This window comes from Thioclava sp. ES.031 (assembly GCF_002563775.1).
In the GTDB taxonomy this organism is placed as follows: domain Bacteria; phylum Pseudomonadota; class Alphaproteobacteria; order Rhodobacterales; family Rhodobacteraceae; genus Thioclava.
In genome coordinates this window covers 3,766,519-3,877,619 of record NZ_PDJO01000001.1, presented here as the reverse complement: position 1 = coordinate 3,877,619, position 111,101 = coordinate 3,766,519, and the positions used below count along the sequence as shown (strand labels likewise).

111 protein-coding genes and 1 pseudogene (1 of these 112 running past the window's edge) are annotated in these 111,101 nt (G+C 64.0%); 43 read left to right on the top strand and 69 right to left on the bottom strand.

Annotated elements, in window-relative coordinates; genetic code table 11:
- Nucleotides 1-21: 21 nt before the first annotated feature.
- From AXZ77_RS18525 to AXZ77_RS18475, 11 genes are all read right to left on the bottom strand, one after another.
- The gene (locus AXZ77_RS18525) at nt 22-1,092 is read right to left on the bottom strand and encodes an ABC transporter ATP-binding protein (RefSeq protein WP_098412273.1); all 1,071 of its coding nucleotides are present in this window, start codon (nt 1,090-1,092) and stop codon (nt 22-24) included.
- Nucleotide 1,093: 1 nt separating this feature from the next.
- Nucleotides 1,094-2,086 carry a levansucrase gene (locus AXZ77_RS18520; protein ID WP_098412272.1) on the bottom strand — a complete coding sequence of 331 codons (993 nt, stop codon included), beginning with the start codon at nt 2,084-2,086 and terminating at the stop codon, nt 1,094-1,096.
- A gap of 6 nt (nt 2,087-2,092) precedes the next feature.
- Nucleotides 2,093-2,971 carry a carbohydrate ABC transporter permease gene (locus AXZ77_RS18515; protein ID WP_078519936.1) on the bottom strand — a complete coding sequence of 293 codons (879 nt, stop codon included), beginning with the start codon at nt 2,969-2,971 and terminating at the stop codon, nt 2,093-2,095.
- 1 nt (nt 2,972) lies between these two features.
- Nucleotides 2,973-4,040, bottom strand: coding sequence for a carbohydrate ABC transporter permease (locus tag AXZ77_RS18510; RefSeq protein ID WP_078545702.1), 1,068 nt, complete (start codon nt 4,038-4,040; stop codon nt 2,973-2,975).
- Nucleotides 4,041-4,108: 68 nt separating this feature from the next.
- Nucleotides 4,109-5,371 (bottom strand): ABC transporter substrate-binding protein, encoded by a 1,263-nt coding sequence (locus AXZ77_RS18505; RefSeq protein WP_098412271.1) that lies wholly within the window; start codon nt 5,369-5,371, stop codon nt 4,109-4,111.
- Nucleotide 5,372: 1 nt separating this feature from the next.
- Nucleotides 5,373-6,443, bottom strand: coding sequence for a LacI family DNA-binding transcriptional regulator (locus AXZ77_RS18500; protein ID WP_098412270.1), 1,071 nt, complete (start codon nt 6,441-6,443; stop codon nt 5,373-5,375).
- A gap of 251 nt (nt 6,444-6,694) precedes the next feature.
- Entirely contained in the window at nt 6,695-7,600 is a 906-nt protein-coding gene (rlmF, locus tag AXZ77_RS18495) for a 23S rRNA (adenine(1618)-N(6))-methyltransferase RlmF (protein ID WP_176536079.1), read from the bottom strand.
- Between the two features lie 52 nt (nt 7,601-7,652).
- Entirely contained in the window at nt 7,653-8,249 is a 597-nt protein-coding gene (locus tag AXZ77_RS18490; RefSeq protein WP_218000499.1) for a nucleotidyltransferase family protein, read from the bottom strand.
- Between the two features lie 225 nt (nt 8,250-8,474).
- On the bottom strand, nt 8,475-9,359 hold the full coding sequence (locus AXZ77_RS18485) for a pyridoxamine 5'-phosphate oxidase family protein (RefSeq protein ID WP_098412268.1): 885 nt from the start codon (nt 9,357-9,359) through the stop codon (nt 8,475-8,477).
- An 18-nt stretch (nt 9,360-9,377) separates the two neighbouring features.
- Nucleotides 9,378-9,842, bottom strand: a complete 465-nt coding sequence (locus AXZ77_RS18480) for a nuclear transport factor 2 family protein (RefSeq protein WP_098412267.1) — start codon at nt 9,840-9,842, stop codon at nt 9,378-9,380.
- A gap of 82 nt (nt 9,843-9,924) precedes the next feature.
- Nucleotides 9,925-10,479 carry a carboxymuconolactone decarboxylase family protein gene (locus AXZ77_RS18475; protein ID WP_098412266.1) on the bottom strand — a complete coding sequence of 185 codons (555 nt, stop codon included), beginning with the start codon at nt 10,477-10,479 and terminating at the stop codon, nt 9,925-9,927.
- Nucleotides 10,480-10,576: 97 nt separating this feature from the next.
- Here AXZ77_RS18475 and AXZ77_RS18470 point away from each other — a divergent pair, with 97 nt between their 5' ends.
- The gene (locus AXZ77_RS18470) at nt 10,577-11,479 is read left to right on the top strand and encodes a LysR family transcriptional regulator (protein WP_255266546.1); all 903 of its coding nucleotides are present in this window, start codon (nt 10,577-10,579) and stop codon (nt 11,477-11,479) included.
- A 60-nt stretch (nt 11,480-11,539) separates the two neighbouring features.
- On the opposite strand, the gene AXZ77_RS19435 is transcribed toward AXZ77_RS18470, so the two are convergent.
- On the bottom strand, nt 11,540-12,193 hold the full coding sequence (locus tag AXZ77_RS19435) for a hypothetical protein (protein ID WP_141536305.1): 654 nt from the start codon (nt 12,191-12,193) through the stop codon (nt 11,540-11,542).
- 141 nt (nt 12,194-12,334) lie between these two features.
- A complete protein-coding gene (locus tag AXZ77_RS18465; RefSeq protein WP_218000498.1) occupies nt 12,335-13,237 on the bottom strand; it encodes a formylmethanofuran dehydrogenase subunit E family protein in 903 nt (300 codons plus the stop codon).
- Nucleotides 13,238-13,689: 452 nt separating this feature from the next.
- On the opposite strand from AXZ77_RS18465, the gene AXZ77_RS18460 reads away from it, so the two are divergent.
- Nucleotides 13,690-15,333 carry an NAD(P)/FAD-dependent oxidoreductase gene (locus AXZ77_RS18460; RefSeq protein WP_098412264.1) on the top strand — a complete coding sequence of 548 codons (1,644 nt, stop codon included), beginning with the start codon at nt 13,690-13,692 and terminating at the stop codon, nt 15,331-15,333.
- A gap of 634 nt (nt 15,334-15,967) precedes the next feature.
- Here the strand turns inward: AXZ77_RS18460 and AXZ77_RS18455 are convergent.
- The 4 genes from AXZ77_RS18455 to AXZ77_RS18440 all read right to left on the bottom strand — a co-directional run bounded on the left by AXZ77_RS18455 (nt 15,968) and on the right by AXZ77_RS18440 (nt 19,385).
- On the bottom strand, nt 15,968-16,489 hold the full coding sequence (locus AXZ77_RS18455) for a hypothetical protein (protein WP_098412263.1): 522 nt from the start codon (nt 16,487-16,489) through the stop codon (nt 15,968-15,970).
- A 90-nt stretch (nt 16,490-16,579) separates the two neighbouring features.
- The gene (locus AXZ77_RS18450) at nt 16,580-17,680 is read right to left on the bottom strand and encodes an NAD(P)/FAD-dependent oxidoreductase (RefSeq protein ID WP_098412262.1); all 1,101 of its coding nucleotides are present in this window, start codon (nt 17,678-17,680) and stop codon (nt 16,580-16,582) included.
- Between the two features lie 44 nt (nt 17,681-17,724).
- On the bottom strand, nt 17,725-18,132 hold the full coding sequence (locus AXZ77_RS19800; protein WP_098412261.1) for an NAD(P)-binding protein: 408 nt from the start codon (nt 18,130-18,132) through the stop codon (nt 17,725-17,727).
- The gene (locus AXZ77_RS18440) at nt 18,129-19,385 is read right to left on the bottom strand and encodes a trans-acting enoyl reductase family protein (RefSeq protein WP_176536078.1); all 1,257 of its coding nucleotides are present in this window, start codon (nt 19,383-19,385) and stop codon (nt 18,129-18,131) included. The genes AXZ77_RS19800 and AXZ77_RS18440 overlap by 4 nt, the downstream gene beginning before the upstream one ends.
- 286 nt (nt 19,386-19,671) lie before the next feature.
- On the opposite strand from AXZ77_RS18440, the gene AXZ77_RS18435 reads away from it, so the two are divergent.
- Entirely contained in the window at nt 19,672-19,854 is a 183-nt protein-coding gene (locus AXZ77_RS18435; RefSeq protein WP_098412259.1) for a hypothetical protein, read from the top strand.
- A gap of 543 nt (nt 19,855-20,397) precedes the next feature.
- Here AXZ77_RS18435 and AXZ77_RS18430 read toward each other — a convergent pair.
- The 5 genes from AXZ77_RS18430 to AXZ77_RS18410 form a co-directional block, all read right to left on the bottom strand.
- The gene (locus AXZ77_RS18430; protein WP_098412258.1) at nt 20,398-21,048 is read right to left on the bottom strand and encodes an aspartate/glutamate racemase family protein; all 651 of its coding nucleotides are present in this window, start codon (nt 21,046-21,048) and stop codon (nt 20,398-20,400) included.
- A 6-nt stretch (nt 21,049-21,054) separates the two neighbouring features.
- A complete protein-coding gene (locus tag AXZ77_RS18425) occupies nt 21,055-21,891 on the bottom strand; it encodes an ABC transporter permease (protein WP_098412257.1) in 837 nt (278 codons plus the stop codon).
- A 3-nt stretch (nt 21,892-21,894) separates the two neighbouring features.
- Complete coding sequence (locus tag AXZ77_RS18420) at nt 21,895-22,752, bottom strand: ABC transporter permease (protein ID WP_098412256.1); 858 nt, start codon at nt 22,750-22,752, stop codon at nt 21,895-21,897.
- Between the two features lie 74 nt (nt 22,753-22,826).
- The gene (locus tag AXZ77_RS18415; protein WP_098412255.1) at nt 22,827-24,092 is read right to left on the bottom strand and encodes a PotD/PotF family extracellular solute-binding protein; all 1,266 of its coding nucleotides are present in this window, start codon (nt 24,090-24,092) and stop codon (nt 22,827-22,829) included.
- A 31-nt stretch (nt 24,093-24,123) separates the two neighbouring features.
- A complete protein-coding gene (locus AXZ77_RS18410) occupies nt 24,124-25,098 on the bottom strand; it encodes an ABC transporter ATP-binding protein (RefSeq protein ID WP_098412254.1) in 975 nt (324 codons plus the stop codon).
- A 228-nt stretch (nt 25,099-25,326) separates the two neighbouring features.
- On the opposite strand from AXZ77_RS18410, the gene AXZ77_RS18405 reads away from it, so the two are divergent.
- Together AXZ77_RS18405 and AXZ77_RS18400 are read left to right on the top strand one after the other, a co-directional pair.
- Nucleotides 25,327-26,013 carry a GntR family transcriptional regulator gene (locus AXZ77_RS18405; RefSeq protein WP_098412253.1) on the top strand — a complete coding sequence of 229 codons (687 nt, stop codon included), beginning with the start codon at nt 25,327-25,329 and terminating at the stop codon, nt 26,011-26,013.
- Nucleotides 26,010-26,828 (top strand): GNAT family N-acetyltransferase, encoded by an 819-nt coding sequence (locus tag AXZ77_RS18400; protein WP_098412252.1) that lies wholly within the window; start codon nt 26,010-26,012, stop codon nt 26,826-26,828. The genes AXZ77_RS18405 and AXZ77_RS18400 overlap by 4 nt, the downstream gene beginning before the upstream one ends.
- A gap of 202 nt (nt 26,829-27,030) precedes the next feature.
- Here AXZ77_RS18400 and AXZ77_RS18395 read toward each other — a convergent pair whose 3' ends face one another.
- Nucleotides 27,031-27,720, bottom strand: a complete 690-nt coding sequence (locus tag AXZ77_RS18395) for a GntR family transcriptional regulator (RefSeq protein WP_098412251.1) — start codon at nt 27,718-27,720, stop codon at nt 27,031-27,033.
- A 21-nt stretch (nt 27,721-27,741) separates the two neighbouring features.
- A complete protein-coding gene (locus AXZ77_RS18390; RefSeq protein ID WP_098412250.1) occupies nt 27,742-28,677 on the bottom strand; it encodes a hydroxymethylglutaryl-CoA lyase in 936 nt (311 codons plus the stop codon).
- Between the two features lie 85 nt (nt 28,678-28,762).
- Here AXZ77_RS18390 and AXZ77_RS18385 point away from each other — a divergent pair, with 85 nt between their 5' ends.
- The 7 genes from AXZ77_RS18385 to AXZ77_RS18355 all read left to right on the top strand — a co-directional run bounded on the left by AXZ77_RS18385 (nt 28,763) and on the right by AXZ77_RS18355 (nt 36,055).
- A complete protein-coding gene (locus AXZ77_RS18385; RefSeq protein ID WP_098412249.1) occupies nt 28,763-29,980 on the top strand; it encodes a CaiB/BaiF CoA-transferase family protein in 1,218 nt (405 codons plus the stop codon).
- A gap of 108 nt (nt 29,981-30,088) precedes the next feature.
- Nucleotides 30,089-31,087 (top strand): TRAP transporter substrate-binding protein DctP, encoded by a 999-nt coding sequence (gene dctP / locus AXZ77_RS18380; protein ID WP_098412248.1) that lies wholly within the window; start codon nt 30,089-30,091, stop codon nt 31,085-31,087.
- Nucleotides 31,088-31,102: 15 nt separating this feature from the next.
- Complete coding sequence (locus tag AXZ77_RS18375; RefSeq protein ID WP_255266545.1) at nt 31,103-31,708, top strand: TRAP transporter small permease; 606 nt, start codon at nt 31,103-31,105, stop codon at nt 31,706-31,708.
- Nucleotides 31,705-32,976 carry a TRAP transporter large permease gene (locus tag AXZ77_RS18370; RefSeq protein WP_176536077.1) on the top strand — a complete coding sequence of 424 codons (1,272 nt, stop codon included), beginning with the start codon at nt 31,705-31,707 and terminating at the stop codon, nt 32,974-32,976. The genes AXZ77_RS18375 and AXZ77_RS18370 overlap by 4 nt, the downstream gene beginning before the upstream one ends.
- Before the next feature lie 178 nt (nt 32,977-33,154).
- Nucleotides 33,155-34,450 carry a TRAP transporter large permease gene (locus AXZ77_RS18365; RefSeq protein ID WP_098412247.1) on the top strand — a complete coding sequence of 432 codons (1,296 nt, stop codon included), beginning with the start codon at nt 33,155-33,157 and terminating at the stop codon, nt 34,448-34,450.
- Between the two features lie 41 nt (nt 34,451-34,491).
- Entirely contained in the window at nt 34,492-35,526 is a 1,035-nt protein-coding gene (locus AXZ77_RS18360; RefSeq protein WP_098412246.1) for a TRAP transporter substrate-binding protein, read from the top strand.
- 13 nt (nt 35,527-35,539) lie between these two features.
- Nucleotides 35,540-36,055 carry a TRAP transporter small permease gene (locus tag AXZ77_RS18355; RefSeq protein ID WP_218000497.1) on the top strand — a complete coding sequence of 172 codons (516 nt, stop codon included), beginning with the start codon at nt 35,540-35,542 and terminating at the stop codon, nt 36,053-36,055.
- 43 nt (nt 36,056-36,098) lie between these two features.
- Here the strand turns inward: AXZ77_RS18355 and AXZ77_RS19775 are convergent.
- The 4 genes and pseudogenes from AXZ77_RS19775 to AXZ77_RS18335 all read right to left on the bottom strand — a co-directional run.
- Nucleotides 36,099-36,278, bottom strand: a pseudogene (locus AXZ77_RS19775) (IS256 family transposase); the annotation flags it as partial.
- A 745-nt stretch (nt 36,279-37,023) separates the two neighbouring features.
- Nucleotides 37,024-37,452 carry an EF-hand domain-containing protein gene (locus AXZ77_RS18345; RefSeq protein WP_098412244.1) on the bottom strand — a complete coding sequence of 143 codons (429 nt, stop codon included), beginning with the start codon at nt 37,450-37,452 and terminating at the stop codon, nt 37,024-37,026.
- Nucleotides 37,453-37,528: 76 nt separating this feature from the next.
- A complete protein-coding gene (locus AXZ77_RS18340) occupies nt 37,529-38,017 on the bottom strand; it encodes a cytochrome b (RefSeq protein WP_098412243.1) in 489 nt (162 codons plus the stop codon).
- Between the two features lie 56 nt (nt 38,018-38,073).
- Entirely contained in the window at nt 38,074-38,601 is a 528-nt protein-coding gene (locus AXZ77_RS18335; RefSeq protein WP_098412242.1) for an EF-hand domain-containing protein, read from the bottom strand.
- Between the two features lie 173 nt (nt 38,602-38,774).
- On the opposite strand from AXZ77_RS18335, the gene AXZ77_RS18330 reads away from it, so the two are divergent.
- A complete protein-coding gene (locus tag AXZ77_RS18330; protein ID WP_098412241.1) occupies nt 38,775-39,500 on the top strand; it encodes a response regulator in 726 nt (241 codons plus the stop codon).
- A complete protein-coding gene (locus AXZ77_RS18325; RefSeq protein ID WP_098412240.1) occupies nt 39,497-40,873 on the top strand; it encodes an ATP-binding protein in 1,377 nt (458 codons plus the stop codon). The genes AXZ77_RS18330 and AXZ77_RS18325 overlap by 4 nt, the downstream gene beginning before the upstream one ends.
- A 3-nt stretch (nt 40,874-40,876) precedes the next feature.
- On the opposite strand, the gene AXZ77_RS18320 is transcribed toward AXZ77_RS18325, so the two are convergent.
- Together AXZ77_RS18320 and AXZ77_RS18315 are read right to left on the bottom strand one after the other, a co-directional pair.
- Complete coding sequence (locus AXZ77_RS18320; RefSeq protein WP_098412239.1) at nt 40,877-42,196, bottom strand: MFS transporter; 1,320 nt, start codon at nt 42,194-42,196, stop codon at nt 40,877-40,879.
- A gap of 7 nt (nt 42,197-42,203) precedes the next feature.
- Nucleotides 42,204-42,461: a metal-sensing transcriptional repressor gene (locus AXZ77_RS18315; RefSeq protein WP_098412238.1), complete on the bottom strand. Its 258-nt coding sequence runs from the start codon at nt 42,459-42,461 to the stop codon at nt 42,204-42,206.
- Between the two features lie 499 nt (nt 42,462-42,960).
- On the opposite strand from AXZ77_RS18315, the gene AXZ77_RS18310 reads away from it, so the two are divergent.
- The 3 genes from AXZ77_RS18310 (at nt 42,961) to AXZ77_RS18300 (ending at nt 45,867) form a co-directional block, all read left to right on the top strand.
- Entirely contained in the window at nt 42,961-43,683 is a 723-nt protein-coding gene (locus tag AXZ77_RS18310; protein ID WP_098412237.1) for a HupE/UreJ family protein, read from the top strand.
- A gap of 13 nt (nt 43,684-43,696) precedes the next feature.
- Complete coding sequence (locus AXZ77_RS18305; RefSeq protein ID WP_098412236.1) at nt 43,697-44,320, top strand: transmembrane anchor protein; 624 nt, start codon at nt 43,697-43,699, stop codon at nt 44,318-44,320.
- 107 nt (nt 44,321-44,427) lie between these two features.
- Nucleotides 44,428-45,867, top strand: coding sequence for an IS1182-like element ISPse1 family transposase (locus AXZ77_RS18300; RefSeq protein ID WP_098410118.1), 1,440 nt, complete (start codon nt 44,428-44,430; stop codon nt 45,865-45,867).
- Nucleotides 45,868-46,279: 412 nt separating this feature from the next.
- Here the strand turns inward: AXZ77_RS18300 and gyrB are convergent, their stop codons facing one another.
- The 9 genes from gyrB to mutM form a co-directional block, all read right to left on the bottom strand.
- A complete protein-coding gene (gene gyrB / locus AXZ77_RS18295; protein ID WP_098412235.1) occupies nt 46,280-48,733 on the bottom strand; it encodes a DNA topoisomerase (ATP-hydrolyzing) subunit B in 2,454 nt (817 codons plus the stop codon).
- Between the two features lie 81 nt (nt 48,734-48,814).
- Nucleotides 48,815-49,435 carry a LysE family translocator gene (locus tag AXZ77_RS18290; protein WP_098412234.1) on the bottom strand — a complete coding sequence of 207 codons (621 nt, stop codon included), beginning with the start codon at nt 49,433-49,435 and terminating at the stop codon, nt 48,815-48,817.
- Complete coding sequence (locus tag AXZ77_RS18285) at nt 49,432-49,860, bottom strand: VOC family protein (protein ID WP_098412233.1); 429 nt, start codon at nt 49,858-49,860, stop codon at nt 49,432-49,434. The genes AXZ77_RS18290 and AXZ77_RS18285 overlap by 4 nt, the downstream gene beginning before the upstream one ends.
- Nucleotides 49,857-50,915: a DNA replication/repair protein RecF gene (gene recF, locus AXZ77_RS18280; RefSeq protein WP_098412232.1), complete on the bottom strand. Its 1,059-nt coding sequence runs from the start codon at nt 50,913-50,915 to the stop codon at nt 49,857-49,859. The genes AXZ77_RS18285 and recF overlap by 4 nt, the downstream gene beginning before the upstream one ends.
- Nucleotides 50,916-50,967: 52 nt before the next feature.
- Entirely contained in the window at nt 50,968-52,086 is a 1,119-nt protein-coding gene (gene dnaN, locus AXZ77_RS18275; RefSeq protein WP_098412231.1) for a DNA polymerase III subunit beta, read from the bottom strand.
- Nucleotides 52,087-52,200: 114 nt separating this feature from the next.
- Nucleotides 52,201-53,592 carry a chromosomal replication initiator protein DnaA gene (gene dnaA, locus AXZ77_RS18270; protein WP_078521686.1) on the bottom strand — a complete coding sequence of 464 codons (1,392 nt, stop codon included), beginning with the start codon at nt 53,590-53,592 and terminating at the stop codon, nt 52,201-52,203.
- Between the two features lie 497 nt (nt 53,593-54,089).
- Complete coding sequence (rpsT, locus tag AXZ77_RS18265) at nt 54,090-54,356, bottom strand: 30S ribosomal protein S20 (protein WP_075776775.1); 267 nt, start codon at nt 54,354-54,356, stop codon at nt 54,090-54,092.
- Between the two features lie 209 nt (nt 54,357-54,565).
- Nucleotides 54,566-55,342: an enoyl-CoA hydratase gene (locus tag AXZ77_RS18260; RefSeq protein WP_098412230.1), complete on the bottom strand. Its 777-nt coding sequence runs from the start codon at nt 55,340-55,342 to the stop codon at nt 54,566-54,568.
- 86 nt (nt 55,343-55,428) lie between these two features.
- Entirely contained in the window at nt 55,429-56,274 is an 846-nt protein-coding gene (mutM, locus tag AXZ77_RS18255) for a bifunctional DNA-formamidopyrimidine glycosylase/DNA-(apurinic or apyrimidinic site) lyase (RefSeq protein ID WP_098412229.1), read from the bottom strand.
- 76 nt (nt 56,275-56,350) lie between these two features.
- Here mutM and ubiE point away from each other — a divergent pair, with 76 nt between their 5' ends.
- Together ubiE and ubiB are read left to right on the top strand one after the other, a co-directional pair.
- Nucleotides 56,351-57,103 carry a bifunctional demethylmenaquinone methyltransferase/2-methoxy-6-polyprenyl-1,4-benzoquinol methylase UbiE gene (gene ubiE / locus AXZ77_RS18250; protein WP_078571138.1) on the top strand — a complete coding sequence of 251 codons (753 nt, stop codon included), beginning with the start codon at nt 56,351-56,353 and terminating at the stop codon, nt 57,101-57,103.
- 3 nt (nt 57,104-57,106) lie between these two features.
- A complete protein-coding gene (gene ubiB / locus AXZ77_RS18245) occupies nt 57,107-58,636 on the top strand; it encodes a 2-polyprenylphenol 6-hydroxylase (protein ID WP_098412228.1) in 1,530 nt (509 codons plus the stop codon).
- Here ubiB and AXZ77_RS18240 read toward each other — a convergent pair.
- Nucleotides 58,633-59,316, bottom strand: a complete 684-nt coding sequence (locus AXZ77_RS18240) for a flagellar hook capping FlgD N-terminal domain-containing protein (protein ID WP_098412227.1) — start codon at nt 59,314-59,316, stop codon at nt 58,633-58,635. The genes ubiB and AXZ77_RS18240 overlap by 4 nt on opposite strands.
- A gap of 9 nt (nt 59,317-59,325) precedes the next feature.
- Nucleotides 59,326-59,748 (bottom strand): flagellar hook-length control protein FliK, encoded by a 423-nt coding sequence (locus AXZ77_RS19655; RefSeq protein ID WP_176536076.1) that lies wholly within the window; start codon nt 59,746-59,748, stop codon nt 59,326-59,328.
- Nucleotides 59,749-61,387: 1,639 nt separating this feature from the next.
- Here AXZ77_RS19655 and AXZ77_RS18230 point away from each other — a divergent pair.
- From AXZ77_RS18230 to AXZ77_RS18205, 6 genes are all read left to right on the top strand, one after another.
- The gene (locus tag AXZ77_RS18230; RefSeq protein WP_098412225.1) at nt 61,388-61,672 is read left to right on the top strand and encodes a rod-binding protein; all 285 of its coding nucleotides are present in this window, start codon (nt 61,388-61,390) and stop codon (nt 61,670-61,672) included.
- Nucleotides 61,665-62,003, top strand: a complete 339-nt coding sequence (flgN, locus tag AXZ77_RS18225; RefSeq protein ID WP_098412224.1) for a flagellar export chaperone FlgN — start codon at nt 61,665-61,667, stop codon at nt 62,001-62,003. Before AXZ77_RS18230 ends, flgN begins: the two co-directional genes overlap by 8 nt.
- Before the next feature lie 208 nt (nt 62,004-62,211).
- Complete coding sequence (locus AXZ77_RS18220) at nt 62,212-63,432, top strand: flagellin (protein WP_098412223.1); 1,221 nt, start codon at nt 62,212-62,214, stop codon at nt 63,430-63,432.
- A 42-nt stretch (nt 63,433-63,474) separates the two neighbouring features.
- Nucleotides 63,475-63,894 (top strand): flagellar biosynthesis regulator FlaF, encoded by a 420-nt coding sequence (gene flaF, locus AXZ77_RS18215; protein ID WP_176536075.1) that lies wholly within the window; start codon nt 63,475-63,477, stop codon nt 63,892-63,894.
- Entirely contained in the window at nt 63,891-64,295 is a 405-nt protein-coding gene (gene flbT / locus AXZ77_RS18210; protein WP_098412221.1) for a flagellar biosynthesis repressor FlbT, read from the top strand. Before flaF ends, flbT begins: the two co-directional genes overlap by 4 nt.
- A complete protein-coding gene (locus AXZ77_RS18205; protein ID WP_098412220.1) occupies nt 64,292-65,110 on the top strand; it encodes a DUF1217 domain-containing protein in 819 nt (272 codons plus the stop codon). Before flbT ends, AXZ77_RS18205 begins: the two co-directional genes overlap by 4 nt.
- Nucleotides 65,111-65,113: 3 nt before the next feature.
- Here AXZ77_RS18205 and AXZ77_RS18200 read toward each other — a convergent pair whose 3' ends face one another.
- The gene (locus AXZ77_RS18200; RefSeq protein WP_098412219.1) at nt 65,114-66,106 is read right to left on the bottom strand and encodes an asparaginase; all 993 of its coding nucleotides are present in this window, start codon (nt 66,104-66,106) and stop codon (nt 65,114-65,116) included.
- Nucleotides 66,107-66,272: 166 nt separating this feature from the next.
- Here AXZ77_RS18200 and AXZ77_RS18195 point away from each other — a divergent pair, with 166 nt between their 5' ends.
- The 4 genes from AXZ77_RS18195 to AXZ77_RS18180 all read left to right on the top strand — a co-directional run bounded on the left by AXZ77_RS18195 (nt 66,273) and on the right by AXZ77_RS18180 (nt 69,829).
- A complete protein-coding gene (locus AXZ77_RS18195) occupies nt 66,273-66,788 on the top strand; it encodes an invasion associated locus B family protein (RefSeq protein WP_098412612.1) in 516 nt (171 codons plus the stop codon).
- 133 nt (nt 66,789-66,921) lie between these two features.
- Nucleotides 66,922-68,103 carry a 23S rRNA (adenine(2503)-C(2))-methyltransferase RlmN gene (gene rlmN, locus AXZ77_RS18190; RefSeq protein WP_078521591.1) on the top strand — a complete coding sequence of 394 codons (1,182 nt, stop codon included), beginning with the start codon at nt 66,922-66,924 and terminating at the stop codon, nt 68,101-68,103.
- Between the two features lie 59 nt (nt 68,104-68,162).
- Entirely contained in the window at nt 68,163-69,122 is a 960-nt protein-coding gene (locus AXZ77_RS18185) for an amidoligase family protein (RefSeq protein ID WP_098412218.1), read from the top strand.
- Nucleotides 69,119-69,829, top strand: a complete 711-nt coding sequence (locus AXZ77_RS18180; RefSeq protein WP_083078041.1) for a gamma-glutamyl-gamma-aminobutyrate hydrolase family protein — start codon at nt 69,119-69,121, stop codon at nt 69,827-69,829. The genes AXZ77_RS18185 and AXZ77_RS18180 overlap by 4 nt, the downstream gene beginning before the upstream one ends.
- A 10-nt stretch (nt 69,830-69,839) precedes the next feature.
- Here AXZ77_RS18180 and AXZ77_RS18175 read toward each other — a convergent pair whose 3' ends face one another.
- Nucleotides 69,840-70,661: an LOG family protein gene (locus tag AXZ77_RS18175; protein ID WP_098412217.1), complete on the bottom strand. Its 822-nt coding sequence runs from the start codon at nt 70,659-70,661 to the stop codon at nt 69,840-69,842.
- 81 nt (nt 70,662-70,742) lie between these two features.
- Here AXZ77_RS18175 and dapD point away from each other — a divergent pair, with 81 nt between their 5' ends.
- From dapD to AXZ77_RS18160, 3 genes are all read left to right on the top strand, one after another.
- Entirely contained in the window at nt 70,743-71,570 is an 828-nt protein-coding gene (gene dapD / locus AXZ77_RS18170) for a 2,3,4,5-tetrahydropyridine-2,6-dicarboxylate N-succinyltransferase (protein WP_078521584.1), read from the top strand.
- Nucleotides 71,563-71,928, top strand: a complete 366-nt coding sequence (locus AXZ77_RS18165; protein WP_078605036.1) for a hypothetical protein — start codon at nt 71,563-71,565, stop codon at nt 71,926-71,928. Before dapD ends, AXZ77_RS18165 begins: the two co-directional genes overlap by 8 nt.
- A gap of 198 nt (nt 71,929-72,126) precedes the next feature.
- A complete protein-coding gene (locus AXZ77_RS18160; protein ID WP_369679784.1) occupies nt 72,127-73,287 on the top strand; it encodes a lytic murein transglycosylase in 1,161 nt (386 codons plus the stop codon).
- On the opposite strand, the gene AXZ77_RS18155 is transcribed toward AXZ77_RS18160, so the two are convergent.
- The 5 genes from AXZ77_RS18155 to ade form a co-directional block, all read right to left on the bottom strand.
- Nucleotides 73,284-73,970: an NnrU family protein gene (locus AXZ77_RS18155; RefSeq protein ID WP_098412215.1), complete on the bottom strand. Its 687-nt coding sequence runs from the start codon at nt 73,968-73,970 to the stop codon at nt 73,284-73,286. The two genes, AXZ77_RS18160 and AXZ77_RS18155, sit on opposite strands and share 4 nt — an antisense overlap.
- Nucleotides 73,967-74,842: a DMT family transporter gene (locus AXZ77_RS18150; protein ID WP_098412214.1), complete on the bottom strand. Its 876-nt coding sequence runs from the start codon at nt 74,840-74,842 to the stop codon at nt 73,967-73,969. Before AXZ77_RS18150 ends, AXZ77_RS18155 begins: the two co-directional genes overlap by 4 nt.
- 87 nt (nt 74,843-74,929) lie before the next feature.
- Complete coding sequence (locus tag AXZ77_RS18145; protein WP_075776797.1) at nt 74,930-75,217, bottom strand: HU family DNA-binding protein; 288 nt, start codon at nt 75,215-75,217, stop codon at nt 74,930-74,932.
- A 131-nt stretch (nt 75,218-75,348) separates the two neighbouring features.
- The gene (locus AXZ77_RS18140) at nt 75,349-76,824 is read right to left on the bottom strand and encodes an AMP nucleosidase (RefSeq protein WP_098412213.1); all 1,476 of its coding nucleotides are present in this window, start codon (nt 76,822-76,824) and stop codon (nt 75,349-75,351) included.
- A complete protein-coding gene (ade, locus tag AXZ77_RS18135) occupies nt 76,821-78,623 on the bottom strand; it encodes an adenine deaminase (protein WP_098412212.1) in 1,803 nt (600 codons plus the stop codon). The genes AXZ77_RS18140 and ade overlap by 4 nt, the downstream gene beginning before the upstream one ends.
- A 102-nt stretch (nt 78,624-78,725) precedes the next feature.
- Here ade and AXZ77_RS18130 point away from each other — a divergent pair, with 102 nt between their 5' ends.
- Nucleotides 78,726-79,577, top strand: a complete 852-nt coding sequence (locus AXZ77_RS18130; RefSeq protein ID WP_098412211.1) for an SDR family oxidoreductase — start codon at nt 78,726-78,728, stop codon at nt 79,575-79,577.
- Here the strand turns inward: AXZ77_RS18130 and AXZ77_RS18125 are convergent.
- Nucleotides 79,565-80,800 (bottom strand): MFS transporter, encoded by a 1,236-nt coding sequence (locus tag AXZ77_RS18125; RefSeq protein WP_098412210.1) that lies wholly within the window; start codon nt 80,798-80,800, stop codon nt 79,565-79,567. The two genes, AXZ77_RS18130 and AXZ77_RS18125, sit on opposite strands and share 13 nt — an antisense overlap.
- 172 nt (nt 80,801-80,972) lie before the next feature.
- Here AXZ77_RS18125 and AXZ77_RS18120 point away from each other — a divergent pair, with 172 nt between their 5' ends.
- Nucleotides 80,973-81,569: a glutathione S-transferase family protein gene (locus AXZ77_RS18120; RefSeq protein ID WP_078521569.1), complete on the top strand. Its 597-nt coding sequence runs from the start codon at nt 80,973-80,975 to the stop codon at nt 81,567-81,569.
- A 93-nt stretch (nt 81,570-81,662) separates the two neighbouring features.
- Here AXZ77_RS18120 and AXZ77_RS18115 read toward each other — a convergent pair whose 3' ends face one another.
- From AXZ77_RS18115 to AXZ77_RS18095, 5 genes are all read right to left on the bottom strand, one after another.
- Nucleotides 81,663-82,850 carry a TIGR03862 family flavoprotein gene (locus AXZ77_RS18115; RefSeq protein WP_255266544.1) on the bottom strand — a complete coding sequence of 396 codons (1,188 nt, stop codon included), beginning with the start codon at nt 82,848-82,850 and terminating at the stop codon, nt 81,663-81,665.
- Entirely contained in the window at nt 82,847-83,869 is a 1,023-nt protein-coding gene (holA, locus tag AXZ77_RS18110; protein WP_098412209.1) for a DNA polymerase III subunit delta, read from the bottom strand. Before holA ends, AXZ77_RS18115 begins: the two co-directional genes overlap by 4 nt.
- A complete protein-coding gene (gene lptE / locus AXZ77_RS18105; RefSeq protein ID WP_098412208.1) occupies nt 83,866-84,363 on the bottom strand; it encodes an LPS assembly lipoprotein LptE in 498 nt (165 codons plus the stop codon). The genes holA and lptE overlap by 4 nt, the downstream gene beginning before the upstream one ends.
- Nucleotides 84,350-86,908 carry a leucine--tRNA ligase gene (leuS, locus tag AXZ77_RS18100; protein ID WP_098412207.1) on the bottom strand — a complete coding sequence of 853 codons (2,559 nt, stop codon included), beginning with the start codon at nt 86,906-86,908 and terminating at the stop codon, nt 84,350-84,352. The genes lptE and leuS overlap by 14 nt, the downstream gene beginning before the upstream one ends.
- A gap of 153 nt (nt 86,909-87,061) precedes the next feature.
- The gene (locus AXZ77_RS18095) at nt 87,062-87,607 is read right to left on the bottom strand and encodes a DUF3576 domain-containing protein (RefSeq protein WP_098412206.1); all 546 of its coding nucleotides are present in this window, start codon (nt 87,605-87,607) and stop codon (nt 87,062-87,064) included.
- 350 nt (nt 87,608-87,957) lie between these two features.
- Here AXZ77_RS18095 and AXZ77_RS18090 point away from each other — a divergent pair, with 350 nt between their 5' ends.
- Entirely contained in the window at nt 87,958-88,923 is a 966-nt protein-coding gene (locus AXZ77_RS18090; RefSeq protein ID WP_098412205.1) for a porin, read from the top strand.
- A gap of 99 nt (nt 88,924-89,022) precedes the next feature.
- Complete coding sequence (locus AXZ77_RS18085) at nt 89,023-89,676, top strand: YggS family pyridoxal phosphate-dependent enzyme (protein ID WP_098412204.1); 654 nt, start codon at nt 89,023-89,025, stop codon at nt 89,674-89,676.
- Here AXZ77_RS18085 and AXZ77_RS18080 read toward each other — a convergent pair.
- On the bottom strand, nt 89,673-90,227 hold the full coding sequence (locus tag AXZ77_RS18080) for a L,D-transpeptidase (RefSeq protein ID WP_098412203.1): 555 nt from the start codon (nt 90,225-90,227) through the stop codon (nt 89,673-89,675). The two genes, AXZ77_RS18085 and AXZ77_RS18080, sit on opposite strands and share 4 nt — an antisense overlap.
- Nucleotides 90,227-91,303 carry a GTP cyclohydrolase II gene (gene ribA / locus AXZ77_RS18075; protein WP_098412202.1) on the bottom strand — a complete coding sequence of 359 codons (1,077 nt, stop codon included), beginning with the start codon at nt 91,301-91,303 and terminating at the stop codon, nt 90,227-90,229. The genes AXZ77_RS18080 and ribA overlap by 1 nt, the downstream gene beginning before the upstream one ends.
- A 142-nt stretch (nt 91,304-91,445) precedes the next feature.
- Here ribA and AXZ77_RS18070 point away from each other — a divergent pair, with 142 nt between their 5' ends.
- Entirely contained in the window at nt 91,446-92,132 is a 687-nt protein-coding gene (locus tag AXZ77_RS18070) for a response regulator transcription factor (protein ID WP_078521549.1), read from the top strand.
- A gap of 117 nt (nt 92,133-92,249) precedes the next feature.
- Here the strand turns inward: AXZ77_RS18070 and AXZ77_RS18065 are convergent, their stop codons facing one another.
- From AXZ77_RS18065 to AXZ77_RS18010, 12 genes are all read right to left on the bottom strand, one after another.
- Nucleotides 92,250-92,594 carry a DUF3775 domain-containing protein gene (locus AXZ77_RS18065; protein WP_078549499.1) on the bottom strand — a complete coding sequence of 115 codons (345 nt, stop codon included), beginning with the start codon at nt 92,592-92,594 and terminating at the stop codon, nt 92,250-92,252.
- A 67-nt stretch (nt 92,595-92,661) separates the two neighbouring features.
- Nucleotides 92,662-93,279 (bottom strand): aminotransferase class IV family protein, encoded by a 618-nt coding sequence (locus tag AXZ77_RS18060; RefSeq protein WP_098412201.1) that lies wholly within the window; start codon nt 93,277-93,279, stop codon nt 92,662-92,664.
- A complete protein-coding gene (locus AXZ77_RS18055) occupies nt 93,252-94,364 on the bottom strand; it encodes an aminodeoxychorismate synthase component I (RefSeq protein WP_098412200.1) in 1,113 nt (370 codons plus the stop codon). The genes AXZ77_RS18060 and AXZ77_RS18055 overlap by 28 nt, the downstream gene beginning before the upstream one ends.
- A gap of 61 nt (nt 94,365-94,425) precedes the next feature.
- A complete protein-coding gene (locus tag AXZ77_RS18050) occupies nt 94,426-95,604 on the bottom strand; it encodes a DNA recombination protein RmuC (protein WP_098412199.1) in 1,179 nt (392 codons plus the stop codon).
- Nucleotides 95,601-97,499, bottom strand: a complete 1,899-nt coding sequence (gene mutL, locus AXZ77_RS18045) for a DNA mismatch repair endonuclease MutL (protein WP_098412198.1) — start codon at nt 97,497-97,499, stop codon at nt 95,601-95,603. Before mutL ends, AXZ77_RS18050 begins: the two co-directional genes overlap by 4 nt.
- A 65-nt stretch (nt 97,500-97,564) precedes the next feature.
- A complete protein-coding gene (locus AXZ77_RS18040; RefSeq protein WP_176536073.1) occupies nt 97,565-98,890 on the bottom strand; it encodes a pitrilysin family protein in 1,326 nt (441 codons plus the stop codon).
- Nucleotides 98,887-100,269: a pitrilysin family protein gene (locus AXZ77_RS18035; RefSeq protein ID WP_098412197.1), complete on the bottom strand. Its 1,383-nt coding sequence runs from the start codon at nt 100,267-100,269 to the stop codon at nt 98,887-98,889. The genes AXZ77_RS18040 and AXZ77_RS18035 overlap by 4 nt, the downstream gene beginning before the upstream one ends.
- A gap of 93 nt (nt 100,270-100,362) precedes the next feature.
- Nucleotides 100,363-100,914 (bottom strand): DUF3035 domain-containing protein, encoded by a 552-nt coding sequence (locus tag AXZ77_RS18030; protein ID WP_098412196.1) that lies wholly within the window; start codon nt 100,912-100,914, stop codon nt 100,363-100,365.
- A 71-nt stretch (nt 100,915-100,985) separates the two neighbouring features.
- Complete coding sequence (gene lspA, locus AXZ77_RS18025) at nt 100,986-101,465, bottom strand: signal peptidase II (protein WP_098412195.1); 480 nt, start codon at nt 101,463-101,465, stop codon at nt 100,986-100,988.
- 84 nt (nt 101,466-101,549) lie between these two features.
- A complete protein-coding gene (gene purH, locus AXZ77_RS18020) occupies nt 101,550-103,136 on the bottom strand; it encodes a bifunctional phosphoribosylaminoimidazolecarboxamide formyltransferase/IMP cyclohydrolase (RefSeq protein ID WP_098412194.1) in 1,587 nt (528 codons plus the stop codon).
- 65 nt (nt 103,137-103,201) lie between these two features.
- A complete protein-coding gene (locus tag AXZ77_RS18015) occupies nt 103,202-104,923 on the bottom strand; it encodes a heparinase II/III family protein (protein WP_098412193.1) in 1,722 nt (573 codons plus the stop codon).
- An 86-nt stretch (nt 104,924-105,009) separates the two neighbouring features.
- Nucleotides 105,010-106,281: an RsmB/NOP family class I SAM-dependent RNA methyltransferase gene (locus AXZ77_RS18010; RefSeq protein WP_098412192.1), complete on the bottom strand. Its 1,272-nt coding sequence runs from the start codon at nt 106,279-106,281 to the stop codon at nt 105,010-105,012.
- Between the two features lie 80 nt (nt 106,282-106,361).
- Between AXZ77_RS18010 and AXZ77_RS18005 the strand changes: the two genes are divergently transcribed.
- Complete coding sequence (locus tag AXZ77_RS18005) at nt 106,362-106,547, top strand: DUF1674 domain-containing protein (protein WP_078521523.1); 186 nt, start codon at nt 106,362-106,364, stop codon at nt 106,545-106,547.
- A gap of 97 nt (nt 106,548-106,644) precedes the next feature.
- On the opposite strand, the gene dapB is transcribed toward AXZ77_RS18005, so the two are convergent.
- On the bottom strand, nt 106,645-107,454 hold the full coding sequence (gene dapB / locus AXZ77_RS18000) for a 4-hydroxy-tetrahydrodipicolinate reductase (protein WP_098412191.1): 810 nt from the start codon (nt 107,452-107,454) through the stop codon (nt 106,645-106,647).
- Between the two features lie 97 nt (nt 107,455-107,551).
- Here dapB and rbfA point away from each other — a divergent pair, with 97 nt between their 5' ends.
- The 5 genes from rbfA to AXZ77_RS17975 all read left to right on the top strand — a co-directional run.
- Nucleotides 107,552-107,983, top strand: coding sequence for a 30S ribosome-binding factor RbfA (rbfA, locus tag AXZ77_RS17995; protein WP_078521678.1), 432 nt, complete (start codon nt 107,552-107,554; stop codon nt 107,981-107,983).
- 13 nt (nt 107,984-107,996) lie between these two features.
- Nucleotides 107,997-108,713 (top strand): phosphodiester glycosidase family protein, encoded by a 717-nt coding sequence (locus AXZ77_RS17990; protein WP_255266564.1) that lies wholly within the window; start codon nt 107,997-107,999, stop codon nt 108,711-108,713.
- A 52-nt stretch (nt 108,714-108,765) separates the two neighbouring features.
- Nucleotides 108,766-109,668 (top strand): tRNA pseudouridine(55) synthase TruB, encoded by a 903-nt coding sequence (gene truB, locus AXZ77_RS17985; protein ID WP_098412190.1) that lies wholly within the window; start codon nt 108,766-108,768, stop codon nt 109,666-109,668.
- A gap of 79 nt (nt 109,669-109,747) precedes the next feature.
- Nucleotides 109,748-110,278 carry a DUF1643 domain-containing protein gene (locus AXZ77_RS17980; protein WP_098412189.1) on the top strand — a complete coding sequence of 177 codons (531 nt, stop codon included), beginning with the start codon at nt 109,748-109,750 and terminating at the stop codon, nt 110,276-110,278.
- 87 nt (nt 110,279-110,365) lie between these two features.
- On the top strand, nt 110,366-111,101 hold the 5' portion of the coding sequence (locus AXZ77_RS17975; protein ID WP_098412188.1) for a calcium-binding protein. It continues 290 nt past the right edge of the window; 736 of the gene's 1,026 nt are visible here — the first part of the coding sequence; it begins with the start codon at nt 110,366-110,368; its stop codon lies beyond the right edge, outside the window.

The window sequence follows — 111,101 nt, the reverse complement described above, 5'->3', positions numbered from 1 at the left end:
AGTGTCAGCGCGCGATGGCCCTTAGTCGTCGGGGTGGAACAGATGGGTCCGGGCGGGGTCGAACGCCAGATCGATCCGTTCGCCGCGTTCGAATTGCCTGTCCTCGCTGAAGGCGGCGATCAGGCTCGTGCCGTCCGCCATCGCCAGATCGACGACCGTTTCACTGCCCAGCCGTTCGACGAGCGATACCTGACCGTGCAGGACGCCCTGATCGGGCGTGCTGGGGGTGACGTATTGCGGGCGCAGACCCAGCAGGGCGGTGTCGCCGGGGGCGAATTTACGACCGCGCACGGGCACGACGATCGGGTCCATGGAGTGACGCGCGACCTTGGCGTTTTCGCTGTCGGCTTCCAGGACTTCGACCTCGAGGAAATTCATCGACGGTGCGCCGAGGAAGCCTGCGACGAAGCGGTTGGCCGGGTTGTGATAGAGCTCCATCGGCGAGCCCGACTGCATCACCAGCCCGTCGCGCAGCACCACGATCTTGTCGGCGAGCGTCATCGCCTCGACCTGATCGTGGGTGACGTAGATCATCGTCGCGCCCAGCTGCTTGTGGAGCTTGCCGATCTCCATGCGCATGTCCATCCGAAGCGCCGCGTCGAGGTTCGAGAGCGGCTCGTCGAAGAGGAAGACCGAGGGGTTGCGGGTGATCGCGCGCCCGATCGCGACGCGCTGGCGCTGGCCGCCCGAGAGCTGGCTGGGGCGGCGGTCGAGCAGATGCTCCATTTGCAGGATCTCGGCGGCGCGCTGCACCTTCTCCGCCTTCTCGGCTTTCGACGCGCCCGAGATGGTGAGGCCGAAGGCCATGTTGTCGCGCACGCTCATATGCGGGAAGATCGCGTAGCTCTGGAACACCATCGCCACGCCGCGTTCGCGGGGCTGCACGTCATTGACGCGCTCGCCGCCGATCTCCAGCGTGCCGCCCGAGATGTCCTCGAGCCCTGCGATCATCCGCAGCAGCGTGGATTTCCCGCAGCCCGAGGGGCCGACGAAGACGCAGAACTCGCCATCGGCCACGTCGATATCGACGCCGCGGATGACCTCATGCGCACCATAGTTCTTGCGCAGGCCGCGCAGCTTGATGTCTGCCATGTCATTTCCCTCCCTGCTCGGCATCCGGGTCTATGTGCAGATAGCCCTCCGCATCCACGAGAACGGGCTCCGGGTCGCGGATCTGGCCGACGAAATGGTCGTGGCCGTTGTCGTCGAACCCCATGATCACCAGACCCTCGGCGGTCTTGAGGATGCGTGCGGCATAGCGCCGGCACGGGTTCGCGCCGTCGAGGAAGCCGGGGGCGATCCGCCACGGCCCGCGCGGATCGTCTGCGATCAGGTAGTGGTTGCCGGTCACCGGGGTCATGCCGGTTTCCGCGATGCGTGCGCGGCTCCAGTGCTCGGCGGCGGTGCAGAACAGGCAATACCAGCGCCCGTTCTCCTCGAAGACCTGCGGCACTTCGAGCTGACCGAACCCGCCGACGAAGACCGGCGGCTGCAATTCCCAGTGGATCAGGTCGGGCGAGGTGGCGAAGCCGATGGCCCCGGCCGCGTTCGCCTCTTCGATGCCGGGGGCGCGGGCGGTGAAATACATCAGCCAGCCGTCGCCTGCGGGGTCGCGCATCACCCAGGGGTCGCGCATCGCCCGGTCGTGCCAGTGACCGACCATGTGTTCGGCTTCGTACTGCGCGGCGTTGGGCCCGGTCAGGTCGAGGCAGAGCCCGTCGCCCACGCGGTCCCAGTTGTGCAAGTCGCGCGAGGTCGCGTGGCCGATGCGCTGATAGAGCCCGTCTTCGGACTGCCGACCGCCCGTGTAGAACAGGTGCCACAGCCCGTGATCGTCGCGCAGCACCGACCCGGTCCAGGTGACCAGATCGTCCCAGGCCGGGGCCGGAGCCGGGGTCAGCGACGTCCCCAGATGGTGCCAGCTTATCAGGTCGTCCGAGACCGCGTGGCCCTGGCTGACGTTGAAGTGGCGCAGGTCCGGATCGCCGAGCGACTTGTCGGCCTTGAGGAACCAGGCATGCCAGCGTTCGCCGTCATGGGCATACCAGCTGTCCCAGACCCATTGCTTGTCGAGTGCGAGAACCATGTCGGATTATCCTTTCACGCCGGTGGAGGCGATGGAGGCGATGAACGCCTTTTGAAGCACGAGATAGAAGGCGAGAACCGGCACCGTGATCAGCGTCAGGTAAGCCATGATCTCCCCCCATGCGGGGTTGAGTTGGAAGAAATACTGCAGGCCGACCATCACCGGGCGATACTGCTCTTGCTGGACCACGATCAGCGGCCAGAGATACTGGTTGTACATGATCAGGAATTTCAGGATCGCGGCGGTCGCGATGACGGGCCCCGAGAGCGGGATCACCACGCGGCGATAGATCTGGAACCAGCTTGCGCCCTCGACGCGGGCCGCTTCGATCAGCTCTCCGGGCAGGCCTTTGAAATACTGCACGAAGAGGAAGATCGTCAGCCCGTCCGCGATCCACGGGATGATCTGCACGCGGTAGCTGTCGAGCCAGCCCCAGCTGAGCCCGTCCAGCCCCAGCCAGGGCAGTTTCGACACTTCCAGCAGAAGCGGGATCGCGATGGTCTCGAACGGCACGATGAAGGTCGCGAGAATGATCGAGAGCATCACGTCGCGCCCGCGCCATTGCAGGAAGACGAAGGAGAACCCTGCGAGCGAACAGATCACCAGCGACAGCAGCACCGTCGTGCCGGTCACGAAGATCGAGTTGAATACGAAGAGCCCGACCGGGGCGCGCTCGAAGGCGCCGGTGTAATTGTCGAGGCTGAGCTGGCCCACCGGCAGGAAGGCGCGCAGGCTCGACGTGTCGCGCAGCAGCTCGTCGCTGGGCTTGAAGCTGGACATCACCATGAACAGCAGCGGCAGGACGAAGATCAGCGCGATCAGGATCAGCACGAGATAGCGCACACCCAGCCGCAGATTGCGGTTATCGGAACCAATGACACTCATTTCAGCGCTCCCTCGTCAGCCAGCGTTGGATCATCGAAATCACCAGAACGATCAGGAACAGGATCACCGAGATCGCCGAGCCACCCGCGATGTTCTGCATCCCGTAGCCGCGTTGCACGGCCTGGAAGACCAGCGTCTGGGTCGAGTCGAGCGGACCGCCCTTCGTCATGACGTCGATCTGGGCGAAGATCGCGAAGGCCTGCATGGTGATCACGATCAGCACCAACACCGCGGTGTGGCGCAGCCCCGGCCAGGTGACATAGCGGAAGGTCTGCCATTTCGAGGAGCCTTCGATCGCTGCGGCCTCGTAAAGCGTGGGCGGGATCGTCTGCAGCCCGGAGAGCCAGATCACCATGTGGAAGCCCACCGCCTGCCAGATCGACATCGTGATGATCGCGCCAAGCGCGGTATGTGGGTTGCCCAGCCAGTCGACGGGTTGGAAATGCCCGAAGCTCAGGAAGGACAGCATGTTGTTCAAGAGCCCGTTCTGTCCCGAATAGATGAAACGCCAGAGCAGCGAGACGACGACGATCGAGACGACCACGGGCATGAAATAGATGGTGCGGAAGATCGTGATCCCGCGCAGTTTCTGGTTGATCAGCAGTGCGAGGCCCAGCGCGATCGCGGCTTGGATCGGTGCGACCATCAGCACGAAGATGCAGGTGTTGAGCAGCGCTTTCCAGAACACGACGTCGCTTGCGATTACCACATGCGCCGTGTCGCCCGAGACCCAGCGGAACCATTCCTGCATGCCGTGATATTGCGGCGTGTCGGGATTGCGCGTGATGGAGCGCAGGCGGGGAAATTCGGCCTGCCCGTCGGCATCGGTGACGGTCTTGCCCGCGCTATCGGTCTTGGCCTGAAGGTCGACCACCGCGATGTTGAGCATTTCCCGGTAGTTCTCAAGGCCTACGAAACGCGTGGCATTGGGCGAAATCAGCCGCTGGTTGGTCAGCGAAAAGCCGACGCCCAGAAAGAAAGGCGTGATGATGAAGGCGAGGATCAGCACGATGCCCGGCAGGGCAAAGGCCCATCCCGCCCGATTGGCGGAAGTCAGTGACGAGCGCATGGCGCGGTCTCCCGGTCTGAAGTTGGAGGTGGGGGCGCGGCAATCGCGCGCCCCCGCGGCACAGCGGCTCAGTTCTTCTTGTAGCCGTCGTTGCGCTTGATATCGGCGTTGATCTGGTCGGTGGCGGAATCGAGCGTGTCGATCACGTCAGCCCCGTCCGCGATATCCGCGGCGGCCTTCTGGAACACCTTGGAGTCGACGACGTAGCCGGGCGTCACCGGACGTTTCTCGGCTTGCGCCTCGGACAGGCCGTAGAACACTGCGAGCGGACCGCCCGTCTTGTAGTTCTTCGTCATCTGCGCGGCCGACTTGGTCGCCGGGATCAGGCCGAGCGCATCCGAGAACTCCGCCAGATACTTGTCCTGCGTCGCGAACTTGATGAACTCCGCCGCACCTTCGGGAGCCTTGGAGCTGGCCGAGATGCCGAACTGCCAGGACGCGCCGCCGATCTTGGAGCCGTTGCCGAAGTCCGGCGCGGGCAGGAACTCGACATCGTCGACCTTGTCCATCGTCTTGACCGCATTCCAGTTGCCGTTCCACGAGAAGGCGTATTTGCCGTCGATGAAGCCGGTTTCATGGGCTGCCGGGTCCTGGCTGGTGCCGGGCGCCAGCTTGTCGGTAAACAGCGACTGCCACCAGTTGCCCCAGGCGATCGCGGCATCGCCGTTGAGCACACCCTCTGCGGTGTCATAGGTCTTGCGGTTGACCAGCCCGCCGCCGAAGCTCTGCAGGAAGGGCAGGAACGCATAGGGATACCACTCGCCCTTGTCCGACATGCCCAGATCGATCGCGTAGTCGAACTTGCCGCTCTTCTTCGCAGCCTCGAGCGCGCTCATGAACTCGTCTTTGGTCCAGGGCTTGTCGAGCGTGGGCGTGCGCAGCCCCAGCTCTTTCATCGTGGACTTGCGCGCATAGAGCGCGACCGCCGCGTCCCAAAGCCCGATCGAGTAGAGCTTGCCGTCATAGACACCCTTGGTGCCGGGCAGGAAATCCTTGAAGTGATCTTCCGGGATCGGCAGCGGCTGCAGATAGCCCGACCAGGCCCAGTTCGGCATGATCGGCCCGTCCATGTCGAGAATGTCGGGCAGGTTGCCCGCGAGGGCTGCTGCCGTCACCGAGTCATTGTAGCTGTTTTGCGGGAAGCTCTGCAGCGCGACCTTGTAATCCGACTGGCTCTTGTTGAAGTCGTCGATGATCTGGTTGACGATCTTGCCTTCCACCTTGTTGCCTGCGCCGTGATACCACATCGTCAGATCGGTGGTCGCGAAGGCAGCATTGCAGAACCCGGTGGCGGCAATGACCGCCCCGGCCGTCACATTCCATAGTTTCATGTCATCCTCCCTTGGATGTCTGGCTTTCGAGTTCGAGATCGGTCACGGAAGAGCGCCAGAATACGCGTCCCGCCACCCGCACGGGGTCGTGCGGACGGGATGCCTCCTCCGAGATCATGGAAAGCAAAAGCTCGGCCGCCTGCCTGCCCATCTCGGCATAGGGCAGTTCGACCGTGCTCAGCGGCGGGTAGAGGGTCTCTGCGATCGCGCGGTAATTATCGAAACCGGCGATGGAGATATCCTCCGGGACACGGATGCCGCGGGTGCGCAGCAATCCGTAAAGCTGCATCGCCATCTCGTCATTGCCGCAGCAGATCACGGTTGGCGGTTCCGGCAGGGCGAGGATCCGGTCGAGCGCCTCGTCGAGCCACTGGTGCAGAAATTCGGTATTGATCGGGTAGCCTGTCGATACGAGCGCGGGGTCGTAGGCGATCCCCGCGGCCTCAAGCGCTTCGCGATACCCCTCGATGCGAAGCGGCACCGCATCCATCGCGGGATCGAATGTCAGATAGGCAATGCGCCTGTGGCCATGCGCGGTCAGACGCTCGACGAGCCGTTTCTCACACGCCTTGTCATCGGGCACGATCGCCGGGGTGCCATGGGCGTCATAGCAGTTTGCGAGTACCAGCGGGCACGCCGGTGTCGCGGTCTCGAAGGCCACCCGCTTGTGATAGTCGGCGACATAGATCAGCCCCTCGACCCGATGCTCCTGAAACGTGCGCAGGAGTGCGGGAACCTTGTCGATCTGTCCGGCCGTATCCGCGATCATCAAGGTCAGATCGCGCTCGGCGACGACCTGCTGAATGCCCTGAAGGATGAACAGATCGGGCAGGCCCTTGGGGTCGGACAGCTCGGCCGTGCGCGAAATCGCCCCCGTCACGACGCCGATCAGCCCCGACCGGTTCGAGCGCATCATGCGTGCCGCGCTCGAGGGGACATATTTCAACTCGCGAATGGCGGTTTCCACCTTCTCGCGGGTCTTTTTGCCGACCGGCGCATCCCCGTTCACGACGCGCGAGACCGTTTTCGGCGAAACGCCGGCCAGCTTTGCTACATCGTAAATCGTCGACACGACGGCCCCCTCCAACGCGGAAACAAACTCCGCGACTCCCAAAAGACATCGATGTCATAATCAGAAATGTCATCGATGTCAAATTGTGTTGAGCAGCGCCGATTGTAAGCTCGCCGCGCTAACCTGCACTTGGAACAGTCGGCCCTCAGCGACCACCGGACGCTTGTTTCGCGCCGCACGGCGGCGTGCACAAGCCAGCGAGCATCGGGGAAAGGCGTTAGCCCTAAGCCCTGTCGACGACCCCGATCCGCCTATAGGGACCGCTGCGCTTCGGGATAATACGTCCAGGCAATGAACCGGCTCGTCTTCTGCCCTTGTCCCATTTCGACGACCTTGAATTCGGCAACCCGCGCTTTCCTGAGCAGTCTGGAGAGTGGCTGCAGATTGTCCTTCTTGGACACCAGAGAGGTGAACCACAGGCATTGATCGGCGAAGTCCATGCTCTGCTCGATCATTCTGGCGATGAAGCCGATCTCGCCACCGGGGCACCAAAGTTCGGCGTTCTGGCCTCCGAAATTGAGTTTCTTAGAGTGGCCTTTGCCCAAGTTCCGCCACTTGCGCTGGGTGCCTTTGTTCGCCTGTTCGCGAGACGCATGAAACGGCGGATTGCACATGGTGAGGTGAAAGAGATCACGAGGCCCGATCACGCCTTCGAAGATATCCTCGGGGTTGGTCTGGCGTCTGAGCCCGATGTTCAACCCGTTGCGCTGACAAATCTGCTGCGCGGATTCGATCGAGACCGGATCGATATCGACACCGGTGAAGCTCCAGCCATATTCGCGCTGCCCCGTCAGAGGGTACACGAGGCTGGCGCCGGTCCCGATGTCCAACACCTGAATGTCGGGCCCACGCGGAATCTCATGGCCGTTACTCTCGGCCAGCAGATCCGCAAGATAGTGGATGTAATCGACGCGTCCGGGGATCGGGGGGCAGAGGTAAGCGGTGGGAATATCCCAGAAATCGATGTCGTAATACGTCAGCAAGAGCGCCCGGTTGAGCATCCGGACCGCGTCCACGTCCGAAAAATCGATCGACATCCGACCGCGCGGATTTCTTATCGTGAATGCTTCCAGCTCTGGTGACTGCAAGATCAGACGTTCGAAGTCATACCCCTCCCGGTGTTGATTGCGCGGGTGCAGCATGGGTTTGATGGCCATGGAAAAACCTTCGTGCATTTTGGCGGAGACCGCTCGTCCGACAGGTCCGATCTTAGAACTTCATGGCGGCTTGAGGAATGGCTGAACGCCCCGGTGCGGACATCTCTACTACCCGCACCAGTGGCCATCGCTCCAGCCAACCTTTGCTCTGAACTCTGCTCCGGAAGGCTTCGCGTTTATGTGGCAAGCTCGATGCTGGGCGCAAAATCATTGAACAGAGGTCGTTGAGCGTGAAGGGGGCAAGGATCCGACAATCTGACCCTGACCTTTGGGCCGCGACTGCCGTTGCCGTTTCTGGCCAGTAGCGCATTGCATCTGCCACTGAGCAATACGGTGAATCTCCGTTTCGAAGGTGCATTCTCGCCTGGTTTTTCACCGACCATTGATACCCCGGCGCTGCTTGCTGAAGCCAATGCTCAAAAGCTTCGTCCGACGCTGGATCGAGGTCTTTATCGTCGAAGTAGAGAACGTCTATGTCCTCATCTTTGCAATCCGAAGCCCGACCGTGAAGGGCGTCCCACACGAAGTTTCGGACAAAGCCCGCACCGATGCTTCCCTGACGCAGATTGAGTGCTTCAACCAACTCAAGAAGCTCCCATCGCTGCCGGTTCTCGCGCAGGAGAGAAGCGATGTCGTCGGACTGAAGCACTGATGCCCTCGCGGTATTCCGGCCCACTCAGCCAAGTTAGGCGAAGATTGATGACGCTCCAACCTTCGCAACAGGATGCGATGTCCGTAGTGGGCTCGAAGCGGACTCGCAACACTGGGGCGCGAGACCTCTGACAGCAGCCGAAAACAAGATACGTCACGTATCGTTTTTCCGCACCCGCGGTAATCGCGCGGCGGGGCAGCGGGGGCTAGGCCCCTGCGCTCTTCATTCCTTTGCGGGGGTGCCGCGAGGCAACGCATGGCGGACATACCAGACATCCTCGGCGTATATTTCCACAACGCGCTCAGCCCACTCGAACTCAGCAGCCCGTGCGGAGGACCAGTCGATTCTGGCCCTGCCGGTCAGCAAGATCGCTTCGCCCGTGGCGAAATCAGGAATGAACAATCCGGCGCGGTCGCAAACCTCAATGTTCCCAAGCGTGTTGAAGTATCGATTGCCGGCATAATCCGGAAAGGAAAGCGAGCCGTCCGCATTCTGGCGAAGGACGCCAGGCAACCCGCCGCGGTGGGAGATATCTGCGCCACCTTCCGCATAGGTCGCGATGAAGAACGTGTCCGCCGAAGAGAGGAGTCGCTGCGCTGCTGCGTCGTCGATTGCAATGCGCCGGCCGTCGGCGGGCGGGAACGGCGCGGGGGGCGGGCGGATTTCGCGCGTCCGGATATATTTCGGACAGTTGCTGTAACTCTGTTCGACGGCGATCGACAGACCTTCCTCTGCCGCGGCAGTTACCGCGCCATTCACGCGGTTACGCAGCCGGGTCGCGAAGTCCAGCCCAAGAACCGCCGCCTTGCTGCCCGGCCGCAGATCCAGGCCGAGCGATTGGGAAAGCACCGGGCGAGTGCGGGCCGTCAGCCGGGTGCGCGTTGCCTGCGCGCCCGTCGGGAGCGGGCAGACCGTGGCCCAGGGGCGGCCCTGCATATCCCGCAGGCCGACAAACAGCACCGGCAGGCTTTCGAAGAAGGCCTGCTGCTGCGCGGACATCTCTGCCCGGATAGCGCGGGCGGCGCGTTGACGCCAGTTTGCCGGAACACCGACGCGATCCTGCACCGCGCGTTCACCGGCGTGGAAGATCTGGTCGAACCGGGTCATGGGATTGTCCGTCATGGCTCAGAGACCAAGATCGGACAGGCCCGGGTGATCGTCAGGTCGACGGCCCAGTGGCCAACGAAGCCTGCGCTCCTCGGCGCGGATCGGGTGTTCGTTGATGCTCGCGTGACGGTGCGCCATCAAACCGTCCTCGGCGAACTCCCAGTTCTCGTTTCCATAGGCCCGGAACCATTGCCCGCTGTCGTCATGGTATTCATAGGCGTAGCGCACGGCGATCCGGTTGCCCGCAAAGGCCCAGAGCTCCTTGACCAGCCGATACTCCAGCTCGCGGGCCCATTTGCGGGTCAGGAAGGCCTCGATATCGGCGCGGCCCACCGGGAATTCGACGCGGTTGCGCCAGCGGCTGTCGGGCGTATAGGCCAGCGCCACCTTGGCCGGATCGCGAGAATTCCAGCCGTCCTCGGCCAGGCGGACCTTTTCATGAGCGCTGTCTTCGGTGAACGGGGGAAGCGGGGGGCGGATCATCGGTGCGTCCTTTGCGGTCGGGGGCAGGGATCGGAGGCGGACGGCCGGGAAAGGGGGACAAGGCCCGGCCGCCGCTCCGGGGTCATGCGGCGAGAGTGCCGGCATCGACCATGGGGAAGTCGATCTCGGTCTGGGCGAGTTCGTTGAGGTAGTTGGTCCAGACATTCAGGGCGACGTGCTGCACGATCTCGATGATCTGGCCGTCGTCGTAGCCGGCATCGCGAATATCACGAAGATCTTCGCCCGCGACGCGACCGCGCGCCGCGACGACCTTGACCGCGAACCGCACGGCGGCGTCGGCCTTGGCGTCGTTCGAACGCCCGCCCCGGTTTGCCGCGATCTCGGCGTCGTCGAGCTTGGCGAGGTTCTTGCCGAGATAGGTGTGGGCCGAAAGGCAGTAGTTGCAGCCGTTCGATTGCGCCACGGCCAGGGCGACGCGTTCGCGGGTCGCCGCCGGCAGGCGGCCTTTGCCCAAGGCGCCGGACAGACCGAGATACCCTTCGAGCGCGGCCGGGCTGACGCTGGCGAGACGAAACAGGTTGGGGACGGTGCCCAGCTGCTTCTCGACGGCGTGCAACAGCGGTTGCGACGCCGCGGGCGCGCTCTCGACAGTGGCGGGGTAGGTGATGCGGGACATGTGAAAGCTCCTCTGCTTGCTGTGTGAGGCAGAGTTAGGGCTTTCTATAAATCGGGAGTAGATTGTATATTCGAGATGCATCCTCTCAAAAATTGGAATGAGTATGACCGACCGCCTAGAGACCATGTCCCTTTTCGTGCGCGTCGTGGACGAAGGCAGCCTGACCGCTGGCGCCCGTGCGCTGGGGATGCCGATCGCCACGGTCAGCCGCCGGATTTCCGAACTGGAGGATAAGCTCGGGGTCGAGCTGTTGCTGCGGTCTCCCCGGGGGCTGAAGCTGACGGATACCGGCCAGACCTATCTCCTCGCCTGCCGCAGGATCCTCGAAGAGGTGGCGGAAGCAGAGCGCAACGCCCGCGGTGAATTTGCTGCGCCGCGGGGAACGCTGACGATGACCGCCCCCATCGTCTTTGGCCGGATGCACGTCCTGCCCGCGGTGAGCGCCTTCCTGAGAGCCTTCCCAGATGTAGACATACGGATGGAACTGACGGACCGTCCGGTCAATCTGCACGAGGAACATCTCGATCTGGCGGTGCGCATCGGCCCGCTATCGGACAGTGTGTTCATTGCGCGCAAAACCGGCGAGGTGCGCCGTATCGTCTGCGCCAGCCCCTCCTATCTCGAGAAACACCAAACGCCCGAGAAGCCTGAAGATCTGGCGAAGCTGGATGCCATTACCTTCGAAAGTCTCATGTCGCCGTCGAACTGGCAGTTCGGATCCGAGCGGCCGCAGAAAGTGATGCCGATGCGCTCGCGCCTGATCGTCAATACGGCCGAAGCGGCGATCGATGCCGCCATCGACGGGCTGGGGTTCACACGCGTTCTGTCTTACCAAGCCGCTGCGGCGATCAAGGCTGGGAGGCTCGTGCCGCTTTTGCAGGCGTTCGAACCGCCCCCCTGGCCGGTCCACCTTCTCTATGAGCCGCGCGTCTTGATCCCCCAGAAGCTCCGCGCCTTCCTCGATTTTGCAGCACCGAGGATTGTCGCCAGCATGGCCTGACTCTCTCTGGATAAGCTGCCGCCACGCTGTCGCTTCTGTCTTCCAGAAAACGGAAGCGTTTTATCTTTTGTACCGCATCGATTTAATCGCTTCTTCTGCCGTTCTTTGGAAAATCTTGGGTGGGGTAGATGTGGTCGAAACAAATGCCGTCGCTTGTATCGCGACTTCTTCGATAGCTTTGCCACTCTTTGACAGGCGGGCGCATCTCATTCCAATTGCTTCCGCCTTGAGCGCGTATTTGGAATGTTTTGATACATGTGTGTACCGCGCGCACACGTATGGCCCTCTACTGAGAGAGCCTTTGAAGATATTTTGCAGCTTTGCCCTTGCAGTAGACCAATTTGCAGTTCTTTGGCGTTCGCTCAAATTCGACTTGAGCCACTTTGAAAGCAGTTCCTGCAGCTGACTATCTGTGAGGCCGCCGATTTCAGCAATCGACAGGGATCGGAATGTGGGAACCGAGGTGATGGGCGCGATGCCTTCCGTTAGTTGAATACCGATATCCCAACCCTCGCCCGCGATAAGACAGTTACTTTCTGATCTGCGAAAACTACCAAATTGCTTGATAGGATTGACCTTCGCTTTGCCGCATTTTTCGACGGTCACCACGGAGAGCCCCAGCCTTGTCTCAAGTCTGACTTGCTGGGCCGCCGCTTCGTTGCCGAGCAGACACGTCATTGCAGCTATCGAAAACAGAAGGGTTCGAAATCCCATAGATACCTCCATGCGTGAGTGTCGCTGTTCTTGAGCCTTCAATCTCGCAATTATGCAGACCGGCGGTTTGCTGCGTATCTCTCTCTCCCCTCGATACCGTCCCAACAGATAGGCCTGACCTCGGCGGCACTCGCCGCTCGCTTAATTCGGCGCGCTGTCCGGGCCCGAGATCGGGCTGGCTCGGAAGGGGTAGTTCTTGAGGCGCGTGTCACTACGGCCATGCGGTTCGCCAACCACTTTCGCTGGGTTGATCCACTCCCCCCATTCGAAATCTTCCAACACTTGCGCTTGATAGCTGTCTGCAAGAGGGCGGGACAGAATATCGTTCACATGCTTCCACTGCAGGAAGCGCAGACGATCCACCTGATAGGGGGGCGGGGTTCCTCCGGCAGCCTTCACGTCGGCCTTCAACGCCATTACGATTTCGGGATCGACAGCGGGCGTCCAATCAATCGCCTCCGGCAGCATCACCGGCTCCCCGGGAATGTTGTTGATGCCGTTTTTCCATGTGGCGAGAACTGCAACCTCCGTGTCTTCGCGGTAGAGGATGATCGCATGTGAGTAACGCGCGTCGTTGAAGAAACCGAGGTTGCCGTATTGCATCCGTGCGCCCGTCAGGAATGCCACCGCATCCGACCAGCAGGGCGACGTGCCGGAAATCCCCCAGAGAACGCTGCGATCGATTATGCCGTCTGGGAACAGGATATCGAACGCCACTCGCGCACTTGCCGCTGCGTGGATCGTTCCCTCGCAATCGTGGCCGTGGAAGCGGATCATGTCCTTCAGGCTCACCGGATACGTATAGGGATAATAGCGCCCCTGCGTTCCTCGCGTGGCGAGCATTTCAAAAACTGGAGCGTAAGGTTGAGCTGCCATCGGCGCATACCAGGTCGGAGCCCGATCCGGGGCTTCGACACCGGTTTCAATGAAGATGTTCTCTCCTTGGAGATAGGTTGGGTCGCCAGCCTCGGCTTCCCTCCAACCAGCTGTCGCGAAAAGCAACAAGAAGAGTGTCATTTGCAACTTCTGCGAAATCGACTTCATTTTCTCGTCCTCCGGAAAGCGCCGGGCGGCGCGGGGCTCGGCTCTGGCAGGGTGATCTGCCGCTCCTATTGGCTATGAGTGGTAACATTTTCGGGAGCGCGCAGAATTGACGCACGTCAAGTGCGGACGCGAGGGTCAACCTGAACAGCCCCACGGCGCGCGGTCGCCGCAATGACCCGTTTGCTGAGTTCCCATGACCTTCCGTGGGGGAGGAAACCGATGATCGAAAGGTGCCAGGGACCACAAACGAGCCACGTCGTGATCCACAATGGCATGCCTGTCTCTCCAGGCTGATCGCGGGCGACCTGTCGCAGGATGTTGCAGCTCAATCTCGAGACGTCCTCGCCAGAGCGCCAGCGGAATGCCCGCTTGCAGACCCCGATATTCTCGTAGAGGTCTTCTCTACCGCATCCATCGCGGCGCGGTGCGGACTGGCGGAGCAGGAGACAGCCATGCAGCAATTGACAGCCTTTGGACCGGATTTTCCCTTTTCCTACGAGGACTGGATCAGTCACCCTGCGGGTCTCGGCACGATTCCCAAAGACATGCTTGGCGCGCCAGTCGCCATCATCGGCGCCGGAGCGGCCGGGGTGATCGCAGCCTACGAATTGATGAAGCTCGGGCTGCGGCCGGTGGTTTACGAGTCCTCTCAGTTCGGCGGGCGGTTGCGCTCGCAGAGCTTCGAAGGAACGGATGGGGTCGTGGCGGAGCTTGGCGGGATGCGCTTCCCCGTCTCCTCGCGCGGGTTCTACCACTATGTCGATCTTGTCGGATGCGAGAGCCGACCCTTTCCGAACCCGCTGACGCCCGCCGCCGGGTCGACCGTCATCGAGCTTGAAGGTCAACGGCATTTCGCCCGCAGCCTCGAAGACCTGCCCGAGCAATACCATCAGATCGCAGAGGCCTACGATGAGGCACTGCGCTGTCAGGCGGCTTTCCCCGATCTGCAAACCGCGGTGCGCGCCAAGGATGTGGAGGCCATCAAGGCGATCTGGGATCCGCTCGTCCAAGACTGGGATGAGCGCACCTTCTACGATTTCGTGGCCCATTCCGACGCGTTCCAGAAGCTCGATTTCTCGCACCGGGAGATTTTCGGTCAGGTCGGCTTCGGAACCGGCGGCTGGGACTCGGATTTCCCGAACTCGATGCTGGAGATCCTGCGGGTAAACCTGCTCGGGCTCGACGACGATCAGCGCTACATCGTGGGCGGGGTAGAGACTGTCCTGCATCGCCTCTGGAACGCGGCGCCTGCCTGCGCGCATTGGCCGGAGGGCACGACGCTCGCGAGCCTGCATGGCGGCGCGACGCGCAGCCGCGCAACCGCCCTGAGCCGCGAAGGCGAGATGATCCGGATTCGGGACCAATGGGGCAACGAGGACGACTATGCCGCGGTCCTGGCGACCTGCCAGACGCACCTGCTGACGACGGCGATCGAGACCGAAGAGGATCTGTTCGATCAGAAGATGTGGATGGCGCTCGACCGGACCCGCTACATGCAGGCCGCGAAAACCTTCGTCATGACCGACCGGCCGTTCTGGAACGACATCGACCCGGAAACCGGCGAGCCGCTGATGTCGATGACGCTCACCGACCGGCTGACGCGGGGCACCTATTTCTTCGATAACGGACCCGACCGGCCCGGCGTGATCTGTCTCAGCTACGCCTGGATGAGCGACGCGCTCAAGGTGCTGCCGCTCAGTGCGGAGCGCCGGGTCGAGCTGTCGCTGCAGGCGCTGGGCAAAATCTACCCCGGCGTCGACATTGCCTCTCATATCCGCGGCCAGCCGATCTGCGTGAGCTGGGAGGCGGACGAAAACTTCCTCGGGGCCTTCAAGGGCGCCCTGCCGGGTCACTATCGCTACAACCACCGCATCTATGGCCACTTCATGCAGCAAGGCATGGCGGCAAGCCAGAAGGGCGTGTTCCTCGCCGGTGACGGTGTGAGCTGGACCCCCGCCTGGGTCGAAGGTGCGGTGCAGACGTCGCTCAATGCGGTGTGGGGGATCATGACGCATCTCGGCGGACGCAGCCCCGAGGCAAACCCCGGTCCCGGCGACCTCTTTCCCGAGCGCGGGCCGATCAGGCTGGCGGATTGATCCAAACGGCGCGCGCGGCAGGAGTGTCATGCTGCGTCTGGGTCAGGTTTCCTGTTCTCGGCATAATAATGTCGTCGGACCGCCCGAGGTCGAGCTGCAGAGAATCTCAGCAAGGCACTCGTGGGTGACGGCGCCGACGACGCGAACACCCGAAATCGCAGTCTTCCGGCTAACTCGTCGTGAATGAAATCCAGAGACGAGCGCACATTGGGTTGCGCCGCGATGAGGAGCAGGGGCGTGTCTCAGCTTGCCGGAGTGTACGCGCTTGACATGCGTCCATTCTGCGCGCGATCTACACCAGCCTGCACTCCTGCCCGATGGACAGCTCAGAGTGGTCCGGTTCGATCATGCCGTGCCTTACTTCCCGCCCCAGCGCTTAAGCTTTCGCTCCAAAATAGAGTTGGCCACCACCAGCTACCCGATCTTGGCATGGCGCTCCTTCACCAGCTCCTCGTCAATCTCGGGCTTCATGCGGTCGCCGCGCTCGAACACACCGGAGCAGAGACTCCGATGAGGGAGGTCCGTTTTGGCCACGGTCACTTTGACCTGCTTGCCAGCGCACAGTCGCGCGGGCCATCTGGCCTTGTCACGCCGGTCAGCAGGTGGAGTCCGACGAGCGTAGCAGAGCCCCCGCTCACAGCCCTTCCCGTCGCTCAAACCATCGCCGGCCTATCCGAAGGCCGATGCCGACGATCAGCGTCGCGAGACCGACGAGCGCGAGTCCCCACTTTGCGGTGGTCCATTGGTTGGCGGTGGCCACCATCTCGGGTGTCAGAGCTTCGGGACCGGCGCGCAACATCGCCGCCAGTGCGGCGTTTTCGAGATAGTCGACGATGACCGAGGATAGGGACGCCGTTCCGATGATCAGCCCTGAAAGGCCGGGATAGAGCCCGCGGAAGCACAGGAACAGGACCGCCGCCAAGAGCGGGGGGAAGAGCGTGTCCAGCCGAAGCTGTACGCCCAGATAAAAGGCCCGCCCCTCGTCCCCGATCGCGGCGAGGAAGGCCCGTGCGTCCTCGAAGGAATAGCCGGTCAACCGCATTTCCGGCAGGCGCAGCCCGCCGGACAAAGCCTCGATCCTCGGGGCGGTCCAGATATTCATGCCAAGCCAGGCCGCCAGCATCGCAGAGAGAAGGAACCAGAATATCCGCGGCATCCCGCGCGTCTCTCGATCCGTCATCCCTTTTCGGAGTCGGGCCTCCCGTGTCGGTGCGCCTTGGGGTGGCTTGTCCCGGTCCACCGCCGCTCAACCGGGCAGATGCCGGAACAGCATTGGATCGACGGTCGCCGCGGCCAGCAATCCGCCCCAAAGCGCACCGGGGATTCCGGGCGACAGAACATCCTGACCCGCAAGGATCAGACCCGGGACAGGCGTTCGGGTTTGCAGCGCTTCGCTCATCAAGCGGTCCGGAGTCGTGTCGATGCCATAGAACGCGCCCTTGTGGTGCCCCGTGATTGCCTGGGTCGTGAGCGGTGTCGACAGATTGCGGAACACGACGAGCTTGGCCAGTTCCGGGAAATAGGTCTCGAACAGCGTGAACATTGCGTCTTCGACCCTGGCCTTGAAGGCGCGGTAGTCGTCGCCACGCGCGCCCGGCGGCATGTCGGCCCATTTCTCGACAACCGACCAGTCGGCCCAGGTGACGATTTCGCCCGCGTATCTCTGCGACGGCCCGGGGTCATGGCTGGGGTCCTTCAAAGAGGCGAAAGACACGAACAAGCCGGGCGGCGGTGTGTCTGGAGCGTCGGTCCAGACAACATCGACCTTTCCGCCTGGATAGATCCAGTGGTTCGACCGCGTCGCCCCGGCGCGCTGGATATTGCCCTCGAAGCCCACGAACAGACTGAAATGGGCGACCGAGTGCGGCAGGGCATTGATCTCGTCGATCCAGTCCTGATGTCCGCACCGGGCGGGCAGCAGGTGGTTCACGGTCTCGCGCGCGCCGATATCCGAGATCACCGCATCTGCGCGGATTTCCTCTCCCTGTTCCGTGCGCACGCCGACGACGCGGTCGTCCTCCATCAGGAGCGTTTCGACCTTGGTATCCGCTCTGGCCTCGCCGCCCGCCTTGGTGATCGTCGGCAGGATATGGTCGGCAAAGGCCGCGCCACCGCCTTTGGGATACCAAGCGCCGCTTTCCAGATAGGAGGCCGTGATCAGGGCATGCAACGCGAAGCTGGCCTTGCTGGGCCGTCCGCCGTGGTCGAACCACTGCGCGGCAAAGGCTGCTGCGAGAGCAGGGTTGTCGGTGATCTCGTCGATGACCTCCTGCGTCGTCCGCCGACACCAGCGTTCGATGGCGTGGCCATGCCACCACTTCAATGCATGGCCGACGATCTCGGGCATTGCACGGGTCGATGTGACCCTGCGAGCAACCTCCCGGCCCTCTTTCAGCGCAGCGATCCATGCATCGATGGCTTCCGCCTCGTCGGGAAACCGGTCCTTGAGATCGCGCGCCTGCGCTTCGTAAGGGCGCGACAGAGCCAGCGGGGCGGTGTCACCGATGTGCAGATTGTCATAGACCGCCCCATCGAGGCCAACTCGATCGGCGTGTCCGACAACCAGTCCAGAATGCGGTGCTCGCGATCTTCTGGGGCGACGCAGTTGAGGTAGTGGATACCCGCATCCCATTGAAACCCATCGATCGTGAAGCTGTGGGTCAGGCCGCCGAGTACCTCGTATTGCTCCAGCAGAAGCACCTTGTGTCCGACCTTGGACAGCGCGGCCGCAGCGGTCAGCCCGCCCATGCCGGATCCCACGACGATGGCATCCCACTCGTTTTGGTGTCGATCGGTCATCTTGATGTCCTCCAGGTATCGACGATTTCGAAAGTAAGGCCCGCGTGTTCGGACAGGCGGTCGCGCAGGCGTGGCCCCATCGCCGAGGCCGGCGTCCAGACGCCGCCGCCGACGGGCAGATCTTCGGTATCTTCGACAAGGCAAATGGCCGCCTCGGTCAGCATCAGCGTCGTCGAGCGAACGCCGGGGTCGCCTTGTCCGGTGATACGGGCCAACAGAACGTCGCCGTCACGCGCCTTGCCCACCAGCACGATCTCGTATGACCCGGTCTCGCGCACTTCGCGGCTTGGGCCTTCGCCGGACTTCGGCAGGACGTGCCGTTGCAGCCATTCCCGCAACAAAGGCCTCGCCATGGCCTTCAGGAAAAGCCGGCCGAACACGGTGTCGCGCATCGCGGCTGCCCAGCCACTGAGACCGCCCCGTGTAAGGGCCGTCTCCTCGTAGCTGAAGTCATGTCCGTAGGGATACCCCATGATCGCGTTGCTGCGCCGGACCACCTTGGCGTTCATCGGCCCCATGAAATAGGGCTTGGTCCAGGCCCGAAGCTCCGCGTCCCATGTCACTTCCAGCGGCATCATGCGGTCCGGGCCGTCGGGCCCGTCGCGCGCACCCTCGGGGCAGAGGGCATAGGGGTCAAGTGACAGCTTTTCGAAGCCGGGGTCGGTTTCGCGCAGCTTCATGGCGTTGACGAAACTCGCAGCGGTGCCACCGCTGAAGGCGCCCTTCATCCGCGTCACGCGGGTCGCGACATGCTGGCAGGGCGCGCCGAACCGGGTCATTGCGGCCGCTTGCAGGAACTGCACCCCAAGGTCCGATGGGACGGAGTCGTGCCCGCAGGAATGCACGATGCGCGCACCGGTTTCTCGGGCGCGGTCCTCGTGCAGGTCGATCATCGCCCGCATCCACTGCGGCTCCGCCGTCAGGTCGCAATAATTCGTGCCGGTCCCGACACAGGCGGCCACCAACGCACTTCCATGAAGCGCGAAGGGCCCGACCGTCGACACGACCACGCGCGTCCGGGCGGCCATCGTCTGCAGGAATGCGCCGTCGTGGCTGTCTCCGACAAGGATGGCCTTCACGGCGTCCTTGCCGGGCAAGCTGTCGCGCGTGACCTCCAGCTTCTCGCGATTGCGCCCGCCGATGGCCAGCCTAAGGCCGCGTTCCCCGCATCGCCGCGCCAGATGGTCCGCCGCGCGGCGTCCAGTGGCGCCGGTGGCGCCCCAGAGCACGATGTCGAATTCGCGGTCCGCCATGGCCCGACCGCCGCTATCGCGGCGTACCGCTTTCGCTGTCGCGTGCACGGTGCAATGCGCGGTCCGTCGATGCGCTGGCGGTATTTGTCCCGCCCGGCATCGCCTCGTGCCCGCTGGCCGCCTGATGTCGCTCCGGACATTCCATGTTCCGGGCCCTCCGATGGTGTGGTGCTGATGGTCAAGCCTGGGCCGCGTCTCGGACGGGCGCATTGAGGGAAATCAAGGACGGCGACGGCACGGCCAAGATCCTCTCAGCTTTGGGCGAGAAACCTGCGACACTCGCAGGATGGAAAGCCGCGACACCATGAAGGCGGTGGCCATCGACGGCTATGGCCACGTTGAACCCTTGGCCTCGCCGCGCTTTCCAGAGGCAGGTAACCGCATCGCGGACCTTCTCGGTCTGTGCAGCGAATGGCCGCTCTCCGCCCTTTGTCGCGCCGCGATCAGCAACCGCCGGTCAAGTCTCTGACAGATTCCGCGCCAAGCAGACGGCCCATTCTGGGTGAAGTCCAGCTGTTGCTCAGGAACCGAAACTGGGCCTGAAACTTGCCAAAAAAGTGGGAGAAGAGGTCGAAAAGCTTTCGCTCTCGCGCTCACGGCTCAAACCGCGGAAACGAGCGCATGTTCTTAGCATTTTTTTGAAACTGGGAGACTTTTTGAAACTGGGAAACTCGGCGGCTCCGACTCCGAGATCATTTTTCGCGCCAACTCCGAGAACGCGCGACATCAGGATCGCTTGGTCAGCATTGCCGCGGAGGAACAGCTCACTGGGGTGCTTTCGGCCTCAAACCGGCCATTTCGCCCTGCCGCAGCTATCCAACAGACCGCGGTCAACATCCGGCGATATGCCTTGCTCTTTTCGCCGCGTATGGCCCTGAGCGGACCTTCCCTTGCTGCGCTTTCGATGCCCGCATTCTCTAAAGTCTTTGCCAGTCATGCCTTCCGCCGCTCTTGCCGGATATCCGTGAGACAGGCCGAACGCGACGAACCGAAGGGCGCCTGTCGCTCGCGGTCAGGAGAGGCTCGCCCGGATCGCCCGCGCCAGATGCGCCGAGGCGATGACTCCGTCGATCAGCGGAACGCGGGTTCTCTCGAAGAGATCGGCGCGCAGATGCGACATACCTGCGCAACCCATTGCGACCGCGCGCGCGCCGTCTCTCCCGGCTGCGGCAATCTCCTCGGAGAGGCGCGCGCGGACCGGCTCTGACCCCTCTTCGACGGCCAGCACCGGGACGCCACTCGCGCGCACCGCGATGCACGCGCCTGCAAGCCCGTACTGCGCGATATTCTCCTCGAGGACGGGTACGGACACCGGCAGCGTGGTCACCACCGAGAACGCCCCGAACGCCAGCGCGCCGATCACATAGGCGGCCTGACCGATCCCGATCACCGGGCAATGCGCGGCGGCGCGCAGCTCCTCGAGCCCGGTATCGTCGAAACAGGCGATCACGATCAGATCAGCGCCAAGCATCTTCGCGTCGGGCAGCAGTTTCTTCAGTCCGATCACCGCAAGCGCGCCATCCTCGGGTCCCTCGATGGCGGGTGGCCCTTCCGCATTCGTCCAGCCGACGATCTCGGCGTCCGGCAGCGCGGCCCGCGCGATGTCCACGATCTGATCGGTCATCGACGCCGTCGAATTCGGATTGATGTAGAGAATGCGCATCTGGGATCAAACGCCTTTCCCGGCATCCGATCCAAGCCGTGCGCGCCGCCGCGCCATGATCCATGCGGCGATCAGGAACGCGCCGATGATCAGCAGCGAAAACGCTGTGGTCAGGGTGCCGAGGGCATAGACCACGGGCGTCGTCACATTCGTCGTCATGCCGAAGATCTCGAGCGGAAGCGTGTTGTAGCTGCCTGCGGTCAGAAGCGTGCGCGCGAATTCGTCATAGCTCAGCGTGAAGCCAAACAGCGCAACCCCGATCAGCGACGGCGCGATGATCGGCAGCACCACGAAGCGGATCGTCTGCCATGCGCTCGCACCCTGATCGCGCGCGGCCTCCTCGAAGCTTTTATCGAACCGGTTGAAGACCGCGAACATGATCAGAAGGCCGAAGGGCAGCGTCCATGTCAGCTGCGAGCCGAAGCCCGAGGTCGCCCAATGCACTTTCAGCCCAAGTTGGTTGAAGATCAGCCCCACCCCCAGCGAGATCAGGATCGAGGGGATCACCAGCGAGGCGATCGTCAGGTAGAACAGAATGCCGGAGCCCGGGAATTTCTTGCGAAACGCGAGGCCCGCCATGACCGAGACGACGACCGTCGTCACCATCACCATCAACCCGAGCATGAAGGACCGCCGGAACGCGCCCCAGATATCGCCCACTGCCTGCTGCTGGAACAGCTCGTGGAACCAGTTGAGCGACACGCCCCGCATCGGGAAGGTCAGCCCGCCTTCCGGCCCCTGAAAGCTCAGGATGCCGATGGTGATCGTCGGCCCGTAAAGGAACAGCACGAAAAGCGCGAAAATGACGGTCAGGACGTAGAAGCTGCGCGGACGTTTCTCCATGGCTCAGAGCTCCTTGCGGATGTTGACGAAGCGCAGCAGGATCCCGATGACGATCAGCACGGTGCAGAGCAGCACCACCGCCGTGGCGGCCGCGGACGGGTATTGCAGCAACGCGATATCGTTGGAAATCAGCCGCCCCACATTGGCCCGCTGCGAGCCGGACATGAAGCGCACGGTGATGAAATCGCCCATCACCAGAGTCAGGACGAAGATCGTGCCGATCATGATGCCGGGTTTGGTCAGCGGGATGATCACATGAACCAGCGTCTGGAACCCGCTCGCACCGTTGTCGCGCGCCGCCTCGATCAGGTTGCGGTCGATCCGCATCATCGTGTTGAAGATCGGGACCACCATGAACAGCGTGTAGAGATGCACGAAGGCGAGGATCACCGAGAAGTCGGAATAGAGCAGCCACTCCAGCGGCTGGTCGATCACCCCCCATGAAATCAGCGTCTGGTTCGCGATCCCGTTGCGCCCGAGGAACGGGATCCACGAGATCATGCGGATGATGTTCGAGGTCCAGAACGGGATCGTACACAGCAAAAACAGCGCGATCTGCATCGTCTGGCTGCGGATGTGAAAGGCGAGGTAATAGGCGACGGTGAAGCCGATCGCGAGCGTCATCGCCCAGGTCAGGAAGGCGTATTTGAAGGTCGCGGCGAAGACCTTGTAGGTCACCGGCGAGCCGAACAGGAACTCGTAATTCTCAAGACTGAAGGCCGGGATGATCGAGAATTCGGTCGCCTGCCAGAAGCTGACGATCACGATGGTAATGATCGGCGCGACCAGAAAACCCAGCAACACCACCGTCAGCGGCGCTGCCTGCATCCATCCCGTCACCGTCTCGCGGGTCACTTTCATCGCGATCCTGCCCTTCGACTTGGCTCAAATATCCTCGGGGGGTGTGGGGGGCGGATAGCCCCCCACCACGGTCATCACGAGGCGATGAACTCGTTCCACTTGCGAACCATGTACTGGTTCTCGTCCATCACGGCGTTCCAGCACGCGACATGGCCCATGCGGTCGTAGAAGGAGCCGCCGTCGCGGGTCTCGCCGGCTTCGGCCAGCTTGTCGCCGGTCGGGCTGGTGATGACATCGGTCGCGGGCTTGCCTTCGAACCAGTAGCCCCACTCGTTGTCCGACATGAAGTCCTTCGAGGTTTCCGGCACGGCCGAGTAATAGCCCTGACGCATCAGGTAGCCGCCGACCCAGCCCGAGAGATACCAGTTGATGTATTCATAGGCCGCATCGAGCTCCATGCCCGAGAGCGACTTGGACAGGCCGAGACCGCCACCCCAGCTGCGATAGCCCTCTTTCAGGGGCTGGTAGACGCAGTCGATGCCACGCGATTTCACCGCGGTGATCGCGGGCGACCACATCGACTGGATCACCACTTCGCCCGAGGCCATCAGGTTCACGCTCTCGTCGAAAGTCTTCCAGAAGGCGCGGAACTGGCCGTTCTTCTTCGCCTCGGTGAAGATCGCCATGGTCTTGTCGATCTCCTCGCGGGTCATGTTGCCCTTGTCGCCATACTGGATCTCGCCCATCGCTTCGCAGACCATGGCCATGTCCATGATGCCGATCGAGGAGATGTCGAGGATCGAGGCCTTGCCCTTGAACTCGGGGTTCAGCAGCTCGGTCCAGCTTTCGATCGGGCGACCGATCAGGTCGGGACGGATGCCCAGCGTGTCGGCGTTGTAGATGGTCGGGATCAGCGTCATCCAGCCGGTTTCACTCTCGGCGAAGGTGGTGCCGCCGGGGCCCTCGACGAAGCCCACGGTCGAGGGCGCGGTGCCCTGCGCGATCTCGCTGTCGGGCGTCAGCTTGCCGGATTTGAAGATGCCGACGATCTTGTCGTAATTCTTGATCTTCGAGGTATCCATCGCCTGCAGGTTGCCGGTCGGCCAGACCTTCTTGCAGATCCAGTATTCGATATCGGCGATGTCGAAGTTGTCGGGCTGGGTGGCCGCGCGCTGGGTCACCGCGTCGGAATCGAGCGCGGTCATCTCGAGCGTGAAGCCAAGGTCTTCCTTCACCTTCGTGGCCACGTCATTGAGGTTCGACACGCCGGTGCCGAACTGGCGCAGCGTGATGTTCTTGATTTCCTGCGCCCAGATCATCGGCGCGGGCAGGGCGGAGGCGCCAAGCGCGGCGGCCCCGGTTTTCAGAATCGAGCGGCGGGTATAACCGGTTTTCGACATTGTCACGTATCCCTCTGTTGGAGTGTCGATTTCAGGCACGGAGGCGGTGCAGCCGCCCCTCATCCCAAGCAAGGCGCACTTGCTCGCCCGGGTTTATGTTGTCGGAGTAGAAGGCTTCGTCGCTCATCAGTGCGATGATCGGCTCCTGGCCCTCGGCCTGGGCGGTCACCGCGACGCGGTCGCCCTGATATTCGATCGCACTGACCGTCGCGGGCATCCCCTCGGGGCCAAGCCGCACCGCATCCGAGCGGATCGCATGGAGTTTTCCGTCGAGCGTGACCACGTTGTGGCCGCCCATGAAGCGCGCCACGAATTCGGTCCGGGGCGTGTTGAACACTTCGCGGGCCGGTCCGGCCTGTTCGATGACGGCGTTGTTCATGACCACGACCTCGTCGGCGAGCGCGAGCGCCTCGTCCTGCCCGTGGGTGACATGAAGGAAAGTGATGCCGAGCTCGCGCTGCAGCCGCTTGAGCTCGGCACGCATCCGCACCCGCAGGAAGGGGTCGAGTGCGGAAAGGGGTTCGTCGAGCAGCAGCACTTCCGGTTCGGTGACCAGCGCGCGCGCCAGCGCGACGCGTTGCTGCTGTCCGCCGGAGAGCTGCGTGGGAAGACGCTCGGAGAGATGCGCCATATCGACGAGTTCGAGAAGCTCCATCGCCTTGGCATGGCGCGCGGTCTTGTCGACGCCCTTCATCCGCAGCGAGAACGCGACATTGTCCTTGACCGAAAGGTGCGGAAAGAGAGCGTAGTTCTGGAACATCATTGCCGTGCCCCGCTTGGCCGGGGGCAGGGCGGAGACATCAACGCCGTTCAGGCGGATCGCGCCTTCGCTCACGCTTTCATGGCCCGCGATCATCCGCAGCGTCGAGCTTTTGCCGCAGCCCGAGGGGCCGAGCAGGCAGACATAGCTGCCCGGCGCGAAAACATGGTTGATCTCGTCCACCGCGACCGTGTCGCCGTAGCGCTTCGTCAGATTCACCAGTTCGAGATCATGTGCCGTTCGCATCGCATCGCTTCCTTTTGATCTGGATTCAGCCTTCGGTGCGAACCGGACCGCTCGCCATCATTTTCCGAGCTCACGGTGCCGTGAATCCGACCTTGCCTCGAATTTGAGCAGAAAAATTTTCTGCATGCGCAAAATTACGACACAACATTGTATACAATCCGAATCGGAGCGATCCAGCTTGTCCTCCGCGGATCGCCCGGGGCATCGTGTGAGCGAAAGGACCTCAAGATGAACGAACCGCTCCCCGCCGCCCCGATGCCCGATACGATCGCCAATGATCTGGCGCTCGCGATTCACGAGCATCGTCTGATGCCGGGCACAAAGCTGTCAGAAGAGGAGCTGGGGGAGATCTATGGCGTTTCGCGAACCATCATCCGCGCCGCCTTGCAGCGGCTGGCCCATGACCGGTTGGTGGAGCTGAAGCGCAACCGCGGGGCCTATGTCGCGCAGCCAACCGTCCGCGAGGCGCGCGAGGTGTTCGAGGCGCGCGCTCTGCTCGAGCCGCGCACCGCGCGCTCGGCCGCCGAGCGGATCACCGAGGACGACCTCGCGGCCCTTCAGCGTCATATCGACGAAGAGCATGCGGCGATCGACGAGGGCGAGGCGGGCCGGGCGCTCTTTCTCTCGGGGCAGTTCCACCTCGAGATCGCGCGGATTGCCGATCAGGCCACGATCACCGAATTCATCACCCAGCTGGTCGCGCGGTCTTCGTTGATCATCGCGCTCTATTGGCACAGGCGCGGGGCCCTCTGCGAAAGCCATGCCCACCATGCTTTGATGCGCGCCTTCGCGGAACGCGATGCCGACTTGGCGGAAGAGCTGATGAAAAACCACCTTCTCGACCTCCTCAGTTCTCTCGACTTGCGAAACCGCTCGTCCGCCCCGGCGAGCTTGCGGGAGGCTTTGGGCGCATGAAGCTGCGCAATGCCGATCTGTCAGAGCTGGAGACGGTTCTCGACTGGGCCGCCGCCGAGGGCTGGAATCCCGGCCTCGCGGATGCCGAGGCGTTCTACGCAGCCGATCCCCAAGGGTTCTTTGTCGCGGAGGTGGCAGGCGCGCCTGTGGCCGCGATCTCTGTGGTCAATCACGATGCGAAGACCGCGTTCTTGGGTCTCTATATCTGCAAACCCGAGATGCGGGGGCGCGGCATCGGGTTTGCCCTGTGGCAACATGCGCTGCGCCATGCGGGAGATCGCAGCGTCGGCCTCGATGGAGTGGCCGCGCAGCAGGACAATTACGCGCGCTCCGGGTTTCGGCGTCAGGGCGCGAGCTTGCGGCTCACGGGCTTGCTTTCGCGCGAAGACGACACAGGCGTCGTGCTGGCCGAGCCCTCTGACCTAGAGCACCTCATTGCGCTCGATGCGCAGGCATCTGGCGTGCGGCGGGACGCATTTCTGAGCCGCTGGCTTGCGCCCGGCCCATCCCGCCAGACCGTCCGGCTCAGCGATGGCAGGGGCTTCGCGACCGTGCGGCAATGTCGCGAGGGACTCAAGATCGGGCCCGTCATCGCCGAGCATAGCGAAGATGCGATGCGGCTGGCACGCGCCGCTGCGAGCCGGTTTCCGACCGCGCCAGTTTCGATCGACCTTCCGGACAGCAACGCGCCACTCAGGGCCCGTCTGATGGACTGCGGCTTCGCCCCGGCTTTCGAGACGGCGCGCATGTATCGCGGCACCGCTCCGAAGACGACCGCGTCCTTGCAAGCCATCGCAACGATGGAGCTCGGTTAAGTAAGCGGCGTCTTCAATCGAGACGGATGCTCACGTCGGAGCAGATGGCATCAGCGGCGCGGGAACGATTGCTGCCGGCCCAATCCCACCCTTGTGTCTGATACGGCGAATGGCAGGTCACGGCCCCACTTCAGACGTCGGCGTGCCTGCCTCTTGCTCTTTGATCATTCCCGAGAATCTGCGCGCCGCTTTTCGCGGCGGTCTAGGCCTCCGGGGCGGATCCGGCGGTGAACCCTTTGCGCGCCGTCGTCGCGGCGGCGTGCAGGTGGGTCTGCATTGCGGTCTCCGCCCAATTCGGATCGCCCGAGCAGATCGCGTCGGCGATTTCCTGGTGATGCGCGGCGGAGCGTTGGATCGCGGCTTCGTCATAGCTGTGGAAGGTGCGCGCGACGAGGGCGAGGTTCACCACGAGCGACAGCATCGCCTCCAGCCGCGGCGAGCGCGAAGCCACGAGGATCAGCTGGTGGAATTCGCGGTTCGCTTCGGTGATCTCGCGGAAATCGGCCTCGCTGCGCGGCGGCACATGGTTCGCCATGCGTTTGGCCAGCCGTTGCAGCTCGGCGCATTCGGCCTCATTGGCAAACCCCGCGGCACGCTTTGCGGCATAGGATTCCAGCAATAGGCGGATTTGGAAGATCTGCTCGATCTCGTCGGGGCCGAGGCCCACGACACGCAGACCGGGGCCTGCCTCCCGGGTCAGCAGCCCTTCGAGCAGAAGTCGCTTCACCGCCTCGCGGATCGGGGTACGCGACATCTCGAGACTCTGCGCGATCTCGGCCTCGGTGACGCGTTCATTCTCGGCGTAATGGCCGGAGAAGATGCGCTTGCGAATGGCAAGATAGGCCTGCTCGGCGGCGCCGATCCTTTCGCCGCCTTCCTCCCGGTGTCCCATGTCGCCCCCTCCTTCGCCAGATCAGGTCGTCTGAGGTTTCGGGAAGCCGCCCGCTTTCATGAGCATCCCCGGCACCTCGTGCCCCACTGCACTCTCGAGCGCCTTTGCGGCCTCGATCGCCTTGTCCAGATCGTATCCGGTTGTAATACCGGAGCGCTCGAACATGTAAACAAGATCCTCGCTCGGCACATTCCCGGTCGCGCGCGGGGCGAAGGGACAGCCGCCGACACCGCCGAGCGCCGCATCGAAAGAGCGCACGCCCGCCTCGTAGCCCGCCCATGCATTCGCCAGCCCCGTATTGCGGGTGTTGTGGAGATGCAGGCGGATCGGCAGGTCGGGGTGGCGCTCGCGCACGGCTGCGACCCGTTCGGTGACGTCGCGCGGCGAGGCCACGCCGATCGTGTCGGCCAGCGTCAATTCGTCGGGCGGCGTCTCCATCACCTGATCGAGCACCCAGATCAGCCGCGAGACCGGAACCTCGCCCTCGAAAGGACAGCCGAAGCCCGCCGCGAAGGTCACGTTCGTCTTCTGCTTGCCCTTCGCGCCGGCTGCGATGTCGCGCCATTGTGCGATGCCGTCCTCGGTCGACATGCCCTGATTGCGCTGGCTGAACGTGTCGCTGAGAACGATCGCGTAGTTGATCTCGTCGACCCCTGCCGCTTGCGCGCGCACGAAGCCGCGATGGTTCAGCACCAGCCCGATATAGCACATCCCCTCGCGCGGCAGCCGGGCGCAGATCTCTTCGGCATCGGCCATCTGCGGCACCTTCTTCGGATGGACGAAGCTCGTGATCTCCACCCGGCGCGCGCCGGCACCGATAATGCCCTGCAGAAGCTCCAGTTTTGTATCCATCGAGAGGATTTGTTTCTCATTTTGGATACCATCCCTCAGGGAAACATCCACGATTTCAACATTATTGTCCAAGTTTTCGCCCTCCCGAAGAAAAATTGTTGCCATGCAACTTTAAAAATGTATGCATTATTTTTGAGGAGAGTCGAGTCCGCTTTGGTGGGTCGGCGTGAGGAAGAGGAAGAGATACCCTATGGCCACGAAGGCAGAAACCGCGCGTAGCGGGCCGCTTAATGATGTTCGCGTGCTCGAGATGGGGCAATTGCTGGCAGGACCTTTCTGCGGGCAGTTGCTTGCCGATTTCGGTGCCGAAGTCATCAAGTGCGAGCAGCCCGGCTCCGGCGATCCGCTGCGGGTCTGGGGGCAGGAAAAACCCTATGGGAAATCGCTCTGGTGGCCGGTTGTCGGGCGCAACAAGAAATCGCTGACGCTGAACCTGCGCACCGAAGAGGGGCAGGAGATCGTGCGCGAGCTGATCCGCTCGACCGACATTCTGATCGAGAATTTCCGCCCCGGCACGATGGAGCGCTGGAACCTCGGCTATGAGGATCTGAAGAAGATCAACCCGCGCCTGATCATGGTGCGCGTCACTGGCTTCGGCCAGAGCGGCCCGTATTCCAAGCGCGCAGGTTATGGCGCGATCGGCGAGGCGATGGGCGGTCTGCGCTATGTCGTGGGCGATCCGTCGACGCCGCCGAGCCGCATGGGCATCTCGATCGGCGACGAGCTCGCGGCGGTTTATGCCTGCATGGGGGCGCTGATGGCGCTGCATGCGCGCGAACGCACCGGGCAGGGCCAGATCGTCGACAGCGCGATCTACGAGGCGGTGCTGGCGATGATGGAAAGCACGGTCAGCGAATATGACGTCGCAGGCTACGTGCGTCAGCGGACCGGCGCGACCCTGCCGAATGTCTCCCCTTCGAACGTGTTCGAGACCCGCGACGACAAGCTGCTGCTGATCGCTGCCAATCAGGACACGGTGTTTCGCAGGCTTGCCACGGCGATGGGGCAACCCGAACTGGCCGAGGACGAGCGCTATGCGACCCATTCGGCGCGCGGCCAGAACATGCGCGCGCTCGATGGCAAGATCAACGAATGGACCAAGACGCTCGATCTCAAGCCGCTGGAGGAGGTGCTGCACGAACATGGCGTGCCTTGCGGTCTGATCTACAGCGCCGCTGAAATGATCGACGATCCACATTTCCAGGCGCGCGAGGCAATCGTGGAGCTGCCGCATCGCGATTTCGGCTCGATCAAGATGCAGAACGTCGCGCCGCGGCTGTCAGACACGCCAGGCGAGATCCGCCATGTCGGCCCCGAACTGGGAGAACACACGGAGGAAATTCTGGGAGGTGAGCTTGGCATGAGTTCCGACCGTATCGCGGAGCTGCGCGAGGCGGGGATCGTCTGAGCTTTTCGTTCGGCGCGTGCTGTGGAGGAGCGGCGCGCGGCGGGCAGTGATGGCATTTCGCCAGACAAAAGGCCGGCAAGGAGGTCGGCACTCATTGGGAGGACTATCATGAAATCTTATGCAATTGCCGCGATGCTCGTGGGCAGCGCGCTGATCGGCACTACCGGTCAGGCGATGGCCGAAAAGACCCTGCGCGCGACCGTTCAGGTGTCGGTCGATCACCCGATCGGCGCGAACCTCGTGACCTTCAAGGACGAGGTCGAGAAACTCTCGGACGGCGATATCAAGGTCGAGATCTATGACAGCGCGCAGCTCTTCAAGGGCAGCGAAGTTCCGAAGGCCGTGGCGAGCGGCGCGATCGATATGGGCGTCGTGCTGGCGGACGAATATTCCGGCACCGTGCCGGCCGCGGGTCTTTTCAGCGAGCCCTTCCTGTTCCCGAGCTACGACGTGCTCGCGAAGGCCGCCGAACCCGACAGCCCCGTGCGCAAGACCTTCGACAAACTGATCGGCAAGACCGGGACGAAAGTGCTCTGGTGGCAGGATTACGGCCCCGTGCAGATCCTGTCGAAGGACGAGCCGATCCGCACGCCCGCCGACATGAAGGGCAAGCTGGTGCGTGCGCTCGGCAAGCCTTCGGGCGACTTCATCGAGGCCGTCGGCGGCACCCCGGTCGTGATGGGCGGCTCCGAGCAGTTCATGGCCTATCAGCGCGGCACCGTCGATATCGGCATGAGCGGCACGACCGCCACGAAATCGCGCAAGCTCTATGAGGTGATGAACAACGTCACGATGACGAACCACGCGCTGGCAGAGTTCATCGTGGTCATCAATCCCGACGTCTACGCCTCGCTGAGCGACGAGGAAAAGGGCTGGGTCGATCAGGCCGCCCATGATGCCGAGATGTCGATGCGGGCCAATACCCGGAAGCAGAACGAGGACGCCGCGAAATGGCTGCAGGAAAGCGGCAATGCCACGGTGACCGACCTGACCGACGATGAGATGGAGCAGTGGCGCAAGGCTTCGGCCCCGGCGATCGACATCTACATCAAAGATGCGGGCGATGTCGGCCAGAAGCTGGTCGACGAAGTCCGCGCGCTCTACTGATCGCGGCCCCGCGCCATGATGGATGAGCACATTCCTCAGCGGCCGGAGACCCCTTCGGGGGGCTCCGGTTCGCCGGACGGTCCGCGCGCGCTGCGGGCCGTCGACGCTGTTTCCTCCATCGCGGCATGGGGGGCCGATATCGCCATCGTCGCGATCTGCTGCATGGTCAGCTACGAGGCGCTCGCACGCTACATTCTGCACGCGCCGACGCGCTGGACGGCGGATGTCGCAACGACGCTGATGCTGTGGCTGACCTTTATCGCGATGGCGCAAAGCCTGCGTCATCGGCGGATGATCCGGATCACCGCACTGATTTCACATCGCAGCCCCAATGTCGCACGGCTGGTGGAGCTGTTCTCGCTGCTCGTCATTGGCGGCTTCTCGGTGCTCGCGGTCTGGCTTTGCTGGGGCGAGCTGATGGAAAGCGTCGAGATGGGGCGGCGCACGGCGAGCATGCTGCAGATGCCGCAATGGATCGTCGAGGCGCCCGTCGTGCTGGGCTACGCGCTGCTCGCGCTGCAGGCTTTCGCGGATGCGGCCCGGCTCTGGATGCGGCCACCACCCGAATTCAGCCATTCTGAAGATCCAGAATTTCACGAAGACGAAGGGCAGGGCGCATGATCCCGGTTTTGATTATCCTCGGGCTGATCGCCTTGCTGCTGACCGGTCTGCCCGTCGCTTTCGGTCTCGCGACTTTCGGCACGTTGCTGATCGTGCTCAAAGGGCTGCCGCTTGCGCTGATCCCCTCGAACCTCTTCGGCGGGGTCAATGACTTCGTTCTGCTCGCGGTGCCGCTTTTCTTGCTGATGTCCAACATCCTGCTGCGTGGCGGGGTCGGGCGCGATCTGTTCGTGGCGCTGCAAAGCTGGGTCGGGCATCTGCCCGGCGGCTTGGGCATCTCCGCGCTTCTGTCCTGCGGCGTCTTCGCGGCGATCTCGGGCAGTTCCGTCACCACCGCCGCGACCGTCGGCACCGTGGCGATCCCCGAGATGACGAAACGCGGCTATGGCAAATCCTTCACCCTCGGCCTTCTGGCCGCCGGAGGCACGTTGGGCATCCTGATCCCGCCCTCGATCCCGCTGATCGTCTATGGCGTGATCGCCGAGGAGAGCATCGGCAAGCTGTTTCTCGCCGGGATCGGTCCGGGCCTCGCCCTGATCTTCGTCTTCGGCATCTACGCGGTTTTCGCCGCCACAATCGGCTCGCGCGCCAGCGCCACACCGAAAGCCACCTGGCCCGAGCGCCTACGTGCGAGCCGGCGCGCCATGCCGACCGCAATCCTCGCGGTGATCATGCTGGGCGGCATCTATTCCGGCGCCTTCACGCCCACCGAAGCCTCGGGCATCGGGGCCTCGGTCGCGCTGCTGATCACGGTTCTGCAACGCTCGCTGAGCTGGAGGGGCTTTTTCGCAGCGGTGCGGGATTCCGTGATGACGACCTCGGTGATCTTCCTGATCGTCATCGGCGCGAAAATTTTTGGCCGCGCGATCACGCTCTACCAGATCCCCGCGCAGGTCGCGCATATGTTCGAGTTGGCGGGCGACAACCGCTGGGTCTTCCTGCTGATCGTGTCGATCATCCTGCTCTTTGTCGGGCTGTTCCTCGAGAGCATGTCGATGCTGCTGATCATGGTGCCGGTGTTCCTGCCGACCGTGATCGGGCTGGGAATCGATCCGATCTGGTTCGGCGTCTATTTTGTCCTGTTGATCGAGATCGCGCTGATCACACCACCGGTCGGGCTCAATCTCTTCGTCATACAGGCGATCGCGAAGACCGGGATCGGCACGGTGATCAAGGGGGTGACGCCCTTCGTGCTGCTGATGCTGCTCATCGCGGTGACGATGTGCCTGATGCCCGGCCTCGCGCTGTTCATTCCGTATCGCCTGTGACCGGTCCGGGAAGTGCGACATATTGCGGGTCCGCGCCCGCAGCGTGCCCCGCACGCTTGGGGCGCGGGAGTTGTCGGGGCCGGGGAGGGCCGTGACGGAGCCGCGAATACAGATGGTCAGGGAGAGACCAGAGGGAGGAGAATATGCGTCTTGGATTTTCACAGGATAGGCCCACCGGATGATTGAACCTGTCATCGTGGTGATTGCCTTGATCGGCCTGATCGGCATCGGCGCGCCGATCTTTCTCGCGCTGGGCGCAAGCGGTCTGCTCGGGTTTTGGATGGCGCGCGGGTCGCTCGCCTTTTTCTTTGCGCCGACGTCGTTTTTCGGCCAGCTCAACGCGTTCGAACTGATCGCGCTGCCGCTGTTCATCCTGATGGGCAACCTGCTGGGCGCGACGCCGGTGGGTAAGAACCTGTTCCGCGCGGCAGCTCTTTGGCTGCAATGGCTGCGCGGCGGGCTGGCGATTGCGACGGTGGGCGCTTCGGCGATCTTCGGTGCGGTGTCGGGCGTATCCGTGGCGGGTGTCGCGGCAGTGGGCTCCATCGCGGTGCCGCAGATGCTGGAGCGCGGCTATTCGCGCGGTCTCGCGGCAGGCTCGGTCGCCTCGTCGGGGGCGCTTGCGATGCTGATCCCGCCTTCTGTCCCCTTCATCATCTACGGCGCGGTATCTGGCGTCTCGGTCGGCTCGCTTTTCATCGGGGGCATTCTGCCGGGGATCGCGCTGGCGGCGGCGCTGTCGCTCTACATCTACATCCGTGTGCGGCTGAAGCCGGAACAGGCCCCACGAGAGGAAGGCCCGGCCCCGGCAATGGGCGAAAAACTGAGGTCGCTCGCAGGCATCTGGCACGCGCTGCTGCTTGTCGCGATCGTGCTCGGCTCGATCTATACCGGCATCGCCACGCCATCCGAGGCGGCCGCCTTCGGCGCGCTGGGCGCGTTCGTGATCGCGGCTCTGGTGTTCCGCGCACTGACATGGCGCAGCTTCGGGCTGATCCTGGCCTCCTCGGTGAAGGTCTCCAGCGCGATCCTTCTGATCATCGGCTGCGCGAAAATCTTTGGCGACTATCTCAACCTGGTGCGGGTGCCCGAGCTCGTGGCGGAGAGCCTGACCTCGACCAACCTGCCGAACTGGGGGATCCTCGTGATCCTGATGGTGGCGCTGATCCTACTGGGGATGCTGGTCGATGCCGTGTCGCTGATCGTCGTGACCACGCCGATCCTGCTGCCGCTGATCCAGACGCTCGGCTACGACCCGCTCTGGTTCGGCATCATTCTGGTGATGAATCTCGAGATCGCGGTGGTCACGCCGCCGGTGGGGCTGAACCTCTACGCGCTGCGCGGAGTGTGCCCGATGCTCAGCGTCGAAGAAATCGTCCGCTCCATCGTGCCCTTCGTCGCGGTGCAATTCGTCATGCTGATGATCTTCGTGCTGTTCCCCGGGATCAGCCTCTGGCTTCCGAGCCTGCTGTGACCGGATCGTTTTCTGCAAGTTCAAAGGGAGGAGAACTTAAAATGACGCAGACAAGACGCAATTTCCTGAAAACCGGAGCCGCACTCATGGGAGGGAGCGCGGTTCTGGGGATGGCCGGAAGCCCGGCATTCGCGAACACCACGCTGACCGGGGTGAGCTACCTGCCGCCGAGCTACAAGGCGCTGTCCTACGGGTCGGCGGGCTTCGTCGAGCGGCTGAACAAAAGCGATGCCGTGACGGTCGACTACTACGACAGCGCGAAGCTGCTGAAGGCCGACGAGCAATTGCCCGCCCTGCGCGCAGGCACCATCGACTTCATGTTCCACACCACGAGCTACATCACGCGCTCGGTGCCGATTCTCGGCGTGACCGGTCTGCCCGGCGTCGTCGAAGAGCTCTACGAGAACCCCGACCGCCTGAAGAAAGGCAGCCCGCTGTTCGACCTCATCAACGAGCAACTGGCGAAGGAAGACCTCTATATGGTCTCGATGATGGGCAACATCCTGCAGCCGGAATACATCTGGTCGAGCGCGGATGCCCCGGTCCGCTCGATCGCCGACGTGAAGGGCAAGAAGGTCCGCGTCGTCAGCTTCGAAGGCACCAAGGTCATCGAGAATTTCGGCGGCGCGGCGGTGCGTCTCCCGTCCTCGGAGCTCTATCTCGGGCTGCAGCGCGGCACGGTCGATGCGGCGGTGGCCAATATCTCGACGATCATCGGGCGCTCGCTGCAAGAGCAGCTGCACCATGTCTACAAGCTGCCGATCACCGGCTTCGGGATCGGTCTGTTCGTCACGCCGAAGCGTTGGGAGGCGATGGACGCCGACACCAAGGCTGCGTTCGAGACCGCCGCCGACTGGTTCGATGCCGAGGGCGCGAAATACTCCAATGACGTCATTTACAAGGACGAATATTGGCCCATGGTGGAGGAGGCGGGGATCGAGGTGATCGAGCCCTCGGAGGAAGATCTTCAAGCGCTGACCAAGTCGGCCGAAGAGGTCCGCGCGGCCTGGATCGACGAGGTCGGCAAGGATCTCGGCGAGCGTGCCATCGCGCTTGCGACCGGTCAGGCGAGCTAAAGGGGAGGGCGCCGTGAGGACGATTTTCAACCGTATCGTGCGCGGGACGCGGTTCCTTGGTCAGCTGGTGCTGGTCTTCATGGTTCTGACGATCTGTTACGATGCGATGATGCGATACATCTTCGCGGCGCCGACTTCCTGGTCGCTCGAGATCAACACGTTCCTGATCGTCTATGTCGCCGTCATGGTGGCGGCTGACGTGCAGCGAACGGACAGCCATATCCGGATCACCTTCTTCGTCGAGAACGCCCGGCCCCTCGTCAAACGGGGCACGCAGGCGATCATCGCGCTGGCCGGGATGGCGTTTGCGGGGATCATGACGTGGCGCGGCTTCCTGATGACCTATCAGGCATGGGACTATGGCGAGCGGGTGTCGTCGAGCTTCGGCACGCCGATGGTGATCCCCTACGCTTTGATGCCGATCGGCTTCGGCACGCTTGCGCTGCAATTCCTGTTCGACTTTCTCGACGCCACGATCTGGCCGGATCGCGGGGGGGACAAGAAGCATCAGGAGCTTCAGGAAGTCTGAACCGCATCAGCGGCGTGCTCCGGGAATGTACAGGTGCGTCCGATCAGGCGACGAGATCAAGCGCGATCGGCTCGATCTGTTGAGGGATCGTTTGCCGGCCATCCACTTCTCGCATTTCGATCTGGCTCGATGCCATCAACGCCCACGGGAGCATCGGCACGGTTTCCGCGAAAGGGAACACTGTCTGGGCCTTGATGCGGTGGTGGAATTTCTCGTTCAGCCGCAAAGCCGACATTGGGGTCGAACGCAGCGAGAGGCTGCTCTCCGCGCTTTTCGTCGCGCCGCGATCAAAGGCTGCCGATCGAGTCTCTGACCGAGCCAGTGCCAAGCAGACGGCCCATTCTGGGTGAAGTCCTGCTGTTGCTCAGGAACCGAAAATGGGCCTGAAACTTGCTAAAAAGAGTGAACAAAGGCGCGAGAATCTCTCGTGCCCGCCTTGAAGGCCGAACCCTCAGAAACGAAGCCTAATGGGCGTTTTGCGGAAACTTATGGGCAGCGCGAAGCATTACGCGCTGCCCTACTGAGTCTGTAGGCGCGTGCGTAGTGTTTCGCCCTCACCTTTGTGATTTCAATGGGTTAGACGAGCCTTTGCGCACAAAGGATTTCGCGGATTACGCACAAAGGTTTTCGCGGCCGGACTTCAACCCACACTCGCTACTGGTAGTGCCTTACCCGTTCTGAATTCTACTCTTTTTACAGGGAGCATGGAAGTGCACTTGCTCCTCGCAGCAGTTTCCCGGTTTTCACGAGAACTGGCAAGAGTACACCCTTGGGTTGCGTGCGTCAGCTGCGCAGGAGCTTTCTGCCGTCCGGCGCACGTGCTCGCGCCTCGCCGCGGCCTCCACGGCCAGTCGACCGGAAGGGCGGGAACCGGACATTCGCTGCGCTCGCCTCGAAAGTCCGGTTCGAGCTAAAGTCGGGAGGGAGCGCCTGTGCGTCAGTGTTGGCGCTCGCCCCGTCTTCCGCATTCACTTCATCCCAAAATCCGAGAGCGTGATACCGTCGTCACCGTTCTTGTCCAGCTTCACGAACCAGGCCTTCGTGCCCTCCTGAAACTCGTCACGGCTGACACGGCCATCCCCGTCCAGATCGCTATTCTCCAGGGTCATCCCATCGGCGACTTTCTGCATCTGAGCGCGTTGCGCGTTCTGGTAATTGGCAACGTCCGCCGCCCGCGCCTCGTCGAAAAGCACATATTCCTCGGCATCGAGAGCGCCATCATCATTGGCGTCGAAGCTGCTGAAGACGTTGCCGCGCATCTCTTGCAGTTCGGTGAGCGTGGCGGTGCCGTTGCCGTCGAGATCCCAGGCTTGCATGAACTGATCGCCGGGCGTGGTCTGGGCGAGGGCTGCACTTGCAGCAAGAAGGAAAGTCGCGGTGAGAAGCGGGAGTTTCATGGGAAGTGTCCTTTGTTTTTCAGGGGCGATTGGCCCGCGCCACAGCGCTGCGTGGAGGGCACGGGCGTCGTCGGGATCAGAGTGCGGGACGGATCATCCGCGCCATCACGTTGTTCTTGAGAACGAGGCGGTGGAACGGCACCGCAAGCACATGCAGGACGATCAGCGCGAGCAGCGCGACCTTGAGCACGTTATGGATCTGCGCGGCCACGACGATATCGCCGAACCAAGCGGCAAGACCGGTGACCGACATTGCCGCGATCAAGGCGTAGAACGCCCAATGTGCGAGATGCGACAGGGTCTTGAGCGGGCCGGGTTCGTTTTCGGGCGGGGGCGGTGCGCCACGCTTGAGCCGCAACGCGAAACGCCAGACAACCAGCGCGAGGATCAGCCCGCCACCCACGACATGCGCGAGGATCAGCGGATCGAAGTCATAGCTGATGCCTTGGCGGATTTTGCTCCAGGCACCTGCGATGGAGTCCTTGAAGATATATTGTCCCGCGATCAGCGCGGCCACGCCCCAGTGGAGCGCGATCTGGGTGACGGAATAGCCTTTGACTGTCATCTTTCACATCCTCTCTGAGCCGTGGAGCGGGCCAATCCGGCCCGCTCTCAGGGTGTTTATTGCGCGGTCTCAGGGGCTGTCGGCGCGGCGGTGGGCGCCTGCATCGCCTGCATCCGGGTCATCATCTGCACCGGGAAGGTCAGTTCCTCGGCCGAGAGCTGTCCGTCCTTGTCGGCGTCGAGCATGGCGAAGGGGCGCTCGGCAAAGCCGCGGGTCGCCTCGGCGAAGAGGGCCTCGAACTCGGGCTGCGACAGCGTGCCATTGCCATCCGCGTCATGCTTGGCCTGCAGTCCGGCGATGCCTGCCTTGGCTTCCTCGGGGCTTACCGCGCCGTCGGCATCGGTGTCGAAGGACTTGTAGAGCGCGCTATCGGTCATCGGATTGCCGCCCATCGGGCCGTGGCTTCCGAACGATGCGCGCTGCATCATCGCAGGACCGCCTTTGTCATGCATCATGCGCATCATCTGCTGAGGGCCCCAGTTGCCGTTCGGGCCGAACCCCCCTGCGATGGCGGGGATGGACAGGGCGCCGATCACGGCGGCGGTGGCGGCAGCACCAAGGGTCAGGATCGTCTTGCGTTTCATCGTCTTGCCTCTTCGGTTTCGCGTTTCGATGAGGCCAAGATGGGGCAGCTCTGTCGCAGGGGTGTGCCAGTTCGGGGGGAGATTTGTATCCGTTTGTCGCAAAACCTGCCGCCTGCGACGAAGCGTGACGCAAATCCTTACCTCAGCGTCCAAAATCGCGCTATGACGGGGCCATGAGCGAGCAACCCCATATCCTCGTCGTCGACGATCACCGTGAGATCCGCGATGCCGTCACGCGCTATCTCGAACGCAACGGGATGCGCGCGCAAGCCGCGCGCGACGTGACCGAGATGGATGCGGCGCTGAAGACCGGGCGCTTCGACCTCGTAATCCTCGACGTGATGATGCCGGGCGAGGACGGGCTGTCGGCCGCGCGCAGGCTCTCGGCAGCGGGTGGTCCGCCGATCCTGATGCTCAGCGCGCTCAGCGAAGAGACCGACCGCATCATCGGGCTCGAGATTGGGGCCGATGACTACCTGCCCAAGCCCTTCAATCCGCGCGAGTTGCTGGCCCGAGTAAAGGCGATCCTGCGCCGTTCCGAGCGCGCCCAGCCGATGGCGGGAAGCCTTGGCGGGCGCAAGCTGGAATTCGCGGGCTGGGTGCTCGATACCGATACGCGCGCGCTGACGCATAGCGCGGGGGGCGATCCGGTTTCGCTCACGACAGCCGAGTTCAAGTTGCTCACCGCCTTTCTCGAACGGCCCCGCTACGTGCTTTCGCGTGATCAGTTGCTCGACATCACGAGCGGGCGCACGGCAGATGTCTTTGATCGCACCATCGACAATCAGGTGAGCCGGCTGCGGCGCAAGATCGAGGCTGACCCGGCCCATCCGCAGATCATCCAGACGATCCGCGCCGGGGGCTACAGCCTTGCTGCCGACGTGCGCGAGGTGACATGAGAGCGCCCCGTCCGCAATCTTTGACCGGTCAGCTTGCGCTGCTCGTGATCGCGGCCTTCGTCGCGGCGCAGGTGCTCAGCCTCTGGCTTTTCGCCGACGAGCGGGGCGCGGCGGTGCGAGCGGCGCAGCAGGCCGAGATTCTCGAACGCAGCGCGGTGGTGCTGGACGCCATCGAGGCCGCGCAAGAGGAAAACCGCGCGGGCATTCTCGCGGCGGCCAATTCGCGGCTGGTGCGCTTCAGCACCGATCCCGCGCCGCTTGCCACGCGCGGCAATGCGCCGGTGCTCACTGAACAGTTGACGCGACTTCTGGGAGCCGATCGAAAACTGCAAGTCGAGGAAGTGGCGCTCTCGCCCCATGGTGTGCGTCGTTCCGATCCCCCGGCGGCGCTGGCCTGGCTGCGCGACCGGATGATCGCTGCCGGGATCGCGCCCGAGGAGCTGCGGATTTCGATTGCCCTGCCGGGTGGCCAGTGGCTGAACACCCGCGCCGAGTTTCAGCGCCCCGATATCCAGCTTCCGCCCGTGATCCTCGGCACCACGTTCCTGTCGCTCCTGTTGATCCTCGCGGCGCTCTGGTTCGGGCTGCGCCGGATCACCGACCCGCTGCGCAAGCTCGCGACCGCCGCAGACGGGTTCGGAATCGATGCCCCACCGCCCGCAATGCCGCAGGATGGGCCGCGCGAGGTTCAGGCGCTCTCGGAAGCGCTGGAACGCATGCAGGCGCGGCTGTCTGCGATGATCGCGGACAGGACTCGAATGCTCGCAGCGCTCGGCCATGATCTGCGCTCGCCGATCACCGCGCTGCGCCTACGCGCCGAGATGGTGGATGACGATGAGACCCGCGAGCGCATGGTGGTGGCGCTCGACGAGATGCAGGAGATGGTCGAGGCGACCCTAGCCTATGCACGCGGTGTCTCCCCTGACCAACCTCTGGAAAGCGTGGACCTGTCGGAGCTGCTCACGGATCTGGTGCGCGATCTATCCGCGCAGGGGCCGGAGGTGCAGCTGACACAGGCCGCGCCCTTGCGCGCCGAGATCAAGCGCACGCCGCTGCGGCGTGCCTTGCGCAACCTGATCGAGAATGCGCAACGCTATGGCGGTGCGACGCAGGTGACGCTGCGCCCGATGGGCAAGTCCATCGAGATCGTTATCGAGGATGACGGTCCCGGAATACCGCCCGAGGACCTCGAGCGCGTTTTCGACCCGTTCACGCGGCTCGAGGCGTCGCGCTCACGCGAGACCGGCGGCACAGGGTTGGGTCTGTCGATCGCGCGGGCGATCCTGCGCGCTCATGGCGGCGATGTCACCTTGGAGAACCGCGTCGAGGGCGGCTTGCGCGCCCGCGTGCGACTGCCGCTCGAGGCCGCCTGAGCCTCAGAACCGGGTGCCCCAATGCGGGTGCAGGTCGTCGATCACCAGCGGATGGCGGTGCGTGCGATGGCCCTGAAGATGCGGATGATCAGGCGAAAGATTGTCGTGGCGATGTTCCAGCGTGACCGGATCGCCGGAAGGCCAGACTCGCAGCGCCACGATTAGCCCGAGCGCTGCCAGCCCCGCCAGCCCGAGCAGTGCCGGGACCGCGCCGAACTCCGTCATCAGCCAGCCCGACAGCGGGTAGGCCACCAGCCAGCAGGCATGGCTCAACGCGAACTGCGCGGCGAAGAGCGCGGGACGGTCTTCGGAATGGGACGAGCGTTTCAGCAGTCGGCCTGACGGCGTCAGCACCGCGGAATATCCGACGCCCGTCGCCAGCCATGCAGCGAGCAGCAAGGGCCAGCTCAGCCCGATGGCCCAGATGGCCAAGGCAAGGCCGACGAGAGCGCCGATCATCACACCGGCGCCGGACAGCATCACAGGGCGATCCGCCACACGATCAAGGAGGCGCGGCAAGCCGAGAGCCGCCAGCATCGACCCCGCCCCAAAGGCGAACATCGTCCACGCCAGATCGCTTTCCGAGAGGTTGAGGCCACCCCGCACCAGCACGACCGAGTTCACCAGAACCATCGCGCCCGCCGCCGCAGCCGCGAGGTTCACCGCGAGAAGCCCACGCAGCCGGGGCGTTGCAAGGTAGATCCGGATGCCGCGCGTGGTCCGATCGTAGATGCCGCGCCGGGTCGCGGCCTGCGGGCTCGGAAGGATCACCGACACGACCAGCAGCGCCGAGCCTACGAACCCCGCGACCGTGCCGAGAAACAGGCTGTTATAGCTCATCACCGCGAGGAGGAGCCCGGCGAGAGTGGGGCTGACGATATTCTCGAGGTCGTAAGCCAGTCGGGAAAGAGACAGCGCGCGAGTATAGCGCTCTTCCTCCCGCAGCACATCCGGCAGCGTCGCCTGAAATGTCGGGGTGAAGGCGGCCGAAGCCGATTGCAGCACAAAGATCAGTGCATAGACTTGCCAGACTTCAGTCACGAAGGGCAGCGCCAGCGCCGCGCATGCGCGGACAAGGTCGAGCGTGACCAGCAACGCCCGCCGGTTCACCCTGTCGGCGAACGCTCCCGCGACCGGCGCGATCCCGACATAGGCGACCATCTTGATCGTGAAGACCGTGCCCAGCACCATCCCCGCATTGTCCCCCGCGAGATCGAAGGCCAGCAGTCCGAGCGCCACCGTGGCGAGCCCGGTGCCCAGAAGCGCTACGATCTGCGCGGCGAAGAGGTGGCGATAGGTTCTGTCAGCGAGGATGGAGAGCATGGGGCACTCATAGATATCGGGAAATGGCCTTGCGTTCCGCCCGCTCTGCTTCGTCCTCTGCGTCGAGACAGTGATCCAGATGATCATGGATCAGAGCCTGCTTGGCGCTCCGGATTGCACGCTCTACAGCCTGCAATTGCTGGGCAAGCTCAAGGCAAGACCGCCCGTCTTCGATCATGCTGATGACCGAGTGCAAGTGCCCTTCGGCGCGTTTCAGCCGGGTTGCGACTTTCGAATGACTTGCGTGGAGGTGCGGTTCTGTCATAGCAATGGGCTAACCTCCCCGGGAGGATAGTGCAAGACATCGCATAAGATGCATGGGCAGAGTGAGGCAGCGTCGAAGATGAGCTGGAAGGAAAGAGGAGCGCGCATCGCGGCACGGCTTGCGGCCGTGGCTGCTTGCCTTTCCCTCGTCCTCTGGACGGTGATGCCGAGCGCCTCTCACATCCCCCGTCTCGTCGAGACCTTGCAAGATCACGCGCAAATGATCGCAGAGCACGGCCACTCGCACGGGCTCGAAGAAGATCTCGCATGGGCTCTGCATGGACATGACCATGAGGGCACTGACCATGATCACGGTCACGCCGTTCTGCCGAGTGGTCCTTCCAGCCAATTAGAGCACACGCGCCTTGCGACCTGGCGCGGGATTGCGCGGTCTCATTGGTCGCCACCGGTCTTCAGACTGGATCGTCCGCCGCGGGCGTGAGGCCGGTCCCTCGCGGACCATCCCTCACTGACAACGCGGACAATCCAAGGAGACTGAAATGACTTCCGCTTTTGCGGATGACGGACGCATGCGCATAGGGCGCGCGACCGCCATCCTTACGGCCCTCTTGGCTCTGAGCCTCTGGGCGAGCGCTGCCTCGGCCCATAACGTCACCGAAGGCGACGCGGGCTATATCCAGGAAATCTGGGGCGTGAACCTGATCCCCTTCATGTATCTGGGCGCCAAACACATGGTGACCGGATATGACCATATCCTCTTCCTGCTCGGCGTCGTGTTCTTCCTCTATCGAATGAAGGATGTCGGGCTTTATGTGAGCCTTTTCGCCTTGGGGCACTCGACAACGATGTTGTTGGGCGTCTGGTTCGGCTGGGGCGTGAATGCCTATGTCGTCGATGCAATCATCGGGCTCTCGGTGGTCTACAAGGCGCTCGACAATCTCGGCGCCTATCAGCGCTGGTTCGGTTTCCAGCCGAATACCAAGCTCGCCACGCTGATCTTCGGCTTCTTCCACGGCACCGGGCTCGCCACGAAGATTCTCGATTACGATATCGCGCAAGACGGGCTTTTGCCCAACCTGCTCGCCTTCAACGTCGGTGTCGAGATCGGCCAAATCATGGCGCTCGCCATGATCCTTATCGTCATGGGCTACTGGCGTCGCAGCCCCGCCTTCCTGCGCCAAGCCTACACCGCAAACGTCGCGATGATGACCCTGGGCTTCGTGCTCATGGGCTACCAGATCACCGGCTATTTCGTCGCCTGAAAGGAGACCTGACATGTTCAATTCAAATCGACCTTCCCTCGAAGAACTGCCGAGCTCGGCCCAGCTCCTCAAATCGACTCTCATCGCGGGCATCTCCGCCGTGGTCATTCTGGTGACCGTCGTCCTGCCGGCAGAATATGGGATCGATCCGACCCGTGCAGGACGTTTGCTGGGACTGACCGAGATGGGAGAGATCAAGACCCAGTTGGCTGAGGAAGCCGAAGCGGACCGCATCATGGTCCCGGCCGTCGAGGACCAGTCGAGCCTAATCGACAGTATTCTCGGCCTTTTCGTGAGCGCGGCTTATGCAGAAGAGGCCGAACCATGGCGCGACGAAATCAGTTTCACTCTGGAGCCCGGGCAGTCGGCCGAGTGGAAGCTGCTGATGACCAAGGGGCAGGCCGCGCAATACCGGATGATCGTCGAAGGTGGCCGCGTGAACTTCGACATGCACGGGCATGGTTCGGGCGAGTCGGCAACCTACGAGAAAGCACGTGGCTCGACAGGATCAGAGGGGAGCATCCTCGCAGATTTCGACGGCCAACACGGCTGGTTCTGGCGTAACCGCGATGGAAGCCCCGTGACGGTGAAGCTTCAATTGCGCGGCGAATATGCCGAACTGATCGACGCGAGTTAAACCAAGAGCTGCCATTCCCGCGCCCAGCGGCGAATGTCGGCTCTGGGCCGAGGCTGTGTGGAAACTGAAGTCCATGGTATATTTCCGCAAGGCAGCGGGAGGCACGGATGGCGGGTTTCATTGATGGCATCGACCGGGAGCAAGCCACGCTTTTCCCCGAGCGTCTCGAAGATTGGATTGGGGAGGATCATCTGGTCCGTGTCGTCGACCTCTTCGTCGATGAGCTCGATCTTCTCGCGCTCGGGTTCGGACGCTGTGTGCCTGCTCGAACCGGTCGCCCGGGCTACCATCCATCCGTCCTCCTGAAGCTCTTCATCTATGGCTACCTGAACCGGATCCCGTCCAGCCGCCGCCTGGAACGCGAAGCCGGTCGCAATGTCGAGCTGATGTGGCTAACCGGTCGCCTGGTGCCCGACCACAAGACCATCTCCGACTTCCGGCGGGACAATGGCCCGGCCATCCGCAGGACCTGCGCACAGTTTGTGGAACTATGCCGCCGGATTGGCGTGCTGAAGGGGGATTGCGTTGCCATCGACGGCAGCAAGTTCAAGGCAGTGAATAACCGCGACCACAACTTCACGAAGAACAAGATCGCCAGCCGTCTGGCACATCTCGAGCGCGATGTTGAGCGCTACATCGATGAGATGGTGCGCATAGACCGTCAGGAGGAGGGTAAGGCCCGGGCCGAAAAGGTTGCCCATCTCGCCCGTCGCTATGGCCGCATCCGGCAGGAGATCGCGCGGCTGAAGTCAATGGAGAAGGCTTTGGCCGATGCGCCCGACGGGCAGATATCGCTGACCGATCCCGATGCCCGCGCCATGTCGACCAGCGCCCGGCACAGCGGCATGGTCGGCTACAATGTGCAGACAGCGGTCGATACCGAGACGCATCTGGTCGTGGTGCACGACGTTACCAATCAAGGTTTCGATCGAGACCAGCTCAGCCCAATGGCGACCGCCGCCAAGGAAGCCCTGCGGCGCGACGACCTGCACGCCGTCGCCGACAAGGGATATTTCAGTGGGGCTCAAATCCTGGCTTGCCATCAAGCGGGGATCACCACGACCGTGTCGCGCCCGGAAACCTCGGGCAACCGGGCCAAAGGTATGTATGTGAAGGCCGATTTTGCCTATGACCCGGCACGCGATGTCTATACCTGCCCCGCGGGTGAAGAGTTGACCTACCGCTACACGCGCGAGGAAGACGGGCTGCAGGTCGGTCGCTACTGGACCAATGCCTGTCAGCATTGTCCGGTCCGGCACCGCTGCACCAGTGGTAAGGAACGCCGGATCACGCGATGGGAGCATGAGCATCTGGTCGATGCGATGCGCGAAAGGCTGAGCGGGGACGCGGACCCGATGACCCTGCGCCGCTGCACGGTCGAACACCCGTTCGGCACGATCAAGGCTTGGATGGGGCACACCCATTTCCTGACGCGGAGGCTGAAGAATGTCAGCACCGAAATGGCGCTCAATGTTTTGGCCTATAATATCAAGCGAGTGATCGCGCTGATTGGCCTCCGGCGCCTGATGCAGGCCATTCCGGCCTGATCGGGCAGCCGCCCCGGGCTCAGTCGTCATGCTCTGCCCAGCAAGGGCTCACCAGGCCGCGATGCGCGCGAAGGAATGGTCGAAGGCCGCGAAAAACGAGCCGTGCGGAAAACTTGCATCAGAAAGCCCTCGTCGACGGGTTTCCACACAGCCTCGGCCGATAGCGTCAAACTTCCGGGCAACACAAGGTCGCGGCGTCCGTATCGCGCCTGACGAACGACCGGAATCGACGGGAGCTCTGCCGCGTGAGCTTTGGGCTATGCGGGGCGGAAAAAACTTCCTGACCGCCAACGGAAAAAATCGAAAAAAATCCGATTGACGATTCATAGCAATTTTCCGGCTACGCAAACTTATGCGCAAATCGCGCAAACCTTTGCGTGGAATGCAAAGCTTTGCGCGAACCTACAGAGCCTCAGAAATCGAGGTTTTCCACCGTCAGGGCGTTTTGCTGGATGAACTCGCGGCGCGGTTCGACGACGTCGCCCATCAGCTTCGAAAAGATGTCCTCGGCCTCGGCCACGTCTTCGATGCGGACCTGCAGGAGCGTGCGCGCGGACGGATCGAGCGTGGTTTCCCAAAGCTGCTCGGGGTTCATCTCGCCCAGACCCTTGTAGCGCTGCAGGCTCAGGCCCTTTTCGCCCTCGTTCAGGATCGCGTCGAGCAACTCGAGCGGGCCGTGGATGAGGATTTCGCGCTCTTTGCGCACCAGCTTCGCCGGGCGGTCATAGACTTCCTGCAGCTGTTCAGTCTGGCTGCCGAGACGGCGGGCCTCGCCCGAGCGCAGCACCGCGCCGTCGAGCGTGCGGACCTCTTCCACGCCGCGCAGAACGCGGGCGAGGCGGATGCCGTGATCCTGCGTCGGACGGCCCTGCCAGCCGCGCTCGTATTCCAGCGCGACGAGGTCGAGACGTTCGGCCACCGAGTTCGCGACGCCCTGCGCATCGCCGTCGATCTTGCCCGGCACCATCGCGCCCGCGATCGCCGCCTGTTCGAGGATGTGATGCGGATAATGGGTCGGGAAGGTCGCGAGGATGCGCTTGATCAGGCGCGCCTCTTCGACGACGCGCTTGAGATCCTGACCGCTGATTTCTTCGCCGGTGTTGAGCCGCAGAATGGCCCCCTCGACGCCCATGTCGATCAGGTAATCCTCCAGCGCGGTCTGGTCCTTCAGATAGACCTCGGACTTGCCGCGCGCGACTTTGTAGAGCGGCGGCTGCGCGATGTAGAGATAGCCGTGCTCGATGATCTCGGGCATCTGGCGGAAGAAGAAGGTCAGCAGCAGCGTCCGGATGTGCGCACCGTCGACATCCGCATCGGTCATGATGACGATCTTGTGGTAGCGCAGCTTGTCGATGTTGAACTCGTCGCGGCCGATGCCGGTGCCGAGTGCGGTGATCAGCGTGCCGATCTGATCCGAGCTGAGCATCCGGTCGAAGCGCGCGCGCTCGACGTTGAGGATCTTGCCGCGCAGCGGCAGCACCGCCTGGTTCTTACGTTCGCGGCCCTGCTTGGCCGAGCCGCCTGCGGAGTCACCCTCGACGAGGAAGACTTCCGACAGCGACGGATCTTTTTCCTGACAGTCGGCGAGCTTGCCGGGCAGGGAGGCCACATCCATCACCGTCTTGCGCCGCGTCAGTTCGCGCGCCTTGCGGGCAGCCTCACGCGCCAGTGCGGCCTCGATGATCTTGCCGACGATCTGCTTGGCCTCGTTCGGGTTTTCCTCGAACCATTCGGCGAGCTTCTCGTTCACCAGGTTCTCGACCGCCGGGCGGACCTCGGAGGAGACCAGCTTGTCCTTGGTCTGGCTGGAGAATTTCGGATCGGGCACTTTAACCGAGAGCACGCAGGTCAGGCCTTCGCGCGCGTCGTCACCGGTGAAGTCGACCTTCTCGCGCTTGGCGATCCCGCTCTCCTGCGCGTATTTCGTGATCGTACGGGTCAACGCGCCGCGCAGGCCCGCCATATGGGTGCCGCCGTCGCGCTGCGGAATGTTGTTGGTGAAGGGCAGAACGGTCTCGTGGTAGCTGTCGTTCCACCACATCGCGCATTCGACGCCGATGCCGCGGACCTCGCCGACCATGTAGATCGGGTCCTCCATCACGGCGTTTTTCGAGCGATCCAGATATTTCACAAATTCCCGAACGCCGCCTTCGTAGTGCAGTTCGGTCTTGATCGGCTCGGCAGGACGCTCGTCTTCGATGATGATGCGGACGCCGGAGTTCAGGAAGGCCAGTTCGCGCAGGCGCTTTTCCAGCGTGGCGAAGACGAACTCACGGTTCGAGAAGGTGCCTTCTTCGGGGTCGTCTTCCTTGCTCGACGCGAGGAAGCGCACCTCGGTGCCGCTCTCGTTCGGGGCCTCACCCACGACATGCACATGCTCGACGCATTCGCCATGCTCGAAGCGCGCCTTGTGGATCTTGCCGTCACGCCAGACCGTCAGTTCCAACCAGTCCGAGAGCGCGTTCACCACCGAGACGCCCACACCGTGCAGACCGCCCGACACCTTATAGGCGTTGCCGTCATCGTCGGTGTTGTTGAACTTCCCGCCGGCGTGCAGCTGGGTCATGATGACCTCGGCCGCGGAGACGCCTTCCTCGGCGTGGATATCGACCGGAATCCCGCGCCCGTTATCGCGCACGGAGACCGAAGAATCCGCGTGAATTTTCACGGCGACGTAGTCGGCGTGACCCGCGAGAGCCTCGTCGATCCCGTTATCGACGACCTCATAGACCATGTGGTGCAGGCCCGAGCCGTCATCGGTATCGCCGATATACATGCCGGGCCGTTTTCTCACGGCTTCCAAGCCTTTGAGAACCTTGATAGAATCGGCGCCGTATGCGTTCTTCTTCGGGGTGTCGTCGGTCATGCCTGCCCGTCCTTTATCTGTTGCCGGTTTTATATCGGCTGGGCAGAGGAATGTCACGTGTCAGACACAAGATTTAGGGGGTCACGTCACGGCGATAAGAAGGCCTACAAGGATCATCAGCCCGCCCGCGATCCGGTTCAGCTTTGCGAGCTTGCCGCGGCTTTGCACGAAGTTGCGGATGCGGTCGACGAAGGCGGCGAGGATCAGGTTGCCGGTCAGCGGCACGATGGCAGAAATCAGGCTGACCGTGGCGATGTCGACCCATGTCATCGTGGCGATCGGGAAGAAGCCCGGCAGGATGCCCATGTAGAACAGTATCGCCTTGGGATTGCCGATGATCACGATGAGCCCGGCGACGAAGCCCGCCCACATGCCGGGGCGCGTCAGGCGGCTGTCGGAGCTGATCTGATGGTCGGCATGGCGGATCAGTAACGCGCCCATTCCGACGAACATCGCGACCGCAACCCAGCGCAGGGCTTCGAGGAACCAGCTGAATTCGCCGACCAGCCACGACACGCCGAGGATGGCGAGCGCGGGCCAGATCATATCGCCAACGGTGACCCCGAATGCGAGCGGCCAGGCGGCGGCAAACCCGCCCGACATGGCGCGGGCGAGAAGGGCGAGCCAGACCGGCCCGGGGGTGAGGAAGAGAACGAACAGCGCGCCGGAATAGAGCGCGATCTGCGACAGTGTAAGGGTCATGGGAGGGTCAGGCTTCCGTCGTCGGCCAGCGGCCAGAAGGGGTTATGGGCGAGTTCCCACACATGGTGGTCGGGATCGGCGTAATAGCCCGAATAGCCGCCCCAGAAGGTCTTTTCCGGGGCTTTCAATTCGGTGGCGCCCGCTTTGAGCGCGGCGGCGAAGGCGGCATCCACCTCCTCGGGGCTGTCGAAATTCTGCGCCAGCGTCATCGCTCCGGTCCCCAGCCTTGCGCGGGGCCGGCCCTGATCGGCGGCCAGCGCAGGCAGCGAGAACAGACCCAGAGCCATCCCGTGCAACTGGTAGAAGGCGACGTCTTTCTGCGCAGAATGGGGTTCCCAGCCGAGGGCGGCATAGAAGGCCTTGGATTGGTCGAGATCGGCCACGCCCAGCGTGATCAGCGTCACGCGTTGCTGCGGATAGCTCATGGCGTTGCCTCCCTCACTTCGGAGCCCTGCGGCCCCTCGATCACTTCCAGATATTGACCGCGGGGGCCGAGCGCCTCGAAAAGTTCCGCGCCGGTCCCGGTCATCATCACCTGCGCGCCCATCGCACAGATTTCGTCATAAAGCGCCGCGCGCCGGCCGGAGTCCAGATGGGCAGCGACCTCGTCGAGCAGAAGCACCACATCCTCGCCCGCAAGCGCCCGCGCATTGGCGAGGATCAGCGAGATCAGCAGCGCCTTCTGCTCGCCGGTAGAGCATTGCGCGGCAGGCGCGTCCTTCTCGACGTAAGTGGCCAGCAGGTCGGCCCGGTGCGGCCCCTCCAGCGTGCGCCCTGCCGCCATGTCGCGGGGGCGGTTGGCGTCGAGCGCGGTAGCCAGATCCTCGGGGCCCTCATTCTCGAGGACCAGATGCGCCGCGGGAAACGCCGTCGCCGCATCCGCCTGCGCCTGCATGATCCGCGTCAGGGCCTCGGCTCGGTTCGCCCGGATCGCAGCACCGGCTTCGGCCATCTGCGCCTCCAGAGCGTGATACCAGTTCGGGTCGCGGACCATGTCTTTCAGCAGTCGGTTACGTTCGCGCATCGCCTTTTCATAGGCCAGCGTCACCTCGGCATGGGCGGGGGTGAAGCTCATCACCATCCGATCGAGAAACCGCCTGCGCCCTTCCGCGCCTTCGATCCAGAGCCGGTCCATCGAGGGCACCAGCCACAGCACGCGCAGGATCTGCGCCAGTGCCACCTGCGGCGCGGCCTTACCGTCGATTTCGACCCGGCGCGACTCTCCGGGCAGGGCGGAGGTCTCGATCTCATGGGTGTCGGTGACGGCGCGCAGCTTCCAGCCCACAGCTTCGGCGCGGCGCATCAACTCATCGGCCTGCGCGCGGCGCAGCCCGCGCCCGGGCGAGAGCAGCGAGACCGCCTCGAGGATATTCGTCTTGCCCGCGCCGTTCGGCCCGTAGATCGCCACGGGCCGCCCATCGAGCGGAATCTCGGCACGGCGATGCGAGCGGAACTGCAATATCTTCAGCTCACGCAGCATCGCGCCTCTTCGTGTTGGTAAAAATATCCCCGCCGGAGGCGTCCGTCAGGCGTCACACGCGCATCGGCATGACCACATAGACCGCCGAGGTGTCGCCACCTTCGCGCATCAGGGTCGGATCGCCCGAGGAGTTGAACAGGAAGACGGCATTCTCGCGATCGACCTGGCTCGCGATTTCGAGCAGGTATTTCGCGTTGAAACCGATCTCCAGCGGCTCGTCGGCATAGGCCACGACCAGCTCTTCTTCCGCGGCACCGGCATCGGGCGCGTTGACCGACAGCACCAGCTTGTCGGCGTCGAGCGCGAGCTTCACCGCGCGCGAACGCTCGGACGAGACGGTCGCCACACGGTCCACCGCTTTCGCGAATTCGGACGCGTCGACTTCGAGCTGGCGAGTGTTTCCGGTCGGGATGACGCGGGTGTAATCGGGGAAGGTGCCGTCGATGACCTTCGAGGTCAGCGTGATCACCGGGGTCGCGAAACGGACCTTGGTTTCCGACACGGAGACCGCGATTTCCTGATCGTCATCTTCCAGCAGCTTGCGCAGCTCGTTCACCGTTTTGCGCGGTACGATCACGCCGGGCATGCCCGAGGCGCCGTCCGGCAGGCCGGAATCGATACGCGCCAGACGGTGACCGTCGGTCGCGACGCAGCGCAGGACCTGACCGTCTTCGCCGGTCGCGATATGCATATAGACGCCGTTGAGATAATAGCGGGTCTCTTCGGTCGAGATCGCGAATTTCGACTTGTCGAACAGGCGCTTGAGCACCCCGGCCTTGGCCGTGAAATTCGCGGTGTATTCCGAGGAGGCCATCACCGGGAAGTCTTCCTTCGGCAGCGTGGCGAGGTTGAAGCTCGACCGGCCGGCCTGCACGTTCAGACGCCCGGCGGTCGGATCGTCCGAGATCGAGACCAGCGCGCCGTCGGGCAATTTGCGCACGATTTCATGCAGCATGACCGCCGAGACGGTCGTGGCCCCGGCCTGTTCGACCTGCGCGGGCGCCTTGTCGACCACCTCGATGTCGAGGTCGGTCGCGCGGAACTGGACGGTGTCGCCTTCGGCTTCGATCAGGACGTTTGCAAGGATCGGGATCGTGTTGCGGCGTTCCACAACGGATTGCGCTTGCGAGACGGCCTTGAGCAGAGCGGCGCGTTCGATGCTGAATTTCATGTCGATCCCTCACGACTTTCCGGGGCTGGCAAGGTAGCACCTCGCGCCGCCGGCACAACGGTTTTCGCAGACCTTCGGCCGCTTTGCCCGGAGCGTCAAGCCCGGCGGGCCAGATCAGCTTTCAAGGAGGCGGCGGAGCAACTCGATATCTTCGGCGAGCTGCGAATCCGTGCCGCGCAGCTCTTCGATCTTGCGGATGCCATGCATGATCGTGGTGTGATCGCGCCCACCGAAGCGGCGCCCGATATCGGGAAGCGAACGGGTGGTCAGCGATTTCGCGAGGAACATCGCGACCTGACGCGGCCGTGCGATGGCACGCAGGCGTTTGGGGCCCACGAGATCCGAGAGGCGGACGTTGTAATGTTCCGCCACCTTGCGCTGGATTTCCTCGACGGTGACCTTGCGCTCGGATTGGCGCAGCTGGTCCTTGAGGCATTCCTGCGCCAGATCCATCGTGATTTCGCGCCCGATCAGCGAGCCATAGGCGAAGAGACGGGTCAACGCGCCTTCGAGGATACGCACGTTCGACGTGATCCGGTGCGCCACGAATTCCAGAACGCCGGGGGCGATCTTCAGATCGGGATACTCGCTCTTATAGGCTTCGGTCTTGGTCTGCAGAATACCAAGGCGCAGTTCGTAATCGGTCGGGTGCAGGTCGACGACGAGGCCGCAGGACAGGCGCGACTTGATGCGCTCTTCGAGATCCTTGATCTCGCCGGGCGCACGATCCGCCGAGATGACGATCTGTTTGCCCTGATCGACCAGCGCGTTGAACGTGTGGAAGAACTCTTCCTGCGTGGAATCCTTGCCGGCGATGAACTGCACGTCATCGACCATGAGGACGTCGATCGAGCGGAACATCTCTTTAAAGTCCATGATCTGCTTTTCGCGCAGCGCCTGCACGAAGCGATACATGAACTGCTCGGCCGAGAGGTAGAGCACGCGCAGATCGGGGCGCTGATGCTGCAGGTCATGCGCGATGGCGTGCATGAGGTGCGTCTTACCAAGGCCGACGCCGCCATAGAGGAACAGCGGGTTGAAGGTGACGGGGCCGCCTTCGGCGACGCGCTTGGCGGCGGCATGGGCCAGCTCGTTCGGTTTGCCGACGACGAAGCTGTCGAAGGTGAAGCGCGAATCCAGCGGCGCGCCGGGAAGCGGCTCGTCGGGGCGCGGGGTCTTGCGCGGTTTGGCGACAGGAGCGGCCGGGGCAGGGGCCGGAACGGTCGGGCGCGTGGCGCCATTCGCAGAGCCGTTCATGGGGCGGCGCGACGGGACCGAGATATTGACGCGCTCGGCGGAGACACCGGCCCGGCGCAGTTCGCTCAGGATCGGTTCCGCGAAGTTGCGCGAAACCCAGTCGCACATGAATTTCGTCGGTGCTTGAAACGAGGCGATGCCGTCCTCGAGGTCGATCAGCTCGAGCGGAGCGATCCAGGTCGTGTAGTTGTTCTGCCCAACCGCTTTTTGAAGCTCATTGCAAACCTGCCCCCAAGTGTCGTCCGTCATTTTTCCGCCCATCGCCAAACACAAATCAGGTGCGTCTTTGTCCCTTGGCATTGCGGAAAGTCCGGCTGACAGGCCGGTTTCAATCACAAACAGACACGACCTACCCGCCGGGATTGACACCCGGTTTCAGGCAGATTTGCCGAAAGTGAGGGGTTATACCCCCTCGAGAATCGGAATCGCATTTCGCTGGTCGCCGCCAGGCGTTTTCATTTGTCGTGGCAGACTTATTTGCCCTCGACGGCCAGATAAATGCGTCATGTCCCCCAAGGCGACGTGAATCGCAGGTAGAAGCTAGCAAGGGGTTGAGCCAGCAGGCAACCGACCTTTGCGCTTGACGTGAGATTCCCCGAAACGAATCTTAGAGGGCTGCGCAAAACTGCAACAGTTTCGTGTCAACGCATTGATTGTTCAGAAAAAAACGCGCCCACCAGATAGGCGGACGCGTTTTTCGTAAGGAATCCAGCGTATTCCCGAGCCGGATGGGCTCAGGACGCAGATCAGGCGTTGAGAGCCTTCACGCGCGAAGCGAGGCGCGAGACTTTGCGCGATGCGGTATTCTTGTGCAGAACGCCTTTGGTGACGCCACGAGCCAGTTCGGGCTGGGCAGCGCGCAGGGCGTTGGTCGCCGCTTCGTAGTCGCCCGAAGCGATTGCTTCTTCGACTTTGCGGATGAAGGTACGGATGCGCGAACGACGTGCTTTGTTGACGTCTTGGCGGCGCTCGTTCTGACGGGCGCGTTTCTTGGACTGGGGCGTGTTAGCCATGTGTATCTTCCCACTTTCCGGGTCTGTTCAAATCTTTCAATCGCACGACAGACCCCGGGCTCCAGCGAACCTAGATGATTCTAGCCTAAGCGGGCTCCACGCGCATGTGAGGCGGCCTCATAAGCCAAAATGCGTGAAAGGGAAAGGGAATAATGAAAAGCGGGGCCGAAGCCCCGCCATCTGCTGTCGCGTTGGTGGCCCTAAGGGGCTCACTTGTCGCGGAATTGCGGCTCGCGCTTTTCGAGGAAGGCGGCCATGCCCTCTTTCTGGTCGTCGGTCGCAAACAGCCCGTGGAACAGACGACGCTCGAACAGGATGCCCTCGTTCATCGTCGTCTCGTAGGAGCGGTTGACCGCTTCTTTCGCCGCGCGGGTCGCGAGCATCGACTTCTCGGCGATCTTCTGCGCCGCGGCCATCGTCTCGGGGATCAGCTTGGCGTTCGGAACGACGCGGCTGACGAGCCCCGACCGTTCGGCCTCGCTCGCATCCATGAAGCGGCCCGTGAGGTGCATGTCCATCGCTTTGGACTTGCCCACGAAGCGCGTCAGGCGCTGGGTGCCGCCGATCCCGGCAATCACGCCGAGATTGATCTCGGGCTGGCCGAACTTGGCGTTCTCCGCGCAGATGATGAAATCGCACATCATTGCCAGTTCACAGCCGCCGCCGAGCGCGTAGCCCGCGACTGCCGCGATGATCGGTTTGCGGATGCGGTTGATGGCATCCGCTTCCTTGCCGAAGAAGTCGCTCGTGAACATGTCCACGAAGCTCTTTTCCGACATTTCCTTGATGTCTGCGCCAGCCGCGAAGGCCTTTTCCGAACCGGTGATGACGATGCAACGCACCTTGTCATTCTCTTCCGCCGATTTCAGCGCCTCGGCCAGTTCCCCCAGCAATTGGGAGTTCAGGGCGTTCAGGGCGTCGGGGCGGTTGAGCCGGATCAGGGCAACGTAATCCTCGATCTCGACGATCAGGGTCTGGTAGGCCATTCGGTCTTGCCTTTCCTTGTCTCTGAACGGGACTCCTAGCAGAGCATCAAATCAGATCAAGCGTCTTATGACGCGAGGGCGCTGCGTCATTTCTGGCAAGACGGGCAGAAAAAGGTCGAACGTCCCGATTGAACGATGCGCCGGATCGGGGTGGCGCAGGTAGTGCAGGGCGTGTCCTCGCGGTCGTAGACATGGAAGCTGTGCTGGAAATATCCCAGCTCCCCATCCGCCTGACGATGGTCGCGCAGGGACGAGCCGCCGGCCGAGATCGCCTCGCTCAGCACCTCGCGGATAATCGGCACGAGCGAAGCGAGCCGCAGGTTCGAGATCCGCTTCGCCTGACGCCGCGGATCGATACCTGCCCGATGCAGCACTTCACAGACATAGATGTTGCCAAGACCCGCCACGACATGCTGATCGAGCAGCGCCGATTTGATCGGCGTCGCGCGGCGTTTGAGCGCCTCGACCAGATAGTCTTCGTGGAAGTCGTTGCCGAAGGGCTCGGGGCCCAGCCCCGCCAGTAGCCAATGGGCCTGCTCGCGTTCGGTCAGCACCAGATCCATCGCCCCGAAACGGCGCGCGTCGTTGAAGGTCACACGCCCGCCGCCGGACATGTGCAAAACAACGTGATCGTGCTTGGCAGGCGCCGGATGATCGAGGTGAAATTCGCCGAGCGTCACGCCCGACACCAGCATCCGCCCGGACATGCCCAGATGGATCAGCAGACTCTCCCCGCTGTCGAGATCGGCGAGGATATATTTCGACCGTCGCCGCAGTCGGTCGATGCGGGCACCTTGCAACCGCTCCGCCATCCGCTCGGGCAGGGGCCAGCGCAGGTCGGGCCGATTGACTTCGGCGCGCTCGATCCGATGGCCTTCCATGGCCGGGACCAACCCGCGACGAACCGTCTCGACCTCGGGCAATTCGGGCATTGTTCCTCCTCATCGCATTGTCTTGGGGCAAAGGGCCCCTATAAGAAGGGGGTGAAATGAGGAACGGCAAGGGCCCATGAGCGCAGAGCAATCAAAGACCACGCATTTCGGTTTTCAGACCGTGGACGAAGATGCCAAGGCTGGCATGGTTCACGGCGTGTTTTCGCGGGTGGCATCGAAATACGACATCATGAACGACCTGATGAGCATGGGCATCCACCGCGTCTGGAAAGATGCGATGATGGATTGGCTCGCGCCGCGACCGGGTCAAAAGCTGCTCGACGTGGCGGGCGGCACGGGCGACGTGTCCTTCCGCTTCCTCAAGCGCGCGGGCTCGGGCCACGCGACGGTCTGCGACATGACCGAATCGATGCTGGTCGAAGGCCGCAAGCGCGCCGAGGCCGAAAGCATGGCCGACAGTCTCGACTGGGTCGTGGGCGATGCGATGGCGCTGCCCTTCGCGGATAACTCCTTCGACGTCTACACGATCTCTTTCGGAATCCGGAACGTGACGCGCATTCCTGATGCGCTCAAGGAAGCCTACCGGGTGCTCAAGCCCGGCGGGCGGATCATGGTGCTCGAATTCAGCCAGATCCCGAACGAGATGATGCAGAAGGCCTATGATCTCTATTCCTTCAACGTGATCCCGAAGATGGGCGAGATCGTCGCGAATGACCGCGACAGCTATCAGTATCTGGTGGAATCGATCCGCAAATTCCCGACGCAGGAGACATTCGCGCAGATGATCCGCGAGGCCGGGTTCGAGAATGTCTCCTACCGGAACCTCTCGATGGGGATCGCGGCGCTGCATTCGGGCTGGAAACTTTAACCGATGCGCGGACCCCATAATATCTGGCGCCTGATCCGGACGGGCGCGACCTTCATCCGCACGGGTGCGATGCATCAGGCGCTCGAAGCGATGGAAGCGCCGCCGCGGCTGCGCGCCGTGGCCTATGCGATCAGTGCGCCCTTCGCGTGGCTCGGCTACAAGGGCGATCCGGAACTGCCGCCGGTGACGCGCGCGATCACCGCGCTGGGCCCGGCCTATATCAAGTTCGGTCAGGTCCTCTCGACACGGCCCGACGTGGTCGGCTCGGAGCTCGCCGATCAGCTGCGCGTGCTGCAGGACAAGCTGCCGCCCTTCGAGACCTCGGTGGCCAAACGCATGGTCGAGGAAGAACTGGGCGCGCCTGCCGATCAGCTCTTCATGGAGTTTTCCGAGCCCGTCGCCGCCGCCTCGATCGCGCAGGTCCATTCCGCGCGCCGCGCCGATACCGGCGAGCGCGTCGCGGTGAAGGTGCTGCGTCCGGGGATCGAGCGCGCCTTCCGCCGCGATCTCGACGCCTTCCATTTCGCCGCTGCGATGATCGAACGGATTTCGCCCGCCTCGCGCCGCTTGCGCCCGAGCGATGTTATCAAGCATTTCGAATCCGTGGTGATGGGCGAGCTGGACCTGCGCCTGGAGGCGGCCTCTGCCTCGCAGTTCGGCGCGAATACCGAAGGCGATGCTGGCTTCCTCGTGCCGCAGCCGGTGTGGAACCTTTCGGCCAAGCGGGTAATGGTGCTCGACTGGGCCGAGGGTCTGCCGATGGGCGACCCGGACGGTCTGCGCGCGGCGGGCCATGACCTCAAGGCCACCGGCGAGCGCGTCTTGCAGCTCTTTCTCAGCCATGCGCTGCGCGACGGTTTTTTCCATGCCGACATGCATCACGGCAATCTCAAAGTGGCCGCGAACGGCGATATTCTCGCCTATGATTTCGGGATCATGGGGCAGATCGACGAATATACCCGCCGGGTCTATGCCGAGATTCTCATGGGCTTCATCCAGCGCGACTATAAGCGCGTGGCGGAGGTGCATTTCGAGGCCGGTTACGTCCCCGCCGATCGCGATGTCGACGAGTTCGCTCTGGCGCTGCGCGCTGTCGGCGAGCCGATCTTCGGGATGGATGCGGCGCATATCTCGATGGCGCGGCTTCTGGCCTATCTCTTCGAGGTGACCGAGCGGTTCGGGATGCAGACCCAGACACAGCTGATCCTGCTGCAGCGCACGATGGTCGTCGTCGAGGGCGTCGCGCGCTCTCTGCATCCGTCTTTGAACATGTGGGAAGTCGCGAAGCCGGTCGTGGAGAAATATATTCGCGAAAGCCTTGGTCCGCGCGCCATCGCGAATGACCTGCGCAAGACGGTGCAGGTTCTGGGCCGCTTCGGGCCGGAACTCCCCGATCTGGTGAAAGCGGCGATCCGCAAGCAGACCGAACCGACGCCGCCCCCCGTGACGGTAACCCGCTGGCGCTATGCGGCGCTGATCTCTGCCGGGACCGCCTTGCTGTTGCTGGGCGTGGTGCTGGGTCGGTTGCTTTAACCCTCTCGCAACGCACTGACCGTGTCCGCGGAAACCGTGGCCCCGCCTTCAAGCGTCAGCATCGCGCCCTCTGCGCCTGATTGCACCTCGGTCACGCGTGTGTAGGCCGCGACCGGGTCGGTGCCGATCAAGTTTCCAGAGGCGTAGCTTTGCAGCGCGAAACTGTATTGCCCTGCGCCCAGTACCTGACCTGCGTCGTTTGTGCCGTCCCAGGCATAGCTGTCGAGTGCGGGCGAGATCGGTTTCTGCGCGACCTGCCGCCCGGTCGAATCCGTGACCACGAGAACCGCGGCATCGGCCCCCGATTGCGCTGCTGGCGCGAGATCCACGGGCGTCGCGCCGTCGAAGTAACTCGGCGCCTCGGCACGCGCCTGCATCCCGACCCAGCCGGCCAGTTCGCTCAACCCGCCGAGCCCGATCTGACCGGACAGAGCGGTCAGCAGGTCGTTGGTCTTCACCTGCTGCTCGACGCCCGAAAAGGTCGCGAGCTGCACCGCGAAATCCGCGCTTTCTATCGGGTTGAGCGGGTCCTGGTTCTTCATCTGAACGGTCAGCATCGTCAGAAAAGTCTCGAAATCCGAACTCAGCGCCGAGGGTGCTTTGGTGCCGGTGCCGTTCTCCGCGGCGGTAACGGCCGACGTGGCGGTGCCAGGCGAGGTGATTGGGGAAGTGGTGGTCATGGTCGTCTCCTACATCCGCAGATCGAGCCCGCTTTGCGGGGGGGCGAGGCGCGCGGTTGCGCGTGGGGTCGGGGCAATCGGCGTCTCAATTGGGTCCAGGTCCGGGCCTGCGCCCAAGCCGTCGAGCATGCCGGGCTGTTGCTGCGGACGCTCGTCGCGCTGGCTGAACTGAAAATCGAGCGTGCCATAGCCCATGTCGTGCATCTCGCGCGCGAGCGTGTCGATATGGCGGCGCATGAGGTCGAGCGTCTCGGCACGGTCAGCCTGAATCGCCACCGTCATGCCATGCTGGCTCGCATGGAGGGTCATGCGAACATGGCCCAGTTCCTCTGGCGAGAGCGCAATCTCCACCGGCCGGTCAGGCATCCGCGGCAGTGAGATCCCGATCTGATGGGCGATCGACTGCGCGATAGAGGCGGGAGTGGGTGTCACTCCCGAATGTGCCAGCCCCGTCCCCCCCGTTGTCGCGGCCTGCGGAGCAACATGGGCAGCCCAAGTCTCGGGCGTTTCGATAGCACCGGACTTTGGGACCAGACCGGGGTCGTTTGTGTCGGCCTGCGCCGCCCCCAATGCAGCCGACGTCAGATAGATGGCCTGGGCATGATCCACGCGCGCAGGCGGTGCTTGGGGGGCGTCTCCGTCCTGCTGGCCGGGCAAGGGGCCAACCCGGGTCGCCCTCTCGCGCTCCACGACCTTCGCATTTTTCGGAGCACCGCTTTCTGCGCCAATCGAGATTGGCGGCGGAGACGGGTGCCTCTCCGCCCCGGAGGTTTCGGTCTCTGTAATGCCGCCGGGAGCGCTTTGGGCCGTCAGCCCGTCAGGTGGGCCTTCCATTTTTGCGGCGTGCCGTGACCTTGGGGATACGATGTCCGTCTCACCGGTCTGACGGACCTCGCTCGCGCCGAATGGCTTTTCCGTAGCGCCGGAATTTTGCGTCGTAGCATGGGGTGGTTCGAACGGTATCGCTGGCTTTAACAGGCGCGTCGAAGCCGCAGCCTCGCCTGCCTTCCTGGTCGCGGGTGTTTCTGCAGGCTCCGTCTCGGGCGCTTGTGGGGGTACAAGCTCTGTCGGCGCCAAGATCGAAGGCGTTTCGCTCCGAGAAGCCGCCTGAGAAAGTCCCCCAGCCAGCGGTGCGTGGGAAGACGGCGTCGTGTTCGGAACGCGTGTTGGCGCGGCTTCGGGGCGGAGAGGGTTCGAGCCGGTCGCTGCTCCATGCCGCCTGTTCCTTGTTTCAACGTGCTCAGCTTCCGTCCGCGCCTCATCAGCTGCCCCGGGTCGCGGTGGCACGGCCGCCGCTGATGCTTCATGGGCTTCGGCAGGCGTCTGTATCTGAGCGTGCGCGTCGCGCGGCACGACAGGTCCCGCAACTCTCGTAGGAGATGTTGTGGCTATCCCATCTTGCCCCTCTCCCCTGTTTTGCGCGCCGATCTGCGGCTGCATCGGGCTTCCGTTCGAGAGTGGAGCAGAAGGCAATGTTCTGCCCGAGAGTGTCTTTCTGATCTGAGTTGGTTCTTCGTCCGTATTTGTCTTTTTCAACGCGTCTTGCCCACTTAGTTCAGGCGATGCGCTTCCTTCATTCGATGCGGCGATCTCGAACGGCCTCTTTCCGATATTGGACGCATTGGGCAGATCTGGTTCGGCCGCGGACGCAGTCGAAGCCGGACCAAGTCGGTTTAAAGACCCGGGCGGCAGGAGGCCCGCCGCGCTGTCAGGGGTTTCATGCGAGCCCGGCTCGCTCGGGGGCGAGGCCTGCGTCTCGTCAGACTCGGGCTCCGCATCCTTTTTGGTCTTGGGCTCAGCCTGACCCTCGCGCGTCCCGGGCAACTCTGCGCCCCGCGGCGCGGGCTCTGCCTCAAGCGAAAACCCACCGCTTGGTGGCTCTGTCGCCTCAGGATGGGCGGCTGCAGTCTTGAGATGGCCGCCCCAGCCTTTCGGCGTTTCTGGCATCGGAAAGGGAATCATGGTCCTCACGACTTCTGTCTGTGTCGAGGCCACTATTGCCGCAGGAACTTACTGATTCTTTACGCCCGACTGGCAGAGTGCAGAAAATTATCCGCAACCGGAGAGTTCGATGCACAGCCCGACCGTATCGCCGCTGCCACGCGCCGCTGGCGTCTCGCCGCAAGACGCCAAACTGTTCGAGCAAGCGAAGGCGCTCGAGGCCGGTTTCCTTTCGGAAATGCTCAAAGAGGCCGGTTTGACGGGTGCAAACGGCGCGTTCGGCGGGGGTATCGGAGAAGAGCAATTCTCCTCCTTCCTAAGGGCCGAACAATCAAAGGCCATGGTCGAGGCCGGCGGAATTGGCCTTGCAGAAATCATCTTCGAATCGCTTAAGAACGGGAGGCAGGATGCCTGAAAGCAATGCTACGGAAGAGCTGTTGTCGCTGTTGCGCCTTGAGCGGGAAGCGATTCGATCTGCGGATTTCGCCGACCTCGTCGGTTTGAGCGATCGAAAGGAGCGCGCCATGGCGGCGCTGGCGGATCTTGATCGCGACACAGTCGAACAAATCCGGGCGCTTGCCCGCGAGAATCAGACTCTGTTGGCCGCGGCCTTGGCAGGGGTTCGCGCGGCGCAGGCTCGCCTGAAGACGATCGTGACGGCGGCGAAAGGGTTCGATTCCTATGACAAGGAAGGCCGTCCGCAGCCGATCCGTCGCGGCAGCGGAGATTTCGAGCGACGTGCATAAGCTGTTAATCATGAACGGAATTTGCCGGGGGATCACGGGGGAGACTTAGCAGATTGTTAGCCTTTGCAGAGCCATGGTGGCGACGCATCCAAGCGATGGCGCGCTTCACGACTCAGGAGGCGCATTGGTCAGAAAGCCTTGAGTGCCGCGTCGAACACGCGGCTTTGCAATCGAGTGACGCAAAGCGTCGACACTAAGAGGATAGATCATGTCCAGCATTCTGACGAATACCAGCGCGATGGTCGCGCTGCAGACCCTGAAAGGGATCAATTCAGGCCTCGCGACCACGCAGTCCGAAATCTCGACCGGCAAATCCGTCGGCTCGGCGAAAGACAATGCGGCCGTGTGGGCGATTTCGAAAGTGATGGAGTCCGATGTGAAGGGCTTCTCGGGGATCTCCGACAGCCTCGCGCTCGGCGAATCCACGGTCGCCGTGGCACGCCAGGCAGCGGAAACCGTGACTGACCTGCTCACCGAGATGAAAGGCAAGATCGTCGCCGCGCAGGAGCAGAATGTCGACCAGACAAAGCTTCAGACCGATGTCGACGCGCTGCGCGAGCAGATCAAATCAGTCGTCGGTGCGGCGCAGTTCAACGGCCTGAACCTTGTCGACGGTTCCTCCGCTTCGACCGTGAACGTTCTGTCGTCGCTCGATCGGGCGTCGAATGGGACGGTCGCGGCCAAATACATCGGCGTTTCCGCACAGGACCTCTCCGTTGGCGGCTATGCGGGCGCGGACGTGTTCACCGGCACCGATGGCGTAACCGCGACGACGGACGATGCCTTCTCGTTCTCCCTCGATGCGACTGGCGGTTCGGATGTCGACGGGACCGTCGTAATCGTGGACACCAACCTTGCGGCTGGCGACAAGATCAACATGAGCATCGGCGACTTGTCGGTGTCCTATGTCGTAACGGCGGAGGATATCGCATCGACGACCACTGCGGATGTCGTGGCGGTCGGGCTGAAATCCGCAATCGAGAACTCGGGCGCGAATGTCACCGTCGATTACGACAGCGGTACCGCCGGCACGCTCACCATCACCAATGACGGGGCCGCTTCTCTGACCATCACCGGTCAGTATGAGAATGCCGGCTCGGGCGGTCTCGGTCTGCTGAGCGCGATCAATGTTGACGACGGTGCCGGCGGGAATGCGGCGAGTGCGCTCGGCAGCATCGAAACGCTCATCCAGACCGCAACCGATGCGGCTTCGGCCTTCGGCTCCGCCGAGGGGCGTATCCAGACTCAGGCCGAGTTCATCTCGAAGCTGAGCGACTCGCTCAAGGCGGGGATCGGCACGCTTGTCGATGCCGACATGGAGGAGGCCTCGGCCCGTCTTCAGGCGCTGCAGACGCAGCAGCAGCTGGGCATTCAGGCGCTCTCAATCGCCAACCAGCAGCCGCAGAACATCCTCTCGCTGTTCCGCTAAGGCTCGGGTAGGGGCGCCTGACTTGGCGCCCCCGCTTCCCTCATGTGCCGCGCGCATGATCAGTTTCAGTCACCGGAAGGATTTCCCGTGTACGCGACGACTTTGGCCAAAACGGCCTATTCCAATCCAAGCCAGCCGATGCGCACTCCGCGCGGGCTCGAATTCGAGCTATTCGCCCGCATCACGCGCCGCCTCAAACAGGTCTCTTCGCAAGATGCCCCTTTTGCCGCGCTGGCCGAAGCGATCTTCGAAAACCGCCGTCTCTGGACTGCACTCGCGGCCGATGTCGCCGACCCGGAGAATGGCTTGCCGCAAGAACTCCGCGCCCGCATCTTTTTCCTGCACGAGTTCACGCAGGCGCATAGCCGCCTCGTGCTTTCGCAAAAGCGGTCGGTCGATGCGCTGATCGACGTGAACACCGCCATCATGCGCGGGTTGCGACAAGAAGGGGCAAAGCAATGAGCGGCCTCGTTCTGAAACTCGCCCCGAAAGAGAGAGTGCTGATCAACGGTGCCGTCATCGAAAACGGAGATCGCCGATCGCGGCTCGCGATCATGACGCCGAACGCGAATATCCTGCGGCTGCGCGATGCGATACATCCCGAAGAGGTCAACACCCCGGTCCGTCGGGTTTGCTATATCGCGCAGCTCGTGCTCTCCGGTGACACCGACCCGCAAGAGGCGAAGATGCAGTTGCTTCGGGGGATCGAGCAGCTCAGTCAAGTTCTCAAGGATCAAGATAGTCGCGCGCAGCTCAATGCAGCCACGCTCGCCGTGATCGAGAACCAGCATTACCAAGCGCTGAAAGCGCTGCGCACGCTTCTTCCACGGGAGGAACGTCTCCTCGCCGCAGGCGCGCCATGACGTATCAGCCGGTTGTGCCTTTTTCCGGGTTTGCGGGGTGGCGATTTCTCTCGCGCACGATGGAGACGCAGCAGGCCGCTTTCGCGGCGTCGACGGAGAACCAACGCCTCGATACATATTTCCGGGAGATGATCGGACAGATCGATACGGCGAAGGCTTTGGTGGACGATCGACGTCTGCTCGGTGTGGCGCTCGGTGCATTCGGTCTCGATGCGGATATCGACAATAAATACTTCATCCGAAAAGTGCTCGAGGAAGGCTCTTTGGACAGAACAGCGCTGGCTAACAAGCTGTCGGATAAGAGCTATCTCGCGCTGACCACGGCTTTCGGTTTCGGCGATCACTCCGTTCCGCGAACGAAGCTTTCGACTTTCGCGGATGAGATTCTGACGAAATTTCAAACCCGAGAATTCGAGGTCGCGGTTGGCGAAGTTGATAATGACCTGCGCATGGCGATGTCGTTGCAACGCGACCTACGTGAGCTCGCGGCAAAGGATATGTCCGAGGCTGCGAAGTGGTACACGATTATCGGATCGCCATCCCTGAGCCGGGTGTTCCAGACCGCGCTCAACCTCCCATCCAGCGTTGGCGCGCTGAATGTCGATCAGCAACGCGAAATCTATATGTCGAAGGCGCAACGCGTCTATGGCACCTCCGACCCCGCGGAGCTCGGTGCATCCGACAAGCTGGAGGTCCTGACGCGGGATTATTTGCTTCGTGCGCAGCTCTCGAGCCTGACCAGTGTCTCGTCGCAAAATGTCGCGCTCAGCCTGTTGCAGAACGCAGGGGCTCAGGGCCTGTCCCTTCGGCTCTAGGCTTTAGGGAAACTGCGCGGCGCGGCGCAGCTCGCCCGTTTTCAGGCCGCGCCAATTGGTGATCGGGCCGGTCAATCTGCGATGCACGACGGGCGCGTTGGCATCGAGCGCACCGAGGCGGATCAGCAGCGCGATTATCGCCGCTTCCGAGGCCCGGGTCGCGCCATCAGTGATCTTCAGGGCGATGCCGCGTTTCTGATCCGGAAGCATGGCGACATAGACGCCTTCCGCACCGGTCTTGACGGCGACGCGCCCGTTCGCCTCTCGCATGATCTCGGTGCAGGCGCGGCCTTCGCCCGCGACGAGCTCCGGATGCTCCATCATCGCGTCGACCAGACGGGTCGCAGCGCGTGCCCGCAGATCGCCGTCGGAGGTTGCCGCCGCGAAGAATTGCATGGCGCGGCCGAGACCGGCGAGGCTGGTCGCGAAATTCGGGGCCGAGCATCCGTCGATCCCGTAGCGCGGCGAGGTCTCTTCGGTCACCTCTTCAAAGGCGGATTTCACGGCCCGCTGCGCGGGGTGATCGATCTCCACATAGTCAGGGCCGCCGCCCAGATGCCGGTTCAGCGTCAGGAACCCGGCATGTTTGCCCGAGCAATTGTTATGCGCTTGGCAAGGCGCGTGATCCGAGCAGATCAGATGCTTCTTCTCGGCCTTGTCGCGCGGCAGATGCGCCCCGCAGCACAGGTCGTCATCGCCCAGCCCAAGCGTCGCGAGCCAGTCTTCGACCGCCGCGCGGTGCATCTGCGCGCCGGAATGGCTCGCGCAGGAGAGGGCCAGCTGGCGCGTCGTCAGCCCGGCGGCCTCCGCCGCGCCGCTTTCCAGCAGCGGCAGGGCCTGGATCATCTTCACGGATGAGCGCGGAAAAATAACGGCTTCGGGATCGCCCCAGGAGGCTTCGATCCCCTCCGGGCCGAAGATCACCGCATGGCCATGATGGACGGATTCACACATCCCCCCGCGCCACAGCTCGATCATTGCCTTCGGTGCCGTCATCGCCTGCCTCCTATGCGCGAAATCTCGCCATCGCGGGGTTTTACCCCTAGGCTTTTTTAGGTTAAATGAGTGTTATCGAGAGGAAAACGCATTCGCCACCGAAAACAGGGTGACCGGCCCGGGCGATGCAGAGGCAACCTGACAGCTGGAGGCTGTAAGCATGATGATGAAGGGTCTGCGGATCGCGGCGGTCGCCGCGCTCATGATCGGGGCGGGGCATGGCGCAATGGCGCAGGAAAGCACCAACCGCGTCGCGGCGAATACCGATTGGAGCGTCTTCGTCGATAACGATCCGAAAGAGTGCTGGGGCGTGTCGAAACCGAAGAAGACGGTTAACACCAAAGGCGGCAAGGTCGTGCAGGTGAACCGCGGGGATATCCTGCTGTTCGTGACCTACCGTCCGGGCAAGAAGCCCGAGATTTCGTTCATGGGCGGCTATCCTTTCGCGGATGGCTCGACGGTCGCTCTCGAAGTCGGCGGTCAGAAATACACGCTCTTCACCGACGGTGGCGGCGCTTGGGCCGGATCGCCGGAAGAGGATGCGAAGATCATCGACGCCCTCAAGGCTGGCGCAGACGTGAAACTGACCGGTCGTTCGAGCCGTGGCACCCAGACCGAGGACACGTTCTCGCTGATGGGCTTCACCGCCGCGACCACCGAAGCCGAGCAGCGCTGCCAGTAAGCGACCCTCGCGCCTGACATTGGAGCCCCGGCCATGCGCCGGGGTTTTCGCGTTCGAGCCAAAAGCGCGACGCCCCCTGTTAATGCAGGGGCGAATCCCCTATATGAGGCGCCTCATTTCAAGGAAACATGCGATGACCCAGTCTCAGGCTCCGATCACGCAAGACGTGCACACGATCCCGCGCAAGCTGCCCGAAGGCGGCAAGGTGAACCTCATCGGCCTCACCCGTGACCAGCTGCGCGCGGCGCTGATCGAGGCGGGCACGCCCGAGAAGCAGGCGAAGATGCGCGTCGGCCAGATCTGGCAGTGGCTCTATTACTGGGGCGTGCGCGATTTCGCGGCGATGACCAACCTCGCCAAGGATTACCGCGCGATGCTGGCCGAGAAATTTGAGATTACCCTGCCCGAGATCGTCTCGAAGCAGGTCTCCGAGGACGGCACGCGGAAATACCTTCTGAAGATCGCGGGCGGCCACGAGGTCGAGGCGGTCTATATCCCCGAGGAAAGCCGCGGCACGCTGTGCATCTCCAGCCAAGTGGGCTGCACGCTGACCTGTTCGTTCTGCCACACCGGCACGCAGAAACTCGTGCGCAACCTGACCCCGGGCGAGATCGTCGGGCAGGTCATGCTCGCACGCGACGATCTTGGCGAATGGCCCGAGAAGAACAGCCCGAAGAACGAGACCCGTCTGGTGTCGAACGTCGTTCTGATGGGGATGGGCGAGCCGCTTTATAACTTCGAGAATGTCCGCGACGCGATGCAGGTCGTGATGGATGGTGAAGGCATCAGCCTCAGCCGCCGCCGGATCACGCTGTCGACCTCGGGCGTCGTGCCGGAGATCGCGAAGACCGCCGAGGAGATCGGCTGTCTTCTGGCAGTGTCCTTCCACGCCACGACCGACGAGGTGCGCGACAAGCTGGTGCCGATCAACAAGCGCTGGAATATCGAGACGCTGCTGAACGCGCTGCGGGAATATCCGCGCCTGTCGAACTCCGAGCGGATCACGTTCGAATACGTCATGCTCAAGGGTGTGAACGACAGCGACGAGGACGCGCGGCGTCTGGTGAAGCTGATCCGCGGCATCCCCGCGAAGATCAACCTGATCCCGTTCAACGAATGGCCGGGCGCGCCTTATGAGCGCAGCGATTGGGAGCGGATCGAGAGCTTCGCCGACATCATCTACAAGGCGGGCTACGCCTCGCCGATCCGTACGCCGCGCGGCGAGGACATCATGGCCGCCTGCGGTCAGTTGAAATCGGCGACCGAGCGGGCGCGCAAGTCGCGGGCGCAAATTCAGGCGGAAGCGGGGCTTTAAGGGAACCCGCTTCGCCGCTTCTGCATTGACGCTGCGTGTGGGAACTAACCGGAGACGTCATGACGCGAGAGGCCATCGCCCCGCTGCCAAAGCCCTGTAATGCCGAGGGAAAGCCGCGCCGGACCGGCGTGGAGATCGAGTTTGCCGGGCTCACCGAGGCGCGCATCGCGCAGATCGCCGCGCAAGCGCTGGGGGGTGAGGCGCGGCGTAGCGAAGGTCAGGACTGGGAGGTCACTGGCACGAAGATCGGCGATCTGCAGGTCTATCTGGATATCTCGCTGCGCAAGCAAGCCGATAGCTCGCTCAAGGAGCTGGGTCTGCGCATCGGGCGCGAGGTCATTCCGGTCGAGATCGTGACCGAGCCGCTGGATCGCGAAGGCCTTCTGCAACTCTCTGATTTCATTGAATTGCTGCGCAGCGAAGGTGCGCAGGGAACGGGGCGGTCTCTGCTCTATGGGTTCGGCCTTCACCTCAACCCCGAGATCGCCTCCAGCAAGGCCGAGGATATCGTTCGTCCGCTTCTGGCCTTCGCGCTGATCGAGGAGTGGATGCGCGAGACATGGCCGATCGAGACCACGCGCGAGGTGCTCCCTTTCACGGCGCCCTATCCGAAAAAGCTGATCGAGGATCTGGCGCGGCTCGGCCCGGATGCTGCGCTCGACGAGGTGATCGTCACCTATCGGAGGCAGACGCTGTCGCGGAACCACGGGCTGGATATGCTGCCGATCTTCTGCGAGCTGCGGCCCGATCTCATCGCGCCGGAAGAAGGGAAGGGCGGCACCGTTTCGCCGCGTCCCGCCTTCCATTTCCGTCTACCCGATTGCCGCATCGACGATGAGACCTGGTCGCTCGACAGCGAATGGCGACGCTGGTGGTTCGTGGAGACGCTCGCGGCGGATCCCGAGCTTCTTGGCCTGATGTGTCGCGAATGGTTGACGGCGAAGACCGAATTCCATCTGCTGGGCGGGAAATGGGTCGAGACCTGCGAGAAAATCCTGAGGCTTGCCGGGCATAGATGAAGCCCCTGATCGGCATATCGACATCGCGTCGCACCGGGTGGCGGGTCTACCCCTTCATCGCCTTCGGCGTCTGGCTGGCGGGCGGACGCTCGGTCCGCTGGGTCGCGGGCAAACGCGCCGAGGTGCAGCATGTCGACGGTGTGATCGTGGGCGGCGGCGATGACATTTCACCCGAACTCTATGGCGGCGATCTGATCGCGAGCGCGGTGCTCGACCCTGCGCGTGACGAGCTGGAGAAATGCCTCGTCGAGGAGGCGATGGCGCAGGGCAAACCGGTGCTGGGGATTTGCCGCGGCGCGCAGATGATCAATGTCGCGCTCGGGGGCGATCTTCATCAGGACGCCTACGATCATTACAACGCGCATAAACATACGACGCTTCTGCCGAAGAAGGACGTTCGCGTCGAACCCGGCTCGCGGCTCGGTGCGCTGGCGGGGCTGGAGCCGATGCGGGTCAACGCGCTGCACAGTCAGGCCGTGGATCGCCTGGGCGACGGGCTACGGGTCGCGGCGCGCGACGGGTCGGGGATGGTGCAGGCGGTCGAGCGGGTCGAGGAGCCTTTCGCCCTCGGCGTTCAGTGGCACCCGGAATACCTGACCTATGCCCATCGGCAGCGTGCGCTGTTCCGGGCACTGGTGGCGGCAGCGCGCGCAAGCCATGAGCACCGCGCGCAACTGCCCGAGGTCAGCGCCGAGGCGAAGGCCTGAGCGCCGCGCCTCAGCAGTTCTCGTAATTCCAATTGTCGATGATCGCGACCGCGTCCTTGGCGCTCTCGACGAAGCTGACCAGATCGAGATCCTCGGGCGAGATCGTCCCGGCCTCGGCCAGCCGATCCCAGTTGATGATCTCTTCCCAGAACTGCCGCCCGAACAGGATGAAGGGGATTCTCGACATCCGGCCCGTCTGGATCAGGGTCAGCGCCTCGAACATCTCGTCGAGCGTGCCGAAGCCGCCGGGGAAGACGCACACGGCGCGGGCGCGCATCAGGAAATGCATCTTCCGGATCGCGAAATAGTGGAAGTTGAAGGTCAGATCGGGCGTGACGTATTCGTTCGGGGCCTGCTCATGCGGCAGCACGACATTGAGGCCGATCGACTGCCCGCCCGCCTCATGCGCGCCGCGATTGCCCGCCTCCATCACGCCGGGGCCGCCGCCGGTGCAGATCACGTTCTCCCGGCCGTATTCCTGCATCGAGCGTTCGGTCATCTCGCGCGCGAAGAGGCGGGCCTCTTCGTAGTAACCCGACAGTTCCGCGAGATATTCGGTTTTCGCGTTGGCCTTGTTCTCGGGCGCGGGGATGCGCGCGCCGCCGAACATGACGATGGTCGACTCGATGCCGCGCTCGTCCATGATCAGCTGCGGTTTGAGCAATTCGAGCTGCAACCGAACCGGGCGCAGCTCGTCGCGCATCATGAAATCCACGTCCGTATAGGCCAGCCGATAGGCGGGCGCGCGGGTTTGTGGCGTGTCGGGAATGTTCTGTGCAGCCTTCGCGTCATCCCGCGAGTGGCGGAACGAATGCGTCGTGTCGTCCTTCATGGGGCACCTGCTCATTGCGCGTTTCGCTTTGACCAACTATAGCGTGAACGCTGTAAAGGCCACCTGAAAGAGGATTTGCCCATGTCGAACGCCGCGCTCGAAACTGCAATCGAAGCCGCTTGGGAAGCCCGCGACACCATCACGCCCTCGACCGGCGGTGAGACCCGCGAGGCCATCGAAGATACGCTCAACGCGCTGGATCGCGGCGAACTGCGTGTTGCGGAGAAACGCGAGAACGGCGACTGGCATGTGAACCAATGGGCCAAGAAGGCGGTTCTGCTGGGCTTCCGTCTGAAGGACATGGAGCAGCAGGATGGCGGCCCGCAGGGCGGCCACTGGTGGGACAAGGTCGACAGCAAGTTCAAAGGCTGGGGAGACAAAGAGTGGAAAGCCGGCGGTTTTCGCGCCGTGCCGAACTGCATCGTGCGCAAATCGGCCTATATCGCGCCGGGCGTGGTGCTGATGCCCTCCTTCGTGAACCTCGGCGCCTATGTCGACGAGGGCACGATGGTCGACACCTGGGCCACCGTCGGCAGCTGCGCGCAGATCGGCAAGGGCGTGCACCTGTCGGGCGGCGTCGGTATCGGCGGCGTGCTGGAGCCGATGCAGGCCGGCCCGACCATCATCGAAGACAACTGCTTCATCGGCGCGCGCTCGGAAGTCGTCGAGGGCTGCATCGTCCGCGAAGGCTCGGTGCTGGGCATGGGCGTCTATATCGGCAAGTCGACCAAGATCGTCGATCGCGAGACCGGCGACGTGATGTATGGCGAAGTGCCGCCCTATTCGGTCGTCGTGTCGGGCTCGATGCCGTCCAAGAACGGCATCAACCTGTATTGCGCGGTGATCGTGAAGCGCGTCGATGCGCAAACCCGGTCGAAGACCGGCATCAACGAGCTGCTGCGTGACTGAGAAGCCGGAAAAGCCGCAGAAGAAACCCTCGCGCCAGCAGGTCTTTACCCTGCTGGTCGAGGTTGGTCGTTCGCCCAATGACGGTCTGCCGAAAGGCGCGTCCGGGGCGGGGCTGCTGTGCTACGCCTCGGGCGTGGACGAGGCAGAGGCCGTGCGCGAGACCGTGGCGATCCTCAAGCAGGCCGAGATGGCGCCGCTTGACGTCACGGGTTACGGCACGCTCGCAGAGCGCGAGAAACAGGGTCATGAGATCGACGATGCGGAACGTGAATTGATGCAACGTGCGCTCGACGAGAACTCCGTGATCATCGCCCAGATGGAGCCGTTTTTCGGCAACGACAAGAAGCCGCTGCAGTAAGCCATAGAGTGTCTTTTGACGCCCGTTGAAACCTCACGAACCGTTGATACAGTGGTTCAAAGGGCAAAACAGCGAGCAGGCACAATGGCAATTCCCGGCAAGATTATCCCACTGACATTTCTGGCATTTTCTGCGCTTTCGGCCTGTGCGGGGCCTCCCGAATCTTCGCCCCGCCCGCTGGCGCGGGGCAGTGCGCCCGTGGCGGACCCGATCCCGCCGACGGACGCCTTGACCGAGGCCCGCTTCGAGTCCTTCCTCGCGGGGTTCAAGTCGCGTGCGCTGGCCAACGGCATCACCGAATACACCTGGAACCGCGCGATGGCCGATGTGCGCTACAATCCCAAGGTGATCGAGCGCGACCGCTACCAATCGGAATTCACCAAGTCGATCTGGGATTACCTCGACAGCGCGGTCTCGGAGGAGCGCGTGGCCACCGGCAAGCAGATGCTGCGCCAGTATGGCCCGCAGCTGAATGCGATCGAACGCAAATACGGCGTCGACAAAGAGGTCGTCGTCGCGATCTGGGGCATGGAGAGCCGCTACGGTGCCTATCGCGGCAGGACGGCGATCATCCCCGCACTCGCGACGCTGGCCTATGACGGGCGGCGTGGTGAGTTCTTCGCGAAGCAGCTGATCGCCGCGCTCAAGATCATCCAGTCGGGCGACGTGGACGAGCGGCACATGACCGGCTCCTGGGCCGGGGCGATGGGCCACACGCAATTCATCCCGACTTCCTATCTCGCCTATGCGGTCGATTTCACCGGCGATGGCAGACGTGACATCTGGTCGGAGAATCCGACCGACGCGCTGGCCTCCACGGCGGCCTATCTGGCGCGCTCGGGCTGGTCGAAGGGGCAGCCCTGGGGCGTTGAGGTCATCCTGCCCTCTGGCTTCAATTACGGCCTCACCGGCAAGGGCACGAAGAAGAGCCCCGCCGACTGGGCGGCGCTTGGCGTGCGCTCGGCCACTGGCGGCACGGTGCCGAATTACGGCTCGGCGTCGATCCTCGTGCCTGCGGGCGCGAAGGGGCCGGCCTTCATGATCTTCGGCAATTTCCGCGCCATCTCGCGCTACAACTCCGCCGACAGCTACGTGATCGGCGTGGGGCATCTGTCGGATCGTCTGAAAGGGAAGGGGCCCTTCGTGCAGGACTGGCCGCGCACGGGCAAGCCGCTCAATTCCAAGCAGAAGGTCGAGCTGCAGGAACGCCTGACCGCGGCGGGCTTCGATACCGAGGGGACCGATGGCAAGATCGGCGCGAATACCTCGAAGGCGATCGTGGCCTTCCAGAAGTCGCGCGGTCTGCCGCCCGACGGTTACGCCACGCTGGAGCTGCTGCAGGTGCTGCGCGGCACTTAAGGCTGCGGGCTGACGCCTATCACCGGCGCATGCAGGTGATAGAGCGCGGCCCAGACCAGCAGCGCCATTCCCAGCCGGATCAGTGAGGGTCGCGCGCGCGGCTTCCAACGACCGGAAAGAAACGCCGCGCCGGGAATGAGCGCTGTATGGGCGCTCAGCCGCTGCCAATCGGCCGCGCCCATCTGCCGCCGCTTGCGCGCTTCGAGCGCGCGCATCCCCAGCGTCGTGAAGAGGGCGAAGGCACCGAAGAGGATCACATGCGCCAGATCGCCATTGGCGATCAGATGCGCGCTGGCCCAGATCAGGATCGCCCAGAGGAGCGGTTGCCGTGTCAGCCCGACAATGCCGGGGCGGTCCGGGTCGAACCCGGTGGCGTGGCCTTCGAAGGCGAAAGGATTGGGGGCACCCAGCCCGAAACTGCCCAGCAGGATCGCAAGTGGCATCGCCAGATTGACCAGCCAGCGCGCCCAGATCTCTTGCGGCCAAAGAGCCACGTAGGGCGCGCGCCCGGCGGCGAAGATCATCCAGAACAAAAGCACGGTGGAGAGAAGCGCGAAGCCGATCGTCCAGCCGCGTGGCCCGAGAAGCGCCACGAAGCGCGCCTTCAACTGGGGTAAAGAGGGGATCGCATGCGAGGCAAGGAACAGAAATCCCGCAAGCAGGAATTCTGTCCAGCCACTCACCGCCGCGCCTCTTGCTTTGAGATTTGCACCGCGAGAATGCCGCCTGCGATCACCAGCACGCCAAGCGCGTCGTGCCAGTCGACATGCTCGCCCAGCACCGCCCAGGCGATGGCGACGCCGAAGACGGGCGTCAGGAAGTGGAAGGTCGCCGCGCGCACCGCGCCGATGCGGCCCACCAGCCGGAACCAGACCCAGGTCGCCATCAGCCCCGGCACGATCACCGTATAGGTGAAGGCGAAGGCCAGTGTCGGCGTTACCTCGACGGAGAGATGCTCGGTGAAGGCGGAGACCACGGCGAGGCTCACGGAGCCCACCAGCATCTGCAGGCCGACGATCATCAGCACGCCGCCCCCGCCGCCGCTCGCGCCGCGCACGGTGAGCGTCGCCACCGCCAGCGCCAGCGCGCCCGCGACGCAGAGGCCCAGCCCGAACGGGTCGATCCCGCCTTGCAGCCGCGCGCCCATGATGATGCCGACGCCCGCGAAGCCTGCCACCAGCCCGGCGATGCCGAGGGGCGGAATCCGGTCGCGGAAGACGATCCAGCCGAGTGCGCCGACGATCAGCGGCATGGTCGAGGCGATGATCGCCGCGACCGAGGCTTCGACCGTGGTCATCGCGACCCAGTTAAACCCTAGGTAGAGCGCGTTTTGGCAAATTCCGAAAATGATCGTGGCGCGCCACTGCGCCCGGCTTAGCCGCCAGCTTTGGCCGAAGGCCAGTGCCAGCACGATGCCGATCCCCCCGGACAGCGCGAAGCGCAGGGCAAGGGCTGCAAGGGGCGGTGCATCTGCCACGATGATATGCGTGGATGTGAAAGCCGAAGACCACATAAGGGCAAAGGCGAGCCCCATTCCGATCGCGCGCAGATCCATCTTTCCTCCGGGCCTGAAAAAGGGCGCCCCGATTGCTCGCGGGCGCCCTAAAAACTTGGCTGTCCCTCTCTTGAGAGAGTGGTGCGATCAGGAGTTGACGCTGTCCTTGAGCGCTTTCGCCACGGTCACTTTGACCTGCTTGTCAGCCGGCTTCTGCATCTGCTCGCCGGTGGCCGGGTTGCGGACCATGCGCTCGGGGCGCTCGCGGCAGTAGACTTTGCCAATGCCCGGCAGGGTAACGGCGCCGCCGTTCGACACTTCTTTGGTGACGACGTCGGTGATCGCGTCGAGTGCGGCCGAAGCCGTCTTCTTGTCGGCGTCCATCGCCTCGGCGAGGGCTGCCACCAGCTGGGTCTTGGTCATCGGTTTCGACATATTCGTTCCTCTCTCCGCCCCGGTAATCCAGGGTCAATTTCGTCCGCGTTGCACGGTTGGTGGGCCATGTTCCACACGTTTTTATTGAGCATGGCAAGCCCTTTTCCCAGATTACACGGGTTTTTCCCACGTCACAGAAAAGCTGTTTCCTCGAAGCTACGCAATTTCCGGCTGTGAATACGATCCAGAGGCATCTCGCGAAGTTTCTCCATTGCGAGGATGCCGATGAGCAAATGGCTCGCAACCTGGGTGCGGTAGAATTCGGTGGCCATGCCCGGCAGCTTCAGCTCGCCATGCAGCGGTTTGTCGGACACGCACAGAAGCGTGCCGTAGGGCACCCGGAACCGGAAGCCGTTCGCCGCGATCGTCGCGCTTTCCATATCGAGCGCAACCGCGCGCGACTGGCTCAGCCGATGGACCGGGCCGGATTGGTCTCTCAACTCCCAGTTGCGGTTGTCGATGGTGGCGACGGTGCCGGTCCGCATGATCCGCTTCAGCTCGTAGCCTTCCAGCTTCGTCACTTCGGCCACCGCTTCCTGCAGCGCGATCTGGATCTCGGCCAGCGCCGGGATCGGCACCCAGACGGGCAGGTCGTCGTCGAGCACATGGTCTTCGCGCAGATAGGCATGGGCGAGGACGAAGTCCCCAAGCTGCTGCGAATTGCGCAGACCCGCGCAGTGACCGACCATCAGCCAGGCATGCGGGCGCAGCACCGCGATGTGGTCCGTCGCGGTCTTCGCGTTGGACGGGCCGACGCCGATATTGACCAGCGTGATCCCGCCGCCATCGGCGCGCTTGAGGTGATAGGCGGGCATCTGCGGCAGTTTCGCGAGGCCCGGAATCTCGTCCTGCGGGTCGGTGATCTCCTGATTGCCGGGAGCCACGAAGCTCGTGTAGCCCGAGTCCTTGTCGCCCAGCAGACGCCGCGCGACGGCCTCGAACTCGTCCACATAGAACTGGTAGTTCGTGAACAGCACGTGGTTCTGGAAATGCTCGGCCTTGGTCGCGGTGTAATGCGACAGGCGCGCCAGCGAGTAATCCACCCGCTGCGCGGTGAACGGCGCGAGGTGGCCCGAGCCATCCGGGTTCGGCCCCGCCATGCCGTTGACGATATCGTCGTTCATCCCCGCAAGGTCCGGCACGTCGAACACGTCGCGCAGCGAGAAATCGAGAACGCCTTCCTGCGGCACGGTCACTTCTGGATGCGCAGCCACGGCGAAATGCACCGGGATCGGCGTGTCCGAGGGGCCGATCGTGACCGGAATGTTGTGGTTCTTGATCAGCAGGCCCAGCTGCTGCGTCAGGTAGTTTCGGAACAGATCGGGCCGCGTGATCGTCGCGGTGTAGGTGCCCGGCAGCGCCACATGGCCGAAGCTCAAGCGGCTATCGGCCTTGATATGCGAGGAAACGGAGATGCGCACCTCCGGGTAGAAGGCGCGAAAGCGGTTCCGCGCGGTTTTGCTCTCCAGCGTCTCATTGAATTTCTCGAGCAGGAAGGCGGTCGCCTCGTCATAGAGCGCCTCGAGCCGGGCAACCGCCTCGGCGGCATCGGTGAAGGTCTCCGCAGCTGCGGTTTCCGGGGTGATGAGTTCAAGAGTTTCGTTCATTCAAAAAGATCCGTCAGTTCAAAACGCGTCACGTCGACGAGGCCCAGATCCGAAATGCGGATCTCGGGAATGACGACGAGCGCGAGCAGCGAATGCTGCATGTAAGCGTTATTCAAAGTGCAGCCGCAGGCGCCCATCGCCTCGACCATCTTGGCGGCGCGCGCGGCCACCGTTTGTGCCGGATCGTCCGACATCAGCCCTGCGATCGGCAGCGGCACGGCGGCGATCTCTTCGCCGTCCTTCCAGACGGAGACCCCGCCGCCCATCTCGCCAAGCGCATTGGCGCAGGCGGCCATCATCTCGCGGTCGGTGCCGACCACGATCATGTGGTGGCTGTCATGGGCCACGGTCGAGCCCATGGCCATGCGCCCCTTGTAGCCGAAGCCCGAGACGAAGCCGTTGGTGACGCCGCCGGTGCCCTGATGGCGTTCCACCAGCGCGATCTGCGCGATGTCCTTGGCGGTGTCGGGCTGGGCGAGCCCGTCGGTCACGTCCAGCTCCGCCGTCAGCGCCTTAGTGGGGGCCTGGTTCTCGACCACGCCGATCACGCGGGCGGTGACGGTGTTGGCGCCCTCCGGCGCTTTAATCTCGAAATCCGCCGCCGTCAGGGGCTTGCCCAGATGCACCGTGTTGCGGGCGCTGTCGGGCCAGTTGTAATGCGGGCATTCCGCCAGCAGCTTGCCCTCCTTCGCGACCGTCTTGCCCCGCGCGATGACCTGCTCGACCGGCAGGGTCGCGAGGTCCGAGGTCAGGATCACATCGGCCCGGCGGCCCGGCGTGATCGAGCCCAGCTCGCGCTCCAGCCCGAAATGCGTCGCGGTGTTGAGTGTACACATCTGCAGCGCGACCAGAGGATCGGCTCCGCACGCCACCGCATGGCGGAAGACGCGGTTCATATGCCCGTCATTCACCAGCGTGCCCGAATGGCAGTCATCGGTGCACAGGATGAAGTTGCGCGGATCGAGACCCTTCTCGGTGACGGCGGTGATCTGCGTCTCCACGTCATACCAAGCGGAGCCCAGCCGCATCATCGAGCGCATCCCGTTACGCACCCGCGCGATCGCATCGGCCTCGCAGGTGCCCTCGTGATCGTCGGCGGGCCCGCCCGCGACATAGGCGCGGAACGGCGCGCCCAGATCGGGGGAGGCGTAATGTCCGCCCACGGTCTTATGCGCGTTCTGCGTCGCCGCGATTTCGGCGAGCATCTTAGGATCGGCATTGATCACGCCGGGGAAGTTCATCATCTCGCCCAGACCGATGATGCCGGGCCATGTCATCGCCTCGGCCACGTCCTCGGGGGTGATCTCGAAACCCGTGGTCTCCAGCCCCGGCGCGGAGGGCGCGCAGGAGGGCATCTGGGTGAAGATGTTGACCGGCTGCATCAGCGCCTCGTCATGCATCATCCGCACGCCGTCGAGCCCCAGCACATTCGCGATCTCATGCGGATCGGTGAACATGCTCGTCGTGCCATGCGGGATCACCGCGGCGGCGAATTCAGCGGGCGTGAGCATGCCGCTCTCGATATGCATATGCGCGTCGCACAGGCCCGGCACCATGTAGCGCCCCTCGGCCTCGATCACTTCGGTGTCGGGTCCGATACTGTCCGACAGATCGGGGGCCACGGCGGCAAATCGCCCCTCGGCCACGGAAATATCGTAGCCCTCGAGAACCTCACGCGTGTGGACATTGACCCATTTGCCACCCCGGATCACGAGGTCGGCGGGTTCGCGCCCGGCAGCCACGGCAATCAATCGCGGTGCGGCTTCGGGCCAGGATTTGATCTTGTTCTTCTGTTCCATGTCCAAGCCTGTCATTGCGTGCGGGAAGGTTCAAGAGACGTTGTTATGCCTTCACACAGCCTCTACCTATGACGGATGACAGAAACGCAAAAGGGGGCCGTGATGCCGACGCTTCTTTCCATCGGACATGGCTATTCGGCCCGTGCGCTCGCACCGCTTCTTCTGGCAAGCGGCTGGCGGGTGATCGGCACCACGCGCAGCGCCGAGAAGGCCGAAATGCTGCGCAGCGAAGGAGTGGAGCCGCTGGTCTGGGAAGGTGGGCCTCTGCCGCTCGATCAGGCGACGCATCTGCTGAGTTCCGTGGCGCCGGGACCGGAAGGAGACCCGGTTCTCGCTGCGCAGCATTCCGAAATTGCTGCATCGCAGCATTTGGAGTGGATCGGCTATCTTTCGACCGTCGGCGTCTATGGCGATCACGCGGGCGGCTGGGTCGACGAGGCGACGCCGCTGACCCCTTCGACCAAGCGCGGACAGGCGCGGGTAGAGGCCGAGGCGGCTTGGGGCGCGCTGGCCGCAGCCCATGACCTGCCGCTGCATATCTTCCGGCTCGCGGGGATCTACGGCCCCGGGCGCGGGCCCTTCGAGAAGGTACGGCAGGGCACAGCCCGGCGGATCGTCAAGGAGGGGCAGGTCTTCTCGCGCATTCATGTCGAGGATATCGCGCAGGTGCTGCTGGCCTCGATCGACAATCCCGATCCGGGCGCGGTCTATAATGTCTGCGACGACGATCCCGCCCCGCCGCAGGATGTGATCGCCTATGCGGCGGAGCTGCTCGATCTGCCGCTGCCGCCCGAGGTGCCGTTCGACGAGGCCGATCTGAGCCCGATGGCGCGCAGCTTCTATGCCGAGAGCAAGCGGGTGCGGAACGACAAGATCAAACGCGACCTTGGCGTCACGCTGCGCTATCCGGATTACCGCGCAGGGCTGCGCGCGCTGCTCGATCAGGCGGGCTGAAGCTCGACCCGCTTCTCGCGCACCGGCAGATGCACGATGGCCGAGAAGGCGCCCACGCCCACGCCGACCCACCAGACCAGCGTGTAATCGCCGTAGATGTCGTAGAGCTTGCCGCCCAGCCAGACGCCGAGGAACGCGCCCACCTGGTGCGAGAAGAAGACGATCCCGTAGAGCGTGCCCATGTAGCGCAGCCCGTAGATATGCGCGACCAGCCCCGAGGTCAGCGGCACCGTCGCCAGCCACAGCGCCCCCATCGCGAGCGAGAAGATCAGCACCGTCGCGGGCGTCATCGGCGTCAGGATGAACGCGCCGGCGACGAAGGTGCGCAGCAGATACACCCCCGCCAGAAGGTACTTCTTCGAATAGCGCTTGCCCGCCCAACCCGCGAAGATCGTGCCCGCAATATTGGCGAGGCCGATCACCGAGATCGCGGCAGCGCCGAGCGCCGAGGTCGTCTCGATCCCGATTCCGGCGAGCAGCGATCCGGGTGGCACCGCGCCGCACATCTCGGTCACCATCGCGGGGAAATGCGCGGTGATGAAGCCCAGCTGATAGCCGCAGGAGAAGAAGCCGAGGAAGATCAGCGTGTAGGACGGATCGCGGAAGGCGCGCATCAGGACGCTGCCCATGCTTTCGGCCATTTCCTCACGGCTGGCGCGCTCGGGCGCGCGGATCAGCGGCAGGAAGGCCAGCGAGGCGAGGATCACGGCGGCGAAGATCACGAAGACCGTCTGCCACGGGAAATGGCCGAGCAGCAGCTCCGCCATGGGCGCGCCGAAGACCTGACCTGCCGAGCCCGCCGCCGTCGCGATACCCAGCGCGAGCGAGCGGTTCTCGTCGGAGGTCGCGCGGCCCACCACGGCGAGGATCACGCCGAAGCCCGTGCCCGCGATGCCGAAGCCCACGAGGATTTCCAGAAGCTGATGCTGCCCCGGCTCCACCGCGAAGGCCGAAAGCACGAGACCGAGCGCATAGACCAGCGCGCCGAGGACGATCGCAAGCCGGTCGCCCCAACGCTCGGCGATCGCGCCGAAGATCGGCTGTCCGATCCCCCAGGCGAGGTTCTGTACCGCGATGGCGAGCGAGAATTCGGCGCGTGGCCAGTTGAACTCGCTGGCGATCGGAATCTGGAAAACGCCGAAGCTCGCCCGGATGGCGAAGCTCAGCATCAGGATCACGGCACCGCCGATCAGAACCGGCGTGAACAATTTGGCTTGCGTCATTTTACATCTCCCGGCGGATCTCCCTTCCGCGCGGGCCGCATATCGACATGTATGCTGCAGCGCGTCAATCGCGGGCTTGTCCGGGTCACAATCGCGCGGAGATGATGGGGCGCTGCCCTTGAACCTCCCCGGCAGCCGTGGCCCAATGTCGCGACTTTCGACGGGAGGCAGGATGTATACGGTTATCGGAACGGTCGGCTCGCGGACGCTGCGCGTGCTGTGGATGCTGGAGGAACTGGGCGCGGAGTATCAGCATGTGCGGGCCGCGCCGCGCTCGGACGATGTCGTCGCTTTCAACCCGGCGGGCAAGGTGCCGGTGCTGGTCATCGACGGCACGCCGATCACCGATTCCACGGCGATTCTCACCTATCTCGCGGATGCGCATGGGAAATTCACGCATGAGGCAGGCACGCTGGAACGCGCGCGGCAGGACAGTCTGACGCAATTCCTGCTCGATGAGTTCGACGCGAATCTTTGGACTGCCGCACGCCACAGCTTCATCCTGCCCGAGGAGTTGCGGCTGTCAGGGATAAAGAATTCGCTGCGCTGGGAGTTCGAGCGGTCGCAGCGCACGCTGATCCATCGGATGGGCGAGGGCGAGTACGTGATGGGCGATGAAATGACCGTGCCCGACATCATCCTGGCGCATTGCCTCGACTGGGCGCTGATGGCGAAATTCCCGATCGTCGAGCATCGGCTGAGCGAATATCACGACCGGATGCGGGCGCGGCCTGCGTACAAACGCGCGGTGGCGATGCGCGACGGGTGAGGGGGCTCTGCCCCCGTCGTCGGAGGGCGACAAGCAACGCGGAAAGAGGGGGCTCTGCCCCCGGTCCTACGGACCTCCCCCGGGATATTTACATCAAGGGGAAGAGAGCCGTTGGGCCGCGGCGCGTCCGGCATGGCGGCCGGAGGCGAGGCACGCGGTCAGCAGATAGCCGCCCGTCGGGGCCTCCCAGTCGAGCATCTCGCCCGCGGCGAAGACGCCGGGCAGGGCGGTCAGTTCCAGATCGTCGGTGAGGCTGTCCCACGCGATGCCGCCCGCGCTGGAGATCGCCTCGGCGATCGGGCGCGGCGGGCCGAGCGGGACGGGCAGGGATTTGAGCGTCGCTGCGAGTTGCGCCGGGTCCTTGGGCAGCGGGCGACCCCATTCCAGCGCAAGCGCGAGCTTCACCGGGTCCAGCTTCGCGCCTTTGCGCAGGCGGTTGGTCAAGCTCTGTTTCGGCGGGATTTTCGCGAGCCGCGCGGCGAGGTCTTCGGCGCTTTGGTCCGGTGCGAGATCGAGGCTCAGCGGCACGCCTTCGCGCAATTCGGCGGAGAGTTCATAGAGGCCGCCGCCTTCGAGCCCGCGCTCCGAGATCACGAATTCCCCGCGCGTGCGCCGCGTCGGCGTGATCAGCGCCGCACCTTTCACGGGCTGGCCGAGCTGGCTTGCCATATGCGCCGACCAGTCGATCTCGAAGCCCATGTTGGCGGGGGCGAAGGGGGCGATCTCCACGCCTTTCGCGCTCAGCCGCGGCACCCATGCCGCATCCGAGCCGAGCCGCGGCCAGCTCGCGCCGCCAAGCGCGAGGATCGTGGCATCGGGCCTCAGGCTCTGACGTCCCTCGGGCGTGTCGAAAACCAGCGCGTCGCCGTCGAAGCCCTGCCAGCGCCAGCGGGTGCGGATCGTGACGCCGAAAGATTCGAGCCGCGCGATCCAGGCGCGCAGCATCGGCGAGGCTTTCATTACTGTCGGGAAGACCCGGCCGGTGGAGCCCGTGAACAGCTCGACACCCAGATCGCGGGCGAAATTCTGCGCCGCCTCGGGGCCGAATTCGCGGGTAATCGCGGCGATCTGCGGGTGGGAATAGTGGGACAGGAAGGCGTCGAGCGGCTCATCCCTGGTCAGGTTCAGCCCGGATTTGCCCGCCATCAGGAATTTGCGCGCGAGCGTCGGCTTGGCCTCCGCCAATGTCACGGAGACGCCGGCCCGCGCCAGTTCCTCGGCCGCCATCAGGCCCGCCGGGCCGCCACCGATGACGAGCGCGGATTTCGCCGCCGCGCTCACCGCCGGGCCAGCATCGCGAGCCGCATCAGCGCGCGCTCCATCACCGCCATTTGCGGCGCGCGGCTGGCGGAGCGCAGGGTCAGGTCGGTCTCGACCAGTTCCTTCAGCGCGGTCTCCAGCTTGTACATGCCCCAGCTTTGCGCCTGCCGTTGCATCCGGTCGCGGCGCGGGCCGAAGATCGGCGGGCGCATCCTCGCGATGCCTGCACCGGGGCCCTGCGGGTCGGAGGCCGCGGCATGCAGCGCGCGGAAATGGCGCATCGCGGCGATGGCGAGCTGGACGGGTTGCACGCCCTGGCTTTCCAGCCGCCGCATCACCGGGCCAAGCTCGGGCGCGCGGCCCTCGGCCACGATGGAGAGCACGTCATCGACGCCCGCCTCGACCGAAGACGGCGCGCAGGCGGCCACATCGGCGGGACCAAGCGGCGTGGTGTCGCCGAATTTGTAGAGCGCGATCTTCTCGACGGTCTGGCGGAAGTCGCCCGGATCGAGCGCCCGCGACAGCGCCACGAGGTCGGTCATCGCGTCGTTCGAGATGTCGCGCAGACCGGCGCGGCGCAGGATATCCTCGATCTCCTCGCGGCTCGGCGGGTCGTCGTAAATCCCGACGGAATAGGCGTTGTTATGGCCCTCGAAGGCTTTGCGCAGCTTCGATTTCGCGGCGAGCGAGCCTGCGGTGATCACGATCTGCGCATCGCCCTCGCGCCATTCGTCGAGCGCAGTCTTCACCGCGTCCGAAACCGCATCGGTCGCATCCTCGACGAAGGCCACGCGCGGGCCAGGGAAGAAGCCGACCTCCTTGATCGCATCGAGCAGGAGCGAGGGTTGCTTGCGCAGATCGCCGCCCGCGATCCGGCTCAGGCGCATCTCTTCTTCGCCCTTCGGGCCGATCAGCGCGGCGATGACTTCCTGCCGCCGCAGGGCCACGCGCATCGCATCGCCCCCGAAGATCAGCAGGCCGGTGCGCTCGGGCTCGGGTTTGGCGAAATAGCGGGTCGCTGCTACGCCGGTCAGCTTCATTCCGGCAGACCCGGCGCTTGTGACAGAAGTCGCGTCACGATCTGATCGGCGAGGATCACCATCAACCGGCGATGCGCGTCTTCCTGCGCGGCCTGCGAGGCGACAACGGTGCCGGTCGCGGACCACGAGGTGAAGGAGGTCACGCGCCCGGTCAGCAGCACGGCATTATCCGCCGCATCGCGCAGCGTGTAATCCACCGTGCCGTTGAGCTGGTAGCGGGTCGTGGCGTTGTCGGGCGAGATGCCCTGACCGAGCGACTCGGTGTCGATCTTGTAATCGAGCCGGTAGCGGGTGACCTGCGACGGTCCAAGCCGGGCGTTCAGCTGCTGGACGAGGGCGAAGGCGTCGCGCGTCGTGGGCGCGGCCGGCTCGACCCCTTCGAGCAGTTTCGCCGCCCCACCCTGAGGCCCGTAGGCCGGGGTGAAGCCGCAGCCCGCGAGCAGGCCAGCCGCCCCCGCGAGCCCCAGAAATCCGCGTCTGTCAGATGACCACATTGACGATCCGCCCCGGCACAACGATCAGCTTCTTGGGCTGGCCACCGGCCAGCGCCTTCACGACAGCTTCGTCGGCCAGAACCAGCTTTTCAACCTCTTCCTTCGGCATGTCCTTGGGCACCGAGATCTCGGCGCGGCGCTTGCCGTTGATCTGGATCGGCAGCGTCACCGAATCCTCCACCAGAAGGGCGGGGTCCGCCTCGGGCCAACGGGCTGCGATCACGAAGCCCTCGCCGCCCAGCATCGACCAGACCTCTTCGGCGAGGTGCGGCACCATCGGCGCCAGCAACTGCGCCATCAGCTTCATCGCGTCGCGCTTGGTCTCGACCCCGGCCTTCGATTTCGACATCGTGTTGGTCAGGCCGTAAAGCGTGGCGACCGCCTTGTTGAAGGTGAAGCCCTCGATCGACTTGGTGACCTCGTCGATCGCCTTGTGGGTGGCCTTCAGGAGCGCCGTATCCTCGGCCTCGTTCGCGGGCGCATCCGAATTGGCGATGTCGTCGGCGATGCGATGCACGCGGGCGAGGAATTTCGACGTGGCCTCCGCACCGGCGGCGGTCCATTCGACGTCGCGCTCGGGCGGGCTGTCGGACATCACGAAGAAGCGGGCGGTATCGGCCCCGAACTCGGCGATGATGTTCATCGGATCGACGACGTTCTTCTTCGATTTCGACATCTTGGCCGAGGGGATGGTCTCGACCGCTTCGCCGGTGGCCTTCAGCTTGCCGTCCTCGACCTCTTCGGGGAGGTGGTAGACGGGACGATTCTTGGCGTCGCGCGTGAGGTAAATCTCATGCGTCACCATGCCTTGCGTGAACAGCGCATCGAACGGCTCGATCGCTTTCGCAGGCAGGTGGCCGGTCTTGTGCATCGCGCGGGCATAGAAGCGCGAGTAGAGCAGGTGCAGAATCGCGTGCTCGATGCCGCCGATATATTGATCGACATTCATCCAATACTCGGCCTCGGCCGGGTCGGTCGGCGTGGCGGCACCGGGCGAGGTGAAGCGCGCGTAATACCAGCTCGAATCGACGAAGGTGTCCATCGTGTCGGTCTCGCGCTGACCCGGGCCGCCGCAATTCGGGCAGGTACAGTCGCGCCAGCTCGGATGACGATCGAGCGGGTTGCCGGGAATCGAGAAGTCGATCTTCTGGCCGTCCTCATCGTAGGGCAGTTCGACGGGGAGGTTTTCCTTTTTCTCGGGAACGACGCCGCAGCTCTCGCAATGCACGACCGGGATCGGGCAGCCCCAGTAGCGCTGGCGGCTCAGGCCCCAGTCGCGCAGGCGGAACTTGGTCACGCCTTGGCCGATGCCGTTTTCCTCGCAGAAGGCGATCGCGGTTGCGACGCCCTCTTCGCCGGTCTGCACTTCGTCGCCCGCGAAGCCGCGGATATAGCGGACTTTTTCGGATTTGAGCGGAACGTATTCGGCCTCGGGGTAGTCACCCTCGACCGGCTCGAAGACGGGCGTGATCGGCAGCTCGTATTTCGTCGCGAATTCGAAGTCGCGCGCGTCATGCGCCGGGCAGCCGAAGATCGCGCCGGTGCCGTAATCCATCAGGATGAAGTTCGCGATATAGACCGGCAGTTCCCAGCTCGTGTCGAGCGGGTGACGGACCTTGATGCCGGTATCCATCCCCAGCTTCTCGGCGGTCTCGATGGCCTCTTCCGTCGTGCCGCCCGCGCGGCATTTCGCGACGAATTCCGCGACCTCGGGATCGTGCCGCTCCAGATGCTTGGCCAGCGGATGATCGGGCGAGATCGCCGCGAAGCTTGCACCGCGCAGCGTGTCGGGGCGGGTCGTGTAGACTTCCAGCCGGTCGAAGCCTTCCGGCGCATCGACGGTCGAGAAGGCGAATTGCAGACCGCGCGACTTGCCGATCCAGTTGGCCTGCATCAGGCGCACCTTCTCGGGCCAGTCCTTGAGGTTGTCGAGCGCGTCGAGCAATTCCTCGGCATAGTCGGAGATCTTGAAGAACCACTGCGTCAGCTCGCGGCGTTCGACTTCCGCACCCGAGCGCCAGCCCTTGCCGTCGATCACCTGCTCATTGGCGAGCACGGTCATATCGACCGGGTCCCAGTTCACCACCGCGTTCTTGCGATAGACCAGACCGGCCTCGAGCATGTCGATGAACATCGCCTGCTGCTGGCCGTAATAGTCCGGGTCGCAGGTGGCGAATTCGCGCGACCAGTCGATAGAGAGGCCGAGCGGCTTCATCTGGTCCTTCATCACGGCGATATTGCCGTAGGTCCAGTCCTTCGGGTGGCCGTTATTGTCCATTGCGGCGTTTTCGGCGGGCATCCCGAAGGCGTCCCAGCCCATCGGATGCAGCACGGAAAAGCCCTTGGCCATCTTATAGCGCGCGACGACGTCGCCCATCGTGTAGTTGCGCACGTGGCCCATATGGATGCGGCCCGACGGGTAAGGGAACATCTCGAGGACGTAATATTTCGGTTTGGCCGGATCACGGCGCGCGGCGAAGAGATCCGCCTTGTTCCAAGCCTCTTGCCATTTCGTCTCGCTCTGGCTCGGTTCGTAGCGTGCCATGTCGGGCCCCTCATCACGTCGAATTCTGCGCGAGCTTGCTACACTGGCCTTGGGGGCGAGGTCCAGCCGCCGCGCTCATTTGGACAGAAATATCCCCGCCGGAGGCTGGCTCGGGCGGGGATCTGAATGCGTCTTGCGGTCGCCTTGCGGGAATCAGAGTTGCGAGTCGCGGACCCGCAGCTGACGTGCGCGGGTGAGAATCGCGTTCTCCACGGCGCGCTGCGTATCGGCGGAAACCGCGCCGCCCCGGGTGCGGATCGACACTTTGAGCGAGCGGGCATCAAGCGCCGGATCGGTGACGTAAACCGTGGCCTTATAGGCGCGGCCGCCGCCCGGCGGGGTGCCGTAGCCGGTCACGATGACGCCGGAGAAGGGGTCAACCTCTTGAATCGGAAGGAAATCGAGCACTTCGAGCGAAGCCTGCCAGAGATACTTGTTCACCTCGACGGTGATGTTCGGGTCGCCCTTGTTGCCGAAGAGGTCCCAAACGGTGGATTTCTTTTGCGCCTGACGCGTCGGGCCGTCGATCACGGCTTCGTTCGAGCCGGACAGGTGGTCGAGCTGGTTGGCATCGCGCTGCGCGGGGGTGCCACCGCTACCCGAGAAGATGTTGCCGCTCGAGATACCCTTGCCGCAACCTGCGAGCACGAGGCACACGCCCAGAATTGCCGTGCGTTTCAAAAGGGTTCTGGAAGTCATGCGAAGCTGTCCCCGTCGGCCTGCGTCATTGATTGCCTTTTCTCTAGCCCATGGCCCTAGGCCCGACAAGGTTTTTCCCCTTTCACCCCAGTTTTCGCTCTTTGAGTGCGCGGGGATGCGTCGGTCTTATGCCGCTATACACGCACATGAGAGGTTTCGCGCGGCGATGGCAAGGAACGGCTGCGATGGCAGGCTGACGTTACTGTGACATGTCTGCACCATCAAACACCCTATTCGACCAGGGCGGGCGCTTTGAGTTGCAATAAAAGGGGTGGGGAGAGAAAACACCGTCATACCCAACTTCGGATTCCCCAGGTTGGGGGTTACCTGTAAGACAATGAGGGAAAACGATGAAAAAGGTTCTCTTCGCGACGACCGCGCTCGTGTTCTCGGCTGGCATCGCTGCCGCTGAGGTCTCGGTTGGCGGCGACGGCCGCATGGGTGTCGTGTACAACGGCTCCGACTGGAACTTCTCGAGCCGTGTCCGCGTCTCGTTCACCATGTCGGGCACCACCGACGGTGGCCTGGAATTCGGCGGCTCCATGCGCGCTGACCAAGCGACCGCCGCTACCGCTGGCACCGCTGCTTCGGTCTACATCTCCGGCGCATTCGGCAAGCTCTCGATGGGCGACGTTGTCGGCGCTTCGGAAGCTCTGTTCGGCGACTTCTACGAAGTTGGCTATCAAGACCTGTCCTCGAACAACACCGGCACCGGCACCGTCGGTACGCTGGGTCTCTCGAACGACATCCTGTACCTGACCGGCGACAACGGCGGTGTGGTTGGTTCGAACGCGACCACTCAAAACTCGGGTCCGAACCTGCTGTACACTGGCACCTTCGGTGCGTTCTCGGTCGCAGCGTCGATGTCGGACGGCAAAGCCGGCACCAGCTCGGTTGACCAGGAATACGCTCTTGCTGGCGCGTACACCTTCGGCAACTACACCGTTGGTCTCGGCTACGAAGCCGTTGACGGTCAGGGCACCAACATGGACATGGACATGGTCACCCTCGCCGGTGTGGCGCAGTTCGGTAACACTTCGGTCAAAGCTGCCGTCGCTCACCGCGGCAAAGACGTTGACATGGATTGGTACGGCATCGGTGCTTCGTCGGTCTTCGGCGCGACCACCGTTGGTGGCTACGTTCAGCACATCGAAGATAACAACGCAGCGGCTGGTACCGACGACAGCGTGACCTGGTACGGTCTCGGCGCTGAGTACGACCTCGGCGGCGGTGCGACCATCAAGGGTGGCGTTGCTGACAACGACATCTCGGGTTCGGACATGGTTGCCGACCTCGGCATCAAGTTCTCGTTCTAATCCTTCGGGACAGAACGATGGGAAGAGCGGGCCTTGCGCCCGCTCTTTTCTTTTTGGGCCCTTCGGTGTTTCTTGGGCGCGCTGACGACGGAGGGCCAGATGGGACTGAGCGAGATTCAGGCGCGGATCGCGAAAGCGGAATCAAAGAGCGGGCGCGATGCGGGATCGGTGAAGCTGATCGCTGTCTCGAAGGTTCAGCCCGCCGAGCGGGTCGAGGCGGTTCTGCGCGAAGGCCATCGGCTGTTCGGCGAAAACTACGTGCAGGAAGCGCAGGGCAAATGGCCCGCCTGGCGCGAGGAATTTCCCGGCTGTGAAGTCCATATGATCGGACCGCTACAATCCAACAAGGCGAAGCTCGCCGTGGAGCTGTTCGAGGCGATTCACACGCTCGACCGGCCCTCGCTGGGCAAGAAGCTGGCCAATCTGGCACAGGCGCGCGGCGCCTCACCCGATCTTTTCATTCAGGTCAATACCGGGTGCGAGCCGCAAAAGGCGGGCGTGCTACCCGATGATCTCGACGCTTTCGTGGCGGATATGCGCGGCAAAGACCTGCCGGTCGTCGGTCTGATGTGCATTCCCCCCGAATCCGAGGACCCCGCGCCGCATTTCGCGATGCTGGGTGAGATGGCCGCGCGCAACGGGCTCGACGGCCTGTCGATGGGGATGAGTTCCGATTTCGAGAAAGCGATCGCGGCCGGCGCGACCCATGTGCGTGTGGGCTCGGCGATCTTCGGCGCGCGCGACTATTCCTAAGCTTTGTCGCGGGCGTTGAGCGCCGGGGGCTTTCCACCCCCGGACCCCCGGAGGATATTTCCGCCAAGCCGAAGCGGAATCTCCAGCGGCTCGCCCGGTGCGATGCGCTGCGCGATCCAGATCAGGTGATCGCGGCGGAAGGCGAGGCAGCCCGCAGTCGGGTAGCCCGCGCGGCGGCGCTGATGCAGGAAGATGGCCGAGCCTTTGCCTGCCTCCGCGGTCGGATAGTTCCAATCGGTCACCAGAACGATGTCGTAGAGGGGATCGGCGCGCCGCATCGCCTCATGCGAGGCGGGGTAGGGGGCGCGGACCAGTTGGTTATAGGCCGAATCCCCGGACGCGTCGCACCACAGATCGCGTGGGCCGATCGGTTCGGCCCAGTCTTGCGGCGCCACGATCCGATCCGCGCGGTAGAACATCCGCAGGATATGCAGCCGCCCCGAAGGAGTCGCGCCATCTCCCTCCTGCTTGCGGCCGCTGACGCCGCCGCGGCCGATCTCGACCGGGAAGCGGCGGCCGCGGAACAGCAGGCCCGTGGGCGTGAGGCGCATCACAGGATATGCCCCGATTTCGCGGCCTTGGTGGCGAGGTAGTTCTCGTTATGGCGGCTCATGCCGACCTTCAGCGGCACGCGCTCGGTCACGTCGATGCCATTGGCCTCCAGCATCGCCACCTTGGCGGGGTTGTTGGTCAACAGCCGCACCTGCGAAAACCCGAGCTTGCGCAGCAGCGCCGCGCCGATGCGGAAATCGCGCTCGTCATCTTCGAAGCCGAGGCGGTGGTTCGCCTCCACCGTATCGAATCCCTGATCTTGCAGCGAATAGGCGCGCATCTTGTTGGCGAGCCCGATCCCGCGCCCTTCCTGATTGAGATAGAGCAGGATGCCCGCGCCCTCATGTCCCATCAGCGTCAGCGCTGCGTCCAGCTGCGGGCCGCAATCGCATTTCAGCGAGCCCAGCACGTCGCCGGTGAAGCAGGCCGAATGCAGACGTGCGAGGACAGGTTTGGAGCGATCCGGGCGACCGATCTCGATCGCGTAATGCTCCTCCGCGCCATTGTCGGGGCGGAAGATATGCAGCCGACCGGCTTCGGCGGCGCGCATCGGCACGCGGGCGGCGGAGACCGGCGCGAAAGCCTGCGGGATGTCGGCGGCGGCAAGCGCCTCTTCGGCGGTGATGCAGGTCAGCCCCGTCGGCGCAGGGTTGGGCGCTGCGACCATCAGCGCTGCGGGCAGAAGCTGCGCCGATTTCGCCAGCCGGATCGCGGCGCGGGCGAGGTCCGCATCGCCGCCGCGGAGCGCCTTGAGCGGGCCTTTCATCGGCACGCGCAGATCGTCTGCCGGATCGGCGAGCGCGCGCAGCCAGAGCAGATCGGCCTCAGCGGGCACCTCGATCCGGGCGATGTCGGCGTCATAGACGCGCGCTTTCAGCGTCTCGGCCCGGCGCGCGGTCAGGACCAGCGTCAGCGGCCCCAGCGCGCGCAACGCCGCCAGCCGCTCGGGCGAGAGCGTCTCGACCGCCACGGTGAGGTGATCGGACAGCAAAACGGGCAGCCCCATGCGCAGATCGGCGCGGGCGCGATTCAGTCGTTCAGCCGGGCTCGGCCCGAGGGAAAAATTGCCGGTCATGCGCTTTGAGATAGCCTCGACTGTAACAAATTGAAATATCTCCCGGTGATTCGACACGTCAGCGTGAGATAGGTTTCACCACCCTTGCCATCGCTGTGAAAGGGCAACAGCTATTCGTCGAACACATATGGAGGCTCAGGACATGGCATCATTGAAGAAGGTCCTTTTGGTTGACGATGACAACGATCTGCGCGAGGCGCTCGCCGAGCAGCTCGTCGCGACCGACGATTTCGAGGTCTTCGAGGCCAGCAATGGTCACGAAGCGGTAGATAAGGCGAAATCGACGCTTTACGACCTCGTCGTGCTGGATGTGGGCCTTCCCGATACCGATGGCCGCGAGCTGTGCAAGAAGCTGCGCAAGAGCGGCGTGAAATGCCCGGTCGTGATGCTGACCGGCCATGACACCGATGCCGACACGATCCTCGGCCTCGATTCCGGCGCCAACGACTACGTTACCAAACCCTTCAAGTTCCCGGTGCTTCTGGCCCGTCTGCGCGCCCAGCTGCGCACGCATGAACAGTCCGAAGACGCCGTCTTCCAGCTCGGCCCGTATACGTTCAAGCCCGCGATGAAGATGCTGGTGGACGACAAGGACCGCAAGGTGCGCCTGACCGAGAAGGAAACCAACATCCTCAAGTTCCTCTATCGTGCGACCGACGGCGTGGTGCCGCGCGATGTGCTGCTGCACGAGGTTTGGGGCTACAATGCGGGCGTCACCACCCACACGCTCGAGACGCATATCTATCGCCTGCGTCAGAAGATCGAGCCCGATCCCTCGAATGCGCGCCTGCTGGTGACGGAATCGGGCGGCTACCGTCTGGTGGCCTGATCCGAGGCGCTTTGCGCGGCATGGGCTGCGTGACGCGCGCCAAGGTTGGAAATGGGGAAGGCGGCTCCTGCGGGGGCCGCCTTTGTCGTTTGTCGTGTCCGGTGTGCGCCGCGCGGCTTAGACCGTGGGGTAGATGTCTTCCTCGGCCTCTTCGAGCGAGATGCCGAGCGCATTCAGCCCGTCTTCGAGATGATCGGCCAGCATCGGATTTCCCAGCAGGTAATCCTCGGTCGGCGCGGTGGCTTCAGCTTTGGCGGTGGCGATCGCCTCGTCCAGTTCCGACGCGTCATAGGTGTCGCGCCCGATCCACATCACCGCGGTCAGCGATGCCTTTTCATCCTCGTTCAGCGCAGCGATGAAGGCGCGCAGCTCGCGGGCCTGACCCGAGCCGGGCACGTCCGCGTCGAATTTGCGGGCGCGGATGATGACATGGGCGATTTTCGCCGGGCTGATGGTGAGCATGGCTGCCTCCGTTCTTGGGCACATCATCTCGCCATTGCACGGCCTGCGCAAGCGTTTGCGTGTCGCATCATAACTGCGCGGGGATCAGGCCGCGCAGGGAGTTGCCCATGAAGACCTCGCCTTGCGCCAGATCTTCGGGCCGCAGGACGGCTTCGCGGGCGGCCCCTGTCTCCAACATCTCCTCGCGCAGGATGCCCGGCAGCAAGCCGCAGGCGCACGGCGGGGTCAGATAGGTCCCGTCGCGTTTCAGGAAGAGATTGGTGATCGTGCCTTCGCAGAGCTCGCCGCGCTCGTTGAGCAGGATCGCCTCGTCCACGCCCTCGGGCAGGGCGGCGCGGGCAGCATCGTAGGGCGCGCGCGCCGTGGTCTTGAGGCGCAGCATCGGGTCGTTACTGTCGAGGGTGACGCCCGAGATATGGAGGCGCCACGCGGTTGTCGGGGTCAGCGGCGCAGTAGTGATCTCGAGCGCGCCCTTGGCGTCGAGGGTCAGGCGCACCCGCAGCGGGCTGTCGCCGGAAACTGTCGCGAGGGCCGCCGTCAGTTTCTCTCCGTCGAGCGGATAACCAAGCTGTTCGGCGCTGCGCGTCAGCCGGGCGACATGGCGGGCGCGGCGGCGGATGCCTTCGCCGGGATGCCAGCCGAAGGTCTCGATCAGCTTCAGATTTTCAGGAACCGGGTTTTCCAAAGCGCTTCCTCATATTCGCCATGGGCGGTGGAATCATAGACCAGCCCGCCGCCGACATTCACCCGCCATTGGCCGGGGCCGGTCTGCATCAGCGTGCGGATCGCGACGTTGAACTCCATCCGGCCATCGGGCGCGGCCCAGCCGATCGCGCCGCAATAGATGCCGCGCGGGTCGGGTTCCAGCTCGCGGATGATCTCCATCGCGCGGATCTTCGGCGCGCCGGTGACCGAACCGCAGGGGAACATCGCGCGCAAGATCTCGGGCAGATGTGTGCCGGAGACCAGTTCGCCCTCGATCTCCGAGATCATCTGGTGAACCGAGCGATAGGTCTCGACCTCGAAAAGGCGCGGCACCTTGACCGAGCCCGGCGTGCAGATGCGCGAGATATCGTTGCGCAGCAGATCGACGATCATCAGGTTCTCGGCGCGGTCTTTCTCGGCCCCCATCAGATCGGCTTTCAGCGCGGCGTCCTCTTCGGGCGTCGCGCCGCGCGGGCGGGTGCCCTTCATCGGCCGCGTGACGATCTTGCCACCCTCGACGCGGAAGAACAGCTCGGGCGAGCGCGACAGCAACCGCACCCCGGCCAGGGCGACATCGGCCCCATGCGGGACCTGGCCTGCGCTGGACAGGGCGGCGTAAAGCGCCTCGGGCGCGGCGTCGCTCGTCACGGGGATCGGGAAAGTCAGGTTCACCTGATAGCAATCACCCGCGCCGATATAATCGTGGACCGCCCGGAAGGCCTCGGCATAGCGCGCCTCCGACCAGAGCGGCTCGCCCAGCTCGATCTTCGGCGCGTTCTCCGAGATCGGCGGCGGGGCATCCTCGGGCGCGTCGAAAACCCCGAAGGCCAGAAGCGGCAAATCGCGGTTCTCGGGCAGGAGCGGTGCGAGGCGTTCGCTCAGACAATAGCCCAGCTCGTAGGACGCGAACCCCGCCAGCCATCGCCCCTCGGCCTGCGCGCGCGTGATCGCCGCGAAAGCTGCGGGCAGATCCTCCGGCGCGTCGGCGCGGATGACCTCATGGGGGTCGCGGAAGCGGCAGGGCCGATCGTCCGGCCCCCTGTCGAAACGGACCTCGTCACTCATGGGCGCACTCTATGCCAATCTCCGAAGGGGCGCGCAGCCGAAAAGCGACGCTTGGCGCCGCTTAGGCCTTCTTTTCGGCGGTCGAGACGAGCAGCGGCTGTGCGGCGGTATCGGGGGCCAGCTCCTCGAAATCGAAATTGTCGAGGCGACGCGCGCGTTTCCCGGCCTTCTCGGCAGAGATCTTGATCTCGGAAATGTCTTTCGCCGCCTGCCCGAAATGCCGGTCGAGGTTTTCGACACGGGTGCCGAGCCGGTCGACATCGGAATAAAGCGCGGCCAGCTCTTTTCGGATCGCGCCCGCCTGTTCGCGCATCCGGGCATCTTTCAGCACCGCGCGCATCGTGTTCAGCGTCGCCATGCAGGTCGTGGGCGAGACGATCCAGACCTTCGCGGCAAAGCCTTCGCGCACCAGTTCGGGGAAATTCGCGTGCAGCTCGGCATAGACCGCCTCGGAGGGCAGGAACATCAGCGCGCCGTCCGCCGTCTCGCCTTCGAGGATGTATTTCTCCGAGATCGCCTTGATATGGGCGCGCACCGCCGTTTTCATCGCGCGGCTGGCCTCCTGGCGCTCCCATTGCGTGTCGGCGCGGCGCAGCGCCTCATAGGCTTCCAGCGGGAATTTGCTATCGATCACGATGGGGCCGGGCGGGTTCGGCAGATGGATCAGGCAATCCGCGCGCTTCCCGTTCGAGAGCGTCGCCTGCATCGTGAAACTGTCCGAGGGCAGCGCCTTGCCGACGATATCGTGCAGCTGAATCTCTCCGAAAGCGCCACGGGTCTGCTTGTTCGAAAGGATGTCCTGCAGGCCCAGCACATTGCCGGAAAGCTTCTCGATATTGGCCTGCGCCTTGTCGATCGCCTCCAGTCGCTGATGCAGATCTCCCAGCGAGCGCGCTGTGCGGGTGGCGGTGCCGTGCAGGCTTTCCGACATGCCGCGCGAAACCTCGGCCAGGCGCTGTTCCATCAGAGCGAGTACCTTGGTCTGGCTCGCGGCCTGCGCCTCGGAGACGTGATGCAGCCCGCCGGACAACTGTTGCTGCCCGTCCGAGAGGCTTTGCACCCGCTGAGCGAGAAGGTTCATCTGGCCGACCATCGGGTCCATCGCACGGGTCTGACGGCCCGCAGCACGCAGCATGGCGACCATCAGGATCAGCAGGATAACAAGTGCCGCGCAGCCGAGCAGAAGGCCGAGCGTCAGCGGGTCGTTCAGGGTCAGGGTCATATCGCCAAGCTGGATCATGTGCGGCCAAACAGTCTTTCAATATCGCTGAGCTTCAATTCGACATAAGTCGGACGCCCATGGTTGCACTGGCCGGAATGGGGCGTGGCCTCCATCTGGCGCAGCAGCGCGTTCATCTCGTCGGCGCGCATCTGGCGGCCCGAGCGGATCGAGCCGTGGCAGGCCATGCGGCTGAGCACCGCTTCGATCTTGGCCTGCACCAACTGGCTGTCGCCCAGATCGGACAGCTCGTCGAGCACGTCGCGCAGCAGCCCTTCGGCATTGATCTCGCCCAGAACGGCGGGGGTCTCGCGCACCGCGATCGCGCTGCCGCCGAAGGGTTCGATGGTCAGGCCAAGGCGCGACAAAGCGTCGGCATGTTCCAAAAGCAGCGACGCGTCGCCCTGAGAAAGTTCCACGATCTCGGGGATCAGCAGCGCCTGTGCGGGCACCCCATTCTCGGCCATCTGGCCTTTCAGCTTTTCATAGACGAGCCGCTCATGCGCCGCATGCTGATCGACGATGACGATGCCGCGCTCGGTCTGGGCGATGATGTAGTTCTCATGCACCTGCGCACGCGCCGCGCCCAAGGGCTTCTCGGTCAGCGCGGGTTCGGCGGGTGCCGGGGCCTCGGCACGGGCCGAGGGCGCATAGTCGAAGCTGGGCGCAGGGGCCTCCTGGAAGGACGGCTGCTGGTAGGAGGGGGGCTGATAGCCCGGATCAGGCAGCGGCGCCTGCGCGGAGTAGGACGAGCGCATCGCGCCGAGGCTCGGGCGATCCATCTGATAGATGCGCGGCGGCTGATCGGCGGCTGGTTCGGGGCGCATCGCGCCGAGAGTCGCATCCGAGACGGTCGAGGACGCCCGGTGCCCCGCCTGCGCCAGCGCATGGCGCAGCCCGGTCACGATCAACCCGCGCACCGTCGCGGCCTCGCGGAAGCGGACCTCGGCCTTGGCGGGGTGGACGTTGACGTCGACGCGCTCGGGCTCGCAGGTCAGGAAGAGGCAGGCGGCGGGGTGACGCTCGCGGCTGAGGAAATCCATGTAGGCCGCGCGCAGCGCCCCGGTCAGCTGCTTGTCGCGCACGGGGCGGCCATTGACGAAGAGGAACTGCTCCACCGCCGCGCCGCGCGAATAGGTGGGCAGCGCGGCATAGCCGGTCAGGCGGATATCTTCGCGCTCGGCGTCGATCCGCACAGCGTTATCCGAGAAGGCGCGCCCGATCACCCGGGCGAGACGTTCCGAGAGCGCGTCGAACAGTTCTCCCTGCTCGCCATCCGCGCGGAAGATTTCGCGCGATTTGCCGTTCGAGACATCGGCGAGGGTGAAGCTGACATAGGGCTCCGCCATCGCCAGCCGCTTCATCACATCCGTGATCGCCTGCGCCTCGGCCCGGTCGGTGCGCATGAATTTCAGCCGCGCGGGCGTGGCGAAGAACAGGTCGCGCAGTTCGACCACGGTGCCCCGGTTCAGCGCCGCCGGTTTTACCGGTCCGATCTGGCCGCCCGCCACGCTGATCTGGCAGGCGTCGAGGCCATCGACGCGCGAGGTGATCGTCAGCCGTCCGACCGCGCCGAGCGAGGGCAGCGCCTCGCCGCGAAAGCCGAAAGTGTGGATGTTGAGAAGGTCCGAGCCGTCGATCTTCGAAGTGGCATGGCGCGAGAGCGCCAGCGGCAGATCCTCGGCGGTCATCCCGCAGCCGTCATCGGTCACGCGGATCAGAGTTTTGCCGCCATCGCAATATTCCACCGCGACCCGCGAGGCGCCCGCATCCAGCGCGTTCTCCACCAGCTCTTTCACCGCCGAGGCCGGACGTTCGACCACCTCGCCTGCCGCGATGCGGTTTGCCGCAGCGTCATCGAGCTGCCGGATCACGGGACGCTCGGTCGCGCCGATATTGCGGTTGTGCTGGTTCATTCCACTAGGGATAGCATGGCGCGGCGCTCATCTAAAGAGATTCGCGCCAGCTATCCCCAGCGAAATCAGTTCAGGCCCTGCGGGCGTCCGACCACGACGAAGGTCAGGTTGTCGGGGTTCAGGATACGCTTGGCCACGCGCTGGACATCGTCCTTCGTGACCGCGTTCACCTTGTCGTTGCGGGTGTCGATATAGCTCGGCGCCATGTCGTTGAGCTGCATCCCCGTCAGGATGCCCGCGATCGTGCCATTGCCGTCGAAACGCAGCGGATAGGCGCCGGTGAGGTAGGTCTTGGCGTCCTCCAGCTCCTTGTCGGTGACCTTGCCGGTCGCCGCCTTCTGCCACTGCTCTTTGACGACCGAGATCGCCTCGGCGACCTTCTCATTGGCGGAGGCGAAGCTGCCCTGCCACGTCTTCGCCAGATCCTTGTCGACGATATAGGAGGCGATGCCATAGGTCAGGCCGCGCTTCTCGCGCACCTCGTCCATCAGGCGGGACGAGAACCCGCCCGCGCCGACGATCTGGTTGAGCACATAGGCCGCGAAGAAATCGGGGTCTTTCAGGCCGATCCCCTTCTGGCCGAACATCACCACCGATTGCGGGCTGTCGAAATCGACCGTGGTCACGCCGCCCTTGAAGGTGGGGTCGGCGGGGGGCGGCATGTCGGCGCCCTTGGCGGGCAGATCGCCCAGCAGCTTGTCGAGCATCGGCCCGAGCTCTTCCGGGGTGATGTCGCCCACGGCGGAGACCACCATGTGATCGCGGCTCATCACGCGGTCCTTGGCTTCGAACAGATCCTCGCGCGTGAGGCCCTTCACGCTCTCGACCGTGCCGTTGAGCGAGCTGCCATAGGGATGATCGCCATAGGTGATCTCGCGGAATTTCTCGGCCGCGATGTCGTTGGGGTTTTGCTTGTCAGATGCGATCACGGCCAGCACCTGCTGGCGAACGCGTTCGATCGCGCTTTGATCGAAGCGCGGATTGACCAGCGCCTCGCGCAGCAGATCGACGGATTTGTCGCGGTTCTCGGTCAGCATCCGGGCCGAGATATCGAGCGAGTCGTCGCCCACGTCGAAGCCGAATTGCGCGGCCAGCGCTTCCTCGGCCTCGGCGAATTGCTGCGAGTTCTTCTCGCCCGCGCCCTCTTCGAGCGTGGCGGTCATCAGGTTGATCGCGCCGCGCTTGCCCTTTGCATCAAGGCTCGCGCCGCCGCGGAAGGCGATGTCGAGCGCGGTGAAGGGAATGTCGTGATTCTCCACCAGCCACGCCTTGATGCCGCCGGGCGAGGTGACCTGCTGAATGTCGATCGCACGGGCGGGCAGCGCCAGCACGAAGGCGAAGAGCGACGCCATCACGAGACGCGCTGTGATCGGGAAACGGGTGTGGATCATTGGGTGATCTCCTGCGCAGGCGCGGGCGGCGCAGCGGGGGCCGCAGCTTCGGTGGGGGCGTCATCGGGGCGCTTCGCGTAGCCCGTCACCGAGTCCTTGTTCTGGAACAGGTCTCGGGCGGCGGCCATCACGTCCTCTTCCGTCACCGAGGTCAGAACGTCCGGCCAATCCTCGACATCTTTCACCGAGAAGCCCGAGGCCAGCGCCTCGCCATAGCGCCGCGCGAGCCCTTGCGTGTTGTCGCGCGAATAGATTTCGGCGGCCTTCACCTGCGTCTTGATGCGGGCGAATTGCTCGGGGTCGATACCTTCCTTCAGGAATTGCTTCAGCGCCGTGTCGAGCGCCTTTTCGGCCTCGGGGAGGCTCACATCCTTGGCGGGCATCACCGAGAGGTTGAAGGTCGTCGCGTCGATCGACATGCCGTCGTAATAGCTCGACGCATAGATCGCGGTGCCGTCGCCATAGATCAGCTTGCGGCCCAGCACGGAGGTCGCCTGATTGCCGCCGAGAATCTCGGACAGCACGGTCAGGGCGGCGGCGCGCTTCTGGTCGCCCGGATTGCGTTCGGGGGCGAGGTAGCTGCGCACCAGATAGGGCTGGGCGATCTGCGGGTCCTCGAAGGTCAGGTGCCGGGAGGCGCGCTGCGGCGGCTCCTGCGGGCGGGCGCGGGGGCTGAGGTCCTCGGTCGGTTTCAGCTTGCCGTAATACTTCTCGGCCAGCGCCTTCACCTCGTCGGGCTTCACATCGCCCGCTACCACGAGGATCGCGTTATTGGGGGCGTAATATTCGTGATACCAGTCGAGCGCGTCCTGCCGGGTCAGCCCTTCCATCTCCTTGCGCCAGCCGATGACCGGCGTGCCGTAGGGCGAGTTGAGGAACTGGGCGGCGCGCTCCTGTTCGTTGAACAGCGCCCGCGGGTTGGAATCGGTGCGCTGCGCGCGTTCTTCGAGGATCACCTGCAGCTCGGTCTTCGCGTCGTCGGGCGAGATCCGCAGATTGCGCATCCGGTCCGCTTCCATCTTCATCACCAGCGGCAGCCGGTCGGCGGCGATGCGCTGGAAATAGGCGGTGTAGTCGTAGCTGGTGAAGGCGTTGTCGGAGCCGCCATTGGCCGCGACCGTCTTCGACAGCTCACCGGGCGCCATCGTGTCGGTGCCCTTGAACATCAGATGTTCGAGGTAATGGGCGATGCCGGATTTACCGCGCTTCTCGTCGGCCGATCCGGCTTTGTACCAGACCATATGGACCACGACCGGAGCGCGGTGATCCTCGATCACGACGCCTTTAAGGCCGTTTTCCAACTCGAAGGTAGAGACGTCACCGGCCACCGCCGGGCTCAGACCTGCCAATGTCAGCAGGGCGAACAGGAATGCACGCAATGCCCAACTCCTCACAAGACACAGTTTGGGCGAAGATAAGCACTCTCGCCCGACGTGCAAATGCCGGTGACGTTCTCGTGATGATTTTTCGGGTTACTTGACCGCCTGTTGCGCTGCACCCGAGGGCGGGGCGCCGGGGGTGACGACGCCGAGGCGGCGCCAACGCTCAAGCTCTGCCGACTGGTCGAGCTCCATCGGCTTGTAGGCTTTGTAATAGACCGAGACCTGGAACAGACGCTCGAGCAGGCGACCGTCGTGATCCTTGCGCCACTGGTAATCCTCGGCGGCGAGGGTCTGGCGGATGCCCGCTTGGCTGCCGTAACGCGATGCGGCGGAGACCAGCGCACGATCCGAGGTCGGGACCTGACCGGTCTCGTCGAGGCGGCGCGGATTGCCACCAAGAGCGGCGACGGCATCGGCCTCAGGCGTGGGATCGGTGATGTTCTTGCCGCCCGGCGTGGGCGGCGGCAGCGCAGCGAGATTCTCCGGCATCTCCAACGGCTTCGTCGGGATCACGCCGAATTCATCAGGGCCTTGATGCGAAGACCGCAGATTCATCAGGCTGGGGTCGCGGGAATTGCCGCAGGCAGCCAGCGTCAGTACCGCTGTAAACGCGAGTCCGAGCGTGCCGATCCGAGCCTGCATGAACCACTCCCTTGCCAGTTCCGCCCCCGTCTTAACGCAACATTGGAGCGTCGTCACCTGCGAAAAACAGGCTAGCCGTCGTTGGCGCGATGGTCCTTGCCGGTGAACAGCACCAGACCGACCGCGCCGAGGAAAATCGCCACATCGGCGACGTTGAAAGAATAGGGGTTCTGCCAGCCCGGCAGCGACATGTTCAGAAAGTCCGCCACCGCGCCATAGACGAGCCGGTCGACCACATTGCCAAGCGCGCCGCCGACCAACAGCCCGGCCGAGATATTCACCCGCGCCGAATGCGGCTCACGCGCGATCCAGACCCAGACCCAGAGCGAAATCACCAGCGCCACGATGATCAGCAGCCAGCGCATCCAGTCGGTTTCGCCGGAGAACAGGCCGAAATTGACGCCGCGATTCCACGCCATGCGAAAGTTGAGATAGGGCGGCACCACGTCGATCGCGCCGCGCTGATCGAGATGCATCCCTTGCACGACGATATATTTCGACACTTGGTCGAGGAGCAGGACGCCCGCTGTCACTTTCGCTGCTAGCCGCATCTGGCCCCCGTTTGTTTCTCGTCACGTCTTCATGCCAGAAGGCGCAGCCCGGCATCTACCGGGCTACGCAAAGATACCGGCAGATCAGTGGCGGAAATGGCGCATTCCGGTGAAGACCATCGCGAGGCCGCGCTCGTTCGCCGCGTCGATCACTTCCTGATCGCGCATCGAGCCGCCGGGCTGGATGATCGCGGTGGCGCCGGCTTCGGCCGCGGTGATCAGGCCGTCGGCGAAGGGGAAGAACGCGTCGGAGGCCACGACCGAACCTTTGGTGGGCGTCTCGGCCATGCCGCAGGCTTCCATCATGTCCTCGGCCTTGCGCGCCGCGATCCGGGTCGAGTCGACACGGCTCATCTGGCCCGCGCCCACGCCCACGGTCGCGCCGTCCTTGACGTAGATGATCGCGTTCGACTTGACGTGTTTCGCGACTTTCCACGCGAACAGAAGGTCCTTGAGCTCCTGCTCGGAGGGCTGGCGCTCGGTCACGACTTTCAGGTTGTCCAGAGTGATCACGCCATTGTCCTTGTCCTGCACGAGGAAGCCGCCCGCGACCTGACGATAGGTCGTGATCGGTGCGGTGATGTCGGGCAGGCCGCCGGTTTCCAGCAGGCGCACGTTCTTCTTCTTCGCGATGACTTCCTTGGCGGCTTCGTCCACCGAGGGCGCGATGATGACTTCCGAGAAGATCTTGGTGATCTCTTCGGCGGTCGCCGCATCCAGCGTCTGGTTCAGCGCGATGATGCCGCCGAAGGCCGAGGTGCGATCGCAGTCGAAGGCGCGCTTATAGGCCTCGATCACGGTCTCGCCGGTCGCCACGCCGCAGGGGTTGGCGTGCTTGATGATCGCGACGGCGGGCTTCTCGGTGCCGAACTCCGAGACCAGCTCATAGGCGGCATCGGTGTCGTTGATGTTGTTGTAGCTCAGTTCCTTGCCCTGAAGCTGCTTGGCGGTCGCGACGCCGGGGCGGTTCGTGCCGTCGAGATAGAAGGCCGCCTGCTGATGCGGGTTCTCGCCGTAGCGCAGGGTCTGCGCGATCGTGCCGGCGAAAGCGCGGCGGCGCGGGGTCTGCTCGCCGATGGCGCCGGCCATCCAGGTCGAGACGGCGGCGTCATAGGCCGCGGTGCGCGCATAGGCGATCTGGGCGAGGCGCTGGCGGAACGGGTAGGAGGTCGCGCCGTCATTCGCGTCGAGCTCTTCCAGAACGGCGGCGTAGTCCTCGACATCCACGACGGTCGAGACGAAGGCGTGGTTCTTCGCCGCAGCCCGGATCATCGCCGGGCCACCGATATCGATATTCTCGATGCAGGTGTCGTAATCGGCGCCTTTCGCCACGGTTTCCTCGAACGGGTAGAGGTTCACCACCAGCAGGTCGATCGCCTCGATCTGATGCGCTTCCATCGCGGCGAGATGTTCTTCGTTGTCGCGCAGCGCCAACAGGCCGCCATGGACTTTCGGATGCAGCGTCTTCACGCGGCCGTCCATCATCTCCGGGAAACCCGTCAGTTCGGCGACGTCGCGCACGCTGAGGCCGGCTTCGCGCAGGGTCTTGGCGGTGCCGCCGGTCGAGAGAAGTTCGACGCCGCGCGCGGCGAGCGCCTGGGCGAATTCGACCAGTCCGGTCTTGTCGGAAACGGAAATCAGCGCACGGGTCAGGGGGATCGGGCGGGTCACGGGCAGCTCCTCGCAAGGCTCAGGTCAGGGGCGCCCAGGGCCATCCTCGGGGATCTGCCCCAAGGTCAGGGCGCGTCGATGGCCGTGGAGTTATCGCGTGCTTGCGAAAAGGTCCAGCCAATCTGGCAAGCCCGGTCCAGAACCTTGCTGGAAAGCACGATCTGTTGCGCAGGACGCGGGCGAATGCGCCCTTTTTCGAGGTAAACCGAGGGTTCCAGCGCCAGATCGGCGACCCCGTCATGGCGGAAAATCCAGATTTCCCCGGTGCGCAGCGCAACCGAAACGGCGGTGCCGCCCAGATCGAGCGCCGCGTCGCAATCGGGATGCAGGTGGAAGCGGATGTCGAAGGGAATGCCGCGCAGGCCTTCACGCTCGAAGATCTGGTCGAAGCGCTCGATATCCTGAGGCGTCATCGCGCCCAGCGTGTCGCGCCCGCGCAATTCGCGCCCGTCGACGGACAGGTCCAGCTCGCGGATATGCGACATGCCATGGGTCTCGGCATAGCCGTCATGGCCGAAGATCATCCCGGTCTCGGACAGATCGTCGGGCTTGAACCAGACGTTTTTCGGCGTCTTGTCGAGATAGGCGCGCGGGGCCCGCCCGAACAGACGCTCGGGGCCGAGGCGGGAGGAGGAATAGCCGTAGATCGAGAGGGTCGAATGGCTGGCGGTGGCGCGGCCTGCGCGGTGCCAGTCAGAGCCGAACTGCGCGCCCGAGCCGCAATTGACGATCAGCGGGCGACGTCCCGAGGTCAGCTCGAAGGCCAGCGTCGAGGCATGGGCATTGGCCGAGGCCTCGCCCTGCGGCGGTCGCGCCGCGTCGATGATCAGCGAGCCGCGCCCGCCCTGCATCCGCACGAAGCCCATCGCGATCGGCTCGCGCCGGACGCTGCGGATGCCGGTCGCCGAGAGCGCCGCGTCGAGCCGCCCTTCGGGGCCGCGCCCACCACCGTGAAACCGCGCCAGCGCCCCATCGGCATGGCGCAGCGCGCGCAGGGTCGGCGCGATCCGCGCGATCGCATCGAGGATCGGACCGGGCGGCGTGCGCCCTGCCGTCTGCAACGCCTCCGCCGCCCAGTTCAGCAGCGTGAGAATTTCCAGAAGTTCCTCGGGGTTTCGGGTCGCGATCCCGCCCTCGGGGTCGATCTCCTGCGCACAATCGCGCGACAGGGCCTCCAGCGCGGGGTCGGCATGGCGCTCCATTCCGGTCAGCGCAAGGCCCGCATAGACAAGCCCGGTCAGCGCTTCGAAGCGAGGCAGTCCGCAGGCCGCGCCCGCCCAGCGTTTCGACAGGAAGATCGTCTGTTGGCCGAGCGCACGGAAGAAGCGGTCGGCATCCTCACGCTCGCGCGCGTTCAGCAGCAGGATTGCGTGGTTGATCCAGCGGATCAGGCGGCGGCCCGTCAGATCGGGCGTCCAGCCCGGCCCGCTGCCGTCGCCGAAGCGGTCGATCCAGCCGAAGACCCACTCCTGTCCACGGATGCGGGCCTCACGGGTGCCCAGCGCCGCGAGATCGTCGAGCCAGCCGCAGCCCTGCAGCGCATCCTCGAAAGCCAGGCCGGGTATCGGCAGGTCCCAGATGTTGACCCCCGGACCTTCGATCAGAGAGCCCGCAAACAGGAAATTGCCCTGAACGAGTTGCCGCCCCTTGGCGTAAGAGCCGATCGTGCGCGGCTCGGGCTGGCTGACGAAGCCGGTCGCGGTTTGCGCACGGCCTGCGCGCGCAGCGGCAAGGCGGTTCAGCGCCGTGCCCAGTTTTGCCGATGATCGGGTTCTGTCCTTGCCCATTCCGTAGCCGCTTGCATGCCCTTCTGTCGGGGAATGCGGTCACGTTACTGGGAGGCAGGCGCGCTGTCACCGCCTCGGCGGTCGGTTCACGCAGAGCGTTGCAGTCGCGCCATGTAGAACCCGTCCATCCCCCCGAGATCAGGCCAGAAATCGGGCCGTAGCCGCAGCCCGCCCTCCTCGGTGATCCAGCCGGGCTCGATGCCGGGCAGGTCGGGGCGGATTACGGTGAGGTCCGGATGCCGGGCAAGCGCCGCCTTGATCTGCGCCTCGCCCTCTTCGGGCAGAAGCGAGCAGGTCGCATAGACCAGCGTGCCGCCGGGTTTGAGCCATTGCAGCGCGCGGTCCAGAAGCTGTTCCTGCAGCGCGAAGAGCGGCTTGATCGAGGCGCCGTCCTTGATGAAGGGCAGGTCGGGATGGCGGCGGATCGTGCCGGTGGCCGAGCAGGGCGCATCGAGCAGGATAGCGTCGAATGGGGCGTCAGGCTCCCATTCGAGCGCGTCGGCCGCGACGATCTCGGCCTCCATCTGCGTCCGGTCGAGGTTTTCCGCCAGCCGTTCCAGCCGCGCCTCGGAGATATCGAGGGCGGTGACGTCGGCCCCCATCGCGGCGAGTTGCAGCGTCTTGCCGCCGGGGGCTGCGCACAGGTCGAGCACCCGTGCGCCCGCCTCAGGGGCCAGCAGCTTCGCGGGCAGCGCGGCGGCGGCATCCTGCACCCACCACGCGCCGTCTTCGAAACCGGCCAGCTCGGACACCTTGCCCGGATCGGTCAGCCGCAGCGATCCCGTCGGAAGAAGCGTCGCGCCCAGCGTCTCGGCCCAGCCCGCGGCATCGTCCTTCACGCTCAGATCGAGCGGCGCACCCGCCAGATGCGCAACCTCCATCGCCTGCGCGGCCTTCTTGCCGAAGGACGACATGACGCGCCCGCGCAGCCAGCCCGGCATTTCCGGCGCGGGCGTCGCGGCCCATTTCTCGCCCTCCTCGGAGACCTTGCGCAGCACGGCATTCACCAGCCCCGAGAAGCTTTGCAGCTTCGGCCCGGCCGATTTCACCAGCGTCACGGCGGCATCGACCACGCCATGCGGGGCTTGCTTTTCCTCCAGCAGCTCGACCGTGGCCAGCCGCAGGATCGCCATCACATCCGTTGGCGTGCGGCGGCGCAGATGCGGTTTGATGATCCGGTCGGCGCGGCCCAGATGGCGCAGCGTCGTCGTCGCGAGGCGCTGGGCGCGGGCACGCTGTGCAGGCTCCAGCCCGTCGAGCGCCTCCGCGCCGATCTGTTCGGCGAGGCTCTCGCGATCCTCGAGAACGCCCACGATCAGGCCAAGGGCTGCGCGGCGCGCGGGGTCGGGTCTGGACATGGGCTGCGGCTTCCTGGCTTGTTGCGGCTTAAGCACGGGCCTATATCATGCCCCGATCCACAGACAAGAAAGGACGCGCCATGTCCGATCAGCCCGAAGAGACCCGCGACCTGCCGCCCGCCGCGATCCGCGCGCTCGCCGAAGCAGAGGAGCGCCGCAAGAACGCACAGGCGGCCGAACTGCCGACCGAGCTTGGCGGTCGCGACGGACCCGAGCCCGTGCGCTACGGCGATTGGGAGAAGAAAGGCCTCGCGATCGATTTCTGATCGCGGCGCCGCTTGATGCCGGGGCAGGGGGCGTCGCCCCCTCGGCGCGTTGCGCCTCACCCCCAGGATATTTGAGCCAATCCGAAACTGCTGTGCGTCAGAGCCCCAGCACGTCGAGCATGTCGTATTCGCCGGGGCGCTTGTCCTGACCCCAGAGCGCGGCCTTGAGCGCGCCGCGCGCGAAGATGGCGCGATCGGTGGCGACATGGCGCAGGATGATCCGCTCGCCCATACCGGCGAACAGCACGTCATGCTCGCCGACGATATCGCCGCCACGAATGGCCGAGAAGCCGATCGCGCCGTGTTTGCGCGCGCCGGTGATGCCGTCGCGGCCCGACTCGCGATTGTCTTCGAGCGAGATGCCACGGCCTTCCGCCGCCGCCTCGCCCAGCATCAGTGCGGTGCCAGAGGGCGCGTCGACCTTCTTGTTGTGATGCGCTTCGATCACCTCGATATCCCAATCTGCATCGAGCGCCTGTGCAACTTTCTTCGTCAGCTGCGTGAGCAAGTTCACCCCGAGGCTCATGTTCCCAGCCCGCACGATCACGGCGTGCCGCGCGCAAGGCGCGAGCGCCGCGATGTCGTCCTCGTCCATGCCGGTCGTGCCAATCACATGGGTCAGGCGTGCCTGCGCCGCGATCTTGGCGAATTCGCGGGTGGCGGCGGGCGCGGTGAAGTCGATCACGGCCTGCGCGCCGGAAAACGCCTCGAGCGGATCGTCGGTCACGATCACCCCGTTCGACGCGCCGCCCATCGCCTCGCCCAGATCTTGGCCGACCCAGTCATGGCCCGTGCGTTCGACGGCGCCCACAAGGCGCGCCTTGTCGCTCTCGCTCACGGTGCGGATCAGCATCTGGCCCATCCGGCCCGACGCTCCGGTGATCACGATGCCCGGCAGGTCGCTCATGTCTTTCTCCTTCACGGTTTCGCGCTATCTAGCTTGAGCAGGCGGGCTTGGCAAAGCCCCCGTTGCGCAAAAGGCGCAGACGCCCTATGTGAGCGCCATGGCAAAGAACCGTTTCTCCTCGGGCGATGGCCCTTCGCAACGTCAGCTTCGCATGGGCGAGTTGATCCGACGCACGCTGTCGGACCTCCTGATGCGCGGCGATGTGCATGATCCCGACCTCAACCGCGTCTCGGTGACGGTGGGTGAGGTGCGCTGCTCTCCCGACCTGAAGGTCGCGACCGCCTATGTGACGCCCTTGGGCGGCGAAGGCGGCAAAGAGCTGATCGCGGCGCTTGCGCGCAACAAGGGTGAGCTGCGCCGCTTGCTCGGCAAGGAAATGACCGCGAAATACAGCCCCGATCTGCGCTTCCGGCTGGACGAGACCTATGACCGTCTCGATGAGACGCGTCGGATTTTCTCGGACGAGACGGTGCAGCGCGATATCGCTGCGCGCGACGATGACGAAGACGATGAAGACGATCGCGACTAATGCTGCCGCGCTGATGCTGCTGGCTACGCCTGCGCTGGCCGACTCACCTTGTGCGGATCGCAGCTTCGACGGCACGACCTACACGGTCTGCGAAGCCAGGCTCGGGCAGGATCTGAAGCTGTTCCTCGACGATCCCGACGGCAATCTGATCGGCACGCCCGAGCGGCTCTCGGAAGTCGTGCCGAAAGGCGACCGCGTCGTCTTCGCGATGAATGCGGGGATGTATCATCCCGATCGCAAGCCGGTGGGCCTGTTCATCGAGAACGGCAAGGAGCTGCATTCGATCGTCACCTCGGAGGGGCCGGGCAATTTCGGTTTGCTGCCCAACGGGGTCTTCTGCATCGGAGACAGGTTCTCGGTGACGGAATCGCGCGCCTTCGCCGCCGATCCGAAGGACTGCACCTATGCGACGCAATCGGGGCCGATGCTGGTGATCGACGGCGCGCTGCATCCGAAATTCCTCGCCGATGGCACCTCGAAGAATATCCGCAACGGGGTGGGGGTCTCGGCCGATGGTAAGACCGCCTATTTCGCGATCTCCGATGCGCCGGTGAGCTTTCACGAATTCGGTCGATTCTTCCGCGACGAGATGCAGGTGCCGAACGCGCTCTATCTCGACGGCAAGATCTCGCGGCTGACCGTGCCCGGTCAGGGGCGCGAGGATATGGGCCTGCCGATGGGGCCGATCGTCGCGCTGATCGCGCCTGCCGCCCCCACTGCTGGAGATTGACGGCTCGCGCAGCTTGGGCTAGCAGGCGCACCCTGTCGAATATGGAGGCCTCATGGCACGCAAGAAGGGTCGCGACATTTCCGGCTGGCTGATCGTGGACAAGCCCGCGGGCATCACCTCCACCTCGGTGGTGAACAAGGTGCGCTGGGCGCTGGGCGCCAAGAAGGCGGGCCATGCGGGCACGCTCGATCCGGCGGCGACCGGGGTTCTGGCGGTCGCGCTGGGCGAGGCCACCAAGACGGTGCCGTTCATCACCGATGCGCTGAAATGCTACCGGTTTCAGGTCCGGCTGGGCGCTGCGACCAAGACCGACGACGCCGAGGGCGAGGTGACCCGGACCTCCGATCTGCGCCCCACGGACGAAGAGATCGCCGCCGCGCTGCCTAGCTTCGAAGGCGATATCGAACAGGTGCCGCCGCAGTTTTCCGCCGTGAAGGTCGATGGCGAGCGGGCCTATGCGCTGGCGCGCGCGGGCGAGGAAATGGATCTCGCCGCGCGGCCTCTCTATGTCGAAAGCCTCGTGATGCTGGGCCGTCCCGATGCCGACACGGTCGAGCTGGAACTGGTCTGCGGCAAGGGCGGCTATGTGCGCTCCATCGCGCGCGATCTGGGGCAAAAGCTCGGCTGTCTCGGCCATGTGCTCTGGCTGCGCCGCGAATGGTCGGGGCCTTTCGAGGCGAGCGACGGGATCACGCTGGCCGAGATCGACGAACTGGCGAAGACGCCGGAGCTCGATGAAAAACTGCTGCCCGTGGAACTGGGGCTCGACGATCTGCCGCAGCTGAAAGCCACGCCCGAGGGCGCGGTGCGGCTGAAGAACGGCAATCCGGGCATGGTGCTGCCGGGCGAGGCCGAATGGGGCGAGGAAGTCTGGGTCAGCCATGAGGGCAAGCCGCTTGCCGTGGGCATTTACAAATCCGGCGAGGTCCATCCGAGCCGCGTCTTCAACCTTTGACGCGCCCCTTCGCCTTGGTCCAAATATCCCCGCCGGAGGCATCCGCCCTCTGTCACGCACATAACGGTCAGGACGAGAGATGATCACCCGCGAGCATATCAAAGGCGACGCCCCCTCCATCGCGGTCTATTCGGATTGCGAGAATTACCGCTATCTGCTCACGCGGGTCTGGGATGACAGCAAGCCGCGGGCTTTGTTCATCATGCTCAACCCCTCGACCGCGACCGAGGTGCAGAACGACCCGACCGTGGAGCGCTGCGAGCGCCGCGCGCGGGCGCTGGGCTTCGGGGCGTTCCGGGTGACCAATATCTTCGCCTATCGTGCGACCGATCCGAAGGTGATGCGGGCGCAGCCGGACCCGGTCGGGCCGGAAAACGATGCGGCGATCCGCGAGAGCCTCGACTGGGCGGGCGGTCCCGAGGACCGGATCATCTGCGCCTGGGGCGCGCATGGGGCGCATCTCGCGCGGGGCGCTGCGGTGGAAGACCTGCTGCGCGAAAGCGGGCGGGCGCTGCATCACCTCGGGTTGACCAAGGCGGGCGCGCCGAAACATCCGCTCTATATCGCCTATGAACATCAGCCCGAGCTGTGGTTCACCCCCGAAGGCTGAGCACGCCGTTAAGCATTTAACGCTTGTTTTCTAGGGTATCCGCGCCGGCAGCGGTAGATTTCTCGCGTCTTCACGGGGGTGAGAGAGATGTTGTTTCTGTCGGGTGTTCTGGGCCTGCTGATGGCGGGTGCCACGGCGGGTCTCATGGTGGTTTCCTCGGAACCCGAGGAGGAGACGCCGCCGGCCGATCTCGAGACCGCCGATGCCGAGGTTGGGGAGGTCTCTCTGCTGGCCGAGGTCAGAGCCGGAGAAATCGTACCCGCGCCGGTCGCGCCGTCCGAGCCGGGACCGGGCGATGACATCACTTGGGGCGATGCCTCCGACGATGCGATCGCCGGTGAGGCGGGTGACGATCAGATCAACGGCTATGACGGCGATGACAGCCTGTGGGGCGGGCTCGGCGCGGATCGAGTTTTCGGCGCGGCGGGGGACGATGTGCTGCACGGCAATGCCGGGGACGACACGTTGAGCGGTGGCGATGGCGCGGATGAACTTCGCGGCGGCGCGGGGGCGGACCATCTCTCGGGCGGGTTCGGCGCGGACCGGCTTTATGGCGAGGCCGGGCAGGACACGCTGATCGGCGGCGCGGAGAATGATACGCTCTCGGGCGGCGCCGACGACGACACATTGATCGGCGCGGACGGGGCAGATGTGCTGACCGGGGATGCCGGGCGCGACGAGTTGAACGGCGATGCCGGGGACGACCTGCTGCTCGGCGTCACGCCGGAGACGCGCGATGCGGGGGTGGCCGATGCCGACACGCTCAATGGCGGGGCAGGGGAGGACGTGCTGCTCGGCGGCTCGGGCGATTGGTTGCATGGCG

Coding starts and splice junctions, on each gene's coding strand:
- ribA (WP_098412202.1), bottom strand. CDS start 91,303: ATGACCGGCAATTTTTCCCTCGGGCCGAGCCCGGCTGAACGACTGAAT.
- holA (WP_098412209.1), bottom strand. CDS start 83,869: ATGAAGCTGACCGGCGTAGCAGCGACCCGCTATTTCGCCAAACCCGAG.
- AXZ77_RS18030 (WP_098412196.1), bottom strand. CDS start 100,914: ATGCAGGCTCGGATCGGCACGCTCGGACTCGCGTTTACAGCGGTACTG.
- leuS (WP_098412207.1), bottom strand. CDS start 86,908: ATGGCACGCTACGAACCGAGCCAGAGCGAGACGAAATGGCAAGAGGCT.
- AXZ77_RS18410 (WP_098412254.1), bottom strand. CDS start 25,098: ATGCGAACGGCACATGATCTCGAACTGGTGAATCTGACGAAGCGCTAC.
- AXZ77_RS18015 (WP_098412193.1), bottom strand. CDS start 104,923: ATGGGCAAGGACAGAACCCGATCATCGGCAAAACTGGGCACGGCGCTG.
- AXZ77_RS18485 (WP_098412268.1), bottom strand. CDS start 9,359: ATGACCCGGTTCGACCAGATCTTCCACGCCGGTGAACGCGCGGTGCAG.
- AXZ77_RS18365 (WP_098412247.1), top strand. CDS start 33,155: ATGATTGAACCTGTCATCGTGGTGATTGCCTTGATCGGCCTGATCGGC.
- AXZ77_RS18070 (WP_078521549.1), top strand. CDS start 91,446: ATGGCATCATTGAAGAAGGTCCTTTTGGTTGACGATGACAACGATCTG.
- AXZ77_RS18145 (WP_075776797.1), bottom strand. CDS start 75,217: ATGTCGAAACCGATGACCAAGACCCAGCTGGTGGCAGCCCTCGCCGAG.
- AXZ77_RS18080 (WP_098412203.1), bottom strand. CDS start 90,227: ATGCGCCTCACGCCCACGGGCCTGCTGTTCCGCGGCCGCCGCTTCCCG.
- AXZ77_RS18095 (WP_098412206.1), bottom strand. CDS start 87,607: ATGACTTCCAGAACCCTTTTGAAACGCACGGCAATTCTGGGCGTGTGC.
- AXZ77_RS18425 (WP_098412257.1), bottom strand. CDS start 21,891: ATGGAGAAACGTCCGCGCAGCTTCTACGTCCTGACCGTCATTTTCGCG.
- AXZ77_RS18195 (WP_098412612.1), top strand. CDS start 66,273: ATGAAGGGTCTGCGGATCGCGGCGGTCGCCGCGCTCATGATCGGGGCG.
- dctP (WP_098412248.1), top strand. CDS start 30,089: ATGAAATCTTATGCAATTGCCGCGATGCTCGTGGGCAGCGCGCTGATC.
- AXZ77_RS17990 (WP_255266564.1), top strand. CDS start 107,997: ATGCTGCTGGCTACGCCTGCGCTGGCCGACTCACCTTGTGCGGATCGC.
- AXZ77_RS18420 (WP_098412256.1), bottom strand. CDS start 22,752: ATGAAAGTGACCCGCGAGACGGTGACGGGATGGATGCAGGCAGCGCCG.
- AXZ77_RS18370 (WP_176536077.1), top strand. CDS start 31,705: ATGATCCCGGTTTTGATTATCCTCGGGCTGATCGCCTTGCTGCTGACC.
- AXZ77_RS18520 (WP_098412272.1), bottom strand. CDS start 2,086: ATGGTTCTCGCACTCGACAAGCAATGGGTCTGGGACAGCTGGTATGCC.
- dapD (WP_078521584.1), top strand. CDS start 70,743: ATGTCGAACGCCGCGCTCGAAACTGCAATCGAAGCCGCTTGGGAAGCC.
- AXZ77_RS18320 (WP_098412239.1), bottom strand. CDS start 42,196: ATGCTCTCCATCCTCGCTGACAGAACCTATCGCCACCTCTTCGCCGCG.
- AXZ77_RS18505 (WP_098412271.1), bottom strand. CDS start 5,371: ATGAAACTATGGAATGTGACGGCCGGGGCGGTCATTGCCGCCACCGGG.
- AXZ77_RS18475 (WP_098412266.1), bottom strand. CDS start 10,479: ATGTCCCGCATCACCTACCCCGCCACTGTCGAGAGCGCGCCCGCGGCG.
- AXZ77_RS18345 (WP_098412244.1), bottom strand. CDS start 37,452: ATGAAACTCCCGCTTCTCACCGCGACTTTCCTTCTTGCTGCAAGTGCA.
- AXZ77_RS18180 (WP_083078041.1), top strand. CDS start 69,119: ATGAAGCCCCTGATCGGCATATCGACATCGCGTCGCACCGGGTGGCGG.
- AXZ77_RS18450 (WP_098412262.1), bottom strand. CDS start 17,680: ATGCCCGAGATCGTCGGCCATGCATTGAAGTGGTGGCATGGCCACGCC.
- AXZ77_RS18085 (WP_098412204.1), top strand. CDS start 89,023: ATGGGACTGAGCGAGATTCAGGCGCGGATCGCGAAAGCGGAATCAAAG.
- lspA (WP_098412195.1), bottom strand. CDS start 101,465: ATGCGGCTAGCAGCGAAAGTGACAGCGGGCGTCCTGCTCCTCGACCAA.
- AXZ77_RS18390 (WP_098412250.1), bottom strand. CDS start 28,677: ATGGCAACAATTTTTCTTCGGGAGGGCGAAAACTTGGACAATAATGTT.
- AXZ77_RS18470 (WP_255266546.1), top strand. CDS start 10,577: ATGAGTATGACCGACCGCCTAGAGACCATGTCCCTTTTCGTGCGCGTC.
- ubiE (WP_078571138.1), top strand. CDS start 56,351: ATGAGCGCAGAGCAATCAAAGACCACGCATTTCGGTTTTCAGACCGTG.
- AXZ77_RS18515 (WP_078519936.1), bottom strand. CDS start 2,971: ATGAGTGTCATTGGTTCCGATAACCGCAATCTGCGGCTGGGTGTGCGC.
- AXZ77_RS18305 (WP_098412236.1), top strand. CDS start 43,697: ATGTTCAATTCAAATCGACCTTCCCTCGAAGAACTGCCGAGCTCGGCC.
- AXZ77_RS18435 (WP_098412259.1), top strand. CDS start 19,672: ATGGAAAGCCGCGACACCATGAAGGCGGTGGCCATCGACGGCTATGGC.
- AXZ77_RS18010 (WP_098412192.1), bottom strand. CDS start 106,281: ATGTCCAGACCCGACCCCGCGCGCCGCGCAGCCCTTGGCCTGATCGTG.
- AXZ77_RS18120 (WP_078521569.1), top strand. CDS start 80,973: ATGTATACGGTTATCGGAACGGTCGGCTCGCGGACGCTGCGCGTGCTG.
- AXZ77_RS18335 (WP_098412242.1), bottom strand. CDS start 38,601: ATGAAACGCAAGACGATCCTGACCCTTGGTGCTGCCGCCACCGCCGCC.
- AXZ77_RS18150 (WP_098412214.1), bottom strand. CDS start 74,842: ATGGATCTGCGCGCGATCGGAATGGGGCTCGCCTTTGCCCTTATGTGG.
- AXZ77_RS19435 (WP_141536305.1), bottom strand. CDS start 12,193: ATGGGATTTCGAACCCTTCTGTTTTCGATAGCTGCAATGACGTGTCTG.
- AXZ77_RS18240 (WP_098412227.1), bottom strand. CDS start 59,316: ATGACCACCACTTCCCCAATCACCTCGCCTGGCACCGCCACGTCGGCC.
- AXZ77_RS18130 (WP_098412211.1), top strand. CDS start 78,726: ATGCCGACGCTTCTTTCCATCGGACATGGCTATTCGGCCCGTGCGCTC.
- AXZ77_RS18330 (WP_098412241.1), top strand. CDS start 38,775: ATGAGCGAGCAACCCCATATCCTCGTCGTCGACGATCACCGTGAGATC.
- AXZ77_RS18430 (WP_098412258.1), bottom strand. CDS start 21,048: ATGCGCATTCTCTACATCAATCCGAATTCGACGGCGTCGATGACCGAT.
- mutM (WP_098412229.1), bottom strand. CDS start 56,274: ATGCCCGAATTGCCCGAGGTCGAGACGGTTCGTCGCGGGTTGGTCCCG.
- truB (WP_098412190.1), top strand. CDS start 108,766: ATGGCACGCAAGAAGGGTCGCGACATTTCCGGCTGGCTGATCGTGGAC.
- AXZ77_RS18055 (WP_098412200.1), bottom strand. CDS start 94,364: ATGAGTGACGAGGTCCGTTTCGACAGGGGGCCGGACGATCGGCCCTGC.
- AXZ77_RS18510 (WP_078545702.1), bottom strand. CDS start 4,040: ATGCGCTCGTCACTGACTTCCGCCAATCGGGCGGGATGGGCCTTTGCC.
- AXZ77_RS18415 (WP_098412255.1), bottom strand. CDS start 24,092: ATGTCGAAAACCGGTTATACCCGCCGCTCGATTCTGAAAACCGGGGCC.
- AXZ77_RS18050 (WP_098412199.1), bottom strand. CDS start 95,604: ATGATCCAGCTTGGCGATATGACCCTGACCCTGAACGACCCGCTGACG.
- AXZ77_RS18090 (WP_098412205.1), top strand. CDS start 87,958: ATGAAAAAGGTTCTCTTCGCGACGACCGCGCTCGTGTTCTCGGCTGGC.
- dnaA (WP_078521686.1), bottom strand. CDS start 53,592: ATGACGGACGACACTTGGGGGCAGGTTTGCAATGAGCTTCAAAAAGCG.
- dnaN (WP_098412231.1), bottom strand. CDS start 52,086: ATGAAATTCAGCATCGAACGCGCCGCTCTGCTCAAGGCCGTCTCGCAA.
- AXZ77_RS18340 (WP_098412243.1), bottom strand. CDS start 38,017: ATGACAGTCAAAGGCTATTCCGTCACCCAGATCGCGCTCCACTGGGGC.
- rlmF (WP_176536079.1), bottom strand. CDS start 7,600: ATGGCCATCAAACCCATGCTGCACCCGCGCAATCAACACCGGGAGGGG.
- AXZ77_RS18315 (WP_098412238.1), bottom strand. CDS start 42,461: ATGACAGAACCGCACCTCCACGCAAGTCATTCGAAAGTCGCAACCCGG.
- ade (WP_098412212.1), bottom strand. CDS start 78,623: ATGGAACAGAAGAACAAGATCAAATCCTGGCCCGAAGCCGCACCGCGA.
- rpsT (WP_075776775.1), bottom strand. CDS start 54,356: ATGGCTAACACGCCCCAGTCCAAGAAACGCGCCCGTCAGAACGAGCGC.
- flgN (WP_098412224.1), top strand. CDS start 61,665: ATGCCTGAAAGCAATGCTACGGAAGAGCTGTTGTCGCTGTTGCGCCTT.
- AXZ77_RS18200 (WP_098412219.1), bottom strand. CDS start 66,106: ATGACGGCACCGAAGGCAATGATCGAGCTGTGGCGCGGGGGGATGTGT.
- AXZ77_RS18125 (WP_098412210.1), bottom strand. CDS start 80,800: ATGACGCAAGCCAAATTGTTCACGCCGGTTCTGATCGGCGGTGCCGTG.
- AXZ77_RS18385 (WP_098412249.1), top strand. CDS start 28,763: ATGGCCACGAAGGCAGAAACCGCGCGTAGCGGGCCGCTTAATGATGTT.
- AXZ77_RS18175 (WP_098412217.1), bottom strand. CDS start 70,661: ATGAAGGACGACACGACGCATTCGTTCCGCCACTCGCGGGATGACGCG.
- AXZ77_RS18405 (WP_098412253.1), top strand. CDS start 25,327: ATGAACGAACCGCTCCCCGCCGCCCCGATGCCCGATACGATCGCCAAT.
- AXZ77_RS18360 (WP_098412246.1), top strand. CDS start 34,492: ATGACGCAGACAAGACGCAATTTCCTGAAAACCGGAGCCGCACTCATG.
- AXZ77_RS18455 (WP_098412263.1), bottom strand. CDS start 16,489: ATGCCGCGGATATTCTGGTTCCTTCTCTCTGCGATGCTGGCGGCCTGG.
- AXZ77_RS18465 (WP_218000498.1), bottom strand. CDS start 13,237: ATGAAGTCGATTTCGCAGAAGTTGCAAATGACACTCTTCTTGTTGCTT.
- dapB (WP_098412191.1), bottom strand. CDS start 107,454: ATGAGCGACCTGCCGGGCATCGTGATCACCGGAGCGTCGGGCCGGATG.
- ubiB (WP_098412228.1), top strand. CDS start 57,107: ATGCGCGGACCCCATAATATCTGGCGCCTGATCCGGACGGGCGCGACC.
- gyrB (WP_098412235.1), bottom strand. CDS start 48,733: ATGACCGACGACACCCCGAAGAAGAACGCATACGGCGCCGATTCTATC.
- AXZ77_RS18260 (WP_098412230.1), bottom strand. CDS start 55,342: ATGGCCTACCAGACCCTGATCGTCGAGATCGAGGATTACGTTGCCCTG.
- AXZ77_RS18140 (WP_098412213.1), bottom strand. CDS start 76,824: ATGAACGAAACTCTTGAACTCATCACCCCGGAAACCGCAGCTGCGGAG.
- AXZ77_RS18230 (WP_098412225.1), top strand. CDS start 61,388: ATGCACAGCCCGACCGTATCGCCGCTGCCACGCGCCGCTGGCGTCTCG.
- rlmN (WP_078521591.1), top strand. CDS start 66,922: ATGACCCAGTCTCAGGCTCCGATCACGCAAGACGTGCACACGATCCCG.
- AXZ77_RS18460 (WP_098412264.1), top strand. CDS start 13,690: ATGCAGCAATTGACAGCCTTTGGACCGGATTTTCCCTTTTCCTACGAG.
- AXZ77_RS18065 (WP_078549499.1), bottom strand. CDS start 92,594: ATGCTCACCATCAGCCCGGCGAAAATCGCCCATGTCATCATCCGCGCC.
- AXZ77_RS18220 (WP_098412223.1), top strand. CDS start 62,212: ATGTCCAGCATTCTGACGAATACCAGCGCGATGGTCGCGCTGCAGACC.
- AXZ77_RS18040 (WP_176536073.1), bottom strand. CDS start 98,890: ATGATCCACACCCGTTTCCCGATCACAGCGCGTCTCGTGATGGCGTCG.
- mutL (WP_098412198.1), bottom strand. CDS start 97,499: ATGAACCAGCACAACCGCAATATCGGCGCGACCGAGCGTCCCGTGATC.
- flaF (WP_176536075.1), top strand. CDS start 63,475: ATGTGCCGCGCGCATGATCAGTTTCAGTCACCGGAAGGATTTCCCGTG.
- AXZ77_RS18285 (WP_098412233.1), bottom strand. CDS start 49,860: ATGAGCTATCCGCAGCAACGCGTGACGCTGATCACGCTGGGCGTGGCC.
- AXZ77_RS17980 (WP_098412189.1), top strand. CDS start 109,748: ATGATCACCCGCGAGCATATCAAAGGCGACGCCCCCTCCATCGCGGTC.
- AXZ77_RS18005 (WP_078521523.1), top strand. CDS start 106,362: ATGTCCGATCAGCCCGAAGAGACCCGCGACCTGCCGCCCGCCGCGATC.
- AXZ77_RS18525 (WP_098412273.1), bottom strand. CDS start 1,092: ATGGCAGACATCAAGCTGCGCGGCCTGCGCAAGAACTATGGTGCGCAT.
- rbfA (WP_078521678.1), top strand. CDS start 107,552: ATGGCAAAGAACCGTTTCTCCTCGGGCGATGGCCCTTCGCAACGTCAG.
- AXZ77_RS18375 (WP_255266545.1), top strand. CDS start 31,103: ATGATGGATGAGCACATTCCTCAGCGGCCGGAGACCCCTTCGGGGGGC.
- AXZ77_RS18395 (WP_098412251.1), bottom strand. CDS start 27,720: ATGGGACACCGGGAGGAAGGCGGCGAAAGGATCGGCGCCGCCGAGCAG.
- lptE (WP_098412208.1), bottom strand. CDS start 84,363: ATGTGGTCATCTGACAGACGCGGATTTCTGGGGCTCGCGGGGGCGGCT.
- AXZ77_RS18440 (WP_176536078.1), bottom strand. CDS start 19,385: ATGGCGGACCGCGAATTCGACATCGTGCTCTGGGGCGCCACCGGCGCC.
- AXZ77_RS19800 (WP_098412261.1), bottom strand. CDS start 18,132: ATGACCGATCGACACCAAAACGAGTGGGATGCCATCGTCGTGGGATCC.
- AXZ77_RS18290 (WP_098412234.1), bottom strand. CDS start 49,435: ATGACCCTTACACTGTCGCAGATCGCGCTCTATTCCGGCGCGCTGTTC.
- flbT (WP_098412221.1), top strand. CDS start 63,891: ATGAGCGGCCTCGTTCTGAAACTCGCCCCGAAAGAGAGAGTGCTGATC.
- AXZ77_RS18205 (WP_098412220.1), top strand. CDS start 64,292: ATGACGTATCAGCCGGTTGTGCCTTTTTCCGGGTTTGCGGGGTGGCGA.
- AXZ77_RS18300 (WP_098410118.1), top strand. CDS start 44,428: ATGGCGGGTTTCATTGATGGCATCGACCGGGAGCAAGCCACGCTTTTC.
- recF (WP_098412232.1), bottom strand. CDS start 50,915: ATGCTGCGTGAGCTGAAGATATTGCAGTTCCGCTCGCATCGCCGTGCC.
- AXZ77_RS18400 (WP_098412252.1), top strand. CDS start 26,010: ATGAAGCTGCGCAATGCCGATCTGTCAGAGCTGGAGACGGTTCTCGAC.
- AXZ77_RS18185 (WP_098412218.1), top strand. CDS start 68,163: ATGACGCGAGAGGCCATCGCCCCGCTGCCAAAGCCCTGTAATGCCGAG.
- AXZ77_RS18480 (WP_098412267.1), bottom strand. CDS start 9,842: ATGATCCGCCCCCCGCTTCCCCCGTTCACCGAAGACAGCGCTCATGAA.
- AXZ77_RS18325 (WP_098412240.1), top strand. CDS start 39,497: ATGAGAGCGCCCCGTCCGCAATCTTTGACCGGTCAGCTTGCGCTGCTC.
- AXZ77_RS18310 (WP_098412237.1), top strand. CDS start 42,961: ATGACTTCCGCTTTTGCGGATGACGGACGCATGCGCATAGGGCGCGCG.